At 68.7% G+C, this 84,297-nt stretch carries 51 protein-coding genes, 1 tRNA gene and 4 pseudogenes (1 of these 56 cut by a window edge); 24 read left to right on the top strand and 32 right to left on the bottom strand.

Going from position 1 to position 84,297, the window contains the following annotated elements:
- The 5 genes and pseudogenes from NA8_RS14240 to NA8_RS14260 form a co-directional block, all read right to left on the bottom strand.
- Window positions 1–303, bottom strand: a pseudogene (locus NA8_RS14240) (IS701 family transposase); its annotated part reaches 75 nt to the left of the window's first position; the annotation flags it as partial.
- 252 nt (window positions 304–555) lie between these two features.
- Window positions 556–1,467, bottom strand: coding sequence for a site-specific integrase (locus tag NA8_RS14245; protein ID WP_063050865.1), 912 nt, complete (start codon window positions 1,465–1,467; stop codon window positions 556–558).
- A complete protein-coding gene (locus tag NA8_RS14250) occupies window positions 1,464–1,877 on the bottom strand; it encodes a hypothetical protein (protein ID WP_157106696.1) in 414 nt (137 codons plus the stop codon). Before NA8_RS14250 ends, NA8_RS14245 begins: the two co-directional genes overlap by 4 nt.
- 989 nt (window positions 1,878–2,866) lie before the next feature.
- Window positions 2,867–2,951, bottom strand: a tRNA-Leu gene (locus tag NA8_RS14255).
- Between the two features lie 882 nt (window positions 2,952–3,833).
- The gene (locus NA8_RS14260; protein WP_063050867.1) at window positions 3,834–4,778 is read right to left on the bottom strand and encodes a LysR substrate-binding domain-containing protein; all 945 of its coding nucleotides are present in this window, start codon (window positions 4,776–4,778) and stop codon (window positions 3,834–3,836) included.
- Window positions 4,779–4,789: 11 nt separating this feature from the next.
- Between NA8_RS14260 and NA8_RS14265 the strand changes: the two genes are divergently transcribed.
- Window positions 4,790–5,857, top strand: coding sequence for a YeiH family protein (locus NA8_RS14265; RefSeq protein WP_245663827.1), 1,068 nt, complete (start codon window positions 4,790–4,792; stop codon window positions 5,855–5,857).
- Here NA8_RS14265 and NA8_RS14270 read toward each other — a convergent pair.
- From NA8_RS14270 to NA8_RS14320, 12 genes and pseudogenes are all read right to left on the bottom strand, one after another.
- Complete coding sequence (locus NA8_RS14270; RefSeq protein WP_084466792.1) at window positions 5,785–6,261, bottom strand: TetR-like C-terminal domain-containing protein; 477 nt, start codon at window positions 6,259–6,261, stop codon at window positions 5,785–5,787. The genes NA8_RS14265 and NA8_RS14270 overlap by 73 nt on opposite strands.
- 93 nt (window positions 6,262–6,354) lie before the next feature.
- Complete coding sequence (locus NA8_RS14275) at window positions 6,355–6,774, bottom strand: TraR/DksA family transcriptional regulator (RefSeq protein WP_063050869.1); 420 nt, start codon at window positions 6,772–6,774, stop codon at window positions 6,355–6,357.
- 48 nt (window positions 6,775–6,822) lie between these two features.
- On the bottom strand, window positions 6,823–7,410 hold the full coding sequence (locus tag NA8_RS14280; protein WP_063050870.1) for a CBS domain-containing protein: 588 nt from the start codon (window positions 7,408–7,410) through the stop codon (window positions 6,823–6,825).
- Between the two features lie 293 nt (window positions 7,411–7,703).
- A pseudogene (locus NA8_RS14285) lies at window positions 7,704–9,051 on the bottom strand (PucR family transcriptional regulator).
- A gap of 216 nt (window positions 9,052–9,267) precedes the next feature.
- Window positions 9,268–9,504, bottom strand: a complete 237-nt coding sequence (locus NA8_RS14290) for a MarR family winged helix-turn-helix transcriptional regulator (protein ID WP_218019454.1) — start codon at window positions 9,502–9,504, stop codon at window positions 9,268–9,270.
- A 5-nt stretch (window positions 9,505–9,509) separates the two neighbouring features.
- Window positions 9,510–9,701 (bottom strand): helix-turn-helix domain-containing protein, encoded by a 192-nt coding sequence (locus NA8_RS34690; RefSeq protein ID WP_218019455.1) that lies wholly within the window; start codon window positions 9,699–9,701, stop codon window positions 9,510–9,512.
- 56 nt (window positions 9,702–9,757) lie between these two features.
- Window positions 9,758–10,624, bottom strand: coding sequence for an AraC family transcriptional regulator (locus NA8_RS14295; protein ID WP_063050871.1), 867 nt, complete (start codon window positions 10,622–10,624; stop codon window positions 9,758–9,760).
- A gap of 60 nt (window positions 10,625–10,684) precedes the next feature.
- On the bottom strand, window positions 10,685–11,497 hold the full coding sequence (locus NA8_RS14300; RefSeq protein ID WP_063050872.1) for a phytanoyl-CoA dioxygenase family protein: 813 nt from the start codon (window positions 11,495–11,497) through the stop codon (window positions 10,685–10,687).
- Window positions 11,498–11,610: 113 nt separating this feature from the next.
- Window positions 11,611–12,569, bottom strand: a pseudogene (locus tag NA8_RS14305) (IS481 family transposase).
- Between the two features lie 151 nt (window positions 12,570–12,720).
- Window positions 12,721–13,050, bottom strand: coding sequence for a DUF3140 domain-containing protein (locus NA8_RS14310; protein WP_063050873.1), 330 nt, complete (start codon window positions 13,048–13,050; stop codon window positions 12,721–12,723).
- Between the two features lie 4 nt (window positions 13,051–13,054).
- Window positions 13,055–13,273: a hypervirulence associated TUDOR domain-containing protein gene (locus NA8_RS14315; protein ID WP_063050874.1), complete on the bottom strand. Its 219-nt coding sequence runs from the start codon at window positions 13,271–13,273 to the stop codon at window positions 13,055–13,057.
- 142 nt (window positions 13,274–13,415) lie between these two features.
- Complete coding sequence (locus NA8_RS14320; protein WP_063050875.1) at window positions 13,416–14,285, bottom strand: NAD(P)-dependent oxidoreductase; 870 nt, start codon at window positions 14,283–14,285, stop codon at window positions 13,416–13,418.
- Between the two features lie 143 nt (window positions 14,286–14,428).
- On the opposite strand from NA8_RS14320, the gene NA8_RS14325 reads away from it, so the two are divergent.
- The 6 genes from NA8_RS14325 to NA8_RS14350 all read left to right on the top strand — a co-directional run bounded on the left by NA8_RS14325 (window position 14,429) and on the right by NA8_RS14350 (window position 51,433).
- Window positions 14,429–14,785: a winged helix-turn-helix transcriptional regulator gene (locus tag NA8_RS14325; RefSeq protein ID WP_063050876.1), complete on the top strand. Its 357-nt coding sequence runs from the start codon at window positions 14,429–14,431 to the stop codon at window positions 14,783–14,785.
- 172 nt (window positions 14,786–14,957) lie between these two features.
- On the top strand, window positions 14,958–36,386 hold the full coding sequence (locus NA8_RS33795; protein WP_169810506.1) for a type I polyketide synthase: 21,429 nt from the start codon (window positions 14,958–14,960) through the stop codon (window positions 36,384–36,386).
- Complete coding sequence (locus NA8_RS14335) at window positions 36,383–48,352, top strand: thioester reductase domain-containing protein (RefSeq protein ID WP_063050878.1); 11,970 nt, start codon at window positions 36,383–36,385, stop codon at window positions 48,350–48,352. Before NA8_RS33795 ends, NA8_RS14335 begins: the two co-directional genes overlap by 4 nt.
- Window positions 48,349–50,151, top strand: coding sequence for a thioesterase domain-containing protein (locus NA8_RS14340; protein WP_063050879.1), 1,803 nt, complete (start codon window positions 48,349–48,351; stop codon window positions 50,149–50,151). The genes NA8_RS14335 and NA8_RS14340 overlap by 4 nt, the downstream gene beginning before the upstream one ends.
- Window positions 50,152–50,166: 15 nt before the next feature.
- Complete coding sequence (locus tag NA8_RS14345) at window positions 50,167–50,583, top strand: cupin domain-containing protein (RefSeq protein ID WP_040867020.1); 417 nt, start codon at window positions 50,167–50,169, stop codon at window positions 50,581–50,583.
- Window positions 50,584–50,707: 124 nt separating this feature from the next.
- Window positions 50,708–51,433, top strand: coding sequence for an NAD-dependent epimerase/dehydratase family protein (locus NA8_RS14350; protein WP_218019456.1), 726 nt, complete (start codon window positions 50,708–50,710; stop codon window positions 51,431–51,433).
- On the opposite strand, the gene NA8_RS14355 is transcribed toward NA8_RS14350, so the two are convergent.
- A complete protein-coding gene (locus tag NA8_RS14355) occupies window positions 51,411–52,139 on the bottom strand; it encodes a polyprenol monophosphomannose synthase (protein WP_063050880.1) in 729 nt (242 codons plus the stop codon). The two genes, NA8_RS14350 and NA8_RS14355, sit on opposite strands and share 23 nt — an antisense overlap.
- Before the next feature lie 116 nt (window positions 52,140–52,255).
- Here NA8_RS14355 and gmd point away from each other — a divergent pair, with 116 nt between their 5' ends.
- From gmd to NA8_RS14395, 8 genes are read left to right on the top strand one after another with little or no spacing between them, the layout of a single operon-like run.
- The gene (gmd, locus tag NA8_RS14360) at window positions 52,256–53,278 is read left to right on the top strand and encodes a GDP-mannose 4,6-dehydratase (RefSeq protein ID WP_063050881.1); all 1,023 of its coding nucleotides are present in this window, start codon (window positions 52,256–52,258) and stop codon (window positions 53,276–53,278) included.
- Window positions 53,275–54,528: a class I SAM-dependent methyltransferase gene (locus NA8_RS14365; RefSeq protein ID WP_218019457.1), complete on the top strand. Its 1,254-nt coding sequence runs from the start codon at window positions 53,275–53,277 to the stop codon at window positions 54,526–54,528. The genes gmd and NA8_RS14365 overlap by 4 nt, the downstream gene beginning before the upstream one ends.
- Before the next feature lies 1 nt (window position 54,529).
- Window positions 54,530–55,477 carry a GDP-mannose 4,6-dehydratase gene (locus tag NA8_RS14370; RefSeq protein WP_063050883.1) on the top strand — a complete coding sequence of 316 codons (948 nt, stop codon included), beginning with the start codon at window positions 54,530–54,532 and terminating at the stop codon, window positions 55,475–55,477.
- A 1-nt stretch (window position 55,478) separates the two neighbouring features.
- Window positions 55,479–56,663, top strand: a complete 1,185-nt coding sequence (locus tag NA8_RS14375) for a class I SAM-dependent methyltransferase (protein WP_157106698.1) — start codon at window positions 55,479–55,481, stop codon at window positions 56,661–56,663.
- Between the two features lie 4 nt (window positions 56,664–56,667).
- Window positions 56,668–57,846 (top strand): nucleotide disphospho-sugar-binding domain-containing protein, encoded by a 1,179-nt coding sequence (locus NA8_RS14380; RefSeq protein ID WP_063050885.1) that lies wholly within the window; start codon window positions 56,668–56,670, stop codon window positions 57,844–57,846.
- Between the two features lie 55 nt (window positions 57,847–57,901).
- The gene (locus NA8_RS14385) at window positions 57,902–59,470 is read left to right on the top strand and encodes a glycosyltransferase family 87 protein (RefSeq protein ID WP_063050886.1); all 1,569 of its coding nucleotides are present in this window, start codon (window positions 57,902–57,904) and stop codon (window positions 59,468–59,470) included.
- Window positions 59,467–60,744, top strand: coding sequence for a flavin-containing monooxygenase (locus NA8_RS14390; protein ID WP_063050887.1), 1,278 nt, complete (start codon window positions 59,467–59,469; stop codon window positions 60,742–60,744). The genes NA8_RS14385 and NA8_RS14390 overlap by 4 nt, the downstream gene beginning before the upstream one ends.
- An 11-nt stretch (window positions 60,745–60,755) precedes the next feature.
- Entirely contained in the window at window positions 60,756–62,105 is a 1,350-nt protein-coding gene (locus NA8_RS14395) for a cytochrome P450 (RefSeq protein WP_084466795.1), read from the top strand.
- 146 nt (window positions 62,106–62,251) lie between these two features.
- On the opposite strand, the gene NA8_RS14400 is transcribed toward NA8_RS14395, so the two are convergent.
- The 3 genes from NA8_RS14400 to NA8_RS14410 all read right to left on the bottom strand — a co-directional run bounded on the left by NA8_RS14400 (window position 62,252) and on the right by NA8_RS14410 (window position 63,913).
- A complete protein-coding gene (locus NA8_RS14400; protein ID WP_084466796.1) occupies window positions 62,252–62,524 on the bottom strand; it encodes a winged helix-turn-helix transcriptional regulator in 273 nt (90 codons plus the stop codon).
- Between the two features lie 65 nt (window positions 62,525–62,589).
- On the bottom strand, window positions 62,590–62,976 hold the full coding sequence (locus tag NA8_RS14405; protein WP_063050890.1) for a hypothetical protein: 387 nt from the start codon (window positions 62,974–62,976) through the stop codon (window positions 62,590–62,592).
- Between the two features lie 73 nt (window positions 62,977–63,049).
- Window positions 63,050–63,913, bottom strand: a complete 864-nt coding sequence (locus NA8_RS14410; protein WP_063050914.1) for a class I SAM-dependent methyltransferase — start codon at window positions 63,911–63,913, stop codon at window positions 63,050–63,052.
- A 328-nt stretch (window positions 63,914–64,241) separates the two neighbouring features.
- Here NA8_RS14410 and NA8_RS14415 point away from each other — a divergent pair.
- Together NA8_RS14415 and NA8_RS33800 are read left to right on the top strand one after the other, a co-directional pair.
- Window positions 64,242–64,857, top strand: a pseudogene (locus NA8_RS14415) (recombinase family protein).
- A 249-nt stretch (window positions 64,858–65,106) separates the two neighbouring features.
- The gene (locus NA8_RS33800; protein WP_157106699.1) at window positions 65,107–65,913 is read left to right on the top strand and encodes a DUF6624 domain-containing protein; all 807 of its coding nucleotides are present in this window, start codon (window positions 65,107–65,109) and stop codon (window positions 65,911–65,913) included.
- A gap of 396 nt (window positions 65,914–66,309) precedes the next feature.
- On the opposite strand, the gene NA8_RS14420 is transcribed toward NA8_RS33800, so the two are convergent.
- Entirely contained in the window at window positions 66,310–66,531 is a 222-nt protein-coding gene (locus NA8_RS14420) for a LysR family transcriptional regulator (RefSeq protein WP_063050891.1), read from the bottom strand.
- Between the two features lie 230 nt (window positions 66,532–66,761).
- Between NA8_RS14420 and NA8_RS14425 the strand changes: the two genes are divergently transcribed.
- Window positions 66,762–67,016, top strand: a complete 255-nt coding sequence (locus tag NA8_RS14425) for a DoxX family protein (protein ID WP_245663828.1) — start codon at window positions 66,762–66,764, stop codon at window positions 67,014–67,016.
- 65 nt (window positions 67,017–67,081) lie between these two features.
- Here the strand turns inward: NA8_RS14425 and NA8_RS14430 are convergent, their stop codons facing one another.
- Window positions 67,082–68,539, bottom strand: a complete 1,458-nt coding sequence (locus tag NA8_RS14430; protein ID WP_063050892.1) for a serine/threonine-protein kinase — start codon at window positions 68,537–68,539, stop codon at window positions 67,082–67,084.
- Between the two features lie 223 nt (window positions 68,540–68,762).
- Window positions 68,763–71,141 (bottom strand): beta-ketoacyl synthase N-terminal-like domain-containing protein, encoded by a 2,379-nt coding sequence (locus tag NA8_RS14435; RefSeq protein WP_063050893.1) that lies wholly within the window; start codon window positions 71,139–71,141, stop codon window positions 68,763–68,765.
- A gap of 107 nt (window positions 71,142–71,248) precedes the next feature.
- Between NA8_RS14435 and NA8_RS14440 the strand changes: the two genes are divergently transcribed.
- From NA8_RS14440 to NA8_RS14455, 4 genes are all read left to right on the top strand, one after another.
- Window positions 71,249–71,752: a GtrA family protein gene (locus NA8_RS14440; RefSeq protein ID WP_218019458.1), complete on the top strand. Its 504-nt coding sequence runs from the start codon at window positions 71,249–71,251 to the stop codon at window positions 71,750–71,752.
- 129 nt (window positions 71,753–71,881) lie between these two features.
- Window positions 71,882–73,243: a M20/M25/M40 family metallo-hydrolase gene (locus NA8_RS14445; RefSeq protein ID WP_174550080.1), complete on the top strand. Its 1,362-nt coding sequence runs from the start codon at window positions 71,882–71,884 to the stop codon at window positions 73,241–73,243.
- A 22-nt stretch (window positions 73,244–73,265) separates the two neighbouring features.
- On the top strand, window positions 73,266–73,814 hold the full coding sequence (locus NA8_RS14450) for a YbhB/YbcL family Raf kinase inhibitor-like protein (protein WP_063050895.1): 549 nt from the start codon (window positions 73,266–73,268) through the stop codon (window positions 73,812–73,814).
- Between the two features lie 324 nt (window positions 73,815–74,138).
- Entirely contained in the window at window positions 74,139–74,564 is a 426-nt protein-coding gene (locus tag NA8_RS14455) for a hypothetical protein (protein WP_393236574.1), read from the top strand.
- 238 nt (window positions 74,565–74,802) lie between these two features.
- Here the strand turns inward: NA8_RS14455 and NA8_RS14460 are convergent, their stop codons facing one another.
- Window positions 74,803–75,318, bottom strand: a complete 516-nt coding sequence (locus tag NA8_RS14460) for an NsdA family TPR-like regulatory protein (RefSeq protein ID WP_501193537.1) — start codon at window positions 75,316–75,318, stop codon at window positions 74,803–74,805.
- 97 nt (window positions 75,319–75,415) lie between these two features.
- On the opposite strand from NA8_RS14460, the gene NA8_RS35115 reads away from it, so the two are divergent.
- Window positions 75,416–75,595, top strand: coding sequence for a hypothetical protein (locus NA8_RS35115; RefSeq protein WP_245663829.1), 180 nt, complete (start codon window positions 75,416–75,418; stop codon window positions 75,593–75,595).
- A 335-nt stretch (window positions 75,596–75,930) separates the two neighbouring features.
- On the opposite strand, the gene NA8_RS14470 is transcribed toward NA8_RS35115, so the two are convergent.
- From NA8_RS14470 to NA8_RS14485, 4 genes are all read right to left on the bottom strand, one after another.
- The gene (locus NA8_RS14470; RefSeq protein WP_063050897.1) at window positions 75,931–76,575 is read right to left on the bottom strand and encodes a class I SAM-dependent methyltransferase; all 645 of its coding nucleotides are present in this window, start codon (window positions 76,573–76,575) and stop codon (window positions 75,931–75,933) included.
- 111 nt (window positions 76,576–76,686) lie between these two features.
- The gene (locus NA8_RS14475) at window positions 76,687–78,519 is read right to left on the bottom strand and encodes an AMP-dependent synthetase/ligase (protein ID WP_063050898.1); all 1,833 of its coding nucleotides are present in this window, start codon (window positions 78,517–78,519) and stop codon (window positions 76,687–76,689) included.
- Between the two features lie 190 nt (window positions 78,520–78,709).
- Complete coding sequence (locus NA8_RS14480; RefSeq protein ID WP_084466797.1) at window positions 78,710–79,438, bottom strand: GTP cyclohydrolase II; 729 nt, start codon at window positions 79,436–79,438, stop codon at window positions 78,710–78,712.
- Window positions 79,435–80,916: a PfkB family carbohydrate kinase gene (locus NA8_RS14485; protein ID WP_245663830.1), complete on the bottom strand. Its 1,482-nt coding sequence runs from the start codon at window positions 80,914–80,916 to the stop codon at window positions 79,435–79,437. The genes NA8_RS14480 and NA8_RS14485 overlap by 4 nt, the downstream gene beginning before the upstream one ends.
- A 735-nt stretch (window positions 80,917–81,651) precedes the next feature.
- Between NA8_RS14485 and NA8_RS14490 the strand changes: the two genes are divergently transcribed.
- Entirely contained in the window at window positions 81,652–82,035 is a 384-nt protein-coding gene (locus tag NA8_RS14490) for a hypothetical protein (protein ID WP_063050900.1), read from the top strand.
- A gap of 12 nt (window positions 82,036–82,047) precedes the next feature.
- On the opposite strand, the gene NA8_RS14495 is transcribed toward NA8_RS14490, so the two are convergent.
- From NA8_RS14495 to NA8_RS34360, 3 genes are all read right to left on the bottom strand, one after another.
- Window positions 82,048–83,124 (bottom strand): quinone-dependent dihydroorotate dehydrogenase, encoded by a 1,077-nt coding sequence (locus NA8_RS14495; protein ID WP_063050901.1) that lies wholly within the window; start codon window positions 83,122–83,124, stop codon window positions 82,048–82,050.
- Between the two features lie 4 nt (window positions 83,125–83,128).
- Window positions 83,129–83,428, bottom strand: a complete 300-nt coding sequence (locus NA8_RS14500; protein ID WP_245663831.1) for a DUF5703 family protein — start codon at window positions 83,426–83,428, stop codon at window positions 83,129–83,131.
- The coding region (locus NA8_RS34360; RefSeq protein WP_169810507.1) for a YncE family protein at window positions 83,428–84,297 on the bottom strand (870 nt) is incomplete at its 5' end. The genes NA8_RS34360 and NA8_RS14500, both read right to left, overlap by 1 nt.

Raw genomic sequence — 84,297 nt, forward strand, 5'->3', positions numbered from 1 at the left:
CATGGACAGGGTGATGTGGGCATACCAGGCCCGCTAGCTGCGGACCTGGTAGTGGTCCAGGCCGGCTTCGTTCTTGGCCTGCTGAAAACACTCCTCGATCCGCCACCGCGACTCCGCGATCCACGCCAGATCAGCGATCGTGGACCGGCGTGGCCCGTAGCAGACGTAGTAGGCGATCTCGCCGGGGTCAGTGATGCTGCGACGGGCCAGGAGCCAGTGCCCGCAGCCGGGTTCCCAGCCAATACGGATCGGGACCCGCGCCCAGTCGTAGTCGCGTCGCCCGTGCGCACCGGCACCGGACGACGAGGACACCCACTCACCTGACTGCCGTTGCAGTACTAAATCACAAATCCTGCGACTACGCTCGAACGCGCGATCGCTCGCGAATTCTAGGCAGCGGCACATCGTCCGCCACCTTCCGCTACAGGCGGACGAGAGGGTGGCGCTCGCCGGTGAGCGCGACCAGCACTTCGGCGACTGTGCCTAGTCGGCGAGGATCGTACCGCTCGCTACCCTCAGTACGGTCGACGTATGTGTGGCCGCACTTGAACAGGTTCACAGCGGAGCGCCCGAATTGATTCTTGACGAATTCTTCCGTGGTGCGGCGAATTGATTCTTGACGAATTCTTCCGTGGTGCGGCCGATCCAATCCATGTTCACCTGTAGTTCCTCAGCCCAGGAGAGTTCATCACGGAACCGACGGACGAGGTATTGGTAGCGAGCAAGAGCGACCGGCGCTCCGTCGCGGTACCGCAGTACCCGCTCGGTGACGTTGCGACCACCGCGGTTCCTTACGTGATCGAGCAGGCGGTGCATCAGGGTGGGGGAGATGGGTTGCCACCGGATCGCGCCGCCTCGTTCGTGGAGTTTCACCAGGCAGTCGTCGCGTTCGAGGTCCTCGATGGCCAGGGTGAGGACGGAGTTTCTTCGGCAGGCTGTTTCGATGTGTAGCCGAAGGATGAATGCGTCGAGTTCGGTGTCATCGCCGGTCGTCGAGGCCACGCGGCCGAGGTCTCTGATCTGGTCGAGACTCAGTGGACGGGCTGGTCCGGAAGCCTGGGATGTCCTGCGGGCTTTGACGGCCGGATTCGCATCCGGCTGGATCAGGCCGTCGGTCTCTGCGTTCTGGTAAAGGAAGCGTAGCGCCGCGATGAAGTTGGCTTCTGCCCCGTGGCCGCCTTTGCTGTTGGCTCGCGTGGCAGCTCGGCGCCGATGCTGGGCCGCGACCCCCTCGATTTCCGCTACCGTCAGAGAGTCGAGAAGTCGTTCGCCCCATTCTGTTTCGATGATCGGCCAGTAGGATCGGTAATGACTTGAGCCTTCTGGCTTCTTGATGGTGAGTCGCTGGATGTACTGACTGATCGTCGGTACGCGCGTTCGATCGGCTTGCCCGGATGCCAGATCGTCAAGGCTCAACCCTAGCGAAGCCACGAACCGTAGCGCGGCCTGGACGTCATCGTGCTTCATGCGCCAACCGCCTCGAACAGATCCGGGCGATACGACCACAGCGCCGCACCGACGGCGCGGAGAGGGCAGATCACCAGAACATCGCTGTCGAGCCCACCGGCCATCAGAACCCGCTGTCCGGTCCGCAGACGCGAGGCGCGCCGCGCCGCGACCGGGAGGAACAGGTAGCCGTTCGCCGCCACCGATGACTCGCTCTCGGGCGCACGGGTGATTCGCAGTAGTCCCTGGCTGGGCTCGATCGACAGCGGTTGACCAACTTGCCAGCCGAGGCTTTTGATCACCGATCGGTCACCCAACCGGCCCGCCGGATCGATCGTTGTCGTTGCACAAGTGAACTCACCCATCGGCGGCGCCGGCAACTCCACAGGGAAAGCGAACGGAACCGCTGCCGTTAGAGCCTGCTGCGCCACTGTTGGAGCGTTCACAGCACTATCTGCACCCTCGAGCTCGCCGCGGGCCTTGCTGTCGGCACCCGCAGGACCGTACGTCGAGCCGTACGTCGAGGATCCCGACGACTCCGCGTTCGAGACGGCCCCGTATCTCCGCCCATAATCGAATGGCAAGCTGCCAGAGTCTGTTTCCACGCTTCGATAACTCCATCTCGATTTTGTCGACGATCCGCCGCGCGGCAAGTTCGCACCTGCCCGGCAATCCCTACATCCGCTCCTGCAACCGACTGGTGGCCCCGGCCCTGGACATTTCCTGCCGACACCGGCACCCACCACTCGCAGGAGCAACCCCAGATTCGGACGTGCGTGCCGCACATCACGCCGCGAATCACCGGTAGTAGCGGCACGAAACATGCGGCATCCCAACCACTTCGAAGCATCCTGGTGAATGCGGTGAAGATCAAGGTCCAGAGCACGAAGATCAGACAGGGAGGACGTACCTTGCACGACCTTGCGGCGCGATCGATTCATCAGGTGCCTTCCATCCCCGACAGCTGAGAAGACGACCACACTGGGTGACGTTGTCGACTCCAGCAGGAGAAGCCGACCACCACCCACCCCGCAGACCGCAGCGACACCCTGCGGAGAGCAGAGGGCCGACATGCAGCAACCCGCCGACACAGCCAACCCGAGCCATGCTCCCGCTACTCTGCCGTCCGACCGACCCGCCCGCTCGACAGGTCCGCGGCCGCCGACCGATGCCTCCTCGGCCACCGACATAAGAAACACAGCCGCCGCCAGTCTGCGACGCGCTCTTTGCCGTAAGAATCGTTCCGCGCTCCAACCGGCGCGTTGCCGTCGCATCACCGCGCGGCCCGCACATCCATGCCGCTGCTGCTGCTTTCGAGCGGAGATCTGCGCAAATTTGCAGATCGACGGTGTCCGAATGCACCCCGTGGGCCGAAAAAGAATGCATCCTCTGCAAATTTGCGGAGAATGCATGACAAAAGTGTCCGGAGGGGGACTTGAACCCCCACGCCCGATAAAGGGCACTAGCACCTCAAGCTAGCGCGTCTGCCATTCCGCCACCCGGACCGGTGTGCTCAGCAAGATTATCGGATCACTCCGCGTGGACCAAATCGCGGCTGGACCTGCGGATTCTCGAGCGTGTCGGGATGGGCGGTCGCACGACTATCCGTGTGGGCCGGAGGCCGATGAGGCGCCGTTCGGTGAAATGTCATGATCGGCATGTCGGGCTATGCGATCACGCGGACGGCGTGCGGCTCCGACGCGGCTCGACAGCGCGGCCGAAGGTAGCGTGACCGGGATGCCGTCCGCGTGATCGCTGGCCGATCGGACCCGTTGCGCTGCGGATACAAGTAGCTGGTACCCGATCTCTCGGTGTACGCGTTGATGTGCCCGAAGGGGTCCAGCTGGGTTCGCATGCCATTTCCGGTGCGCGCTCGCCGCCACCGCCCGCAACGGAATGCCGGCGGCACTTGGCCCCGGTGGCTGCACCGTGACGGTATCGATCGGTGCGCCGGACCTCGGGCCGATCATGCGGCGCGAACGCAGACTGCACAGGGCGACGATGATCGACCTTCGACGGCCCGTACCCCTCCTCGAGCACCTCCGACCTTGCCCGTCGGGCGCGTACCCATGGCGCGCCCACCGCAACCACGACGGGCCGGTGGGTGTTCGACCGACTCCTCGCAGTTGGTGAGGGGCTGCGCAGGGTGGCGGTGGCCAGTGCCACGCACTCGGCGCTGTTTCCGGCCGTGAGGAACCGAGCCCGTTCACGCGTCTTCTACTCGAGGTTTCCTGCGGTGCGCGGATACGAGCGCCCCGACGTTGCCAGTTCCAGGCAGGGACGAGCTCGGTATTCCCATCGAGACCGCGTGGGATTACCGGACTGATCGGCACCACACGGATGTTCTGCTGGAAGAGGTCGCGGTGAGGGACGCCGAGTAGTTCAGATCACCGATGCGGGAGAACGGGAAGGACCCCGCGGGCCCGCTCGATCCGCTCCGCGCATCGCACGAGAGCTTCCACCGCGTCCGTGGGCGGGGTCTCCCGGCGCCAGATGGCGCGGAACCGGCGGGTGAGCAGTGCGGCGTCCGCGACCGGCACCCGCGCCACCCGGCCCGCGGTCAGCTCGGGTCCAGCGATCAGAGCGCTGAGCACCGAGGGCGCCATCGCGCCTCGGACCGCGCCCAGAATGGCTGCGGCGGAACCGAGTTCCGCGGCCGGGGGAGCGGGCGTGCAGTGCGCGGCGAGCATCTCCCACACCGTATCGCGAGTACCGGACCCTGGCTCTCGCCACAGCAGCGGGGTGGCGGCCAGTTCGCGAAGCGTGACCGGCTCGGTGCGGCGCGCCCACGGATGGTCCGGCCCCACGATGACGACCAGGTCGTCGGTGCCCAGCACCCGGCCGCTCAGACCGGCCGGAGGGTGTGGGCCCTCGACGAAACCGATGTCCGCCGCGCCCTCGCGCACCATGGCCTCCACCTGACGGCTGTTGCCGACCTCCAGCGCCACCACGGCGTCGGGCCGGACTGTCCGCAGGGCCGCCAGCCACTGTGGAATACGGTGATCGGCGATAGTTTTGGAGGCCGCGATGCGCGCCCGCGGCGCCCGCTCGGCATGAAGACCCGCGACGGCGTTCGTGAACGCCTGCGCTGCCGCGAGCACCGTCCGCGCGTGCTCGACCACGGTGCGACCCGCGTCGGTGAGCGCCGAACCGGTCGGGCCGCGATCGAGCAGCCGCAGCCGTAACCGGCGCTCCAGCGCACTGATCCGCATGCTGGCCGCCGGCTGGCTGATCCCCTGCCTGCGCGCGGCCGCGCCCAGACTGCCTGTCTCCGCCACCGAGACCAGCAGGTCCAGCACGGTGAGATCGGGAGTTTCAGGGCCCAAGGTCATAAGCCGAGCTTATGACGTCGGTGGGAATCGTGGTCTACCAGGCAAGCGCCGCTGCGGCCACCATCGGGCAGGTGAACACGCTGCACCGATTCGTCCCCGGCCTGGCGCTGGCCGCGTTCCTCGCTACTCTGTCCACCGTCGCCGGGCGCCTCGTTCCAGCGGTCGGCGCGCCGGTGACCGCCCTCACCGCCGGCATCCTCATCGGCGCGCTCGCGCGCGGCGGGGGGACCGACACCGGGCGGTTCGCGCCCGGCCTGGCGTTCACCCGCGATCGCGTACTCGCCTGCGCCGTCGTGCTGCTCGGCCTGGACCTGCCCGTCGACGCGGTACTCACCGTCGGCCGCGACACCGCAGTCGTGCTACTGGGCACGCTGCTGGCAGGCGCGGTCGCGGCGGTGTTCGTGGGCCGATTACTCGCACTGCACCGCGAGTCGGAGATCCTGATCGCGGCCGGCACCACCATCTGCGGAGCATCCGCCATAGCCGCGGTCACCGCGGTCATCGCGCCCGCACGGGACCGGGTGGCGTACGCGCTCGGCACCATCTTCGTCTTCAATATCGTTGCGGTGCTCGTCTATCCGCCACTGGGACGGATGCTCGGCCTCTCGCAGCAGGCGTTCGGTCTGTGGGCTGGCACCGCGATCAACGACACCTCCTCGGTGCTCGCCGCCGGTGTGGCGTTCGGACCGGTGGCCGCGTCGTTCGCGGTGATCGTCAAACTGGCGCGCAGCCTCATGATCGTGCCGCTGTGCATCGGGCTGCACTTCACCGAGTGCCGCGTGCCCCGCCGGGACGCCGCTGGAACAGCCCCGATGTGGCGCACCATCCCGCTGTTCGTTGTGCTGTTCCTCGCCGCCTCGGTGATCGCCGGAACCGGGGTGCTGCCCGTGAGGTGGACTGTCGCGTCCACCGCGGTGAGCGGCTGGCTGGTCGCGGCGGTGCTGGCCGCCGTCGGCGCCTCGCTGGACTGGCGGCGCATGCGCGCCACCGGCCCGCGCCCGCTGCTCTACGGCGGCATCCTCGGCCTGGTGCTCGCTGTCTCCGCCCTGCTGCTGCTCGCGGCGACCGGATGGACCTGATCACGCATACGGCCCGTCGGCCGAAGTTCGACGCCGAGAACTCGACGGCCTCGGGGCCTCGGCTCGTAGAGAGCCCCATAGCTCAGGTCGATGACGGCGTCGGTATCGAGATCGTCCGGCAGTTCGCCGTTGTCGATTCCGGCGGCGATGAGCACGCCCACGTCGGTACGCCGGCCGTCGAGGAACCGTTCGCGTAATGCCGTGGCCAGTTCGGGTCGTGCTGAGCGGCTGCGATCAAGGCGACGAACGGGCGCCTGGCCTCGGGGGAGTTCATCAACTGCGCCACGCGCCGGAGCTGGATCCGCAACCGGGTCAGCGCATCGCCGTCGGCGGGAGCCTCCATCCGGTCGGCGAAGGCGTCGGTGAAGGCATCCATCGACACCGTTGTCTTGGTCGGCCACCACCGATAGATGATGTTCTTGCTGACACCGGCCCCGGACGCGGACGCGCGATCCATGCCGGACTGACCGGACAACTCGCCGAGCTGCCCGAACCGGTCACTGTCGCCTGATCCTCGGCGGCCGGGTACCGCGCCTCCGTCGCAGCGAGGGGGAACCGTCGAAGGCAGGCAGATACCGTCGGCAATCCAGGCACCACTGGGTAGTGGGAATCACTCGAAGGAGGTGGATCGGGATCTCGGTGTCGCAGCCGCGGCAGCGGCCGTAGCGGCCTGAGGTGATGAGGCTGATGGTTCCATCGATGTCGGCCAACGCGTGCCGTGCGGCGACGGCCAATTTCTCGGCGACCTGCCGCCTGGCCACTTCCGCCGCCTCGGTGGGTTCGGCCGCGCGATCGATCTCGGCTTCGAGTTCGGCCAGTTGTCGCACTCGGAAGCGACGTTGCTGATCCAGTCCGGCTCGCAGCACCGGTAGGTGATCGGAAAAGCGTTCGGGTGAGGCGGTGTGTGCGGTAGTCATCCGGGTCTCCAGGGCTGGTGGTTCGGAATGTGCTGGGCAGAGTCGGTGTCAGTGCGCGCCGGCGGCCGCAGCGGCCCGTCCGGCAGCGACGGTCACCGCGCGGATTCCGGGCACCGTGCGGGTCAGGGCGAGGGCGATGCGCCGTTCGGACTCGTCGGCGAACCGGCCGGAGACGGTGGCGTCACCATCCTCGACAGTGACCTGCCAGCGCTGTGCGCCGGTGTATTGATCAAGCAGCTTCTGGGCGTCGGCCGCGAGTGCGTCGTCGGGGGTGAGCATGATTCGTAACGCGTCGCCGCGGCTGAACATCCCGACCACGCGGCCGTCGGCATCGACGACCGGCAGACTGCGGAGTCCGTGGCCCACCAGCCTGCTCATCACCTCGGCCAGCGCCGCGGCGGCGGGGATCGACACCGCCGGCGTGGTCATCACCGCACCGACCGTGCCGTCGAGTTCGCCGGTACGCAAGAGATCACCGCTGGTGATCACCCCGATGAGGCGATCGGCCTGGTCGAGAACCGGCAACGCCGCGTAGCCCAGTTCGGCGAGCATCAGCGCCGCGGCGCGTGCCGGATCGTCCTGCCGCACAGCAATGATCGGCCGTTGCATGACCTCACATACCTGCATGTTCCTCATGCCGTTCAACTCCGCTTCAGCTAGTATCGGTTCGGCTCCGAAGGCGGAACCGTTGTCGCTCCCGGCCGGGTGGGAAGTGTCGTCAGGGACGGGCCGAGGCGGCGCCGCCCCTGACGACGCGCAGGCCCTGGTGCAGGGCTGGTCTCAGTCGCTCGGACCTGCCGGCATCGCCGACTTGCTCTTCCTGCCTTGCGACTGCTGCTCAACTCCATGATCGTTCGGTGTCGAGAAGTTCGGTTGCGCTGATCAGACGATCGAGGAGCCGGGATTTGTGGCGGCAGCACAGCGCGGGCTCAGGCGTGGTCGGTGACGGCGAGTTCGATCATCATGGCAAGCCGTCTGCGGGGGTCGTCCAATCCGAGGTCGGTCACCACGGCCATCTTGCGCAGCCGGTTACGCACGGTGTTCTCGTGCACCCCTAGTTGCGCACCCGCCTCTGCCGGGTCGCCTTGCGCCTGCAACCAGGCGCGCAGCGTCGCCACATATCGGGTGGAGTTCGTGCGGTCGTGGCGCCGCAACTCCGAAATCGGCCCCCGCGTGGGGACGCGCCCGGAAAGCCCTGCGGTGCGCAACCGTTGGAGCAGGATTTCGTCCCACGACTCGTCGTAGGCGGGGGCGCAGCACCCGTTGATCGGGCCTCGTGCAGCGCCAGGCATTCGTCGGCCTCTCGGCGCGCCGAGGCCAATTCTGTGGCCCTTGCAACACCGCTGATGCCGGCCAGCACCGTCATCCGGGTGGGCAGTGCCGCTTGTCGCTCGCTTATCCAGCGGCGTGCTGCTCGTCTGCGATCCGACCCCGCAGCGCGAGCACCCGCAAACCCTCCGGCGCCAACCCCAGCCTGCTGGCCACCGTCGCCGCGTCCGCCGCGCCTTCCAATAAACGGGTCACCGATTCGGATTCCACCTGACGTTCCAGGTCCGCGCTGGCCCGCGACCGCAGCAGATGCAGGGCCACCGTGCGCGCGCCGTCGGTCAGCGCCTGGTGTCGAGCCCCGTGTAGCGGCGCGGGGCATGACACCCATACCGAGCCCAGCAGTTGCCTGCCCACACGCACGGCCACGACCATCCGCCCCGTCATCGCGCGATCTGCCTGCGCGGGCACGAACAACGGTTCCGTCGAATCCGCCAAATGTGCGAAGACACCCTGCGTTTCGAACACCGCGCGCAACCACTGTGGCATCTGCCGCCCCAGGATCGTCTCCACCCGCGCGGGATCGAGGGGCTGCTGCGGTCTGGAATACGCCAGCACCCGGGACAGGCGGTCCTCGATCGTCACTGCTCCGCCGACCGCGTCGGCCAGGCTGTCGGCCAAGGCGAACAAATCGGTCGGACCGCGACCGGCTTCGGTCTCGCGTCCTTCCAGCACCAACCCGTAGACCACCGCGGCCACCTCACTCCAGGCCACCGCGGGGTCGATCACCAGCACGGCGACCCCCTCGATCTTCGGCTCGTCGTCGGTTTGCTCATCCCCGCGGAAGAGCACGACGACAGCCCGCGCCGCCACCGCCCAGTCCACCACCTCCGATACCGAGCGCGCCCCGATCCCCAGCAGCACGTCGCCCGCTTCCGTCGGGTCATGCTCGGCTCCGTGAATCACCACACTGCGTAAGGGGGTGGACCGGGCACCCGAACCCAACCGCAGACGGACCCCTGAGCGCCGGCACCCGCCGGTGCAGGCGACCGACGCCCCGCCGACATCGGCGAGTACGCCGTACCGAGCGCGCAGGCCGACGGAGTCTCAGCGGAAACAGCCCCGGCACGAGCCCCTGCCACATATCGAACGGTACGCCTGCCAGGAGGCCCAGCTGGTGAGATCACCTACTCCACTCTCCGGTTCTGGCCTGCCGGTATGGCCGGGTCAGCCGCCGTGACCGGTCGAGGTTTGTTCGACGAGGGTTGCGGTAGCACGGTCGAGGAACTCGCAGAGCCTTCTGTGCTCGTCAGGGGTGAAGCGGTCCGTGAGGGCGCGTTCGAGCACGATGACTTCCTGGTAGGCACGGTCGAGCAGGCCATGGCCTGCCGGGGTGAGAGTGACGATGAGGACTTTGGCGTGCACCGGGGACGGTTGCCGGTCGACGAGTCCTTTGTTCTGCATGCCGGTCAGGACTTGGTGGCCATGCTCTGCTGGGTGACTCCGCACGCGCGAGCCAGTTGGGCGCCGGACATGGCGTCCTCGCGGGACAGGGTCAGCAGCACCGTGTATTGGGGTCGAGTCGCGGGCGAGATCATCGCGGTGGGGGAGGGCGTGGACGACGACAGGATCGGCGAGCAGGTCGTGGCGCCGGCGGGCACCGACGTGCGTCCGGCACATGAACGACCAGACGGCCGCGGTACTCGGTGGACCATGTTCAGCCGTGCTCGGGCTCTACCGGGAGCCACAGTTCGGAGTCGGCCTCGGTCTTCTCCGGCGACAGGCGGGTGCGAAGTATCTCAGGGCCGGTGCGGGTGCGGTACGGGTTCGACGGGAACCACTCGGTGAACACGTCCCGCCACAGCTCCTGGACGGCCTGCAGTGCCGGCCCGGACGTGGTGAAGACCGCCCAGGTGCCGGCCGGGACGGTCAACGTGGTCGCGCCCTCCCGCTTGGCCGGAGAGGTAATGACGCCGTGGTGGTAGTCGAGTTCAGTGCCCTCGGCGCGGCTGGGGTCCATGCCGTCGCAGACCGAGACGATGCCGTGCGGCTCCTGGTCCGACAGCTTCTCCAGGCCCTGCAGAGTGTGCGGGTCGATCCTGCGGACAAAGTCAATGATCGCCTGGTTCGGCCCAGCATGCACCAGCGGTACCCGGGTCTCGAGTCCGACGACGTCGAAGGCCGCCTTGTCCACGATGCGGTATCGCATACTGCTACTCCCTTCGATGGTGAGGCGGAAAGCCATCCGGGACTGGGAGTTGAGCGCGGCGCCGGTACGCCGGGCCTCGCCCGGTCCGATGCCGTGCATGGCACGGAATGCCCGCGCGAACGCCTCGCCGGAGCCATAGCCATAGCGCACCGCGATCTCCAGCAGCGTCTCACGCCCCGCGAGCACTTCGGCGCCCGCGAGGGTGAGCCGACGGCGCCGGACGTACTCCGACAGCGGCATGCCCGCGAGCGCGGAGAACATCCGACGCAGGTGGTACTCCGAGGTGGACGCGATGCGTGCCACCTCCTCCACGTCGCCAGCCCGGTCGAGATTGCACTCGATGTGCTCCATGGCCTGGTTCAGCCGCTCCAGCATGCCCGCCTCTTTCCTCTTCCCTCACCGCCACTCTGCCAGCAGTGGTCGTGAGGCACACGTTTACGCTGCGCCGCGGTCGGTGCCGTCCCCATCCGGACCGGGGGTGTCCTGTCCCAGGCCCCGGCGGATCGCGATCTCCACCGGTGAGTACGTGCCGTCGGCCCGCTCCAGTTCGTACGGCGCAGCTGGCATCAGCGGCGCCTGAGCCATGAAGCGCGGCCGCACCCCATGGTGCGGTTGCGCCGCGTGCACCAGAAACGGATGACACAGGAAGACGTCACCCGGGGACCCGGTGGCGAGGGCGAGCGGCCGGTGCTCGGACGCCGCCACCAGATCGGGCGCGAGGGTCAGCCCGCTCGCCCCTTCTTCCCCGTACTTCTCCAGCACCTTCGGCACGTCGAGGTGCGAGCCGACCCGAATCCGGGTCGGGGCGTCCTGCTCACCGACCTCGCTGAACAGGAAAAGCATCAGCAGCGCCCGGCCCTGGGAGCGCAGATTCGTGAAGTACCAGCTCTCACCCTCCGGCAGATAGCCACCATCGATGTGCCAGCCCGCGTCGTCCGGCTCCTCCTCGTGCGGAAAGCGCAGCGGGAACGTGCCCAGCGAGTAGCGCGGCTCCCAGCGTCCCACGCCGACGAGCAGGTCGTACGCGCGCTGCAGGGACGGGGAGTTGGGTGCGGCGGCGAACGGCCCCTGCGCCATGCCGGCCACCCAGTGCACGGGCTGCGACCACGTCGACGGGTCGTCCGAGTCGCAGCCCGTCTCTCGCCACAGCAGCCGCGCGCAGTCCGCGGCCACGCGCGGCGCGACAGCGCCCTCCAACTTGACGAAGCCGTCGCGGAGGAAATGGGATACCAGGATCGTGTCATCCATGCCCCCATCATGCGGCGACACCGGCCCCGATCACCCGACATTCCCCGCACCGCCTTTGTCGGGTGATCACCGGAGCGCGGTCAGGCGGCGCACCGCCTAGGTGTACTCGGCCCTCAGGTTGGTGTCAGTCGGCTGATGGGTGGATGGCCGCCGAGTGCGCTGTGGCGTCGTCGAGTGTTGTAGTAGTCGATCCAGGGTGCAAGGGCGGCGGCGCGGTCGGTGTTGCTGGTGAAGACCTGCCGGTAGGCCTATTCGGTTTGCAGGGTGCGGTTGAGTCGTTCCACCTTGCCGTTCTGCCAGGGGCAGTGCGGTTTGATGAACACCTGCTTGGCGCCGAGTGCGGCGCAGACACCGCGGATGGAGTGTTTGTAGGCCCAGGCGTTGTCGGTCATCACCCGTTCGATCCGGGTGATGCCGTGCGCGGCGAAATACGCCGCGGCGCGGGCGAGGAAACCCGCACAGGTCGTGCCTTTCTCATCAGGCAGGATCTCCGAGTACGCCAGCCTGGAGTGGTCGTCGACCAGCGAATGCACGTAGTCGAACCCGGGTCCGTTGACACGATCGCGCACCACGGCGTTGCGGCCATGAGCGCGCCAGCCACCACCGTCGGGGATGCGACCGAGTTCTTGACGTCCATGTGCACCAGCTCGCCCGGGCGAGCTCGTTCGTAACGCATCGCTGTCGTCTTCGACGCTCGGATCACGATCCCGGTCAACGGATCGCACTCCCGCAGATACGGCAGCTGGTGGCGGCGCAGTACCCGGCTCACCGTCCGCGCAGGCACACCGAGTTCGTCGCCGAGCCACTGCGGGCCGCGGCGCGCGAGCCGGCGTAGCTCGATGATCCGAGCCTCGACCGCCTGCGGTGTCCGCGACGGCATGGTGTGCGGACGCGAGGAACGATCCACCAGCCCGGCCGCGCCTTCGGCCTCGAACCGGGCGACCCACGTGTGCACGCACTTGCGGGATATCCCCATCGCCGCCGCGATGTGGGCTTTCGGCCACCCGGCGCGATAGCGCTGCACGATCAACCATCTGCCATGAACGGTGGTGCGGGCATTACCGTGACACACGAGAACCTCCGGACGTGTGGGCGTGACCTTCGACAAGCCACACCCCACCCGGAGGTTCTCCCCCTATCAACCCGACACGCCGCTACCAACGTCCGTGGTCAGTACACCTAGATCGGATGCCGAGTCGTCCTCGCAATTGCGGCGGCCTCCGTCAGGGTTTGAGCGGATCGTGGCCCCAGTTCATAAGCGAGTAGCGCCACTTGCTGTCGACTATGTCCCCGGAAGGTCGTTGCTCGAGATGGCGGTGCGTGTAGCCGACGACTTTGCGCATGTGCGCGTAGTCGTCGTCGGTCAAGTCGTTCTTCTCGAGGATGTCCACGATGCGGCGTCCGCTCCTGTGCCCGGTCGACTCGCCGCCGCCTTCCGATTTCTGTCCCACCGATTTCGACTCGTCGGTGTCGAGCCAACGACGTAGTTCTTTCGCCGTCATATTGACGATGTTGTCGAATTCCGCACGCGTGTCTTTCTTGTCTGTCGTCATGATTTCAATCGTCCTGCCGATGAAGAGCGTCGGGTTTGTGCACCGCGTCACGACCGCTTTTCGCACTGCGCACCCGGTACTGCGGATCTTCTTCGGATGCCCGGACGGTCCGCCCGGAGGCTTCGGTGTCGGATGTGATCACGTCTTCCACCTCGCCTTCGGCGGTACTGCCGTGGCTCTTCCATTCCACTTTGTCGCCTTTGCTGAAGGACCGCTTGCTCATGGCAGATTCCTTACCTGTTCCCCGTTCCCGACCTGCATGTGGTACCCCGGCCGGGAGGCCGCAAACCGATAGCTGAAGCGATGCTGCATCGTTTGGGCAGCAGTGCGGGAGGGATCGCGGAAGTGAAGGCGTGACGTGCGGGTCAGAGGAGTTCTTCAAATGTTCGTTCGAATCCCAGCGCGCCGCGGCCGTCGGCGACCTGACGGTCGAGGAGGTTTTTCAAGGGGGCGACGAAGTCGAGGGTGACGTTCGCGTCGCGGCTGGCGCGGTTTATCGCGTCCAGTGCGGCTTTGTGGAACGCGATGGATTGGACCGGGTCGGTGTATGCGGCGGTGTCGATGACGGCCCCCTGATGTGGCAAGGACTGGGTCATGGCGCCGACCCACGCGGCGGCTCGTCGGCCGAATTCGGCGGCCGAGACGCCGACGGAGCGCATCATGGCCGCGCCGTGCAGGAAGCCGCCGAACATGGCGTACATGGTGGCGAGCAGGGCGAAGTCGTAGGTCGAGGCGAAGCCCGCGTCTTCGCCGAAGTATTCCGCGGCAGCGAGCAATTCGAGGGTTTCGCGGTGCGTGTCGAAGACCGTCCGGGAGCCGCTGTAGAGAATGGACGCGCCGGGCTGGCCGATCATGGGTGGCACCGCCATGATTCCACCGTCGAGGTAGTCGCAGTCGTGGCTGGCGGCCCACGCGGCGAGTTCGCGAGCTTCGTCGGGGGCGGAGCTGGTCAGGTTGATCAGTTGTCGTCCAGCCAGTCGGGCAGCGACCGGGTCGAGGGTGGCGTGCACCGAGGCGTGGTCGAGCAGTACGGCGACGATCGGGCCGTCGGCGCCGATCGCCTCGGTGACGGTCGCGGCGGTGGCGGCTCCGGCCGCGAGAAGTTCGGCGTCCTTGCCCCGGGTGCGGTTCCAGACGGTTGTCGGCACGCCGGCCTTCAGGAATGTCGCGGCCAGCGCCTGGCCCATCGCACCGAGCCCCAGGATGGTCACCGGGGTCTTCGTGGTCTCCGCCATTGCGGGTTCAGCTCCTTGGGTTCGAGAAATTTCCTGGTCAGCGCGCTGTGAACAAGAGTGCTCGTTGCCAGAAAGAGAGGCAAGTACCTACTATTTTGTCCGGTACTTACCAATTGGTTTGTGAGCTGGTAGCGAGGTGGACGGTGGGTGCGAAGCGATCGGGGCCGTACTTCTGCGGTATCGACGCCGCGATGGATGTGGTCGGCGGCAAGTGGAAGGCGCTGATTCTCTGGGAGCTGGAGAACCACGGTGTGCGGCGCTTCGGCGAGCTGCGCAAGGGGCTGCCGGGGGTCTCGGAGAAGATGCTGATCCAGCAGCTGCGGGAGCTGGAGGAGGACGGGATCGTGAGCAGGACCGTCTATCGCGAAGTGCCGCCGCGCGTGGAGTACCGGCTGACCGAGATCGGCGTCGCGCTCAACGCCGCACTGGAGCCGCTGGGCGCCTGGGGGCGGGACCGGATCGGTCGGATCGGGGCGCTGCGCGTGCATCAGCAGTCCTGAGGTGAATCCTTCAAAAGTGAATGTTTCACTCGGGCAACACCGTTCAGCGGAAGATCAAGCTACTAGTTGGTAACTTTAGTTACTTTTGTGCACACCCGGTGTAATTGACGCATAACCGGGCCCGTCGTATGTTCCACGTCACAACTTTTGCAAGATGTGGGTGGCAGCGCAGATGTCGGATGATGGGTATGACCTACGGGTCTTGCTGACGCGGGCGCTCCGCCGGATACAGGAGTTGGAGGCGCGGCCGCAGCACGAGCCGATCGCCATCGTGGGAATCGCCTGCCGTTTTCCCGGCGGTGCGGAAACTCCGCAGCAGTACTGGGAACTGCTGTCCTCGGGCCGCGATGCGATCGTCGAGGCGCCGGAAACCCGTTGGGCGGTAGCGGATTCCGCACCTCGGCGAGCGCGGCGGCGGGCCGGTCTGCTGGCAGGTCCGATCGATGCCATCGATGCCGAGTTCCTCGGCATCGCGCCGCGCGAAGCGGCGTCGATGGATCCACAGCAGCGGCTGGCGCTCGAAGTCGCTTGGGAGGCGATGGAAGACGCCGCGCTGGTGCCGAACAGCCCGGCCACGGCGCGCACCGGGGTCTTTTTGGGCGTCAGCTGGCAGGAGTACCAGCGCACGATCACACCGGACTGGGTGAATTCGGTGGACGCGCACACGCTCACCGGGACGATGTCGAGCATTGTCGCCGGGCGGGTGTCCTATGTGCTGGGGTTGCGCGGTCCCGCCGTGGCGATCGACACGGCGTGTTCGTCATCGCTGGTGGCGGTGCATCAGGCATGTCGCAGCCTGCGGGCGGGGGAGTGCGACGTCGCGTTGGCGGGCGGGGTTAATCTGCTGCAATCCGAGCTCACCTCGGAGGCGCTGGCCCGCATGGGTGCGCTTTCACCGGACGGGCACTGTCGTCCATTCGACGCTCGCGCCAACGGGTATGTGCGCGGCGAGGGCGCGGGAATCATTGTCCTGAAGACGCTTTCGCGAGCGATCGCCGACGGCGACGCGATCAGGGCGCTCATCCGCGGCTCGAGTGTGAACCACGACGGTCGTTCCATGGGGTTGACCGCGCCGAACCCGACGGCCCAGCGCGAACTGCTGCGCGACGCGCTGACCGACGCCGGATGCGCCGCCGACGCGATCGGTTACGTGGAGACGCACGGCACCGGCACGCCGCTGGGCGATCCGATCGAGATCGAGGCGCTGTCCCAGGTTCTCGGTGCGCCGCGGGCGGACGGGTCGGTGTGCCTGCTGGGGTCGGTGAAGTCGCAGATCGGTCACCTCGAGGCGGCCGCGGGTGTCGCCGGGCTGATCAAGGTGGTGTTGCAACTCGAGCACGAACGCGTTCCGCGTCAGCACGATTTCGCCACGATGAACCCCAAGATCACGCTCGACGGCACGGCGCTGGCGCTGCCGACCCGCGATGTCATCTGGCCGCGCACGGAGCGGACGCGGCTGGCGGGCGTGAGCTCGTTCGGTTTCGCGGGCACCAACGCGCATGTGGTGCTGGAGCAGGCGCCCGCACCACAGCCACGTGCGGACCCGGAAGGACCGGCGCTGCTCGCTCTTTCGGCACGCACCCCGTCCGCGCTCGACGTCCTGTCTCGCCGCTACGCCGAGCAGATGGAGCGACCAGAGATGCCGCTCGCCGATGCCGCCGCCACCGCGGCGCTGGGCCGCACGCATCTCACGCACCGTCGCGCGGTCGTGGCGCGAACGGCCGAGGAGGCGGCGCGCCGGCTCGCAGAACCTTCACCTCGATCGACGGACTCGATCCCGGGCAAGCCGCGGATCGCGATGCTGTTCACGGGACAAGGCGCGCAGTATGCGGGGATGGGTGCGGCGCTCGACCGCAGATATCCGGCTTTCCGCGCGGCGCTCGACCGCTGTGACGAGTTGCTCGGGCCGCTTCCGGGCGGAGTCCGTCTGCGGTCGCTGTTGTTCGAGGCGAACGAGGCGTTGCTGACCCACACCGAGTACGCGCAACCGGCTCTGTTCGCGGTCGAATGGGCGTGCGCGGAACTGTGGGCGGCGTTCGGCATTCGACCCGATGTCGTGCTGGGACACAGCCTCGGTGAACTGGTCGCGGCGACGGTCGCGGGGGTGTTCGACCTCGACGCCGGGTTGCGACTGGCCGCCGAACGCGGCCGGTTGATGCAAGCGATGCCCCAGCGCGGGGCGATGGCGGCGGTCTTCGCCGCACCCGAGGAATTCGGAACGCTGTGGGAGGAACTCGCGGCGAGTGTGTCGGTGGCCGCGGTCAACAGCCCCGGACAGTTCGTCGTCTCCGGAGCGGTGGAGGCGGTGGAGCGGGTGATGCGAGCCGCCGAGGAACGGTCGGTTCGCACGGTGCGGTTGCCCGGCACGACGGCGTTCCACTCGCCTCTGTTGGATCCGATGCTGGCGGACTTCGAGGCCCGGGTCGCCGAGTTGGTGCCCGCCCCGCGCGTGGCGGCGATTCCGCTGGTGTCGAACGTCACCGGCGCGCGGCTCGAAGGCCCCGTGGATGCCGCGTACTGGCGTGCGCATGCTCGCGGCACCGTCCGTTTCGCCGAGGGCCTGCGCGCGGCCACCGAGTTGGGCGTGGACGCGTACCTCGAGGTGGGACCGCATCCGGTGCTGCTGGAATTCGGGCGGCACGCCGATCCTGATGCCCTGTGGCTGCCGAGTATGCGCCGCACCGCCACCGATGACGAGGTGCTGCTGACCGGCCTCGGCGAGCTGTACTGCGCCGGCGCGGAGATCGAGTGGGCCTCGGTGGTGCCCCCGGACGCGCGGCGGCGCAACGGTCTGCCCACCTATCCTTTCGAGCGAGAGCGGGTCACTGTGCCGATCGCCGGCTCCTCTGCGCGCACCGGATACCTTGCCGAGCACCGGTTTCGGGACCGGGCGGTGGTGCCCGCGGCGGAACTCGCGTTGCGCGCGCTGCGTGCGGCCGGAGGCACCGACGACGAGCTGATCGATTTCGTCGCCGCGCGGCCGGTGCCGCTGGAGGAACTGGCCGAGCCGCACGTGTCCGTTGCGGGAGACCGCACCGAAGTGCGGTTTCAGGTCGACAACGGCAGTGTCACCGCGGTTTCCGCCGCGGTTCGCGCCGCCGCGAGTGAAACGCGCGACCCCGGCGAACTGTCCGCGGCGCGGCTCGCGCTGACCACCGGATGGGATGTCGAAGACTTCTATCGTCGCTGCGCGGACGCCGGATTGACGTTCGGTCCACGATTCCGCTGGCTTTCGCGGTTGCAGCTGGGCGAGGGCAGCGTGCTGGCCGAATTGAAACGCCCGGCGGAACTGGCCGACGAACCAGACGCCTGGCTGCCCTGTCTGCTGGATGCCGCGGTGCAGACCGGTCTCGCGTTGGTGTCCAGGGACAGCGACACGGCTCGACTGCCGATTGGTATCGGCCGTTTGCGTTTGTCCAGCGTGAACGCGGATGCCACTGCGTGGGCGCTGGCCGAGCGCACCGACCGCACGGTTCGGATCACTGTTTTCGATACCGCCGGCGCGGTGGTCTGCGATATCGAAGGCGTATGGTTCGCCGAGTCCGGCACTGCCGGGCAGTCGCAGGATCGGGATCGCATGTCCGGCCTCACTCACCGCCCCCTCTGGGAACCCGCCATGGGGTTGCCGAGCGGACGGGGCCCTGCCGCCGTATTGGTGATCGGCGTCGGGCAACAGGCCGAGCGGCTCGCCGCCGCCTTGCGTGCCGCGGGCACCGATGCGGTGCCAGTGGAGCGCACGACCGATCCGGCCCGGTGGCCCCGCGACGAGCGGGCAGTGATCTATCTGTCCGATGCCGAAGCGGACGACACTGCCGAAGCGGCGCGTGTAGAAACGCGATTCGCTCTGAGTGCTGTGCAACGGATGGCTCGGGCAGTCACCGACGCACCGCTGTACCTGGTGACCGTTGGGGCAACCGGAGCACTGTCCGGCGAACCCGTGCGCCCGGCCGCCGCAACCCTGTGCGGACTGGGGGCGGTTGTGCGCACCGAGCTTCCCGAGTTGCGCTGCCGTCTGATCGATCTGCCCGTCGGCGCGCGCTGCGACGACCATCGCTTGGTGAGCGAAATCTGTTCCGATGCGGCGGACGCAGTGGTTGCTTTGCGCGGACGCCACCGCTACACGATGCGGATGCAGCCCTCCGATGAGTTCGCGGCAGCTCCTCAGTTGGATCGTGGCGGTGCGTATCTGATCACCGGCGGTCGTGGAGCGCTGGGGTCGACCGCCGCGCGCATCCTGGCGGAGGCCGGTGCGGGCATGGTCGTGCTCGCCGGTCGCAGCGCCCCTGGCCCGGAAGACGAGCAGGAGATGGCGCGGATCGCCGCCTCGGGGGCGGATGTCGAGACCGCGGTGGCCGACGTAGAAGACCGGGAGGCGTTGTCCCGGCTGCTCGCTCGCTTCGGTCGCGAGCTTCCGAGGCTGGCCGGGGTGGTGCATTGCGCGGGTGTTCTGGACGACGCCCTGCTGATCGAGCAGACCCCGAGCCACATCGATCGGGTGTTCGCGGGAAAGGTCGCCGGCGCTTGGCACCTGCATGAGCTGACCGCGGACAGGTCGCTGGATCTGTTCGTGCTGTTCTCGTCGGTCAGCGCCGTAGTGGGCACGGCCGGGCAGGGCAACTACGCCGCGGCGAACGCGTATCTCGATGGCCTCGCCCGCCTGCGTGCGGCGCAAGGGCTGACCGCGGTGAGCATCGCGTGGGGCCCATGGGCGGGGACCGGCATGGCCGCGGAACTGAGCGACACGGCCCGCCGAGCGTGGGCACGCCACGGCGTCGCCGAACTGGCCGCCGAGGACGGTGTTCGAGCGCTGCGCTCGCTGCTGTCGGCCGAGGGAGTCGTCGCGGTGTTCCCCTCCGTCACAGACGTTCCGGCGGAGCAGGAGGCGATAAACCAGGGCGACTCGCAGGATGTTCGAATCACGCGTGAGCCGGCGGAACTGCTCGATCTGGTGCGCACCCACGCCATGACGGCGCTCGGCCGCACGACCGCCGTTTCCGATCGCACGCCCCTGCGGGAACTCGGGCTGGATTCGATGATGGCCGTCGAGCTGCGCAACGCGCTCTCCGCTGATCTGGGTGTGCGACTTCCGGCGACCCTGCTGTTCGATCATCCGACCGTCGCCGCGGTATCCGAGGAGATCGCCCGGCTCGATGCGAAGTCAGCGCCCGGCCGCACGGGTCGAGAGCAAGCCGCACAGCGACCGACCACGCGCACCTCTGAGCAGCTCACGCCACCGGTGTACCCACCTGAACTCCCGGTTACACCTAGTACACCGAACGTGGCGCAGCTCACAGCGGGCGAAATAGGCGCGGCCGCGGACGATTACGCCGACGCCATCGCGATCATCGGCATGGGCTGCCGCTATCCCGGTGGCGTGCGCGGCCCTGCCGACCTGTGGCACTTGCTCACCACCGAAACCGACGCGGTGACCGAGGTGCCCGCGCAGCGCTGGGATGTGAACGCCGTCTTCGATCCGGACCCGGACGCCGAGGGCAAGACCTACACGCGTTGGGGCGGCTTCGTCGACGGTGTCGAGGATTTCGACGCGGGATTCTTCGACATCTCCGTCGGCGAGGCGCGGATGCTCGACCCGCAGCAGCGGTTGTTGCTCGAAACGTCGTGGGAGGCCCTGGAACATGCCGGTTATCCCGCGAGCCGTCTGGAAGGCAGCCGGACCGGCGTCTTCGTCGGTCTGATGTCCAATGACTATGCCGAACGGATGGCGCGGGCCGGTGTCGCCCCCGACGCCTGGTTCGGCACCGGCAATCTGTCCAGCGTCGCCTCCGGGCGGCTGTCGTACTTCCTCGGCGTGAACGGTCCGAGTCTGACCATCGACACCGCGTGCTCCTCGTCGCTGGTGACGGTGCATGCGGCGGTGCGCAGTCTGCGCAGCGGCGAATGCGATCTGGCGTTGGCCGGCGGTGCCACCGTCGTGCTCACGCCCTCGCTCGACATCTACTTCGCCCGGGCGCGCGGCCTGGCCGCCGACGGCCGGTGCAAGACCTTCGACGCGCGTGCCGACGGGGTGGTCTGGAGTGACGGGGCGGGGGTGCTCGTGCTCAAGCGGCTGGCGGACGCCCAACGCGACGGCGATCGGGTGCTGGGGCTGGTGCGCGGCTCGGCGGTCAATTCCGACGGTCGTAGTCAGGGATTGAGCGCGCCGAATGGTCCGGCGCAGGAACGAGTCATCCGTGCGGCGCTGGCGGACGCGGCGGTCGAGGCGGGCGACATCGAGTACATCGAAGCGCACGGCACCGGCACCGCGCTCGGTGACCCGATCGAGGTTCACGCCCTCGCCTCGGTGCTCGGCGAAAACCGCACCGAGGCCGCGCCGCTGTGGATCGGGTCGGTGAAGTCGAATCTCGGCCACACCCAGGCGGCGGCAGGCATCGCCAACATCATCAAGGTGATCGAGTCGATGCGGCACGAGCGCATTCCCGCCTCGCTGCACTTCCGTTCGGGCAATCCACACATCGATTGGGATTCGATCGCGGTCCGCGTTGTCGCCGAGGAGCGACCGTGGCGGCGTTCGCGGCGACCGCGGCGGGCGGGGGTGAGCGCCTTCGGGATCAGCGGGACGAACGCGCACGTGGTGATCGAAGAAGCGCCTCAGGTCTCCGAAACCGGTGCGGTGGCCGTTTCCGGGCCCTACCTGCTGGTGCTGTCGGCGAAGAGCGCTGAGGCCCTGCGTGCGCTGGCGGCTCACTACCGCGATTTGCTGGTCGCCCGTCCGGAGACGGCATTGCTGGATGTGTGCGCATCCGCTGCCGTCGGCCGTACACATTTCGGTGAGCGCGTCGCGATCGGCTTCGATACCGCCGCGCAGTTGCGCGCCGCGCTCGAGGATGTCGCCTCGGGAGTGACCGCGAGCGGGTCGGTCGTCGAGGTGACGAATGGTTCGGTCGAGCTGGGTCGCCGGTATGCCGCGGGGGACGAGATCGACTGGGCGACGGTATATTCCGGTCACCGGTGGCGCCGTGTCGACCTGCCGACGTATCCGTTCCAGCGGAAACGGCACTGGCTGGAGCTCGAGCCGCGCTCGGAGGACACCGGCTCGTCGCACACCTTGCGGCTGGCACCGGAGATGTTCGACGGACACCGGCTGCGTGGCGTGCCGACGGCACCCGCAGCGTGGTTGTGTGTTCGGTTGAACGACATCGCCGCTCGGTTGCCCGGGAAGTGGGAGGTCGCCGGGCTGCGATTGATCAAGCCGCTGGAGGTCACCGCCGAAGCGGTGGTGCGGGTCGTGCTCGACCCCGGCACGGACGGCTACGACGTGCGCTTCGTCGGCCCCGGCGATGCTCGGACCAGCTTTGCGACAGCGACTCTCATTGCTGCAGCCGATGATTCGGTCGAATCGCACGATGATGTGGCGAGTGATTCGGACGCGCGGGTCTGGCCCGCCTACTACGACACCGTGGCTGGGCTGGGCCTCGAGCTGGGCCCCAACTACCGCTGCGCCCTCGACTTCCGGCGGATCAGCGACACCGAGTCCGAGGCCGTGTTCCGTCTGCCGGGTAACGGCATACCCGTGCTCGACCCGATCGTGCTCGATGCCTGCTTGCACAGCATCGTGGTCACCGCCAACGGAGGCGAAGGGATGTTTTTGCCCTCCGAGATCGGTCGTGCTCGATTCTTCTGCGGTCCGCAGCTCGGAGAATCGATCGTCCGATGCCGGGTGCGCGTGACCGAACGCAGTGCGCGCGCCATCGTCGGTGACGCCACGCTGCACTCGGCGTCCGGGCGACCGCTCGCCGCTTTGCGGGGGGTGAGCCTGCTCAGCGCGAAACCCGACGCTGTATCGAAAGCCGTCGCAGCCGACTCGTCCAGGCTCGGACGTCTGCTGCACCACCTGGAATGGGTTCCCGTCGAGAGTGGCGCGTCGGCGACACAGCAGCCGGCAGGTCGCTGGTTGATCTTCGGTGACGGGCCGGTCGGTGCTGCCGTCGCCGCCGGACTGGGCGCGCGCGGCATCGAAACCGTGGTTGTTCGCCCGGAGGACGAGCACGCTGCCGACACCGTTTCGTCGGCGACCACGCACCCATTCCATGGTGTCGTGTTCGCGTGGACGTCGGCGACCACGCAGACTCGTATCGAAGCCGTCTTGCGGTTGACCCGCGCGCTGGATTCGGGGGCGCACCGTCCTGCCGCGCTGTGGTTGCTGACGGTGAACGCCCAGCGTGTCGCTCCGGCCGACCGGCCGGACCCCGATCAGGCACTGCTGTGGGGCTTCGGACGCACGCTGACCACCGAGCACCCCGAGTTCGGGTGTCGCTTGCTGGATCTGTCCGCCGGATCGTCCGTCGACAGCGCACTGATCGTCGACGGCTTGCTCGGCGGTCACACCGGAGAGTTCGCGATTCGGGACGGCCGTTGGCTGACAGCTCGTCTCGCCGACGGCCTCGCGCCCGCCGACGACTACCGGTTGGTCGCCGACCGCTCCGGCGACTTCGACCGGATGCGGTTGACGTCCGCAACGCGGCGCGCACCGGCGTCCGGTGAGGTCGAAATCGCTATCGCCGCGACCGGTCTCAACCCTCACGACCTGTGGGTGGCCTCGGGCATACATCCAGAAGGTGTGCTGCCGTTGGGCTCGGAATGCGCGGGCCGGATCACCGCGGTCGGCGCCGGCGTCGAGGGACTCGCGATAGGTGACCGTGTTGTCGCCTTGGCGACTGACAGTTTCGCTCGTCACGTGACGGTGAATGAGGGCATGGTGGCCCGGCTGCCGGATCACCTCTCCTTCGCCGAAGGCGCGACCGTGCCGTACTCCTTCACCGCCGCCTGGCACGCGCTGTTCGACCTGGGCGAGCTGCGCGCGGGGGACTGTGTGCTCGTCAACGCCGCCGCCGACGGCATCGGCATGGCCGCTGTCGAGCTGGCCGCGCACGTCGGCGCGCAGGTGCTCGCGACCGCCGCGCTGTGTCGCTGGGCTGAGAGCGCGGGTCTGCCGGTCACGCGGGTCGATACCTGGCGCGGCGACGAGGTGGGCGAACGCGTTCGGGCGGCGACCGCGGGGCGCGGAGTGGATGTCGTCGTCGACAGCTTGGGGGACGGCTTCGCCGCGCGTGCCCCCGAGATCCTGTGCGCAGGAGGTCGATTCGTCGAGGTCATCGATCCGGTGCAGACCGGCACGGTTCACCCGCGCGACGACATCGACCATAGGCCGTTCGATCCGGCCGCTGTCGGCCCGCGGCGGCTCGGCGCGATTCTGCGCGACGTGATGGACCTGTTCGACCAGCATGCACTGACTGCGCTGCCGCACGCGGTGCACGGTATCGACCGTGCCGCCGAGGCGTTCCGCGCCATGTCGCAACGAAATCATCCGGGTCGCGTCGTCCTGCTCGGCAGGGATGGCCCCGGCGCGCGCGGGGACCGGTTGCCCGATGGCACATACCTGGTGACCGGAGGGTTCGGCGGCCTCGGTGCGGCGGCCGCACGGTGGCTGGCCGACCGTGGCGCCCGGCACCTGGTGCTGGTCGGCAGAAGCGCACCGGACGCGGCCGGGGAGCGGCTGCTGGAATCGCTGCGCGCCGTCGGAGTCGGTGTGACGGCGCGGCAGGCGGATGTCAGCGAGCGTGCGGCGGTCGCGGCACTGTTGCGCGGCATCGCGGAGTCCGAGTTCCCACCGCTGCGCGGCGTGATCCACTGCGCGGGAGTGCTCGATGACGGCGTGGTGACCGAGCAGACCTGGTCGAGGTTCGAGACCGTGCTCGGGCCCAAATATCACGCGGCGCGTCACCTCGACGAGCTCACCCGAGACCAGCGATTGGAACTTTTCGTCACCTACTCCTCGGTGGCGGGCCTGCTCGGCACACCGGGTCAGGCGAACTACGCCGCGGCCAATGCGGCCTTGGACGCGCTGGCCTGGCGGCGGCGGGCCGAGGGACTGCCCGCGCTGAGCGTCGGGTGGGGACCGTTCGCGGATGTGGGTATGGCCGCCGATCGGTCCGATGTCACCGCGCGGCTTGGGCGGCGCGGTCTGCCGCCGCTGTATCGGGACGATGCGGTCGCGGCGCTCGAGCATCTCCTTCGGCACGACAGCACTGCTCCGGGCGTCTTCGAATTCGTGCCGGAACGGTGGTATGCGCACCGGGCGCCGCACGTCGCGATGGCAGCGCCGCTGCGAACCCGACCGGAGACCACTCGGGGATCGGAGCCGCCGGTGGCGTCGAACGACATCGCCTCCCTGGAGGCGCTGGTGCAGCGCGTCGCGATGCGCGTACTGGACAGGGCTGGAGAACTCGATCCGGATGTGCCATTGCACGACACCGGGGTCGACTCCCTCACGGGGATGGAGTTGCGCGCCGCGCTCGCCACCGAGGTGGGGATGCCGTTGCCGGCGGGGCTCGTCTTCGACTACCCGACCGTGCGTGACATCGCGCGGTTCCTGCACCGAAAGGGTGTGCCCGCCTCCACTGGAGGCGAGCACGAAACCGCCGATTACGTGCCTCCGGTCGAGCCCGCAGCGCACTCTGCGGTTCCGTCCACGCCGCAACCTCCGGTCACGCCCACGACACACACCGCGGTCACCTCCACGCACCAACTTCCGGTGCCGCGGCCGCGAGAACAGCCGGTGGAGGGGAACATTTCGGCCGCACGGGAGCCCAGAAGCGACCAGCCCACCGACGACCCGATCGTCATCGTCGGCATGAGCTGCCGTTTCCCCGGCGGAGTGCGCACACCGGAAGACTTCTGGGACCTGCTGTGGCATGGACGCGACGCGATCACCGAAGTGCCGCCGCAGCGCTGGGACATCGACGCCTACTACGACCCCGACCAGGCGGCCCTGGGCACGATGTACACCCGCTGGGGCGGCTTCGTCGACGGTGCCGACGAATTCGATCCCGCGTTCTTCGGTATCGGAGCGGCGGAGGCGCGCGCGATGGACCCGCAGCAACGCCTGCTGCTTGAGACCAGCTGGGAGGCGCTGGAGCGCTCGGGCCGCGCACCCGGCACGCTGGCGGGCAGCCGCACCGGCGTGTTCGTCGGCCTGTGTTTCAGCGAGTATGCGGCAACACCGACCCGCGCCGCCCAGCCGACCGCGATCGGCGCCTACTCGGTGATCGGTTCGGCGCCGAGCGTGGCGGCCGGGCGCTTGGCCTACGTCCTCGGACTGCAAGGCCCGGCGATGACACTCGATACGGCATGCTCCTCGTCGCTGGTGGCGCTGCAAGCCGCCTCGGACGGATTGCGCGCGGGCCGTTGCGATCTGGCGCTGGTAGGTGGAGTCAACCTCCAACTGGCGCCGGAGACCACCATCGGTTTCTGCCGTCTGGCCTCGCTCTCGCCCGACGGACGATCGCGCGCGTTCGACGCCGACGCCAACGGCTACGTCCGCGCCGACGGTTGTGGCGTGCTGGTGCTGACCCGGCTGTCGCAGGCCCGCCGCAACGGCGATCGGGTGCTGGCCGTGGTGCGTGGCGTCGCGGTGAATCATGACGGCCGATCCAACGGTCTCACCGCACCCAACGGCCCGGCCCAGCAACGCGTCATCACCGACGCTCTGGAGCGGGCGGGCGTGCGGCCGGACGCGGTGGACTATGTCGAGACGCACGGCACCGGCACCCCGCTCGGTGATCCGATCGAGGCCACCGCGCTGGCCGAGGTGTACGGTGCGGGCCGCGCGCAGCCGCTGCTCATCGGGTCGGTCAAGACCAATATCGGGCATGCCGAGGCGGCGGCCGGTGTCGCGGGAGTCATCAAAGCGGTGCTGATGTTGCAGCACCACCGGATACCGCCGAGCCTGCACTTCCACACACCCAACCCGCTGATCGATTGGGCCGCGCTGCCGCTGGAAGTGGTGCGCGAAGCGCGGGACTGGCCGTGCACCGGCCACGAACCGGCGATCGGGATCAGCTCCTTCGGGATGAGCGGCACCAACGCGCACGTCGTTCTGGCGCAGGGCGACCCGGCACCGGTGCCACGGGCGGAATCGCCGGCTGCGGAAGTACTCGTCCTGTCCGCACGCGACGAAACAGCCCTCGCCGACAGCGCCCGGCGCTGGGCCGACGAAATCGACTCGGCCGGTTCGCGATTCGGTGATCTGGCCTACACCGCCGCGACCGGCCGCACTCATTTCGAAGAGCGGCTCGCGGTGGTCGCCGAGACCGGAGCCGCCGCGGCGCGGGAGCTGCGGAGCCGGCCGACCTCGATCCGTGGGCGGGTGCAGCGGACAGCGCGCGCGAAGGTGGCGCTGCTGTTCACCGGGCAGGGATCGCAGTACCCCGGCATGGCACGTGAGTTGTTCGAATCCGAGCCGGTCTTCCGCGACGCCGTGCGGCGCTGCGACACGGTGCTGGGACCGATCGCGGACGGGATCGGGCTTGTCGAAGCGGTGTACGCAGATCACGGTCCAGAGTTGTTGCGTAGCACGATGTTCACCCAACCGGTGTTGTTCGCCGTCGAGTGGGCGCTGTGGGAACTGTGGCGGGCATGGGGAATCACTCCGGCGGCGGTGCTCGGGCACAGCGTCGGGGAGTTCGTCGCCGCCTGCGCGGCGGGCGCGATGACCATGGAGGACGCCCTGCGCCTGGTCGCCGCGCGCGGGCGGCTGATGCAGCGCCTGCCGGACGGCGGCGGGATGGTGGCCGTCGACGCTCCGGCCGAGCAGGTTTCCCCGCTCGTCGCACGATACGAACCCGCGGTGTCGATCGCCGGCTACAACGGACCGGCGCAGGTGGTGGTCGCAGGTCCACGAGCCGCCCTCGATCTGCTGCGGGAGGAGTTGTCGGCCGGCGGTATCCGGACCGCCGAACTCGCCGTCTCGCATGCCTTCCACTCCGCGGCGATGGATCCGATCCTCGACGATCTCGCCGCGGCGGCCGCGGGCGCGACGATGTACGACCCCGCGATCCCGCTGGTCTCGAACCTCACCGGCGCGCCGCTGCGCGCAGGGGAACTCACGCCGGAGTACTGGGCGCGGCATGCGCGTCAGCCGGTGCGGTTCGCCCAGGGCATGCGGGCCATGGCCGAGCTGGGGATGAGTGACTTCCTCGAAATCGGTCCGCAGCCGACGTTGTCCGCGCTCGGCGAGCGAGTGCTGGGCGGCTCGGCACGGTTCACGGCCTCGCTGCGACGCGGACGCGGTGATCGCGAGACGATGATGACGGCGCTCGGGCAGCTGTATGTGGCGGGCGTGCCGGTGAACTGGGAGCAGGTGCACCGGCCGCGCGATCGGCGGCGTGTGCTCGCCCCGACGTATCCGTTTCAGCGGCAACATTATTGGATCGACTCTCGACCCGCGACAGCCGCGTCGACGCCACCGGGTCACGCTGGGCCGAGGTCGGATCTCGCGGTGCGATCCGAAGGCGCACTCACGGAGCGAGACACCTCACCGGTGCGATTCGCGGGCCGCTCATCACGACCCGACGACGCGCCGCTTCCGGATCCGAACCCCGCTGCCCCTGAGTACTCCAGCGCTGCGGTGCCGACTCCCACTCGACAGGCAGGCCGTTCCGGGTATCCGAATTCGCACGGGGCGGAGTCTTTCGATCTGGTGCTCGGGCCGGAGTCTCCGCGCTATCTGGCCGATCACGTCGTCGATCGGGCTGTCGTCGTACCGGGAGCGTGGTTCGTCGCGACGATCGCCGACGCCGCGCGTGAACTCGTCGCCGGTGACATCGTCGCGATCGAGGACCTCGTGATCGCCCGCGGTCTCACGCTGAGCGGCCCGCAGCCGGTGCGGGTGAACGTCGAGCCGACCGGCGACGGGTGGGCGGTGCAGGTGTCGACCGAAGGTTCCGGCACGCACGCCCGCGCTCACGTCCACACCGGAACGCGCCGGATTCCGGGCGGTCCCAGCCTGGCGGAAATCCTCGGCGCCTGTCCGGAACACCTCGCCGCGGCGAACTTCTACGAGCTGCTGGCCCGAGCGGGACTGCCCTACGGCCCGGCGTTCCGCCGTGTCACCGGCGTGCGCTTCGGCCGCGGCGAAGCCCTGGTCACGTTGTCGGAGCCCGACATCGAAAGCGGCGCGGGCATGGTGCATCCGGTTCTGCTGGACGCGGCGTTCCAAGCCACCTACGCGGCGATGTCGCCGAGGGCCGAGGAGCAGACGTGGGTGCCGTTCGCGATCGACCAGGCACTCGTCTCGCTCGCGGCGGGCACCGTCCGATTCGGCCATGTGCGCGTCGTCGAGCAGACGCCACAGCTGTGTGTCGCCGATGTTCGACTGCTCGATGAGGAGGGTCGCCCGGTGCTGGTCGCGAACGGATTGCGCGTGATGCCGACACCCACGCCGAACGCGGGCGGGCAGCCGTCCCGTGTGCCGCACGATCGGACCGTCACGGACGCCTACCGCATCGACTGGCTGGAGACCGGCACGGCACTGCCCGCCTCGGCGACCGGGCGCTGGCTGATCATCGGCGCGCCCGGAGACTTCACCGAGGGACTCGCCGACGCTTTGCGGGCGCGCGGGGCGGAGTGCGTCCTGGCCCGGCCCGGCAATGGTTTCGCGTTCTGTGCCGAAAACGAATTCGAGGTCGACCTGAGTGTCCCCGCAGCGGTGCGTGCGCTGCTCGGCGCGGTGAGCGACCGGCGAACATCGTTGCGCGGGATCGTCTCCGCGGTCGCCCTCTCCACCGACGATGCCTCGGCGCCGGTCGCCGCGGAGCGTCTGGTGGTGGGCGCTGTGCATCTCGTGCAGGCCGCGGCACTGGCCGGAGAGCCCGCGGTGTGGCTGCTCACCCGCCACGGTCAACGGGTCGATCCCACCGATCAGGTGGCTCCCGAGCAGTCCGCGCTGTGGGGCTTCGCCCGCAGTGCGCAGCTTGAGCACCGCGAAATCGGTTGTCGAATCGTCGATCTCGATCAGCTGGGCGACATCCGCTCGGTGGTCGACGCGCTCGTCATGCCGGAGGCGCCGCGCCAGCTCGCGCTGCGCCGGGGGCGTCGGCGTGTGCCGCGGCTGGTGCCGTTGGAAGTCGCGCCGGGCGAGTCGGCGGTGGCGTCCGCAGCGGGGGGGACGGTGCTGATCACCGGTGGTCTCGGCGGAGTCGGCTTGCGGCTGGCTCGCTGGTTCGTCGACCAGGGTTGGCCGGAGCTGGTGCTCGCGGGGCGGTCGGCACCCGATGCCCGAGCGGAGTCGGTCGTCGCGGAGTTGCGGGGGCGGGGTGCGCGGATCGTGGTGCGGTCGCTCGACGTCGCCGATCACGACGCCGTGACGGCCACGCTGGACTGGATCGACCGCGAGCTGCCGCCACTGGCGGGCGTGGTGCATCTGGCCGGGGTGCTCGATGACGGCGTGGTCGCCGAGCAGACGGCGACACGCGTCGGGCGGGTTCTCGCGCCGAAGACGTTCGGCGCGTGGCACCTGCACGAGTTGACCGCGGGTCGTTCTTTGCGTTTCTTCCTGATGTTCTCCTCGGCCGCGGCGGTGGTCGGTTTGCCCGGGCAGTCCAGCTACGCCGCCGCCAACGCCTTCCTCGACGGTGTGGCCGAGTCGCGTAGCGCGGCGGGCTCGCCCGCGCTGTCGATCGCGTGGGGTCCGTGGGCGGACACCGGGATGGTCGAGCGACTCGGCAGCGGCGCCGTGCAGCGGCTGGCCCGGCGTGGCTACGGCATGCTGCGCCCCGAACATGCCTTCGACACGCTCGCCCACCTCCTCGGTTCGGTACTACCGGCGGCGGTCACCGTGCTGCCGCTCGCTCGGCCGGAGGCAGGCGGAGCCGACGTGCCGGACGTGCTGCGGGATTCGGTCGCGCCCACTGTCGCGGATGTCGACAACGTCCCCGCCGCAGGCGATCCGACCGCCGAGATGGAGAGCCTGGTTCGGCGCTGCCTCGGCCTGGCGCCCGGTGACGACCTCGATCGTCCGCTGCACGAACTCGGGCTGGATTCGGTCGCGGCCCTCGAGATCCGCGACGAACTGTCCCGCCGCAGCGGTCACCGCCTGCCCGCGACGCTGGCGTTCGAGTACCCCACCCCGCGCGCCGTCGTCGGCCTGCTGGTGCGGCTCGGATCCGCTGCCGAGCCGTTCGTGCCGCCGTCGATCGAGAGCCATGGCGATTCCTCCGATCGAACGGCGGCGCGGACGCCCGCTCCCACGAGGCACAACGCGGATGCTTCGATCACACCGAACGGGGACACTCGGCCGCAGACTGCCGACAACGGATTCGCAGCACGCTTCAAGCAGCCCGGAACCAACGGTGCGTCGGCTCCCGCCGGCCGCTCATTCGCGGACGACCGGCAGCTCATACACCAGCCGCTCGACCAACGCGCCGCGGCCGACTCATTCGCGACACCGACCGCAGTCGACCCGACCACCGCTTCGGATGCCGGCCGCGGCACCGGCGCGGTAGGGGATATCGCGATCGTGGGTGTCAGCGGCCGCTACCCGGGCGCCGACGGACTCGACGCGTATTGGCGGGTGCTGGTCGAGGGACAAGACTGCGTCACCGAGATCCCGCCGCACCGCTGGGACCACACCCGCTATTTCGTTCCCGACCGGCACAACCCGTTCACCTCCTACACCAAGTGGGGTGGGTTCCTCGACGACGTCGACTGTTTCGATCCGCTGTTCTTCGCCATCTCTCCGCGCGAGGCGGAAATCCTGGACCCGCAAGAGCGGCTGTTCCTGCAAACCGCCTGGGCCGCATTGGAAGACGCCGGACATTCCCGCGCCGACCTGGCCCGTGGCGGCCTGCGCCCGGAGCAGGCCGGGGTGTTCGTCGGCGTGATGTGGGGGACCTACCAGATGTTCGGGGCCGAGGAGTCCCGGCTGGGGCGCGGCACGCTGCCCGGGTCGACGTTCTGGAGCATTCCCAACCGCGTCTCGCACGCCTTGGACTTCCAAGGGCCGAGCATGGCGGTCGACACGGCGTGCTCGTCCTCGCTCACCGCGCTGCACCTGGCCTGCCAGAGCATCCGCACCGGTGAATGCAGGCTGGCGGTGGTCGGCGGCGTCAATCTGTCCTTGCATCCCTACAAGTTCGTCGCGCTCAGCCAAGGGCAGTTCGCCTCCACCGACGGCCGCTGCCGCTCCTTCGGCGCGGGCGGCGACGGGTATGTGGCCAGTGAGGGCGTCGGGGCGATGGTGCTGCGGCCGCTGGCCGACGCCGAAGTTGACGGCGACACCATCTACGGCGTCATCAAGGGCACCGCGATCAATCACGGCGGTCGCGTCAACGGGTTCACGGTGCCCAACCCCGACGTGCAGGCGGCGGTGATCCGCTCGGCGCTGCGCGCCGGAGGGGTCGACCCGGCATCGGTGTCCTACATCGAAGCGCACGGCACCGGCACCGCACTGGGTGATCCGATCGAAATCGCGGGACTGTCCAAGGTTTTCGGTCGCTCCGGTGTGTCCGAGCTGCCGATCGGCTCGGTGAAGTCCAATGTGGGCCACCTCGAGGCGGCGGCCGGTGTCGCGGCCATGACGAAGGTGCTGCTGCAACTGCGTCACCGGATCATCGTGCCGTCGTTGCACGCCACTCCGGCCAACCCGAACATCGACTTCGCGGCGACGCCGTTCCGGATTCCGGCCGAGCCGCTGCCGTGGCCCGGCGGGGATCCGGAGCGCCCGCGCCGGGCGACGGTGAGTTCGTTCGGAGCGGGCGGGGCCAACGCCAACGTGGTGATCGAAGAGTACGTCGACCGCAGGCCGCCGACCCGGTTCAGTGGCGGGCAGGTCGTTCCGGTCTCGGCTCGCGACCGTGAGCGGCTGGCGGAGTATGTCGCCGCGCTGGACCGTTTCCTCGCCGCGCAACAACCGAACCTCGCCGATCTGGCCTACACGATGCAGGTGGGCCGTCAGGCGGGCGGCGCACGCGCCGCGTTCGTCGCCCGCGACATCGACCAGTTGCGCGCCGCCGTACGCGCCTGGGTCGACGACGCACCCGGCGCCAGGTCGTGCCGGAATGCGGGGGAGGACTCCCGGATCGCGCGCTGGCTCGACGGCGGTGACATCGATTGGGACACCGTCCGCGATCCCGGACCTCGCCGTCGCATTCCCGCGCCGACCTATCCGTTCGCCCGGGAGCGATACTGGATTCCGGACGTCGCGCCGGTGCCCGGCTCCGATTTCGTCACGAAGCCCACGCCCGGCCGGCAGTCTGCGTCCGGGTCGGACAGCGCATCGCCGCAACCCATGCGGAGTCAACGGTCTGCGCCCGGGTCCGTCACGGTGCCGCAGCCTGCGCAGGAGCGGGGATCCGCGTTCACGCCGGAGTCGAGGCCGCAAGCCGAGTCAGGGTCCGGCACCCCGAGACCGCCGATTTCATCGGATCGGATCGCCGCGGAGTCCGTATCGCCGCAATCCTCCTCGTGGTCCACATCCGCCAGCCACCCTGCGGCGATGCGGCAACCCGCATCAGCGGAACGCCGATTGCTGGTTCCGGTATGGCGAGAAGCTCCGCTTCCCGGCGGTGACCTGCGCGCCCGCCGTAGCTTGATCGTGTACGACGCACGTACTCCCCACCCTCTGGTGGAGGCTCTCGCCGCCGCTGCGGGCGATCGGGGCCGTCTGGTGCAGCTGTCGGACCTGCCGGGCGATCTGAATCGCGACGACTTCGCCGCGGGCGCGGCTCTCGGCCGGGCGCTCGCGGCGCGCTACCCCGATACCGACTGCGTGCTCGACGTGTGCGATCTCGCTCCCGCCGCGGCAGGTAGGCCCACGGGTGACCTCGGCCGGATGGGGCTGTATCAGGGTGTGCTCGAGGCGCGCGCCGGTTCGCTCGCGCTGGTGCACGTCGGCGGCGGCCACGTCGGTGCCGAGGGCGCGGAAGCCGCGCCGCTGGGCGGTCTGGTCGCCGCGCTCGCCACGGAAATCCGTGACGTGCGCACGCGCAGCGTCCATGTGGTCGCCGAGCGAGAGTCGGTGTGCGCCGATCCCGCGCGATTGCTGGCGATCCTGGGTGCGGAGTGCGCCGCCACCGAGGACAGCTGCCCTCGGGTGCGGTATCGCCGCGGAATCCGTGAAGCCGTCGAACTGGCGGACGCGTCCGCACGTGAGGGTCTCGTCGTCGATCCCGCCCGCACCTACGTGGTGACCGGCGGGACGCGCGGACTCGGCGCGGAGTTCGCGGCGGCGCTTGTCGAGCGTGGGGCGCGCCGCTTGGCCGTGCTCGGCCGGGATCCGCTGCCGCCGGAACCGGAATGGGACCGCGTGGCCGCCGGATCCGGGTCGGTGGCGGAGAAGGTGCGGCGGTTGGTCGCGTTGCGTGATCGCGGCGTCGCGGTGCGGACCTACTTCGGCAGCCTCACCGACGAGACGGCGCTGTCGGGGTTCTTCGACCGGGTGCGGCGCGAGCTGGGTCCCATCGGTGGCGTGCTGCACTGCGCGGGAAGCGTTTCCGGCGAGAGTCCGGCGTTCGTGCGCAAGACCGGCCCCGCCATCGCGACCGTGCTCGAACCCAAGCTGGCGGGTACGGCGGTCCTCGCCGACGTGCTCGCCGCCGACCGTCCGGACTTCTTCGTGTTGTTCTCGTCGGTGTCGGCCGTGCTGCCCGGCTTGGCGGTGGGTCTGTCGGATTACGCGATGGCCAACGCGCATTTGGACCGCTTCGCCGAAGCCCAGCACGCGCTGGGACGGCCCTATTTCCGGTCAATCGAGTGGCCGTCGTTCCGCGGCACCGGGTTCGGTGAGGTGACCAGCGCGGCCTATCGGGCCACCGGCCTTCCGGCGCTGAGCGCCGCGGAGGGGTTCGAACTGCTCGACGCGGTGCTCGGACTGCCCGCGCCGGTCGTATTGCCGTATCACGGTGCGGCAGGCAGCCTTTCGACACGCACCGGTCGGCCCGCGCCGGAAACGGCGGCCGCACCGGCTGCGCGCCCCGCGGCCGCGACCGGGTCCACGGAGGCGTATCAGGAGTTGCTGCGGATCTTCTCCGACGAGTTGAAGCTGGCCCCGGCCCGTTTCGAGGGCGACAAACGGTTCGAGGAGTACGGCGCGGACTCGGTGCTGATCGCCTCGGCGGTGCGCCGGATCGAGCAGGTCGTCGGTCAGCCCTTCGACCCGGCGCTGGTGCTGGAATTCCCGACGCTCGACGAGCTGGCGAGTCTGTTGACCTCGCAGTATCCGGAACGCTTCGCGCCCGCACCGCCACCGGATTCGCCTGCCGATCCGCAGCGTGCGTCCAGTGCCCCACCGCAGACGGAGCAGCGCGGAAAGTCACGCCCCACCGCGGCCACCTGGGCGGCCGACGCACGCCGCGGCCGGGCAGCCGAGCCGATCGCCGTGATCGGCATCGGCTGCCGCCTGCCCGGCGGCGACACTCCGGAGGCGTTCTGGCGGCTGCTCGCCGCCGGTGCGTCCGGCATCCGCGAGGTCGACCCGGCTCGCTGGGATCCCGCCCGGTTCTACCGCCCGACCGGCGGGCCCGGACTGACCAACAGCAAGTGGGGCGGGTTCGTCGACGGTGTGGATCTGTTCGATCCGGAGTATTTCGCGGTCACCGACGAACTCGCCTGGCAGATGGACCCGTTGCAGCGGCTGCTGCTCGAGACCTCGGTGCTGGCCACCACCGATGCCGGATACCGGCGTGACGAGCTGGCGGGCAAGCGGGTCGGCGTCTACGCGGGCAGCCGGGCGGCGAACTACTTCAACCGGATTCCGGTGCCCGACCGGCACACCGTGATCGGCATCGGGCAGAACTTCATCGCCGCGCGCGTCTCCGACTTCTTCGACTGGCACGCGGGCAACGTCGTGCTCGACAGCGCGTGCTCGTCGTCGCTGTTGTCGGTACATCTGGCCTGCCAGGCACTGCGGTCGGGCGAGGTCGACGCGGCGCTGGCCGGCGGTGTGGAGGTGCTGCTCGACGAGATGCCGTTCGTCACCCTGTCGGCGGCGGGGGTGCTCTCGCCGCACGGGCGGTGTGCGACGTTCTCCGAGGACGCCGACGGTTTCGTGCCGGGCGAAGGTGCGGCGCTGCTGCTGCTCAAACGGCTCGACGACGCCCTCGCCGACGGCGATCGGGTCTACGCGGTGCTGCGCGGCTCGGCGATCGGCAACGACGGGCACACCATGGGCATCACCACCCCGAACATGCGCGCGCAGATCGAGGTGGTCACCGCGGCGCTCGAGGCGGCGGGCATGTCGCCGGACGCGCTGTCGTATCTCGAGGCGCACGGCACCGGCACCATGATCGGCGACCCCATCGAACTGAAGGGATTGGCGACCGTGCTGGGCGACCGCTCGCGGGGCCCGGAGCCGTGCGCGGTCGGCAGCGTGAAAACCAATATCGGCCATCTGCTGTCCGCGGCCGGCATCGCCGGGGCGGTCAAGACGATCCTCGCCGTGCACCACGCGGCGCTGCCGCCGTCGCTGCACTGCGACAACCTCAATCCGCGTTTCAAGTTCACCGGTTCGCCGCTTCAGGTCAACCGGGAACTGCGCCCGTGGCGGCCCGCCGACGGCAGGCCCCGCGCGGCGGGCGTCAGCTCGTTCGGCTTCGGCGGCACCAATGCCCACCTCGTCATCGAACAGGCGCCCGACGGGCACCGGCCGACGCGCCACCCCCTGGATCCACCCGCCTTCCGCAAGAGGAGCTTCATGCTGCCGAAAACGGTTCCCAGCACATCGACGGAGCCCGCGCCGCGGATCGTGGTCCCGATGACGCCGAGCGCACCCGCGCCGTCGTTCCTGCGGGTGGAGCCGCTGCGATGAGCGGGATCGACCTGGACAGCTTCGCCACCACCCTGCGGGCCGAGGACCCGGTGGTGCGTGACCACCGGGTGCACGGTGTCCGCATCCTGCCGGGCGTGGTGTATCTCGACATGATCCTGCGTGCGGCGATGGCCGCGGGCTACCGGCCCGGCGACCTGACGATCCGGGAGGCGTTGTTCCAGCGTCCGGTGGCCCTCGGTGACGACGGCGCGGTGCGCATCGCGTTCCGGGTCGATCGCCCGACCGGCCGCATCGCCATCGACGTGCAACGCTTGGACGCGGCGGGCCTGCCCGCCGGGCCGAGCGAGCCGGTCGCTGAATGTGTCGTGCTGCTCGCCGATTCGGCCGTCGAGCCGCCCGGAATCGATGTCGCCGGGTTCCGGGCGTCGGCGCAGGCGCGCGGTATGGCCGAGATGTACGCCCAGAGCGGCAGCCGGGGTATCGAGCATCGCGACTTCATGCGCGCCACGGGACATTTCGACCGCCGCGACGACCTGGTCACCGCGACACTGGGTCTCGGCCCCGAGGCGGCCGCGCACCTGCCCGGATTCCTGCTGCATCCCACGTTCCTGGATGCCTCCACGATCGTGCCGTTCATCGACCCGCATCGCCTCGGCGTGGACGACGACAGCGCGTTCATCCCGATCTACTTCGGAGACGTGCGCGCCTGGCGGGCCACTCCCGAGGAGGTCTTCGTGCGGGCCACGGTCCGCGGCGGCGGGCACCGCGGAGACCTGCTCGAAGCCGAGGTAGCCGTCTACGACCGGGACGGATCGCCGGTGGTCGGCTATCGGCTGACATCCAAGCGGGTACGGGGCAGCGCGGACATTCAGCGGTTGCTGACACAGCCGGAGTCCACATTCCCGCCGCGACAAACCGCTTCCACCCATGTGCCGGTTGCCTCCGGTGATCCGCGTGCGGTGATCACCGCCGACTTGGCTGCTCTCATCGCGAGCGAACTCGGCGCCGATCCCGCCGGCATCGCGACGGATGTGGGGTTCTATGAGCTCGGCCTGGATTCCGGGCGCCTGCTGCGGTTGACCGCGGAGCTGGAGGCGCGGGTCGGCGAGCCGCTCTATCCGACGCTGCTGTTCGAATACCAGACCATCGAAGCGCTCGCCGGACATCTCGCCGGCACCGTCGGCACGAATTACCGCCCCCATGACGCCACAGCGCATCCCGCCCCCGGTACTGCCTTCGACGAGCCGATCGTGACCGCAACAGAATCCGTCGCGGACGTGCGCACCGCCGAGCCGCCAACGGAAGCGGTCACAGCCGTCGCTCCCGCCTCGGTTCCCGCAGGGTCCGACGAGCTGATCACCTTCGGATTCGACTGGGAACCCGACGCCACCACGCATCCGCGTCGCGAACCGGAGAGGCTGCTCGTCTTCGACACCGCCGAGCACCCTTACCCGCACGACGCGGCCGCCACCGTCATCCGGGTCCGGCCGGGTATCGAATTCGCCTCCGGTGCAGACGCTTTCGTTGTCGACCCGGAGAATTCGCAGCACATGCAGCTGCTGGTCGCACAGCTGACAGCACAGCGGCTGCGCTTCGACGCCGCGTTGTATCTGTGGCCCGAAGCGGCCACAGATCCGCAGACGTTGATCGAGCGGGTGTACCTGCCGCTGCGCGATTTACTGCGCGCGGCGGCGGGGGTGCCGCAGTCGCCGGTGCGCCGGGTGCTCGCTTTCACGCCTGCCACCCCTGCGGGTGAATCGAGTTGCGCACTCCTGGGCGGCTTGGCGCGCACGCTGCGGCTCGAACAGCCCCAACCGCTTCTGCGTGCCGTGCAGCGCGACCCCGCCGAGGCGATCGGCGACCTCGTGGCCGCCGAGCTGGGCATCGATGAACGCGATCCCGACACCGAGATCCGCTACCACGGCGGACGACGCCAGGTCCGCCGGGCACGGTCGCTTACCGACCCCATGCCGAGTTCCGGCGAGGCGGTGCCGCGCCCGGGATCGGTGGTCGTCGTCACCGGAGGCTTCGGTGGAATCGGGCAGCAGCTGTCTCGCCGCCTCGCCACCGACTACGGCGCCCGCCTGGTCCTGGTGTCGCGCCGTCCGCTCGACGCGGCGGCCGCCGGGCTGCTCGCCGACCTCGCCGGCCTCGGCGCGGAAGCCGTTCATGTGCGCGCTGACGTGTCGGTGGCCGCGGACGCCGAGCGCGTCGCCGCGATAGCCCACGCCACCTTCGGACCGGTCGACGTGCTCTACCACGGTGCGGGACAGTTGCGCGACGGACTGTTGTCGAGCACGGGGCGCGACGACGCGCAATCCGTCCTGGCGCCGAAGGTCTACGGCGTCGAACACTTGACGCGGGCGCTGCCGGAGGTCCGCCTGACCGTGTTGTTCTCCTCGGTCTCGGCGGTGCTCGGCAATCCCGGGCAAGCCGATTACGCGGCGGCCAACCGCTATCTGGACGTCTTCGCCGAACAGCGCGATCGGGCCGGAAGCCGGACGATCAGCGTCGGCTGGCCGCTGTGGGCCGAGGGTGGCATGCGCCCACCCGCCGAGCAGATCGCCGCGCTGCGGCGGGCCGGTGCCGGATTGCTGCCCACCGCGACCGGAATCGACCTGCTGTTGTCGTGTGCCACGCTCGACCGCGCGCAACTCGCGGCGCTATGGGGCGAGCCCGAAGCACTGCGAGCACGACTTCAACCGGCCGCCGCCTCCACCGCCCCTGCCGCCGAGACGGTATCGGTCGAGGAGCACCGCGCGCCTGCCGAGGAACCCATCGCGATCGTCGGCATCAGCGGCCGTTATCCGGACGCCGACGACATCGAGGAGTTCTGGCGCAATCTGCGCGAGGGGCATGACGCGGTGCGCCCGGTCCCCGCCGAACGCTGGTGGCTCACCGCCGTCGAGGGCACTCCCGGCGCGCCGCCGATGATCGGCGGATTCGTCCGCGATGTGGGCGGTTTCGACCCTCGGTTCTTCCGGATACCGCCCGTCCAGGCGCCGTTGCTCGACCCGCAGGAGCGTTTGTTCCTGCAGCAGGCGTACGCGGCGCTGGAGCACGCCGGCTACCACCACACCGATCCGGCCGTGCGGGCACGCCGCGTCGGTGTGTTCGTGGGCGCCACCTGGAGCGACTACCGGCTGCTCGGCGTCGCGGCCACCCGCGACGGCGATCCCGTCGCGGTGGCCTCCGTCCCGTCCTCCATCGCCAACCGCACCTCCTACACCCTCGGCCTGCGCGGCCCGAGCCTCACCGTGGACACCGCGTGCTCGGCGTCGCTGACCGCGCTGCATCTGGCGCGGCGCAGTCTGCTGGACGGTGAATGCGACGCGGCGATCGTGGGCGGGGTGAATCTGCTGCTGCACGAGGACAAATTCCTGCTGCTGCACAGCCTGGGCATGATGTCGGACAGCGGCCGATGCCGGCCCTTCTCCGCCGGCGCCGACGGCTACGTCCCCGGCGAGGGCGTCGGCGCGCTGTATCTGAAGCCGCTGTCGGCAGCCCGTGCCGACGGCGACACCATCCACGGCTTGATTCTCGGCAGCGCGGTCAACCACGGCGGGCAGACCTCGGGATACAGCGTGCCGCACCCGGGGGCGCAAGCCGAGGTGATCGGCGAGGCCCTGCGCGCGGCCGGGGTCGACCCCACCGCGATCGACTACCTCGAGGCGCACGGCACCGGGACACCGCTCGGCGATCCGATCGAAATCGCCGGGTTGGCGGCGGTGTTCGGCAGATCCGGCGGCAGCGGTCGCTCCCGCGCACTCGGGTCCGCGAAGTCGAACGTCGGCCATTTGGAAGCGGCCGCGGGCGTCGCGGGCCTGACCCGGGTGCTGTTGCAGATGCGCCACGGCCGGATCGCGCCGACGCCGCGCGCCGCACAGGCTGATCCGGCCATCGCGTTCGACTCGGTGCCGTTCCACCTGCCCCGGGAACTGGAGGATTGGCCACGCCGCACCGTCGACGGCGTCGCGGTGGCGCGGCACGCGGGCATCAGCGCGTTCGGCGCGGGCGGCGCCAACGCCCATGTGGTGCTCGCCGAATTCGTCGACGACCGGATTGCCCCGGCCGGGACGGGGGAACCCGAGATCTTCGTGCTCTCGGCGCGCACCCCGCAGCGGCTGCACCGCTACGCCGAGACCATGGCGCGGCACTTCCGCACCCTCGATCCCGCGGACTTCCTCGACGCGTTGCGCACCTTACAGGTGGGCAGGCCCGCGCTGGCACACCGTCTCGCGGTGGTCGCCTCGTCCCCGGTGGAGGTTGCCGACGCACTCGACCGGTTCCGCACCGACCGAATCGGTCCGGTGGTCACCGGAACCGTCGACGCACAAACCCAGCCGCTGCTCGCGCCGGCGACCGACGACCAGGAACTGGCCCGCCGGTGGGTCGCCGGCGCCGACATCGATTGGCGCGGGCGCGGCGGGCCGCGGCGCCGAATCCCGTTGCCCGGCTACCCGTTCGAGCGCACCGACTACTGGATCATCGCGCCGCCGCGCTCGGGCTTCGACACCGCGGTGCGGCAGTTCGAGGCGGCGCTGCAGCCCACCGGCATCGTGGAGCCCGGTAGAGCCGAACTCGGCCGTTACGCGGCGATGCTGCTGTTCGCCACCCTGACGGGTATGGGACTCACTGCGGGGGAGTGGACCGCGGAATCCTTGGACGCGCGCCTGGGGGTGCGACCGGGGTTCGGTCGGCTGCGCACCAGCTGCCTGGACATCCTGCGACGACACGGGCTCGTGCGCCGGCACGACGACCGGTTCGAGGTCCCGGGCCCGCCACCCGGCACCAGCGGGATGCGCGCCGACCTGCTGGCCCGCTTCCCGGAAACCGCGCCATACGTGGCATTGCTGGATGCCTGCCTCGCGGCGTATCCGCGCGTGCTGCGTGGGGAGCTGTCCGCGACGGAGGTGCTGTTCCCCGGCGGCGACCTCGCATTGGTGGGCGCGATCTATCGAGGCAACGCCGCCTACGACTTCACCAACGGCTTGCTCGCCGAACTGGTGTCGGCGGTCGGGCAGCGGACCGGTGACACGCAGCCGCTGCGGATCGTGGAAATCGGTGCGGGGACGGGCGGTTCCACGCACGCGGTGCTCGACGCGCTCACCGCGCGCGGGATCGCGTTCGACTATCACTACACCGACGTCTCGCACAGTTTCCTCACGCACGGACGGCGCGCCTTCGGTACGCGCGAGAATCTGCGTTTCGCGGTGCTGGATATCGACGCCGATCCGGTCGCGCAGGGATTCTCCGCGCACGAGGCCGACCTGGTGCTGTGCGCCAACGTTCTGCATGCGACGCGGTCGATCGACGCGACCCTGCGCAACATCCGGCGGTTGCTGGCGCCCGGCGGTGTGCTCGCGTTCACCGAGGCGACCACCGACCTCGAGGTGCTCGCGCTGACCTTCGGGCTGCTGGAGGGCTGGCACGGCTACCGCGATTCGGAGGCGCGTATCCCGCACTCCCCGTTGCTGTCCGAGTCACAATGGCAGGCCGCGCTGTCCGCGGCGGGATTCTCCGGAATCCGTTCGTGGGGTCCCGGGCTGTCGGCGGACGAGGAGCCGAGTTTCCGGCTGCTGGCCGCGGTCAGCGCCACCGCGCCCGCCGCTCCCGCTGTCGCCGCACCGGCCACCACCGCGCAGCCCTCTCTCGCGGTCACCGCCGAACCCGCCGCCCGTGCGCAGCTCCACCCGGGGGTGGCAGCCGGACCGGCTCCCGTCACGCAACGTCACTTCGCGGCCGAGTCGGCTGCCGCCGCGCAGCCCCGTTTCGCGGCAGCCGCTGAACCGGCCGCCGTTCGGCAGCCCGAACCTTCGGTCGCCGCGCAACAGCTCCCCGCGGTGAGCGCATCAGCGCAGCCCGGCAATGCTGCGGCGCTGGAGGCCGAACTCGTCGCCATCGTCGCCGACGGACTGGGCGTGGCGCGCGGCGAGGTGCGCGCGGACCTGCCGTTGTCGGAGTACGGGGTCGATTCCATTCTGGCGGTGAAGATCATCGACCGGGTCAACGCCCGCTACGGCTCGGCGCTGCGCCCCACGGTGGTGTTCGACCATCCGTCGGTACGGCTGCTCAGCGCTCACCTGGACGGACAAGGAGCCACGGCGGCGAGCGCATCGGCGGCACAGATGCCCGCCCGGACATCTCCTGTCTCGAACGTGGCGCCGTCGGGCGCCCGAACCGTCGCTGCGCGGGCCGCGCAGTCCAGCGAGAGGTCAGCATCGATGGACGTCGCCATCGTCGGCATGTCCGGGCAGTTCCCGGGCGCGGCGAATCTCGAGCAGTTCTGGCGCAATCTCGCCGATGGCCGGGACTCGGTGACCGAGGTCCCCGTCACGCGCTGGCCGATCGCCGACTACTTCCGGGCGGGGCAGGTGACGCCGGGCAAGACCTATTCCAAGTGGGGCGGATTCCTCGACGGTGTCGAGGAGTTCGATCCGGCGTTCTTCGACCTGGTGCCCGCCGAAGCCGACTACATGGACCCGCAGCAGCGGCTGTTCCTGGAGCACAGCTGGCTGGCGCTGGAAGACGCCGCCATCGACCCGAAGTCGTTGCGGCGCACCCGGTGCGGAGTGTTCGCCGGGTCGCCGGGGTCGGACTACGCCAACCTGCTGCGCAATCGTGGAGCGGCCGGTTCCCACCACATGTTCACCGGCAACAGTCCGGCCATTCTGCCCGCCCGGGTGGCCTATCACCTCGATCTCACCGGTCCGTGTCTGGGGCTGGACACCGCCTGCTCCTCGGCGCTGGTCGCGTTGCACCAGGCCTGCCGCAGCCTCGCCTCGGGCGAGTCGGAGCTCGCGCTGGCCGGGGGCGTCGCGGTGTTCGTGACGCCCGAGTACCACCTGCTCGCCTCCTCGATGGGCATGCTGTCGCCGCGTGGCCGGTGCGCGAGCTTCGACGCGGGCGCCGATGGTTTCGTGATCGCCGAGGGCGTCGGCGTGGTGGTGCTCAAGCCGCTGGCCGCCGCCGAACGCGACGGCGACCCCATCCACGGGGTGATTCGCGGGATCGGCATCAATCACGACGGCCGCACCAATGGCATCACCGCCCCGAGCGTGCGTTCGCAGACCGAACTGGAACTGGCGGTGTATCGCGACGGCGGGATCGATCCGTCCACCATCGGTTACGTCGAAACGCACGGCACCGGAACGCGGTTGGGTGATCCGATCGAGATCGAGGCGCTCACCGCCGCCTTCCGGCGCTACACCGGCGCGGTCGGCGCGGTGGCGGTGGGGTCGGTGAAATCGAACATCGGGCACGCTTCGCATGCCGCGGGCATGGCGAGCCTGTTCAAGGTGCTGCTGGCCATGCGCGCCGGACAGCTGCCGCCCTCGCTGCATGTCGATTCGGTGAACCCGCTGCTCGGATTGGACGAGTCGCCGTTCTTCGTCAATACCGAGCTGCGCGCGTGGAACAGCGCACCACGGCGGGCCGCGATCAGTTCCTTCGGTTTCAGCGGCACCAACGCGCATGTGGTGGTGGATGGCGCACCGGAGCCGGTGACGGCCCGCCGTGACATACCGGGCGGCCCGCAGCTGGTGGTGCTCTCGGCCCGCAGCGCGACGAGCTTGACCCGGATGGCACGGTCGCTGCGCAGGCACCTGGCCGCGCATCCGGAGCTGGCACCCGCGGACATCGCGCGCACGCTGGCATTCGGGCGCGCCGGATTCGAGCATCGGCTCGCCGTGGTCGGAGACTCGGTGGACGCGCTCGCGGCGCGGCTGGCCGCGTTCGCCGAGGGCGACCGTGCGGCAGGCGTCTTCACCGGAACCATCGACACCCCGTCCACGGACCGGGCCGGAGCCATCGTGCTGGACGACCCGGTAGCAGCGGCACGGCAATGGGTCGAGGGTGGACATGTCGAACACGCGGGCTGGATCGACCCGGCCGCGCGCCGTATTCATCTGCCCGGTTACGAGTTCGACCGAGAAAGGTGCTGGGCGCCGGAGGTAGGTGGTCCATCTTCGTCCGCGTACGCGGACGAAGATAGGCGCTTCCACGATGTTTCCGGACCGGTGAGTGTCTCGAAGCCGGCAGTCGCCGCCGATATCACAGGCGCCTCCGAACCAGCGGGGGCTGCCGACCAGCAGCCGCATGGACTCGTGAGCCCTGCTACCGAGGTCTCGCCGTTGCGACAGGCCGCCGAAACCTACCTCAAAAATCTACTCGCCCAGTACTGCCGACTCGACCCGCAACGGATCCGCACCCGCGTTCCGTTGCAGGACTATGGCATCGATTCGGTGCTGATCAGCAAGATGAACGACCGGCTGGAAACCGATTTCGGTCCGCTGCCGAGCACCCTGTTCTTCGAATATCAGACCGTCCGCGACCTCGCGGGCTATCTCGCCGACGAGCACTCGCCGCGCGTGGCCGCCCTCACCGCCGACGCCGCTGCTGTGACGCCGTCACCCGCCGGCGCACCCGGGGCGGCCCGAACGGTTACTCCGGAAAGCGCTGCTGCCGAATCCGCCGAGCCGATCCTCGACGACGCGCACGATTGCGAGGACATCGCCGTCATCGGCATGGCGGGCAAGTTCCCGTCGGCGAGCACTGTCGAGGAGTTCTGGGCCAATCTGATCGCAGGCCGCGACTGCATCGTCGAGGTCCCGCCGCAACGCTGGGATCACCGCGAATACCTGTCCGAGGACCCCGACGAGCCGGGCACCACCTACGCTCGCTGGGGCGGGTTCCTCGACGACGTGGACAAGTTCGACGCCCGCTTCTTCGGCATCACGCCCAAAGACGCCGAGGAGATGGACCCGCAGCAACGGTTGTTCCTCGAAACCTCCTGGGCCGCGCTGGAGGACGCGGGTTACTCGCCGGAGCGGGTGCGCCGCAGCGCCGCGGCCCGCGGCCTGCCCGATGCCGGCGTCTTCGCCGGTGTGGGCTACGCCGAGTATCAAGCATTCGTCGGTGTGCCGATCTCGGGCTATTTCGCGGTGGCGAACCGGGTCTCCTACCACTTCGGCTTCAACGGCCCGAGTCTCGCGGTCGACACGGCGTGCTCGGCATCGCTGACCGCGCTGCATCTGGCTTGTGCGAGTCTGCGCCGCGGCGAAGCGGCCTACGCGCTGGCCGGCGGGGTGAACGTGTCGATCCACCCCGGCAAGTACCTGTTGCTCGGCTACGGCCGCTGGGCCTCCACCGACGGCCGCTGCCGGTCGTTCGGCGCGGGCGGTGACGGCTACGTGCCGGGCGAGGGTGTGGTCACTCTCGTGCTCAAACCGTTGCGGCACGCGCGCGCCGACGGTGACCGCGTCTACGGCGTGATCCGCGGCAGCACCCTCAACCACGGCGGGCGCACCAACGGGTTCACCGTCCCCAATCCCGTCGCTCAGGCCGACCTCATCGGCCGGGCCCTCGACGCGGCGCGGATAGACGCGGGCGACATCGGCTACGTGGAAGCCCACGGCACCGGTACCGCGCTGGGTGATCCCATCGAGATCGCGGCGCTGACGAAGGCCTATCGCCGCTCGACGTCCGCGAGTGGCTATTGCGGCATCGGCTCGGCGAAATCCAGCGTGGGGCATCTGGAAGCGGCGGCGGGCGCGGCGGGCGTGGTGAAGGCGCTGCTACAGCTGCGCCACGACACCATCGCGCCGAACCTGCACAGCGATCCTCCGAACCCCGGAATCGACTTCGCCGCGACCCCGTTCCGCGTCATCGACCGGCCCACGCCATGGCCGCGGCCCGCCGACGGCAAGCCCCGCATCACCGCCGTCAGCTCGTTCGGTGCGGGAGGCTCGAACGCCCATGTGATCCTCACCGACGCCGAGCCCGTCGCGCCGACTCCCGAAGACGGGCAACCGAGAATCGTGGTGTTGTCCGCGCGCGACGCCGACCGGCTCGCGGAACTGGCCGCCCGCACCGCCGACCGGCTGCGCGACCATCCGCTTTCGCTGCCCGACGTGGCGTGGACGCTGGCCGTCGGGCGGGCCACGTTCGAGCATCGCCTCGCGGTGGTGGCCACCTCCACGGCAGAACTGGTGGAACTACTCGACAGCACAGCCGATTCGAGTGCACCGGCACCGGCCGAAGGCATGCTGGTCTTCCGCGGGGTGGCCCGCACCCACCGTGACCTCGACGAGTTGCCCGGTGAGTCGGACGCCGAACGCGCCGAGGTGGGCGCACTGCTGCGCTCCGGCAATCTGCCGAGGGTCGCCGAGTTGTGGGCCGGCGGCTGGACCGTGGACTGGGAAGAGGGTTCCCAGCGGCCGTTCGGCCGGATCGTGAGCCTGCCCGGTTATCCGTTCGCGCGGCGCAGGTACTGGATCGTGCCCGAGGACTACCAGCGGCGCACCGACCCGGCACCGCAGGTGGTCGCGAAGACGGTGGTCGCGTGGGAAACCGAGCCGCCGTCGGCGCAGCGGCGCAACGGACACTCCACCAACGGCACAGCGCATCAAGACATAGCGGTGCCGGCCGAACCGGTCCAGACACCCCACGAGTCGGCCGCCACCGAGCCGTCCGGCGACGAAGTCGACAGCGCGTTGCGCGACCGGCTCGCCGAGCACATCCGCGACATCTTCGCCGATCTGACCAAGACCGATCCGGCCGATCTCGACCTCGACGCGGATTTCACCGACTTCGGGTTCGACTCGGTGGCCACCGTCCGGATGCTCAACCGGCTGATGAAGCACTACGACGTCAAGATCCCGGCGGAATCGACCGAGCTGTATCCGACCATCGCGTCGCTGTCGCACTATCTGGTGGCCGAGGGCATCATCTCCGGCGCGGCGCAAGACGCCCCGCGCCCCACCACCGTCAGCGCGGCCACCGCGACCCAGCAGGACATTCCCGCGATCACCATGGACGCCCCGATCCCGGTGCGATCGGTCTTCATCACCGGCGTGACCGGTGTGCTGGGCGGCAAGCTGTTACACGATCTGCTCACGCGCACCGACGCGCGGGTGACCTGTCTGGTGCGCGGCAAGTCCGTGGCCGTGGCCGAGCAGCGGATCAAGCACTTCCTGGCCACCTACGATCCGGACGCGACCCTCGAGCGGGCATTCGCCGAGCGCGTCACCACCGTGCTCGGCGACGTCTCCAGCGAACGGCTCGGCTTGGACGAGGACACCTGGCGACAGCTCGCCGACGAGGTGGACCTGACCATCCACGCCGCGGGCCGCACCACCTTGGTCACCTTCTACGACGCACTGGCCCCGATCAACGTCGAAGGCACCCGCCGCGCGGTGGACTTCGCGCTGCGCTCACGCGGCAAGTACCTGGTGTACGTGTCGAGCTTCAGCGCGCTGGGTGATCGGCTCAACTTCAACAACCCACCGTTCACCGAGCGCGATCTCGAACTGGGCCAAGGCTACGACCATCTGCCCTACCAGCAGACGAAGTACGAGTCGGAGAAGCTGATCCGGGCGGCGAGCGAACGCGGACTGCTGTGGGACATCGTGCGCCCCGGCAACATCATGGGCGACAGCCGCACCGGCCGGTACCCGTTCTCCGAGGTCAGCGTCAAAGGCGCGTACTACGACATCCTCAAGACGATGATCGAGACCGGCGAGACGATGCTCACGCCGGTGCACTGGGACATCACCCCGGTCGATTACGTCAGCGCCGCGATCGTGCACATCGCCCTGCACCGCCCCACCTACCGGGAGACCTACCACCTGACCAACCCCGATATCCGGCGCTACTACGACGTGGTCCGCTATGTCCAGCGCGCCGGCTACGCGGTGGACCTGGTGCCGCTGGAGGAATTCCATCGCAGGGCCACCGACCGGCAGATCTACCGGCTCGGCAGCGACGAGGTCTACGACAGCCAGACCCTGGAGATGTTCAAGTACGGCATCGAGCTGTTCGGCACCATCCACTACGAGGAGAGCTCCTACGCCGACTGCGCCTACACCCGGCGGGTGCTCGGCGCCGCGGGCATCGACTGTCCGCCGACCGAGGAGCTGGTGCGGGTGTATCTGGCGCACTGCGCCGAGGTGGGATACATCCCCGCGCCGCACGGGGCCCAGCCGGCCGCGCAGGTGCTGCGATGAGCGCCGAGTGCACGATCGTCTTCCCCGGCCAGGGCGCCCAGCGCACGGGGATGGGAGCGGACTTCTGCGCCGAATACCCCGTCGCACGCGACACTTTCGCCGAAGCGAGCGCCGCGGTGGGCGAGGACCTGCTGCGGATCTGCGCCGAGCGCGATCCGCGATTGCATCGCACGGAGTACACCCAGCCGTGCGTGCTGACCATGGAGATCGCCGCGTACCGGGTGTTGGTGAGCGAATCCGGTATCCGGCCGGTCGCTTTCGGCGGGCACAGCCTCGGCGAGTATGCCGCGCTCGTCGCGGCGGGCGTGTTCGAACTCGCCGACGGGGTTCGCCTGGTGCGCGCGCGTGGCGCGCTGATGCAGCGCGCCGCGCCGGAGGGGGCGGGCGCGATGGCCGCGCTGATCCTGCCGGATATCGCCGGCTCCGGAGTGGCGGAGTTGGTAGCCGAGGCGGGTGCGCAGGTGGCCAACGACAATTCGACCGATCAGCTCGTCATCAGCGGTGCGCGCGAGGCGGTCGCGGCCGCGCGCGTCGTGCTCGCCGAACGTCATCCGGAGTTGCGGTTCGTCCCGTTGCGGGTGAGCGCGCCGTTCCACTCCCGGTGGATGCGCGGCATCGAGGCCGAGTTCGCCGGACATCTCACCGACTGCGCGCCGCGCATACGCACCGAGCGTTCGGTCGCGGTGACCTCGAACTACACCGGGGAGTTCCACCGGCCCGAAACCCTCGCCGAGCATCTGGTGCGCCAGATCTCCGCTCCGGTCCGCTGGACGGCGAACATGCGCGCGTTGCTGCGCTCGGACACCCCCCGATACGAAGTCGGCCCGTCGGCGCCGCTGTCGAAGTTCTTCGCCACGCTGGGTGCGCCGGTGACCCGAATCGCGACGGTGGGCGATCTGCGTGCCCTCCGCGGCGAAGCGGGATCGAAACATACTGCCGCCGAGCCTGTTGCGGCCACGGTGACAGCGTCGGCCCCATCGGCTGTGGCAGGCGGTGTTCCGGCTTCGGTAGCGACTTCGGCCACCCACGGATCGGCGCGACCGGACGAGACCGATGGGCTGACCATCCACCGCAAGACAGCGGGTATTCCCAGCCTGCGGTTGTTCTGCTGGCCGTTCGCCGGCGGAAAAGCCGCCGCATACACGCCGTGGCGGCGCGAGCTGCCCGACTGGGTGCAGCTGTGCGTGGTCGAACTGCCCGCCCGGCAACGACATCTGGCGCAGACACCCATCCGCCGCTTCAACGACCTCGTCGACGCCGCGTTGGCCCAGGTCCTGCCCCTGACCGATCTCCCGTTCGCCTTCTTCGGTCACAGCCTCGGCGCGCTGGCCGCCTACGAGGTGGCCCGCCGTTTGCCCGATCCGATCGCGCCGCGAGCGCTGTTCCTCGGTGGCGCGGTGGCCCCGCACCTGCCCAGGCCGGGCCGCTTGTCGGACCTGCCGGATCACGATTTCGTCGCCGCGGTCGGCCACTACGGCGGAATCCCGCCCGAGGTGCGCGAGACCCCGGATGTGATGGCGCTGTTCCTGCCCGCCTTACGCAGCGACTTCGAGATCTTCGACGACTACCGGTTCACCCCCGCCGCCGCGCCGTCGTGCCCGGCCCACCTGTTCGGCGGCCGGGACGACCGACAGGTGGCGGTCACGCAGTTGGAGGCCTGGCGCGACGTCCTGCCGGGACTGCGCTCCACCGAGCTGCTGCCCGGCGGTCACTTCTTCCTCGTCGAGCAGCGGGCAGCGCTGCTCGGCTCGCTCGCGGACAAGCTCGCCGCTGTCCACCCCCACGCGGTATCCGCCTGATGAAGGGATGCAGTAATGAAGGTCGAAGTCCTCACCCCCTCGTGCAACCTCGACACCGTCCGCGATGGACGCGGCGGCATTTTCACCTGGGTCCCGCCCGAACCCCTGCTGGAGTTCAACCTGATCTACATGCACCCCGGCAAAGTGCGCGGACTGCACTACCACCCGCATTTCGTCGAGTATCTGCTGTTCGTGGAGGGCAACGGCGTGCTGGTGACCAAGGACGATCACGAGGATCCGGACTGCCCGGAGGAGTTCATCCATGTGTCCAAGGGCATCTGCACGCGCACGCCGATCGGGGTGATGCACACCGTGTACTCGATCACTCCGCTGACGTTCATCGCCATGCTGACCAAGCCGTGGGACGAGTGCGATCCGCCGATCGTGCAGGTGGCGCCGCTACCGCACACCTTGGAAGGCAACGGCGCGTGAGCGCTGTGACCGCAGGACCGGGATTGCTCCACCGCGGGGGGCCCGAGCGCCGAAGCGGACACGGCGCGGGAGCGCGGTGGCCGAAGTCCGCGGCGGGCGAGGCGTATGCCGGAAAGGAATGCGTGTGAGCCGATTACGTGTGGCCGTGGTCGGCGCCACCGGATACGTGGGCGCCGCGCTGGTCGACGCGCTCGCGAGAAGCGGACGGTGGGAGGTGGCGCCGGTGGTACGCGCCGACCATGAACGTCATCGCACGGCCGGGCGCTACGACGTGCTGATCAATGCCGCCTGCCCGTCGAAAAGGTTCTGGGCCGAGCATCATCCGGACGCCGATCGCCAGGAGACGGTGGACAAGACGCGGCTGCTGCGCGAGCGGTGGGACTGGGACCGGTTCGTGCAGATCAGCAGTATCTCCGCGCGCACCCAGCTGGACACGGCTTACGGCCGCCATCGCGCGGAAGCCGAGCAGATGTGTTGCACGCCGGACAGTCTCGTCGTGCGGCTCGGTCCGATGTACGGCGGGGACTACCGCAAGGGCGTGCTGGCGGACATGGCCGCCGACCGTCCGGTGTTCGCCAGCGGCCGCTCGCGGCAGAGCTTCGCCCCGGTGCAGTGGTGCGCCGACTGGATCGCCGCCCACCTCGAGGACACCGGCCTGCGTGAGGTCGGCGCACGCACCACCGTCACGCTGGCCGAGGTTCGCGACGCGGTGGGCTCACGCTCGCAGTTCGCCAAAGATCATGTCGACGACCAGTTCCCGATCACCGCCACCGGCCCGGACTGGCCGGAGGCGGCGGCGGTGATCGGCTGGCTGGCCGGGCGGAGGGTCAGCGGTGCGCGGGCGAACTGAGGCGATGCCTGCTGGGGCGCAGATACTTCTCCGCGCACAGCACCAGCAGGAAACGCACGCTGGTCGCGACGTCGCGGGTGCGCATCTTGGACGCGCCCGCGGTGCGGTTGAGGACGTGGATCGGCACCTGCTCGATCCGGAACCCATTGGCGGCGAGAATGTAGAGACTTTCGAAGAAGAAGGAGTATCCGGTCGAACGGACACGATCGAAAGCGGCCACCGGAACGGAGTCCAACCGGTAGTATCGGAACGCGCCGGTGGCATCGTAGGGCATCCGCAGCAGTGTCACGGTGAGAAAATGCCCGACCCGGGTGAGGACCTTGCGGAAGGGAGTCCAGTCGGCGAGGCTGTCCTCTTTCAGATACCGCGATCCGACCACGACATCGAAGCCGGCCGCAGCGGCGCGCAGTGCCGGAAGATACGACGGCGGATGCGCGAAATCGGAATCCATCGTGATGATGTGCCGATATTCATGCGCGTAGGCCCAGCGAATTCCGGCCTGGTGTGCGGAGCCGACGCCTTGGCGCCCGGCCCTGTGCAGCACGTGGATGCGGGGCGCGTGCTGTCGGGCCAGCTCATCGAGCAGATCCCCGGTTCCGTCCGGAGAGTTGTCGTCGACGAACAGGACATCGAAATCGGTGCCTTGTTCCAGGATCTGAGCGAGCAACGGGCCTACGTTGCGACGCTCGTTGTACGTCGGAATCATTACCAGAGTTTTTTCGGAGGCCGCGCTCATGCAATCGAATTCTAATACCGGCCGCGGCCGAAAGATAGGTATTGCCCGCTTTTCGGCTACCCGTTAGTCTCGGGGTTGGAGGTTTGATGAGAAAGGCGCTGATAACCGGCATCACCGGCCAGGACGGGTCTTATCTGACGGAATTCCTGTTGCAGCAAGGATATGAGGTGCACGGGATTATCCGGCGTGCGTCGAATTTCAATACCGACCGTATAGATCACCTGTATTCCGATACGCATTCCCAACGCCGGCTGTTCCTGCACTACGGGGATCTGATGGATTCCAGCAGCCTCAACCGGATCCTGGAGGACGTACGCCCGGCGGAGATCTACAACCTGGGCGCGCAGTCGCACGTGCACATCTCGTTCCAGATCCCGGAGTTCACCGCCGAGACCAACGCGATCGGCACGCTGCGCATCCTGGACGCCATCCGCAAGACCGGCATCGCCACCCGGTTCTACCAGGCTTCGTCCTCGGAGCTGTACGGCGGACTGCACGATGTGGCACTCAGCGAGGACACGCCGTTCCATCCGCGTTCGCCGTATGCCGTGGCGAAGCTGTACGCGTACTGGATCACGGTGAACCACCGCGAGGCCTACGGGATGTACACGGTCAACGGCACCCTGTTCAATCACGAATCACCCCGGCGCGGCGAGGTTTTCGTCACCCGCAAGGTGACCCGCGGAGCGGTGCGCATCGCGCAGGGCAAACAGGACAAGCTGTTCATCGGCAATCTGGACGCCCGTCGGGACTGGGGATACGCCAAGGAGTACGTCGAGGCGATGTGGCTGATGCTGCAACAGCCCGAACCCGACGACTACGTGATCGCCACGGGAGAGACGCACAGCGTGCGCGAGTTGTGCGAGACCGCCTTCTCCGCCACGGGAGTCGAATTGATTTGGGAAGGAACAGGTTTGGCGGAGAAGGGAATCGACCGGCGTACCTCGCGGGTGCTGGTCGAGGTGGATCCGACCTATTTCCGGCCCGCCGAGGTGCATCATCTCACCGGAGATCCGAGCAAGGCGCGCGAGAAGCTCGGGTGGGCGCCCCGCACGAGTTTCACCGAACTGGTCCAGTTGATGGTCGCCCACGATATGGAGAACGTGTGAGGCAAGCAGTGGCGGTGCAGGGTTGCCGGGTGTGCGGGAACACCCGGCTCGAGACGGTGGTCGACCTCGGCACGATGGCGCTGACCGGGGTGTTCCCGGCCACCGACCCGACCGAGGTGCCCCGCTACCCCTTGGAGTTGGTGCGCTGCGTACCCACCGGCAGCGAGCAATGCGGGCTGGTGCAGTTGCGCCACACCGCCGACTTCGACGAAATGTATTCCCCCGGCTATGGATACCGCTCCGGACTGAACAAATCGATGATCGACCACCTCGCCCACCGGGTGGCGCGGATCCGGCAGCGGATGCCGCTGTCGCCGGAGGATGTGGTGATCGACATCGGCAGCAACGACGCGACGCTGCTGCGCGCCTACCCCGAAGGGTCGGCGACGATCGTGGGCATCGACCCGCTGGGGGAGAAGTTCCGCCGGTTCTATCCGCCGCACGCGCGGCTGGTGACCGGGTACTTCACCCGCGAACTGGTCGAATCGGCGTTGGCGGGGCGCCGGGCCAAGGTGATCACCTCGATCGCCATGTTCTACGACGTCCCCGCGCCGCTGGAGTTCATGCGCGCGGTGTACGACAGCCTCACCGACGACGGCATCTGGGTGCTGGAGCAGAGTTATCTGCCCGCGATGCTGGCCACCACCTCCTACGACACGATCTGTCACGAGCACCTGGAGTACTACACCCTCGACCAGATCGAATGGATGGCGCGGCGCTGCGGCTTCGTGGTGCTCGAGGTGGAACGCAATGCCGTCAACGGCGGCAGCTTCGCGCTCACCTTGGGCAAGCGGGGCGAGCCCTCGCCTGCCGATGCCGCCGCGCTGGATCGCATGCGCCAAGAGGAGTCCACGCTGGGGCTGCACACCGCGCGGCCGTACGCGGACTTCGCCGAACGAGTCGAGCAGCATCGCGAACGGGTCCGCGACTTCTTCGACCGCTCCCGCGAGGCGGGCCTGCGCACACTCGGTTACGGAGCCTCCACCAAAGGCAACGTGGTGCTACAGCACTGCGGGATCGGCCCGGAGGATCTGACGTGCATCGCGGAGGTCAACGACGACAAATTCGGCAAGTTCACCCCGGGCAGCGCGATCCCGATCGTGTCGGAGGCACGAGCCCGCGAGCTGGCCCCCGACCAGTTCTTCGTCCTGCCCTGGCATTTCCGCGCGATGATGCTGGAGCGCGAAAGCGCCTTCCGCGCGGCGGGCGGGCGGCTGGTGTTCCCGCTGCCGGAGCTGGACGTGGTGTGAGATGACCATCGTCGTCACGGGCGCGGCCGGGCAGGACGGCACCCTGCTGTCGGACCTGCTCACCGCGCGCGGTGAGCGCGTGCTGCGGATCGGCCGCGACGGCCCGGTCGACATCACCGACGCGGCCGCGGTCGAGGAGCTTATCGCCGCCGAGCGCCCCGCGCAGGTGTATCTGCTCTCAGCGGTGCAGCACTCCTCGCAGGACGACCACGGCGACCCGCGCGAACTGGCCCGCGCCTCGCACCGGGTGAACACGCTGCCGGTGCAGCATTTCGCCGAGGCGATCGATCGCCACCGGACGGGCACGCGGCTGTTCTACGCGGCCTCCTCGCATGTCTTCGGCTCCGACCGCGCCGCGGTGTGCGACGAGAACAGCGGGCTGCGACCGGACTCGATCTACGGGGTGACCAAAGCGGCGGGCCTGCTGGCCTGCCGCGCCTACCGCGCCCGCGGCGTCTTCGCGGCCGCGGGAATCATGTTCAACCACGAATCACCGTTGCGGGCCGAGAAGTTCGTCACCCGCAAGATCGTGCGCGCCGTCGCCCGGATCCAGCGCGGTGAGACCACCACGGTGGAGGTGGGCAGGTTGGACGCCGGCGCCGACTGGGGGTACGCGCCGGACTACGTCGAGGCGATGACGCGCATCCTGGCCCTCGATGAGCCGGACGAGTTCGTCGTCGCCACCGGCGAACACCACACGGTCGCGCAGTTCTGCGCGGCGGCGTTCGGCATGGCCGGACTGGACTGGAACGACCATGTCCGCGAACGTTCCTCGGTGCTCACCCGCAGCAGGCGACCGCTGGTGGGTGACGCGACGAGGCTGCGCGAGCGGACCGGGTGGCGCCCTTCGGTGGACTTCCACGGCATGGTGCGCGCCATGCTCGTCGCCGAGGGCGTGCGCCCGGCGGAGCAATCGAGGCCGGTACGCACCGGCGGAACGGATGGATGACGTGCCCCTGAACGACGAGAATGTCCTCGCCGCCCACTTGATCTCCGTCGCCGACGGCGTCTACGAGGAGACCGCCGCGCGGATCGGCGAGATCGGCACCGAGACGGTCGCCGACGCGGTGCTGAAGGAGATCGCCTGGCGCGCGAACTACGGCTCCCGGCCGGGGCAGCCGGTCACGGCGGTGTTCGAGCTGACCCACGAGGGCAAACAGCTCGACTATCTGCTCACCTTGGGCGCCGAGGAGCCCGCGGTAGCTCCCGGCACCCTGGAGGATCCGTGGCTGGTGGTGCGGCAAGATCTGGTGGAGCTGCTGCGCGCGGTCTACGGCCCACCCGACGCGACGCTCGGCACGCGCGCCATCGCCATCAAGGACGAGCCGGGACCGGGCAGTTTCGCACCGGACGACCCGTGGCGGCTGGCCCGGGACGCTGCCGCGGTCGCCGCCGACCGGATCGTCACCGCCTGCCGCCCACAGCACTACGACCTCAACGCCCTGTCGCTGCACTTCGGTTCGGACAAGTGGGGCGGGCACTGGTACACCCAGCACTACGAGCGGCATTTCGCGCCGCTGCGCGACAGCCGCGTGCGCATCCTGGAACTGGGCATCGGCGGCTATACCGCGCCCGATGTCGGCGGCGCGTCGCTGCGGATGTGGAAGCAGTACTTCCGCCGAGGGCTGGTGTTCGGGCTGGACTACTTCGACAAGTCCGGCATCACCGAGCCGCGCCTGCAACCGCTGCGCGGCGATCAAGGCGACGCGGCGTTCCTCGACGAACTCGGCAGCTCACTGGGCCCGTTCGACATCATCATCGACGACGGCAGCCACATCAGCGGTGACGTGATCGCCTCGTTCCGGGCGCTGTTCGCGCACCTGCGGCCCGGCGGGCTGTACGTGGTGGAGGACACCCAGACCTCCTACTGGTCGGGCTGGGGCGGCAGCAGCACCGCCACCGACGATCCGACCACCAGCATCGGTTACCTGAAAACCCTGGTGGACGCCTTGCACCACCAGGAATTCGAGAAGGAATCCGGCCGCGCGACCGGCGCTTTCGACGACTGGATCGGGGCGCTGCACTTCTACCACAACATCGTGGTCGTCGAAAAACGCCGCAACGCCGAGCAATCGGCTCCATCATGGGTGCCTCGGCACACCAATCCGATGGAGTGGATGAAGCCGAAGGAGTGATCGGATGAAGTTTCTTGTCGTGCCGGTGCCCTCGTCGGGCCACCTGCTGGCGATGGTGCCGTTCTGCTGGGCGCTGCGGCTGGCCGGGCATGAAGTGCTGGTCGCCTCGCGCGACGACGTGACGGCCACCGCGCTGCGCTCGGGGCTCAACGCCGTCGAGTTGAGCGCGCTCAACGTACCCATGGACCAGTTGCGCACCCAGGTGAATCCGGGCATGTTCCCGCTGCCGCTGTTCGCCGACCGCGACCTGTCCAGCGGACAGGGCCTGTGGCAGATCGCCGCGCAGAACTGGCACAACCATGCCCGCCGATACCTCGAGGCGTTCGCCGCGGTGGCCACCGACTGGCAAGCGGAGGTGATCCTCACCGACCCGCTGGCCACCATCGGCCGGGCGCTCGGCGCGGAACTGGATCTGCCGGTGCTGGTGCACCGCTGGGGCATCGACCCCACCGGCGGCCCCTTCACCGAACGCACCGCCGCACTCGCCGCCGAAGCGGGCACTCGGCTGGCCGACCCGGTCGCGGTACTCGACATCTGCCCACCGCGGCTGCAAGCCCCCGACGCCGCGCCGGGCACCCCGCTGGGCTATGTCCCGTTCAACGGCACCGGCGCGCTGCCGCCGTGGCACCGCAACGAGCACGGCCGCAAGCGGATCGCGGTGTGCATGGGCGGCAGCACGCTGGGCCTGACCGGTCCGCGGCCGCTGGAATCGGTCCTCGCGACGCTGGCCGACATCGACGACGCCGAGGTCGTCGTCGCGCTGTCGGCACCCGACCGGGCCACCGTCGGCGAACTGCCCGGGCATGTCCGGGTCGTGCAAGAGGTTCCGCTGAACCTGTTCCTGCCGAGCTGCGATCTCTTGGTGCACCACGGCGGCTCGACCACCGGCCTCACCGCGGGCTGGTTCGGGTTGCCGCAACTGGTGCTGCCGCAGATGTTCGACCAGTTCGACTACGCCCGCGGCCTGGTGCGCAGCGGGGCCGGGCTGGCCGCCGAGACCCCCGCGGGCCAAGGCGACATCGACGCGCTCACCACCTCGATCCGTACGCTGCTGCGCGAACCCGGATTCCGCGCCGCCGCCGACCGGATCGGCGCCGACCTGCGCGCCGCGCCCACCCCGGGCGACGTGGTGTCCCAGGTGGTTCCGCTGCTGACCGGGCGCGCCACAGCAGCGACCAGATAGACCATCCGCGCGGCCCGGACCGGGCGGCGCGGGAACCGAAAGCCGTAGGTTGCAGATGATATCCAGGACATGGACCAGGTTCCGTGGTTCGCTCGACTACTTCGCCGCGATGTACGCGGTGTTCGTCGTCGGCATTCTCGTCCCCGTCGTGATGATCGTGCTCTCGCTCACCGGCCTTCCCGGACCGGTGACCGCCGTGCTCGGCGTCGTGTGCGCGGTGGCGCTGTTCGTTCTGTTCGTGCCGACGGTGCCCACCGAGTGGCGGGAGGTGGTGCGCACCAAACCGATCGTGGTGCGGGTGCTGTGGAGCGTGGCGATCCTGCTCGTGGTCGTGGTGCTGGCCCGGTTGACGCAGTTCATCCTCGACGCCGACAACGTGGACGCCTCGCTGTCGGCCGACGACGACTTCCTGGTCAAGAAGACCCACCTGTCCGGTTACATCAGCGGTGCGCTCATGGCCGAGCACGACCCGGCGAGTCTCTACGATCGCCACCGCTACGAATCGCCTCAGGCGGATTCGATACTGCCCGCGGTGACGCCGCAGGATCGTGACGCCTACCTCTACCCGCCGCCGTTCCTTCTGCTGCCCCGGTTGTTGCTGCTGTTCAGCCACGACTTCGCCACGCTGCGCGCGCTGTATTACTCGCTGTACGTGGCGATCGTGCTGGTCGCCATGTTCGCCATCGCCCGCTGGGTCGGCGGCAGGCAGGGCGGGGTGCTGGCGGCGCTGACCCCGGTGGTGTGGCTCAGCCTGCCGACGCTGGCGACTCTGCAGATCGGCAACATCCACGTGCTGGCGCTGTATGTCGGCGGGGCGGGCGCCATGGTGCTGTTCCATCTGCGGCGCGATATCTTCGGCGGCGCGGCGCTGGCGTTCGCGATCATCGCCAAGGTGTCCCCGGCGATCCTGCTGGTCTATCTGCTGGTTCAGCGGCGCTGGCGGCCGGCGGTGTGGACCGCGGTGTTCGGCGCGCTGTATTCACTGGCCACGCTGGCGATCTTCGGCTGGGAGCCGTGGCGGCAATTCCTGTCCGACGGTACGTGGCAGCGGCTGGCCAGCGGGGAGTTCCACCAGTTCGTGCTGGTGGAACGAGCCAACCAGCTGGTCAACTATTCGCCGTTCGGGCTGCCGTACAAGGCGAACATCATGGGCTGGGACATCGGCGATCCTGTCGGGCCCGCCCGCGTGATCACCAACATCTACACCTTGTTGCTGCTGATCCTGGTGGCGGTCACCGCGGTCCGCATCCACCGGCGGCTTACCGCCGGGGCGGAGGGGCCGCGGGTGCGCGCCGAGCAGCTGGCCATCTGGTTGGCGGTGCTGACACTGGCGTCGTTTCGCGCTCCGTTCGGGCCGTGGGTGTACATCGCGGTGGGCGCGGTGTGGATGCTGGCGGTGTACGCCGGGTTGATGCGCGGTGGCAAACGGACCGTCGCCCTGCTGACCGTGGCCTGGCTGATCGTCGCGGTCTACAACGAGAACGTCTACTTCACGCTGGTGGCGCAGACGGTCATCTACGTCGCCTGCTTCATGGTGGCCTGGCGGGCGAGCGCGGGCACGGACCCGGAACCCGCGCCGCCGCAGGAAGACACTTCACAAACCGAACGGGTCGGCGCGGCATGAGCGGCTATTGCGTGATCGGGGCGGGCGCGGCGGGTTTGGCGACCGCGCGCGAGTTCGCCGCGCATGGTTTGGATTTCGAGGTGCTCGAGGCGGCCGACGGGATCGGCGGGATCTGGGACGCACGGCGTCCGGACTCACCGGTCAGTCACAACACGCACGTGATCGCGTCCAAGGGTGTGCAGGCGTTTTCGGGATTCCCGATGCCCGAGGACTATCCGGACTATCCAGGGCACGAACTCGTGCTGCGCTATCTGCACTCCTACGCCGACGCCTTCGACCTGTGGCCGCGCATCCGGTTGAACACCTCGGTGCGGCGCATCGAACCAGGAGAAGGCGGCTGGGCGGTCACCCTGGCCGACGGATCCGAGCGACGCTACGTCGGGGTCGTCGTCGCCACCGGGCACGACCGCACCCCGCGGCGCATCGATATCCCCGGCTCGGGCACGGTGCCCGTGCTGCATTCCAGCGAGTACCGCCATCCCGAACAGGTGCTCGGCAAGCGAGTGCTGGTGATCGGGGCCGGGCAGTCGGCGGCCGACATCCTGTCCGACTGCGCGGTCAACGCCGCGCTGACCCTGCACAGCAGCAGGCGCGGGTTCTATTGCATGCCCAAGTACATGCTGGGCCGCCCGACCGACAGCATGTTGCAAGGCAAGATGTGGCGGCCGCTGCGCAAGCGGGCCTTCGAGCGGCTGTTCTCGTATCTGCGCGGCCGCTCCCGCACGTTCGGGCTCCCGGTACCGGATTTCACCGACGGCATCGTCATCCCGATGCTCGGCGACCAACTGCATCACCACTACACCCACGGCGACATCACGCCCAAACCGGACGTCACCGCGATCGACGACGACAGGGTGACCTTCACCGACGGCACCGAGGAGAAGGTCGATCTGGTGGTGCTGGCCACCGGGTTCGTGCCGAACTATCCCGTCGTCGACCGGACCCATCTGAACTGGTCCGGCGACAGCCTGCGACCGGGCCTGTATCTGAACATCTTTCCGCCGCACACCCGCGACCTGTTCGTCGTCGGGATGGTGCGGCCGATCGGTTCGCACTGGGATGTCTACGAGAAACAAGCCGAGCTGGTCGCGCAGTACCTGCGGGCCAAGGCGAGCGATCCGGGGCGGGTCGAGCGTTTCCATCGCGCCACCCAGGGCCGACAGCCCGACCTGTACGCCGGGTTGCGGCTCTACCACGCCGACCAGTACCCGCTGGTGGTGGAGAAACAGGACTACGTGCACCAGCTGCGCAAGCACGCCAAGCTCTTGAAGTGAAAGGTCGTTCCATGAAAGCACCCGGGCCAGGTCTGGTGGAAACCGGACGCATGCTGCCGAAACTGGCGAAGAACCCGCTGACGACGGTGGGCGCGCTGCTGGAGGGCTACGGCGACGTCGTGCGGGTCAAGGCCGGCCCGATGCTGGTCTACCTCGTCGCGGACCCGGCGATGACCGAATACGTGCTCAAGGACAACTACACCAACTACCGCAAGAGCCCGATCTACGACGAGTTCAGCATCCTGCTCGGCGAGGGGCAGCTGACCACCAACAACCTGGAGTACTGGCGCACCCAGCGCAAGCTGATCTCCCCGGCGTTCTCCCATTCGCACGTCAAGGGTTTCGCCGACGACATCACCGACAGCGCCGCGGCGATGCTCGACGGCTGGGACGCCGCGGCCGGGCAGTTCCGCGACATCTACGACGACTACGTCAAACTGCTGCTCGCGGTGACCGGCCGGATCCTGTTCGGCCTCGACCTGTCCACCGACACCAGCCAGGTGACCGACGCGATGCGCGCGGCGTTCGCGCTCATCATGAAGCGAGTGAACGCGCCGGTGAAGCTGCCGCAATCCTTCCCGACACCGGAGGCCCGCCGGGTCGCGCGCAAGGTCGGCGAACTCGACGACGTGGTACGCCATCTCATCGAGGAACGCCGCCGCGGCGGTGACACCACCGACGTGCTCACCGCGCTGGTGCGCGCCCGCGACGAAGGCGGTCAGGGCATGCGCGAGGAGGATCTGCTCAACGAGATCAAGACCCTGCTCGTGGCCGGTCACGAATCCCCGGCCAACGCGCTGTCGTGGGCGTGCTACCTGCTGGCCACCCATCCCGGGATCCAGGAGAAGCTGGCCGGGGAGGTGCGCGCCGTGCTCGGCGACCGCACCCCGTCCTTCGCGGATCTGGGGCAGCTGAGCTACTGCCGCATGGTGATCGAAGAGACGATGCGGCTGTATCCGCCCGCTTGGATAGTCGAGCGCACACCCATCGCCGATGACGAGATCGGCGGCTACCACGTGCCCGCGGGCGCGCGAGTCACGTTGTGCATGTACTACATCCACCGCGACAAACGGCTATGGGACGACCCGGAGGAGTTCCGGCCGGAACGTTTCGCCGACGCGGCCGTGGCCGAGCGGCACAAGTTCGCGTTCTTCCCGTTCTCCGGTGGCCCGCGTATCTGTCTCGGCAAGGACATGTCGATGACGGAGATGGTGCTGATCCTGGCGATGACGGTGCAGCGTTTCCGGCTCGAACTCGACCACACCCACCCGGTGGTCCCGCTGGCCTCGGTGAACCTGCGCCCGGAATCCGGCATCCGCGTCCGCCCGGTCCGCCGTGTCACCGAGCCCGTGCCGACCTGACCGGGCTATTCGGTCATCTCGGCCGGTCCGAAATCTCACCGGCCGGGAATATCGTGTGTCCGCTGGGGTGTTCGGGAGGCGGGTGATCGGCGCGTGGCCGCCGCCCAGCATGGCAGGGATGGACGGCAATGGCTTGACCATGGCGGCTAGTGAAGTTGGCGTTCCCAGTCTTGGGCCCATGCGGTGATCGGTTGCAAGCTGTGGATGAGTCGTTGTCCGATCGGTGTCAGCGAATAGCCATTCACGTGATCGACGATGCCGGCCGCGGTGAGTTCATGGAGCCGACGGGTCAGCACGCTGGAGGAGATCTCGCCGCAGGCCGTACGCAGTTCGCGGAAGGTCGGCGGGTGTGCGGCTCTATCGAGTTCCCAGATCACTCGCAGTGTCCACCGCCGCCCGATCAGGTCGAACAGGGCCATGATCGGGCGGCCGGTCGAGGAGCCGCGGACGGGATGTCCGGGTCGTGGCGCGTCGGTGGGCACGGCTACCCGGCCTGGCTGGGCAGAGGTGAATCCTGCAGCCGCCGTGCCATTTCCGCGATCGCGAGGCGCAGGGTTCCCAACGGACGCAGGAACAACGTGACGTGCGTGATCCGATCGGAGGCGTCGCGTTCCTCGCGCAGCATGCCCTGCAAGTGGTGATCCTCGACCTGTGCGGTGAACGCGAAAACCCCGTCCCGTTCGCCCCTCCACTGGCTCGTCTCGGTGATATCACCGAGCACTGTCGCGATCAGTCCCAGCATGTGTGTGGCGTCGTCGCGCCCGTGATAGTCGGCGACCGGGCTGGTGAAGATCGCGTCGTCCGCAAGATGCTGTGCGAGGTCCCGCGAGCGGTCGGCTTGCCAGAAGGAGAGAACCACACTGTCGCTCATGCCTCTATTTTAGAGGCATGAGCGACCTGCGGTAGGCGCTGGTCTGGCGGCCGCAACCGCGCGGCAGACAAACTCAGCGGCTCGCGCGCAGTATGCGGATCGCGCGCAGTGCGCGGGGCGGTTCGCCCTCGAAACGTGCGGATCCGTCGAGGTAGCCGGCGATGAGGTCGGGGGCGGAATGGTCTTCGAGGTCGGTGAAGCCGAGGGCGCGCAGCCGTGCGGCGATGTCGTCGGGCGTGAAGTAGCTGAACACGGGTTCACCGACGCCGGCCAGCCGATCGGCGCGTGCCCGTTGGTAGGCACGGTCCTCATCGGTGTCCGCGGGCCGCAGGTAGTCGAAGACCACCTCGACCGGCTGCGCCTGACCAGCGATGTATTCCAGAGTGGCGTGGGCGGCGTTCGCAGTCAGATAGAAGACGACGCCGAGCCACACGAAGACGGCCGGGTCGGTCCGTTTGAATCCGGTGGATTCCAATCCCGCTGCCAGCGTCTGGGTTTCGAAGTCGACCGGCACGAAGGTCAACGTGTCAGGGCGATCGATTCCGGCGGTAGCAAGGCGTTCGCGTTTCCACGCTTGGGTAGCGGGGTGGTCGATCTCGAAGACACGCAAGTCCGGGCGCGGATTGCGGTAGGCGAAGGTGTCCAGACCGGCGCCGAGGATCACGACCTGCCGCACACCAGCGTCGAGGGCGGCGGCCACGGCGTCCTCGGCGAAGCGCGCGCGTGCGGCGAAGAACAATCGGCGGGGCCGATCGCTGACCCCGTCACCGAGGTGATCGTTTGTGGGCGTGCCCGATTCGGCCAGATCCTCTGCGGTAACGCCGAGCAGACGTGCCGCCAGGGGGTCGGTGAAGATCTGTGGTCGGTCAGCGATCTGGTGATAGGCGCGGGCATACGCGGTGATGAGCGCTGTACGGCTGGGTCCGTCGTTATCCATGTTCATGAACCTAGTCACGAGTGTGGCGCGTGTTCTATGAACTCACTCATGCCCACTCCGTAAAGGAGCACGCGAGCACGATCCGTTTTTCAGCGATCCGGCCGGCCGCAAAAGGTGTCGTCGTCGTCGGGGAGTTTGCCGTCCATGACCAGACGTTGGAACAATTTGGCTGCACGCTCCGCACCGCACACCGTTGGACGGTTGTTCAGGGTGCGACATAGGCCGATCCGATTGCCACTCGTTCCAGAAGTCGTTCCACTGGCCATCACTGGGAAGCGTTCCGAAACCCGCGTGCGGAAGCGATTTCCGGTACGTTCTCGTCGTGACGATGGATCAGCACCCGGCAGGTGGCTGGGATCTCGGTTACGCGCGGGTCTGCTCGACCAAGCAGAGCCTCGACCGTCAACTGCCCGCGCTCGCCGATGCCGGGATTCTGCATCCGCGGATTTACGTGGATAAGAAGACTGGCGCGACCGTCGATCGGCCCGGCCTGATCAGGCTTGTGGCCTACGCGGCCTGGGGATCGGATCGTGGTGCACACCCTGGACCGGTCGCGCCGCAACCTGCGCGAGGTGCTGAACCTGATCCACGATCTGCATGAGCAGGGTATCGGGGTGAAGTCACTGGCCGATCCGATGCCGATCGACACCGCCGACGAGGGCATGGGCCGGGTGGCGGTACTGCTGCTGGCGTTGTTCGCCGAGATGGAGCGCACCTTTACCGCCGAGCGGGCTGCGCATGCTCGCGCTGTCGCTGAAGCAGCTTGTCGCCGTGTCGGGCGTCCTGTGGCGCACCCCGAGGACAAGATCGAGTACGCGCGGCTGCTGCCCCGGGAACACAAGTCGCTGGCCGAGATCGCGAGAAAGACCGATATCCCGAAGACCTCCCCGCACCGTTACCTCGGATCAGCAGCGGCCGGCCTCGACGTATCGGCCGCCGGCTGACCATGGAACCTGTTGCGGCACAAGCGGCCGCCTCCCCAATTATGAGGCAGATCCGGCCACAGTCCCGATGGAACGGCGACCCGCTTCTTGCATGTCCCGGGCGCCGGCGGCCAGTGTGGCGATCGGCATCATCCACCAACCCCAGCTGCGTGATGCCCCGGTTGCCGGCTTGGCGGCAGCATCACTCGGGTCGGCGCAGCGCCGCTGTCCGGTGTCTCAGCGTTCACCTATCGGAGTAGTGAGGACTGATTGAGCAACGGCCTGACCAGGGTCCTGGGCAGAATTGTAAAAGATCTGAAACGCCTGACAAGGAGGGCAGCCGAGGGTGCTGCGGACATGCCCAGAGGCGCAGCTCGTTTTGTCAGGCACGATGTCGATGTGAAGGTGCAGGCCGATCAGCTCGGTGGACGCGAGGTGGACAAAGCGGGTGAAACGCTGACAGCGCCTGAACACAGGCAGACGGCGACTGTCGACCCACACACAGTCGACCATGGTGGGAGACCGGACGATACCGCCGACAAACGCCCACAGGAGACCGAGCGTCTTTCTACCGAACTATTGGAGCGAGGTGAACGTGATCAGGAAGTCCGCCGGAATATAAGCCATCCGGCGAGTAAGATAGAAATTGAAGCCATGCGGAAGGTTGATGCGGATAATATTTCGTGGTTCAGGGGCGTTGTCGCGAAATACGGTTGGCCAGGAACGGATCGGGTGGGCGAGGATGGAGCTAGAGCGGCCTGGCTGATAGTTCAACACGCTCCGCTGGATCTTCAGCAGCAATGCTTACCCTTGTTGCGACAATCGGTAGCCGAGGGTAAAGCGGATCGATTACATCTGGCATATCTTGATGATCGTGTTCGCACGCGCGAGAAGCGCCCACAAGTATATGGCACCCAATCGTTTGGATTAGGAGGTCCGATTCGTCTTCTTCCTATTGAAACCCCAGGGCGGGTTAATGACCGCAGAGCCGAACTGGGGCTGCCGCCACTCGAGGAAGAAGATATCGCCAACGCTTGGACCATTGAAGAAATTTCAGCGCTTTCCATCACCTACTGACTGCCTCGGCTTTCGCACTTTTCAGGTCGTGTCTGCCCAGGTCGCCGTCGGCGACTGCGATTTACAGCGTCCGCGCAGGTCATCTCGGCCCGGCGCTGCGCCGAGTCAGCAGGTTCAATGACGACGAGCAGTCATGGCTGGAGACGGCATCACGGCCGGGGTCCTGCTTCCTCATTGCCCGATTGTCTGACCTCACTCTGCGCAGCGGCGCGGCAGCCCATCCCAGCGCAACCAGGCGCACCCCGGCGCGACGTCGATGACGCGCCCCAGGCCCAACCGGATCAAGGAACTCACCGACGAGAACGACTCGCTACGCACCCAACTCGGGCCGGTCCATGGGAAACTGTGCCCGCGGCTCCAAATCGAGACGGGTGACCGGAATCGTCTCGGACGGGGTCAGATCGAGGACCCAGTCCCCTCACGCAGGCGTTGCCCGAGGGGCGTCAGGACCACGTGGCGGCTGGTTCGTTCGAACAGCGGGCTTCCCACTTGACGTTCCAGCTTCTTGATGGTCTGGCTGATCCGACCCGGGGTAACCCGCAGGCGTGCGGCGGTCCGGCTGAAATGCAGTTCCTCGGACAGCGTCAAGAACGCCTCGAGTTCGAACCGTTCGAGCATCACGCCACCGATCTGTGAGCACCGCTAAAAGACCGTTCCATAATGCCTGCTTGATCCCCGTGCCCTGCACCGTCACCCTGAATGGCGCCGACACAATGGGTTTCGGGCACTGACGCAGTCAGTCTTTTCGAGAGGAAATCGGAGATGAACGCCGCTTACTACATCGTGGGTGTGGTGGCCGCCCTCTGGGTCGGCTTCTCGGGATATTCACTGTTCTCCAAGCAGCAGTTGTGGTCGAACCGCTCGAGCAGTACGGGGTGCCTCGGCCTTGGTGGAATTGGCTGGCCTCGGCCAAGTCCGCCGGCGGGTTGGTCGTGGGTTTCGTATTGCCTGCGGTCGGTGTCGCGGCGGCGGTCGGGTTGATCATCTACTTCCTCGGCGCGAGTGCGACCGCGATCCGGGCCCACTCCTACACCACCTCGGTCTTCCCCGTGCTGTATCTCATTCCTGTCGCCGCGACTCTGGCACTGCAACTGGCAAGGTGAGTCCCTGAGCCGTCCCATTTCGTTATCCATTGTTCTTCCGAGGTCGACACCGCAAGCTCGGGTGTTCACGGCCGGTTCCCGGGACGTTTGTCGGCAAGCCAGCGGCTGGTCGGAGGGGTCACCGTGCACAGCAGTCCCGTGCCGGCGAAAGACAAGATCGTGCCTGCGAAGATCACGTCGCTGCGGCGGTGGTCGCCGCCCAAGCCGGCTCCGATACCGACCAGGGCGACCAGCGTGAGGATCCCGGTACCCAGTGCCACCGCGATGCGCCCCGCGCGTCTGCGCGCGAACAGCGCGATCGAGCCACCGATCAGCAGCAGCGACATCGCGGTGCAGATCGTCATGGGGGCGAGAACATCGAGGGCGACATCACGCAACGTCTGCGGGCGGCCGTACTGTGTGGTGCGCCGAGTTGCCAGCTCGATCACTCCGTTGGCGACGATGATCGTGGTGAGCAGGCCGAACGCGAACGCGATGACGGCACCGATCCTGGGGACGACGCCGGATGGCCGGGCCGGATCGTAGACGGGCGTGAGTGGTTGCATCGGGGGCAGCGGCTCGGCGCGCCACCTGGGCTCCGAAGGCTGGTTCAGCAAGGTCGGAGCCGACCGCGGCCAAGGGTCGATCGCCGTCGCCGAGTGGGTGGAGCGCTGGTTGACGAAGGTCGGCGCGGGCGGCACGTGGGCGGCGTCGCCGCGCAGGGCCGCCGCCGCGGCTGCCGCGAAGTCGCCACAGCTGGCGAATCGTTCGTCGCGGTGTTTGGCCAGCGCGCGTGCGATCACGTTGTCGAGCTGCCGTGGCAACTCCGGACGAATGTCGCTGAGCCGCGGTACCGGCTTGGCGATGTGTCCAGCGACGATCTGACCGGGATTGGTCGAGGGGAAGGGCGGTTGCCCGGCCAGCATCGTGTAGAGGGTGCAGCCGAGGGAATATTGATCGGCGCGGTGATCGACCGGCTCACCGGACAGTTGCTCGGGTGAGGCATAGGCGAGTGTGGCGGTGAACGTCCCGGTTGCGGTGAGCTTGGTATCCGCGTCGAGCAGCCGCGCGATGCCGAAATCCGTGAGCATAGCACGAGTTTCGCGACCGGCTTCCGCCTCGGCGATCAGGATGTTGGCGGGCTTGATATCGCGATGCAGAACCCCGCGACCGTGGGCGTAGTCGAGGGCCTTGGCCGTATCGCCGACGATGAGCAGGACATGGTCCGGCCGGGTGGTCTGCGGGTCGAGCCGGGCGGCGTCGGTGCCGCGGACGTACTGCATGGAGATCCACAGGTGCCCGTCCTGGCTGCCGCGATCGTAGACGCCGACGATGCCCGGATGTTCGAGACGCGCAACGACATTGGCTTCCAGTTCGAACCGCCTGCGCAGCTCTTCGTCCTCGGACACCGCGCGATTGAGCAGTTTCAGCGCGACCAGTCGCGGCAGCCGCGGGTGCCGGGCCAGATAGACGGTGCCCATACCGCCTTGCCCGAGTACGCCCTCGATCACGTAGTCGGCGAACGACTCGTGCTGCCTCAACATCTCTGACCCCCTTTGGATCCCAGCCCACCCGAACCGTGGGCAGCATATCCGCTTCCGGACCGCAGACCGGGCGGCGCTCGCGCATCGCGTCACGAGCCGATCCCCCGGATATCGAACGCTCCTCCGGGGTCCCGTCCTGCGACCGCGCTCAGCCGTGTCTTTTGTGGCTGCCGAATCCACGGGCGGCGGATCGCTGGCCGCCGGCGTGTGAAGCTATTGCGGCTCAGCCGAGCAATTCCCGGCTCAACGCCAGCAGTTCGGCTGTCGAGAGAACTTCCTCCTCCGACGGTGATTCCGGTGCCATTACCGACGCAGTGGCGGTTCGGGGTGCCTGATCCGCGGCCGGGTGTAGGGGTGCGAGGCGGATGTCGAGTTCGGTGGCCAGCAGCTCGACGGTGGGGCAGCCCCAGATGATGGCGGCGGGGATCTCGATGCCCAGGCGGGCGCTGAGGCGCGCCGACAGTTCCACGGCGTGCACCGAGCCGATTCCGAGCTGGTCGAAGTTCTGCCGTGCGGGCACCCGGTCGGGTGCGATGCCGAGGACGTGGGCGAGTTCGGCGGTGACCAGGGCGGCGAGGTCACGCGCGGAGTTGCTTCGCGGCTCGCTGGACTCGGGGGATGCGTGGGCCGGTGCCCGGTCCTGGACCGTAGCGACCGGATCGTCCGCTCCCTGGGTCGTCACCGGCGACACAACCAGCGCGGTCCCGACCCCGGAACCTCGAACATCAGCCGGAGTGACGTGGTCGCCTGGCGGCAAGTCGAACGAAGGCGATCCGATCGCGGCAACACCGGGTTCCTCGACCGGCGCATAAGGCTCCGCCCAATGCCGCTGGCGCTGGAACGGATAGGTGGGCAGGGATACCGGACGACCCGGCGGATTCACAACCGCCCAGTCGGGCTCGACGCCTCGCTCGAACAGCTTCCCCGCCGCGTGGAGCAGGTCGCGGCGGGCCACCGCGCCGGGACGCAGGGCCGCGGACAGCACCAGACTCAGCACCTCGTGCTCGGTGTCGTCTTTCCGCATGGTCCCGTCCAGGTAGGCGCCGAGGAAGTCGACAACCGCGCCCACATCGTCGGCGACCACCGAAAGCCGTTGCCGGAAAGGCGTTCTCGTGGCGAGGGTATGGGCGAGATCGCCCAGACCGATCCCGGGATCGCGGAGGAGACGCTCACGCAGCCGATGTGCGTGCACGCGCAGCGCGGTCTCGGTCCGGGCGGACAGCACCACCAGCCGCTGCGAGACGCCGGTCCCGGTTACCGGCTCGGACGGGGGCGCGGCTTCGACGATGACGTGAGCGTTGGAACCGCCGAAACCGAACGCACTCACCGCGGCGCGCGCCGGCCGGTCGTGCTGCGGCCACGGCAGCGCGATGTCGGCGACGCGCACTCCAGCCGTCTGCGGATCGAACTCCCCTGGCAGTCGTTCGAAATGGAGGCTGCGTGGGATCCGGCGATGGGTCAGCCCGAGCGCGACTTTCACCAGTCCCGCTATGCCCGCGGCCGCTTCGGTGTGCCCGATATTGGTTTTGATCGAGCCGACCCTCAGCGGCGCGCCGGGCGCTCTGCCGGTGCCGTAGACCTCCGCCAGTGCGGACAGCTCGGCGCGGTCGCCGACCGCGGTGCCGGTGCCGTGCGCCTCCACGTAGTCGATCGTCGACGGGTCGACACCCGCTCGCGCGCACGCCCGCCGTAGCAGTTGCCGCTGCCCGTCGGCGCTGCTGGCGGGCATGGAACGATGCCTGCCGTTGTTGTTGGTGGCGCTGCCCAGCAGGGTGCAGTAGACGCGGTCCCCGTCGCGCAGGGCCTGTCGCAGCGGCTTGAGCACCACGACCGCGCCGCCTTCACCGCGCACGTAGCCGTCGGCGGTGGCGTCGAAGGTGCGGGATCGGCCGCGCGCGGACAACACGCCCAGCGCGGACAATCCGATCGTGGTCTCCGGGATCAGATTCAGTTGCACACCCCCGGCCACGGCCACCGAGCTCTCACCCGCCCGCAGCGCCTGACAAGCCAGGTGCACCGCGACCAGCGATCCCGCGCAGGAGGCGTTCACCGTCATGCTGGGGCCGTCGAAACCCAGGAAGTACGACACCCGGTTGGCGATGACGCCTTCGACGTCTCCGGTACTGGTGAACGGTGTGATCGCGGTGGCGCCACGGGCGAGTTTCACGGCGCGATAGTCGTTGAACTTGTTGGCGAAATACACGCCCGTCCGCGGAACCCGGTCGGGGCGGATTCCCGCGTCCTCGAATGCCTCCCAGGCCAATTCCAGCGCCAAGCGTTGCTGCGGATCCATATCGGCCGCTTCGCGCGGGGTGATGCCGAAGAATTCGGCGTCGAAACCGGCGACATCCGCCAGATATCCACCCGCGACCGACACCGTCTTGCCCGCGGCGGCGCGGTCGGCGCCGCGATGGTCACCGGACCAGCGACCGGGCGGCGGTTCGTCGGCGATCGCGTCGGTCTCCTCGATCAGCAACCGCCACAACGCTTCCGGGGAATCGGCGCCTCCGGCGAAGCGACAGCTCATGCCGATCACGGCGATCGGCTCGGCGATGTCGATCGCTGTCTGCTGAGGACGGGTGCGCCGCTTGGCTTTCTTCACGCTTCTCGCCTGCCCGCGATCCACCGACCGTGCACCCGTGGAACAAGCGGTGCGGTGAATCTGCCGATCTTGTTGTGGGGTCGGGACATGTGCCGGAGACTTTACCTGTGCTGTTTTCCGAACGCCCCGTTTTCGCTCGGGTGACGTCCGCGCTGGGGGGCGAGGCACGGCGTCGAGAACTTCTCCGTTTCGCCTCCGTCGGTGTCGCCGCGTTCACGCTGGACACCGCGGTATTCCTGACCTTGAAGAGCACCGTGCTCGAGGCGTATCCGGTCACCGCGAAAGTGGTCGCGGTGCTGGCGGCGATCACATTGTCGTATGTACTCAACAAGCAATGGTCTTTCGACGGGCGCGGCGGGCGGCGCGGGCATCACGAGGCCGCGCTGTTCTACCTGGTCAGTTTCCTGGCCGTCGCGATCAACACCGCACCGCTGTGGGTATCGCGGTATGCGCTGCATCTCGAGGTGCCCGAGGTCTCCCGCTTCACCCAGAACGTGGCCGACTTCGTGGCCGCGCAGCTGATCGGCACCGCGCTGGGCATGGTGTTCCGGTTCTGGGCATTCGTGCGGGTGGTGTTCCCGCGCGAGGTCGAGCGCCCCGGCGCGGGGTGAGCCGGCCAGTTGCGCTCATCCTGATGACAACCCTGGCGGGCGCGATCGCGCACCGTGCGGGCCGCGGCGCCCCGCCGCGATACCCCGGCCGCGCGTTCGCACCGCCGCGCGGGTGGTAGGAAAGGGAGCGTGTCCGCAACTGGCGAAGGAATCGACCCGAACAGAAACTCGCGCGCGGTGTCGGAAGTGGTGGAGCTGGTCAGTACGCTGATCCGCTTCGACACCTCCAATACCGGTGATCTGGCCACCACCAAGGGTGAGCGCGAATGCGCGCAGTGGGTGGCCGACCAGCTGCACCAGGCGGGTTATGTCACCGAATACGTCGAATCCGGCGCGGAAGGTCGCGGCAACGTCTTCGCGCGGCTGGAAGGCGCCGATCCGAGCCGTGGCGCCCTGATGATCCACGGGCACCTGGATGTGGTGCCCGCCGAGGCCGCGGACTGGAGCGTGCATCCGTTCTCCGGCGCGGTGCGCGACGGCTACGTGTGGGGTCGCGGTGCGATCGACATGAAGGACATGGTCGGGATGGCCCTGGCGGTGGCCCGCCAGTTCAAGCTCGAGGGGACGGTGCCGCCGCGCGATCTGGTCTTCGCGTTCCTGGCCGATGAGGAGAACGGCGGCAAGTGGGGCTCGCAGTGGCTGGTGGACAACCGCCCCGATCTGTTCGACGGCGTCACCGAGGCGGTGGGGGAGGTCGGCGGATTCTCGCTGACCGTGCCGCGCCCCGACGGCACCGAACGCAGGCTGTATCTGGTCGAGACGGCCGAGAAGGGTCTGGGCTGGATGCGGTTGCGCGCCAAGGCCCGTGCCGGCCATGGCTCGTTCCTGCACGAGGACAACGCGGTCACCATCCTCGCCGACGCCGTGTCCCGGCTGGGCAAACACACCTTCCCGTTGGTGGTCTCGGATTCGGTGGCCGCCTTCCTCGCCGCCGTCGCCGAGGAGACAGGTCTGGAATTCGATCCGTCCAGCCCCGACATCGAGGGTCAGCTGGCCAAACTGGGCACCATTTCCCGCATCATCGGCGCCACCCTGCGCGACACCGCGAATCCCACCATGCTGCAAGCCGGTTACAAAGCCAACGTGATCCCGCAGACTGCCGAGGCGGTGGTGGACTGCCGCGTGGTTCCCGGGCGGCAGGCGGCATTCGAACGGGAGGTCGACGAGCTGATCGGCCCCGATGTCGAACGTGAGTGGATCACCAAGCTCGACTCCTACGAAACGACCTTCGACGGCGATCTGGTCGAGGCGATGAACAACGCCGTGCTCGCCCATGATCCGCGCGGCCGCACGGTGCCCTACATGCTCTCCGGCGGAACGGACGCGAAAGCGTTCGCCCGCTTGGGTATCCGCTGCTTCGGCTTCGCCCCGCTGCAGCTGCCGCCGGAACTGGACTTCACCGCCCTGTTCCACGGCGTCGACGAGCGGGTGCCGGTGCAGGCCCTCGAATTCGGCACCCGCGTGCTGGAACACTTCCTACTGCACAGCTGATCCGATCCGGAAGAGAGGTTCCATGACCTACAACCCCTACGACGCGCTTCCCCAGGTGCCGTCGTTCACCCTCACCTCCACCGATGTCACCGACGGCCAGCCCTTCGGCAACGACCAGGTCAGCGGCGTCTTCGGCGCGGGAGGCAAGGACATCTCCCCGCAGCTGTCCTGGACGGGCTTCCCGGCGCAGACCAAGAGCTTCGCGGTCACCGTGTACGACCCCGACGCTCCCACCGCTTCCGGCTTCTGGCACTGGGCGGTCGCCGACATCCCCGTGAGCGCGACCTCGCTGCCAGCGGGCGCGGGCAGCGGTGAGGAAGGCGGCGCCTTGCCGACCGGTGCGATCACCCTGCGCAACGACGGCGGCTTCCACGGCTTCGTCGGCGCCGCCCCGCCGCCCGGCCACGGCCCGCACCGCTACTTCATCGTCGTGCACGCCGTCGACGTCGAAAGCCTCGGCATCGACGAGAACGCCACGCCCGCCTACCTCGGCTTCAACCTGTTCTCCCACACCGTCGCCCGCGCGACCCTGGTCGCCACCTACGAGCAGAACCAGAGTCCCGGCGCGTGATCGTGGCCCTGAGCGAAACGCTCAGGGCCACAACGCTTTCCAATGCACCTCATCGAATTTGAGATGATTCGAGTCAATCGCCACGTCGTCGCGGGTGCCCTGCTGGCCGGTGCGGTACGCGCCGTGGGTTTCGATCCACAAGCCCCCAGCCGCGCGGCGACACGAACTCCACCTCGGCCAGGCCCGCGAGCCGCGCGCTAACCCGACCAGTCGGTATTCCCAGGAGTGGGTTCGTTCTCGTCGCGCCGCGACTGCCCGCAAGCGCTACGCTGCCGCTGGACAGCCGCCCAAGTGGGCGCGCGAAAGACTGATGAGGGTACGGACTTGATCATTCGCACGGAAACCGCCTGGGTGCTCTTCTTCGCCGGGCTCATCTTCCTGTGGGCGCTGGTTCTCGGCGTGTGGAAATGGCAGGCGATGACCACCTCGCCGGACGGCCTGGCACACCCCTACGTCGACATCGCCCACCGCGCCGCACTGCTGTACTCGTTCGCCACCGGATTGATCGCCTGGTTCGTCGAATTGTCCGGCTGGCCGACGGCGGTGAACGCCACCGCGGCCGGGGCGATCATCGCACTGTTCGTGGTGACGATCGCGAACTACATCCGCCTGGGATTGCAGCGCGAGACCGACAACCAGATGCGCAACCCTCCGCCGTCGATGCGTTTCGTCCTCGCCGCTCTGATCATCGGCGAGATCGGCGGATTCTGCGTGCTCCTGGTCGGCTTCGCCGTAGAGCAATTGGCTTAGTCCCGGCTCACTACGCATGCGGTGGTTCGGCGCGATCCTCTACCGCCGCCACCAGCTGGTCCACGCCTTCGCAGGCACCGGATGAGCCGCTCGGGAAGGACTCGGCAGCGAGCACCGAGCCGATCACGCCACAGGCAATGTGCGAGTCCGTTCGTTGAAGTCCGCCACCAAAGGGTGCGGACCGATGTCCGCACACCCGTGGCGTGCGCAGCTTCGAGGTCGCGCTTCTGTATGTGGGTCACCGCGAGCGCGGCGTGGGAGAGCGCACCGCGTCGCGCGCGATTCTGCGTGCGGGCGTGGGAGATCGAGCGGCGAGCGTACGACGCGGCTTGGTCCGGCTGCCCGAGGTCACGGAATGCGTTCGCCCACTCGCCGAAGATGTCCACAGGTCCGCCAGGCAAGCGGGCGCATCCACCTTCGCCAAACCTTGGCGACCTGCTTGGGCGAGTCGCCGGCCTTCGTGCGGATGCCCGAGCAAGGTTGCCTGGTCGGCCAGCCCGGCGAGCACGTGCGCGCCGAGGGCGGGATCGCGCGACTCCTCGGCCAAGCGAAGCGCCTGGATCAGATACCGCTGCGCCGTTCCGTGTTCGCCGTTGTCGAACGCCATCCAGCCGAGCAGGTAGGTCTGTTCGGCAGCCGCACGGCAGAGCGCCAGGCGGACGTCCTCGCTGTGCGTCCGCCGCAGCAGCGGGTACACGTGCTCGTTCATGGACGCCGCCAGAATACGCGTCCGGTCAGGGAGTTCCGCGCGAATCCCGCGGCAGGCTCGCTCTCGTCGCCGGGGCTATTTCCGCGGTCCGCGGGACCGGGCGCATCTCCACCGTCGATCGATCTGAGCAGGGGATTTGATGATGGGCTGGATACCTTTCGGGGATACACCACTGTCCCGGTGCGCCTACTACCGGCAGGTGTGCGACCTGCCCGCGGAGGTGGATCCACCTCAGGTGGGGCGCATCGTGCTACGTATGGGGGTGGCGTGGGCGGTGATCATGCCCGCCACGCTGGGCCAGGATGTGAAGATTCGGATGTAGCGGCACCACTATCGGATCGGCCCGATCATGTCGCATCCCCGGTCGAAACGGTGGACGTATCTGACGCGGCCCGACCTGCCGGGTGATATCCCGCTGTTCGCCGAGATGTTCCGGCTCGACGTCTCGTTGGTGCGCGCCGGCGGCACCGTGGCGCTGCCGAGCCCGGCCGATCGGGGGACTACGTTCCGCGCCTGGGTCGCTCGCCCCGACAGCGCTTTTCTTCCCTCCGGAAGCGTCGTGGTGGCCGCTATCCGTGGATGCGTGGCGGAGCGGGTTGCACGACGGAAGCGAGGCTTCAGGTATGCCTGAAAGGTATTGCAGGGCATGGAACCCCGTCAGGAGGGGGCGTCGTAGACCAGGGTGTAGCGCCAGAACATGCGACGGCGGATCCGGGCGCCGGGCAGTTCCCGCGCGGCGGCGGCGCGGATGTCGGCGAGGGTCTCGGCCGGCTCGACGGTGGGTGCCGTCATGTGCGGGGGCAGCGTTTCGGCGCGAGCCGGGTGCTTGATCAGTCCCATGACGGGGTTGGCGGCTATGGCAGGTAGGTCGGCGAGTACGTCGAAGGGTCCGGCGTGGCGGTAGCAGCCGACGACCGCGAGTCGCCCGCCGGGGGCCAGACAGTCGCGCAGTTCCCGCAAGGTGGGCATCAAGGGGAGGTGATGCAGGACGGCGACGAGGGTGACGGCGTCCCAGCGTCGCTGGTGATCGCGACCGGCGAAGCCGGCTTCGACGATGGTCACCGCGGGGTCGTCGGCGAAGCGTCGCGCCGCCAGGCGGGCGGTCGCGGGGTCGGGCTCGAGCGCGGTGACGGTGGCGACGCGGTCGCGCAGCCGGGCGGCGAGGTTGCCGGTGCCGCATCCGACGTCGAGGATGTGATGGGCTCCGGCCGCTGCCACCTGGCGTACGACCCACGCACCGTAGTGGTCGTTGTGGCTCCACGGATGTCGCCGATTGAACCGGTCGAGTCGAGACAGCAGCACCGTTCCATTCTCACGGCGGCCGCGGCGGTTGGCATCCGGGGCCTCGAGGACCAGCGCGAAAGACTGTGGCCCTGGACGTAATGCCCAGGGCCACAGTGCGTTCCGGCGAGCTTACTTGACGCTGATCACCCGGTCGGAGGGTTCCTTGGCGTACAGCGCCTCGATCTCGGCCTGATATTTGGCCGCGATGGGGGCGCGCTTGAGCGACATCTTCGGGGTCAGTTCGTCGCCGCCAGGCTCCCAGACAGCGCCGAGGACGGTGAAACGTTTGATCTGCTCGACGCGGGAGAGTTTGGCGTTGCCCGCCTGGACTGCCGCCAGTACCTCGTCGATGATCTGCCTGCGGGCGGCCAGGGCTGCGATGTCCTCGCCGGTGGCGTCGAGTTCCTTGGCGCGGATGGCGGCGACGTCGGGGTCGAGCACGATCAAGGCGGCGATGTAGGGCTTGGCGTCGCCGATGGCGACCACTTGGCCGATCAGCGAGGAGGCCGCCTTCACCGAGTTCTCGATGTTGGTCGGGGCGATGTTCTTGCCCGCCTCGTTGATGATCAGTTCCTTCTTGCGGTCCACGATCCGCAGGTAGCCGTCGGCGTCGAGGGTGCCGATGTCACCGGTGCGCAGCCAGCCGTCGGAGTCGATGGCTTCGGTGGTCTTGTCGGGCATGTTGCGGTAGCCGCGGGTGACGATCGGGCCGCGCACCAGCACCTCGCCGTCGGCGTCGAGGCGCAGTTCCATGCCGTCGACCGCGCGCCCGACCGAGCCCGGGCGGGGCTTGTCCAGCTCGGTGTAGGTGCCCACGCCGGTGGTCTCCGACATGCCCCACACCTCGCTGACGGTGAAACCGAGGCCGAGGAAGTATTCCAGGGTTTCCGGCGGGATGGGGGCGGCGCCGGAGGAGGCGACGCGCAGCTGATCGAGCCCGAGCGCGTGACGCAGCTTGGACAGCACCAGCGTCTCGGCGATCTTGTGCTGCGCCCCGAGCAGGGGACCGCGGCCTTTGCCGCCCAGGTCGGCGCGGGCGGCGGCGACTCCGGTGCTGATCGCCCAGTTGGCCAGCGCCTTCTTGACCGGGCTCGGTTCTTCGGCGAGTTTGCCCTCCACCCCGGCCTTGATCTTCTGCCACACCCGCGGGACGCCGAAGAAGATGGTCGGGCGCGCGTCGGGCAGGGCGGCGGCGACCTCACGCGGGTCGGGCACGGTGGTGATCTGGATGCCGGTGAGCAGGTTGATCGCGTGGCCGGAGATCCGGTCGGCGACGTGCGCGGCGGGCAGGTAGGACACCGCGCGGTCGTCCAGGCCGACCTGCAGCGGGCCGTTGACCAGGGCGATGATCTGGGCGAGCACGTTGCGGTGAGTGATCTCCACGCCCTTGGACGGGCCGGTGGTGCCGGAGGTGTAGATCAGGGTGGCCAGGTCGTCGGCGCCGACGGCCTGCCAGGCGGCGTCGAAATCGAAGTCGGCGGCGGGCGCGGTCTCGACCTGTTCGAGGGTGACGGCACCCTCGGCGGGGCCGTCGACCATGATGATGTGCTCGACCGGCACCCCGGCCGCGGTGATCCGGTCGAGGAAGACCTGTTCGGTCACGACGACTTTGTTGCCCGCGTTGGTGAACAGGTGGGTGATCTGCTCGGGGGAGCTGGTGTTGTAGATGGAGAACGGGGTGGCGCCCAGGTGCAACGCGGCGGTGTCGACGAGGTTGAACTCGGGACGGTTGGTGAGCATGATGCCGACGGTGTCAGCGTGACCGACGCCGAGTCCGGCCAGGCCCGCGGCGATCGAGCGCACCCGTTCGGCGTACTCGCGCCAGGTGTACTCCTGCGTGCCACCCACCTTGCGCAAGGCGACCTGGTCGGGACGCAGCCGTGCGGTCTCCTGGAATGCGGCGGGGACGGTGTACACCGTTTTGCCCGACTGGTGCGCGTATCCGATTTCTGTTGTCGTCATATCCCTGTTCCCGATAGCGCTGGCGTGAACCGTACGCCGGTATCCGCCGGCGTACGATCCGGGACTCGAATCCTGACGCGGTGCGGCGAATGCACTGTCGGTCTCTCACGAGTCGGCGCGCCACATGTGGCGCGGCTCACTCATGGTAGCCACAGGAGGGAAGCGGGGTGGGGCAAACTTCAACAATCCTTCAGGCACCGATCAGATCCTGCGCGGAGCCGGGGCCGGGGCGCGGACGGAAGTTCTCACCCTGTGTGATCGCGACCGGGTCACCGGCCGCCCGCGACCTGCCGCCGGGCTCGTCGAGTGCCCACGGTGCGGCATCGGTCGGTATCCAGTGCTTGCGTCGGGTGCGCTTGGCCTCCAGATAGTCGCGGGCCCGCTCGCTGAGCGCCCGCGTTCGCAACGGCACCGCGGTGACCCGCAACCCCTCCTGGCGCAGCGCCTCCACCTTGGCGGGATTGTTGGTCAACAACTGCACCGAACGCAATCCCAGATCGGCCAGCGCGCGAGCGGTGGTGACGTAGGTGCGGGCGTCGGCGGGGTAGCCCAGGGCCTCGTAGCTGGTGAAGGTGTCCGCGCCGGAGCGCTCGCTTTCCCGGTAACCCAGCGCCTTGGCGATCAGTCCCGCCCCACGGCCCTCCTGCTCCAGGTAGACCAGCACCCCGCTGCCCGCGGCCTGGATGAGATCCAGCGCCTTGTCCAGCTCCGGCCCGCAGTCGCAGTCTTGCGAACGCAGCGCCTCCCCATACAGGCAGCGTGAGTGCACTCGTACCAGGCAGCCGTCGGCGACCGCGCCGAACAGCAGCAGGTGCCCCCGCTCGCCGTCCCCGTTCACCTCCACCACCCGAACTCGCAGATCTTGCCCGTTGCGACGGAACCGATGTTCGGTGTCGGCAGGATCCACAACGTTGGTCAATGCTCCTCCGTAGCGAGTTTGAAAATTCGCTCGACCTCACTCACCAGTGGCATTGCCCCGGGGACGTCCCCGATCGATTGCGTCGCCACCATTGCGGCGGTCGCCCAGACGTAGTCGTTGCGTGCGGCGGGGCGGCGCGTCGAAACGAGACGATATACCAGGGCGGCGGAGAAGGCAGCGTGAGCGCCGACCGAGTCCTGTAGCGCCGTCGGAAACGGCCGAAAGCGGTCGCTGACCTGCTCTGACCACACCGCGCACCGGAAATCTCGGATCGCGCAGACCGCGCCGACCCCCAGCGCGCGCAGCCGGGTGGCGGTCTGTTGCGCGTCCGGCGCCGTACCGTCGGGCGACATCGCCAGGGCCCGCAGGTCGTTGTCGCCGCCGACGAGGTAATCCACCACACCCAGATGCTGATACAGGTATTGGGGCCGATCCAGCCGCGGTGCCGGGTGCACCACCACCAGTGGCCGGTCCGGCAGTCCGCGCAACTGCGCCATGACCTGCTCGATGACGCCGGTGGGTTGTTCGAAGGTCAGCAGCACCGCATCCGACGAGGCGATCGCCGAGCCGATAGCCTCGCTGCGTAAGTCCTGGGCGCTCAACCGGATTCGCTCGTCTTTGCAGCCGATCGTGCTCGCCGCGCCGGTGCCCGCCACGATCACCGCGGTCACCGGCGTCGGGGCATAGGGCACCACTTTCACCAGTTCGGTCTCGACGCGTTCGCTGCGCAGGTATTCCAGGATGCGGCCCCCGGCCTCGTCGTCGCCCACCGCCGAGATCAACCGCACCCGCAACCCGAGCCGCGCCGCCGCCACAGCACGCGTGAGCCCCTTGCCGCCGGGATGTTGCCGATAGCTGCCGCGCGCGGTGCCGCCGGGACCCGGGATCCGATCCACCACATACATATGGTCGATGACCGCGTCGCCGACCACGGTGACCACACCGCGGGTGTCGACCGGATCAGGCTCGGCCGCAACGGTTTCGCTAGACGCGCCGAAGTCGACGGCGTGCGCGCCGGCGAACACCGAGGCCGTGGCCAGCCGCGCGGCCAGCTCGGTGAACGCCCGGCGCTCGGGAGCCCCGCGCAGCGAACGCACCGTCAGCGTGCCCGGAACCTGTTGTGCCCCAAGAGCTTCGTGCAGCACCGCCCACTGCGCGGCGAGGTATTCGCGCCGCTCACCGAGATCCGCGGCGTAGAGCCGGCCGGGATCGACACCGGCGGGCGGGTTTTCGCGCAGCAAACCCAGCGACAGCTCCGCATCCACGACGAGCCGGTCGGTGATATCCAATCGCAGGGTCAGTTCGCGCACCAGCGGCGGCACCGCTTGTTCCCGGTCGATGCCCGCGCGCCGCGCGTACTGCCGCACGGCCAACAGATCCAGCAGTGGCGAGACGTCGATTTCGGTGCTGCGCAACCGATCCGAACTCAGCCCCGAGCGTTTGCACAACCGGGTGAGGATATTGCGAACGGCAACCATTCCCGAATCCTGCGGGACCATGGCGATGCCACCCCTTCCATCGGCGCGACACAGGAGTGCCGGGCGCATGTTGGCCACGCAAATCGGGTTTAGCGAGCGGGCAAATTGTCAATTACCAAATTACAACGGCAATTGCGCTCGGGGAACGGCAAATGCCACACTGGAAGTGGCGATCCCCATCGCACCACCAGGCAATCGGGAGGGCTGGTGATGAGAATGATTCTGCAAATACGACAGCCGCGGCGGCGACGACACCGCCCCGCCGGATCCGATATCGAGCTGGTGCCGAAGCCGGTGATGGACTGAACGAGCCGCCGGATATCCCGCGCGACAACGCACCCCTCATCGCCCCGGCACGCTGGTATGCGCATCCCGCGCGTCAGCTGCCCCTGGCCATGCGGCGTGTCACCCGGATCGAACCGTAGCCGCAGGGCACTCCACCGCGACAAGACTTCGCCCACCCCCATCGACGCGCAGCCGCGCGTTCGGCCCCCGGCTTGCCCGAGGTTGCGGCTTCCCCGGCTGCCGCACACCTCCGAGCCATCCCCTGGACCACCCGGCCCGCCGAGAGACTTCCTCGGCCCGGGTACCCACCACGGCCGCAGGCACGGCGGAATTCACGGTGCGGCGCAGACACCGCGCCACACCAGCGGATGCACGACGAGAGGCATTCGTGAGCATCGAACCCAGCACCCTGGAGCCGGCCTCACTCCACCTGTTGCACCGGAGACCGCGATGACCATCCACACCACCGAATGGACGATGACCAGTGACATAACCCCGGAATCGGCCTACCGTGACACCGACGCGACCGACTCCTGGCGGCTGAGCTGGTTACCGGAGCGGCGACTGACCCGCGCGCAGGCACTGGCCGGGATGTCGCTGGACGAACTGCTCAGCGACCCGCACGTCGTGCACGACCGCATGACCCAGGCCCGCGTCGAGGTCTATGCCGACCAACTGGGCATCCTGCGCGACCACGCGGTGATCCTGCTCGCCAAGGCGATGGCGGCACGCCTGGGCCGGGAACTGGGACCGAAGGGAGATCCGGCTCCGCCGGGGCACAGCACCCGGCGCGGACGCACCCGCACTGCCGAACCGCCGTTCGTGCACGGCTGAGTCCCGCTGGGGTCAGGCGTGCGCTTTGTGCTCCGCGCCGACGGCTTCGCCGATGCTGCTGTATCCGTCGGCGCGCAACCGCTGCGCCAGGCCACGATGGATCCTGCGCATCCAGAACGGGCCGCCGTAGATGAACCCGGTGTAGCCCTGCAACAGCGTCGCCCCGGCCAGAATGCGCTCCCACGCCTGGTCGACGGTTTCGATGCCACCGACCGAGATCAGCACCAGCCGGTCACCCACCCGCCGGTACAGCCGCCGCAGCACCTCGAGCGAACGGTCGGCGAGCGGCGGGCCGGACAGACCCCCGGCACCCATGGCGGCCACCGCGGCGGCGTCGGTGCGCAGACCGTCGCGACGGATGGTGGTGTTGGTGGCCACGATGCCCGCCAATCCGAGTTCGACGGCCAGGTCGGCGACCGCGTCGATGTCCTCGTCGGACAGATCCGGCGCGATCTTCACCAGCACCGGCACCCGCACACTGTCCAGCACCGCCCGCAGCAGCGGACGCAGCGATTCGACTGCCTGCAGATCACGCAGGCCCGGCGTATTGGGGGAGCTGACGTTGACCACGACGAAATCGGCGAGCGGCCCCAGCAGCGCGGCGCTGACGGCGTAGTCCTCGGCCGCGGCCTGCGGCTCGACGATCTTCGTCTTGCCGATGTTCGCCCCGATCGGCACCCCGCCGCGGCGTGCGCGCAGTCGCTCGGCCGCCGCGGCCGCACCGTGGTTGTTGAATCCCATCCGGTTGATCAGCGCCCGGTCGGCGGGCAGCCGGAACAACCGCGGCGCGGGATTGCCCGGCTGCGGCTGCGCGGTCACGGTCCCGATCTCGGCGAAACCGAACCCCAGCGGCGCCCAGGCATCGACACCGTCGGCGTTCTTGTCGAAACCGGCGGCCAGGCCCAACGGCGCGGGGAACTCGACCCCGAATGCCTCGGCGCGCAGGATCGGATCGCGGGTGACGAGGACCTTGCTCATCACCCAGCGCAACGGCGCGACCGAGGCGGCCAACCGCATGGCCGCGAAGGCGAGATGGTGGATGCGTTCCGGCGCGAGGAGGAACATCAGTCGGAGTAGCAGGGCGTACATCGGCTCACATTCCGGGTTCGGGCTGGGGTAGTAGGGCGGATTTTCGCCGCCGCAGCAGCACCCGCCTGCTGCCGTCGGTGTAGGCGCGCACCCGCGAGAGTTCCCAGCCCCCGAACTCGGCCTGAATCGCCAGCCGCATGGACGCGGTCACCCGCGTGACATCCGGCGGCAGCCGCAACGGCACGTACTCGTAGTCGTCGCTGGTGGTTTCCCAGCCCGCGGGCAGCGCACGCCCGCGCCCCCGGTGCGCTGCCGGATCGGCAGATGTCGCGGAATCATCGCCCGCGCGTGGTGTCCGAGCCATCACTGCCCTCTCTTCCGATCGTCCGCACCGATCCGTTGCAGACCGTCGCCGGTCGCGGACCCCACGAACAGATCTCCGGTGCGTTGCTCGACGGCCACCGCGTTCGGCTGCCGGACGGTGGCGTAGCGGCCCACTTCCTTCGGTATACCAGTCGAGAGGTCGAATCCGACGACCTCGTTGCGCTGCGTGCACGTCACCCACACGGTGTCGGACCGTTGATCGTAGGCAAGTGCGTAAGGCGAAGATCCTACCGGGAAACGCTGCCGCAACACGAGTGGTCCCGCGGTGTAGACCAGCAGTTCACCGCCTGCGGTGTCGGTGACCACGAACCGGCCGCGCGTGTCGCCGATCAGCCGCGTGGCCCCGTCACCGGCCCGCAGCGCCAGCCCGGGCCGCTGCTTGTCCAGGTCGAGTTCGAAGATCGCGCTCTGATGCCGGTCGAGCACCGTGAGCTTGCCGTCGGCTTCGGCGAGTTCGTCGGCGGAGACCAGCCCGGACACGGTGCGGGCCACCTTCCCCTCCGGCGCCAGTTCCAGCACGCGGCCGTCGGCGGTGCCGACCAGCAACCCGCCGTCCGGCCGGGCGCGCACCGACCGGACGTCGCCGTCGACGCCCACCTCGGCGATCACCCCGGACGCGAGGTCCACCCGCAGCACCCGGCCCGGCGCGGCCGCCAGCATCTCACCCGGCCTGCCCGGCGTGAGACCACTCGCGCGCTCGGGCAACCTCACCGTGCGCACCACCGGCTGCGCGGCGGCCGGGTCGAGCACGGTCAGAACCTCACCGTCCAGCCCGGCCAGCAACCCGCCCGCGGAATCGGCGGCCAGCTCGGCGACCGGTCCGGCGGGCAGCACCCGCCCGACCGGCGG

This window comes from Nocardia arthritidis NBRC 100137, from assembly GCF_001612765.1.
Lineage (GTDB): Bacteria > Actinomycetota > Actinomycetes > Mycobacteriales > Mycobacteriaceae > Nocardia > Nocardia arthritidis.

Coding starts and splice junctions, on each gene's coding strand:
- NA8_RS14395 (WP_084466795.1), top strand. CDS start 60,756: ATGAAAGCACCCGGGCCAGGTCTGGTGGAAACCGGACGCATGCTGCCG.
- NA8_RS14335 (WP_063050878.1), top strand. CDS start 36,383: ATGAGCGGGATCGACCTGGACAGCTTCGCCACCACCCTGCGGGCCGAG.
- NA8_RS33795 (WP_169810506.1), top strand. CDS start 14,958: ATGTCGGATGATGGGTATGACCTACGGGTCTTGCTGACGCGGGCGCTC.
- gmd (WP_063050881.1), top strand. CDS start 52,256: ATGAGAAAGGCGCTGATAACCGGCATCACCGGCCAGGACGGGTCTTAT.
- NA8_RS14370 (WP_063050883.1), top strand. CDS start 54,530: ATGACCATCGTCGTCACGGGCGCGGCCGGGCAGGACGGCACCCTGCTG.
- NA8_RS14490 (WP_063050900.1), top strand. CDS start 81,652: ATGACCATCCACACCACCGAATGGACGATGACCAGTGACATAACCCCG.
- NA8_RS14340 (WP_063050879.1), top strand. CDS start 48,349: ATGAGCGCCGAGTGCACGATCGTCTTCCCCGGCCAGGGCGCCCAGCGC.
- NA8_RS14275 (WP_063050869.1), bottom strand. CDS start 6,774: ATGACTACCGCACACACCGCCTCACCCGAACGCTTTTCCGATCACCTA.
- NA8_RS14420 (WP_063050891.1), bottom strand. CDS start 66,531: ATGCTCGAACGGTTCGAACTCGAGGCGTTCTTGACGCTGTCCGAGGAA.
- NA8_RS14280 (WP_063050870.1), bottom strand. CDS start 7,410: ATGAGGAACATGCAGGTATGTGAGGTCATGCAACGGCCGATCATTGCT.
- NA8_RS14410 (WP_063050914.1), bottom strand. CDS start 63,913: ATGGATAACGACGGACCCAGCCGTACAGCGCTCATCACCGCGTATGCC.
- NA8_RS14400 (WP_084466796.1), bottom strand. CDS start 62,524: ATGGCCCTGTTCGACCTGATCGGGCGGCGGTGGACACTGCGAGTGATC.
- NA8_RS14390 (WP_063050887.1), top strand. CDS start 59,467: ATGAGCGGCTATTGCGTGATCGGGGCGGGCGCGGCGGGTTTGGCGACC.
- NA8_RS14300 (WP_063050872.1), bottom strand. CDS start 11,497: ATGGATGACACGATCCTGGTATCCCATTTCCTCCGCGACGGCTTCGTC.
- NA8_RS14345 (WP_040867020.1), top strand. CDS start 50,167: ATGAAGGTCGAAGTCCTCACCCCCTCGTGCAACCTCGACACCGTCCGC.
- NA8_RS14295 (WP_063050871.1), bottom strand. CDS start 10,624: ATGCTGGAGCGGCTGAACCAGGCCATGGAGCACATCGAGTGCAATCTC.
- NA8_RS14475 (WP_063050898.1), bottom strand. CDS start 78,519: ATGACGACAACAGAAATCGGATACGCGCACCAGTCGGGCAAAACGGTG.
- NA8_RS14260 (WP_063050867.1), bottom strand. CDS start 4,778: ATGACCTTGGGCCCTGAAACTCCCGATCTCACCGTGCTGGACCTGCTG.
- NA8_RS14320 (WP_063050875.1), bottom strand. CDS start 14,285: ATGGCGGAGACCACGAAGACCCCGGTGACCATCCTGGGGCTCGGTGCG.
- NA8_RS14355 (WP_063050880.1), bottom strand. CDS start 52,139: ATGATTCCGACGTACAACGAGCGTCGCAACGTAGGCCCGTTGCTCGCT.
- NA8_RS14495 (WP_063050901.1), bottom strand. CDS start 83,124: ATGTACGCCCTGCTACTCCGACTGATGTTCCTCCTCGCGCCGGAACGC.
- NA8_RS14310 (WP_063050873.1), bottom strand. CDS start 13,050: ATGACGACAGACAAGAAAGACACGCGTGCGGAATTCGACAACATCGTC.
- NA8_RS14500 (WP_245663831.1), bottom strand. CDS start 83,428: ATGGCTCGGACACCACGCGCGGGCGATGATTCCGCGACATCTGCCGAT.
- NA8_RS14315 (WP_063050874.1), bottom strand. CDS start 13,273: ATGAGCAAGCGGTCCTTCAGCAAAGGCGACAAAGTGGAATGGAAGAGC.
- NA8_RS14385 (WP_063050886.1), top strand. CDS start 57,902: ATGATATCCAGGACATGGACCAGGTTCCGTGGTTCGCTCGACTACTTC.
- NA8_RS14485 (WP_245663830.1), bottom strand. CDS start 80,916: ATGGTTGCCGTTCGCAATATCCTCACCCGGTTGTGCAAACGCTCGGGG.
- NA8_RS14245 (WP_063050865.1), bottom strand. CDS start 1,467: ATGAAGCACGATGACGTCCAGGCCGCGCTACGGTTCGTGGCTTCGCTA.
- NA8_RS14380 (WP_063050885.1), top strand. CDS start 56,668: ATGAAGTTTCTTGTCGTGCCGGTGCCCTCGTCGGGCCACCTGCTGGCG.
- NA8_RS14290 (WP_218019454.1), bottom strand. CDS start 9,504: ATGCAGAACAAAGGACTCGTCGACCGGCAACCGTCCCCGGTGCACGCC.
- NA8_RS14265 (WP_245663827.1), top strand. CDS start 4,790: ATGACGTCGGTGGGAATCGTGGTCTACCAGGCAAGCGCCGCTGCGGCC.
- NA8_RS14405 (WP_063050890.1), bottom strand. CDS start 62,976: ATGAGCGACAGTGTGGTTCTCTCCTTCTGGCAAGCCGACCGCTCGCGG.
- NA8_RS35115 (WP_245663829.1), top strand. CDS start 75,416: ATGGGCTGGATACCTTTCGGGGATACACCACTGTCCCGGTGCGCCTAC.
- NA8_RS14430 (WP_063050892.1), bottom strand. CDS start 68,539: ATGTTGAGGCAGCACGAGTCGTTCGCCGACTACGTGATCGAGGGCGTA.
- NA8_RS14450 (WP_063050895.1), top strand. CDS start 73,266: ATGACCTACAACCCCTACGACGCGCTTCCCCAGGTGCCGTCGTTCACC.